This window comes from Litorisediminivivens sp. KMU-197 (assembly GCF_056858395.1).
Map to the genome: position 1 here is coordinate 1 of NZ_JBXEQG010000003.1, position 111,251 is coordinate 111,251.

The 111,251-nt window shown below is 65.4% G+C and carries 108 protein-coding genes and 1 other RNA gene (1 of these 109 running past the window's edge); 58 read left to right on the top strand and 51 right to left on the bottom strand.

All coding sequences use genetic code 11. The features are described 5' to 3' along the window. Window positions 1-87 precede the first annotated feature (87 nt). A complete protein-coding gene (locus tag AC04PT_RS07825; protein ID WP_482873091.1) occupies window positions 88-327 on the bottom strand; it encodes an Lrp/AsnC ligand binding domain-containing protein in 240 nt (79 codons plus the stop codon). 129 nt (window positions 328-456) lie between these two features. Between AC04PT_RS07825 and hisB the strand changes: the two genes are divergently transcribed. The 3 genes from hisB to hisH all read left to right on the top strand — a co-directional run bounded on the left by hisB (window position 457) and on the right by hisH (window position 2,272). Next, window positions 457-1,044: an imidazoleglycerol-phosphate dehydratase HisB gene (gene hisB / locus AC04PT_RS07830; RefSeq protein WP_482873092.1), complete on the top strand. Its 588-nt coding sequence runs from the start codon at window positions 457-459 to the stop codon at window positions 1,042-1,044. Between the two features lie 45 nt (window positions 1,045-1,089). Beyond that, window positions 1,090-1,572, top strand: coding sequence for a GFA family protein (locus AC04PT_RS07835; RefSeq protein ID WP_482873093.1), 483 nt, complete (start codon window positions 1,090-1,092; stop codon window positions 1,570-1,572). Window positions 1,573-1,633: 61 nt separating this feature from the next. Next, window positions 1,634-2,272, top strand: coding sequence for an imidazole glycerol phosphate synthase subunit HisH (gene hisH / locus AC04PT_RS07840; RefSeq protein WP_482873094.1), 639 nt, complete (start codon window positions 1,634-1,636; stop codon window positions 2,270-2,272). 21 nt (window positions 2,273-2,293) lie between these two features. Here the strand turns inward: hisH and AC04PT_RS07845 are convergent, their stop codons facing one another. The 8 genes from AC04PT_RS07845 to cysQ form a co-directional block, all read right to left on the bottom strand. Further along, on the bottom strand, window positions 2,294-3,709 hold the full coding sequence (locus AC04PT_RS07845) for a nodulation protein NodH (RefSeq protein WP_482873095.1): 1,416 nt from the start codon (window positions 3,707-3,709) through the stop codon (window positions 2,294-2,296). A gap of 6 nt (window positions 3,710-3,715) precedes the next feature. Continuing rightward, window positions 3,716-5,416 (bottom strand): DUF5927 domain-containing protein, encoded by a 1,701-nt coding sequence (locus tag AC04PT_RS07850; protein ID WP_482873096.1) that lies wholly within the window; start codon window positions 5,414-5,416, stop codon window positions 3,716-3,718. Further along, on the bottom strand, window positions 5,413-6,423 hold the full coding sequence (locus tag AC04PT_RS07855) for a glycosyltransferase family 2 protein (protein ID WP_482873097.1): 1,011 nt from the start codon (window positions 6,421-6,423) through the stop codon (window positions 5,413-5,415). The genes AC04PT_RS07850 and AC04PT_RS07855 overlap by 4 nt, the downstream gene beginning before the upstream one ends. 41 nt (window positions 6,424-6,464) lie before the next feature. Then, on the bottom strand, window positions 6,465-7,571 hold the full coding sequence (locus tag AC04PT_RS07860; protein ID WP_482873098.1) for a glycosyltransferase family 4 protein: 1,107 nt from the start codon (window positions 7,569-7,571) through the stop codon (window positions 6,465-6,467). Between the two features lie 55 nt (window positions 7,572-7,626). Next, window positions 7,627-8,616 carry a UDP-glucose 4-epimerase GalE gene (gene galE, locus AC04PT_RS07865; protein WP_482873099.1) on the bottom strand — a complete coding sequence of 330 codons (990 nt, stop codon included), beginning with the start codon at window positions 8,614-8,616 and terminating at the stop codon, window positions 7,627-7,629. A 4-nt stretch (window positions 8,617-8,620) separates the two neighbouring features. Next, on the bottom strand, window positions 8,621-9,514 hold the full coding sequence (gene galU / locus AC04PT_RS07870; protein WP_482873100.1) for a UTP--glucose-1-phosphate uridylyltransferase GalU: 894 nt from the start codon (window positions 9,512-9,514) through the stop codon (window positions 8,621-8,623). Window positions 9,515-9,593: 79 nt separating this feature from the next. Continuing rightward, window positions 9,594-10,844 carry a glycosyltransferase family 2 protein gene (locus tag AC04PT_RS07875; protein WP_482873101.1) on the bottom strand — a complete coding sequence of 417 codons (1,251 nt, stop codon included), beginning with the start codon at window positions 10,842-10,844 and terminating at the stop codon, window positions 9,594-9,596. Between the two features lie 7 nt (window positions 10,845-10,851). Then, window positions 10,852-11,649: a 3'(2'),5'-bisphosphate nucleotidase CysQ gene (cysQ, locus tag AC04PT_RS07880; RefSeq protein ID WP_482873102.1), complete on the bottom strand. Its 798-nt coding sequence runs from the start codon at window positions 11,647-11,649 to the stop codon at window positions 10,852-10,854. Between the two features lie 127 nt (window positions 11,650-11,776). Here cysQ and AC04PT_RS07885 point away from each other — a divergent pair, with 127 nt between their 5' ends. Continuing rightward, window positions 11,777-12,598, top strand: a complete 822-nt coding sequence (locus AC04PT_RS07885; protein WP_482873103.1) for an ABC transporter permease — start codon at window positions 11,777-11,779, stop codon at window positions 12,596-12,598. A 91-nt stretch (window positions 12,599-12,689) separates the two neighbouring features. Next, the gene (locus AC04PT_RS07890) at window positions 12,690-13,997 is read left to right on the top strand and encodes a lytic murein transglycosylase (protein WP_482873104.1); all 1,308 of its coding nucleotides are present in this window, start codon (window positions 12,690-12,692) and stop codon (window positions 13,995-13,997) included. A 6-nt stretch (window positions 13,998-14,003) separates the two neighbouring features. Here AC04PT_RS07890 and AC04PT_RS07895 read toward each other — a convergent pair whose 3' ends face one another. Beyond that, a complete protein-coding gene (locus AC04PT_RS07895; protein ID WP_482873105.1) occupies window positions 14,004-14,648 on the bottom strand; it encodes a ChrR family anti-sigma-E factor in 645 nt (214 codons plus the stop codon). After that, a complete protein-coding gene (locus AC04PT_RS07900; RefSeq protein WP_482873106.1) occupies window positions 14,645-15,202 on the bottom strand; it encodes a sigma-70 family RNA polymerase sigma factor in 558 nt (185 codons plus the stop codon). The genes AC04PT_RS07895 and AC04PT_RS07900 overlap by 4 nt, the downstream gene beginning before the upstream one ends. Before the next feature lie 220 nt (window positions 15,203-15,422). On the opposite strand from AC04PT_RS07900, the gene AC04PT_RS07905 reads away from it, so the two are divergent. Genes AC04PT_RS07905 through AC04PT_RS07915 form a run of 3 tightly spaced genes read left to right on the top strand, consistent with a single transcriptional unit; the run spans window position 15,423 to window position 18,229 of the window. Then, on the top strand, window positions 15,423-16,721 hold the full coding sequence (locus tag AC04PT_RS07905; protein ID WP_482873107.1) for an NAD(P)/FAD-dependent oxidoreductase: 1,299 nt from the start codon (window positions 15,423-15,425) through the stop codon (window positions 16,719-16,721). Then, window positions 16,718-17,473, top strand: a complete 756-nt coding sequence (locus tag AC04PT_RS07910) for a DUF1365 domain-containing protein (protein ID WP_482873108.1) — start codon at window positions 16,718-16,720, stop codon at window positions 17,471-17,473. Before AC04PT_RS07905 ends, AC04PT_RS07910 begins: the two co-directional genes overlap by 4 nt. 27 nt (window positions 17,474-17,500) lie before the next feature. Continuing rightward, window positions 17,501-18,229, top strand: coding sequence for an SDR family NAD(P)-dependent oxidoreductase (locus AC04PT_RS07915; protein ID WP_482873109.1), 729 nt, complete (start codon window positions 17,501-17,503; stop codon window positions 18,227-18,229). A 58-nt stretch (window positions 18,230-18,287) separates the two neighbouring features. On the opposite strand, the gene AC04PT_RS07920 is transcribed toward AC04PT_RS07915, so the two are convergent. Beyond that, the gene (locus AC04PT_RS07920) at window positions 18,288-18,884 is read right to left on the bottom strand and encodes an MlaC/ttg2D family ABC transporter substrate-binding protein (RefSeq protein ID WP_482873110.1); all 597 of its coding nucleotides are present in this window, start codon (window positions 18,882-18,884) and stop codon (window positions 18,288-18,290) included. 253 nt (window positions 18,885-19,137) lie between these two features. On the opposite strand from AC04PT_RS07920, the gene AC04PT_RS07925 reads away from it, so the two are divergent. From AC04PT_RS07925 to AC04PT_RS07950, 6 genes are all read left to right on the top strand, one after another. After that, window positions 19,138-20,862 carry a type I secretion system permease/ATPase gene (locus AC04PT_RS07925; protein WP_482873111.1) on the top strand — a complete coding sequence of 575 codons (1,725 nt, stop codon included), beginning with the start codon at window positions 19,138-19,140 and terminating at the stop codon, window positions 20,860-20,862. After that, window positions 20,859-22,160 (top strand): HlyD family type I secretion periplasmic adaptor subunit, encoded by a 1,302-nt coding sequence (locus AC04PT_RS07930; protein ID WP_482873112.1) that lies wholly within the window; start codon window positions 20,859-20,861, stop codon window positions 22,158-22,160. Before AC04PT_RS07925 ends, AC04PT_RS07930 begins: the two co-directional genes overlap by 4 nt. 138 nt (window positions 22,161-22,298) lie before the next feature. Next, window positions 22,299-22,763 (top strand): RidA family protein, encoded by a 465-nt coding sequence (locus AC04PT_RS07935; protein WP_482873113.1) that lies wholly within the window; start codon window positions 22,299-22,301, stop codon window positions 22,761-22,763. Next, window positions 22,760-23,509, top strand: a complete 750-nt coding sequence (locus tag AC04PT_RS07940) for a glycerophosphodiester phosphodiesterase family protein (RefSeq protein WP_482873114.1) — start codon at window positions 22,760-22,762, stop codon at window positions 23,507-23,509. Before AC04PT_RS07935 ends, AC04PT_RS07940 begins: the two co-directional genes overlap by 4 nt. Window positions 23,510-23,555: 46 nt before the next feature. Beyond that, a complete protein-coding gene (locus AC04PT_RS07945) occupies window positions 23,556-24,743 on the top strand; it encodes a GNAT family N-acetyltransferase (RefSeq protein WP_482873115.1) in 1,188 nt (395 codons plus the stop codon). After that, on the top strand, window positions 24,740-25,036 hold the full coding sequence (locus AC04PT_RS07950) for a 4a-hydroxytetrahydrobiopterin dehydratase (protein ID WP_482873116.1): 297 nt from the start codon (window positions 24,740-24,742) through the stop codon (window positions 25,034-25,036). The genes AC04PT_RS07945 and AC04PT_RS07950 overlap by 4 nt, the downstream gene beginning before the upstream one ends. Window positions 25,037-25,049: 13 nt before the next feature. Here the strand turns inward: AC04PT_RS07950 and AC04PT_RS07955 are convergent, their stop codons facing one another. Then, window positions 25,050-25,538 carry a redoxin family protein gene (locus AC04PT_RS07955; RefSeq protein WP_482873117.1) on the bottom strand — a complete coding sequence of 163 codons (489 nt, stop codon included), beginning with the start codon at window positions 25,536-25,538 and terminating at the stop codon, window positions 25,050-25,052. Window positions 25,539-25,642: 104 nt separating this feature from the next. Here AC04PT_RS07955 and AC04PT_RS07960 point away from each other — a divergent pair, with 104 nt between their 5' ends. Both AC04PT_RS07960 and rsmD read left to right on the top strand, forming a co-directional pair. Then, the gene (locus AC04PT_RS07960) at window positions 25,643-26,854 is read left to right on the top strand and encodes an NAD(P)/FAD-dependent oxidoreductase (protein ID WP_482873118.1); all 1,212 of its coding nucleotides are present in this window, start codon (window positions 25,643-25,645) and stop codon (window positions 26,852-26,854) included. After that, window positions 26,851-27,414 (top strand): 16S rRNA (guanine(966)-N(2))-methyltransferase RsmD, encoded by a 564-nt coding sequence (gene rsmD, locus AC04PT_RS07965; protein ID WP_482873119.1) that lies wholly within the window; start codon window positions 26,851-26,853, stop codon window positions 27,412-27,414. The genes AC04PT_RS07960 and rsmD overlap by 4 nt, the downstream gene beginning before the upstream one ends. Before the next feature lie 236 nt (window positions 27,415-27,650). Here the strand turns inward: rsmD and AC04PT_RS07970 are convergent, their stop codons facing one another. The 3 genes from AC04PT_RS07970 to parC form a co-directional block, all read right to left on the bottom strand. Beyond that, entirely contained in the window at window positions 27,651-28,775 is a 1,125-nt protein-coding gene (locus AC04PT_RS07970; RefSeq protein WP_482873120.1) for a M48 family metallopeptidase, read from the bottom strand. Further along, window positions 28,772-30,088 carry a DUF898 family protein gene (locus AC04PT_RS07975; protein WP_482873121.1) on the bottom strand — a complete coding sequence of 439 codons (1,317 nt, stop codon included), beginning with the start codon at window positions 30,086-30,088 and terminating at the stop codon, window positions 28,772-28,774. Before AC04PT_RS07975 ends, AC04PT_RS07970 begins: the two co-directional genes overlap by 4 nt. A 169-nt stretch (window positions 30,089-30,257) precedes the next feature. Next, entirely contained in the window at window positions 30,258-32,564 is a 2,307-nt protein-coding gene (gene parC / locus AC04PT_RS07980) for a DNA topoisomerase IV subunit A (RefSeq protein ID WP_482873122.1), read from the bottom strand. 173 nt (window positions 32,565-32,737) lie between these two features. Here parC and AC04PT_RS07985 point away from each other — a divergent pair, with 173 nt between their 5' ends. The 5 genes from AC04PT_RS07985 (at window position 32,738) to AC04PT_RS08005 (ending at window position 36,152) form a co-directional block, all read left to right on the top strand. Beyond that, window positions 32,738-33,283: an SH3 domain-containing protein gene (locus AC04PT_RS07985; RefSeq protein WP_482873123.1), complete on the top strand. Its 546-nt coding sequence runs from the start codon at window positions 32,738-32,740 to the stop codon at window positions 33,281-33,283. Between the two features lie 288 nt (window positions 33,284-33,571). Next, window positions 33,572-34,399, top strand: a complete 828-nt coding sequence (locus AC04PT_RS07990; protein ID WP_482873124.1) for an SH3 domain-containing protein — start codon at window positions 33,572-33,574, stop codon at window positions 34,397-34,399. A gap of 81 nt (window positions 34,400-34,480) precedes the next feature. After that, on the top strand, window positions 34,481-35,308 hold the full coding sequence (locus AC04PT_RS07995; protein ID WP_482873125.1) for an SDR family NAD(P)-dependent oxidoreductase: 828 nt from the start codon (window positions 34,481-34,483) through the stop codon (window positions 35,306-35,308). Between the two features lie 64 nt (window positions 35,309-35,372). After that, entirely contained in the window at window positions 35,373-35,576 is a 204-nt protein-coding gene (locus AC04PT_RS08000; protein WP_482873126.1) for a twin transmembrane helix small protein, read from the top strand. A 3-nt stretch (window positions 35,577-35,579) separates the two neighbouring features. Continuing rightward, window positions 35,580-36,152: a cob(I)yrinic acid a,c-diamide adenosyltransferase gene (locus AC04PT_RS08005; protein ID WP_482873127.1), complete on the top strand. Its 573-nt coding sequence runs from the start codon at window positions 35,580-35,582 to the stop codon at window positions 36,150-36,152. A 110-nt stretch (window positions 36,153-36,262) separates the two neighbouring features. Here AC04PT_RS08005 and AC04PT_RS08010 read toward each other — a convergent pair whose 3' ends face one another. Genes AC04PT_RS08010 through nudC form a run of 3 tightly spaced genes read right to left on the bottom strand, consistent with a single transcriptional unit; the run spans window position 36,263 to window position 38,606 of the window. Next, window positions 36,263-37,084, bottom strand: coding sequence for a DUF4198 domain-containing protein (locus AC04PT_RS08010; protein ID WP_482873128.1), 822 nt, complete (start codon window positions 37,082-37,084; stop codon window positions 36,263-36,265). 49 nt (window positions 37,085-37,133) lie between these two features. Beyond that, on the bottom strand, window positions 37,134-37,601 hold the full coding sequence (locus tag AC04PT_RS08015; RefSeq protein WP_482873129.1) for an SRPBCC family protein: 468 nt from the start codon (window positions 37,599-37,601) through the stop codon (window positions 37,134-37,136). A gap of 39 nt (window positions 37,602-37,640) precedes the next feature. Next, window positions 37,641-38,606, bottom strand: a complete 966-nt coding sequence (gene nudC, locus AC04PT_RS08020) for an NAD(+) diphosphatase (RefSeq protein WP_482873130.1) — start codon at window positions 38,604-38,606, stop codon at window positions 37,641-37,643. A gap of 84 nt (window positions 38,607-38,690) precedes the next feature. Here nudC and ffs point away from each other — a divergent pair. Further along, window positions 38,691-38,787: signal recognition particle sRNA small type (gene ffs / locus AC04PT_RS08025), an RNA gene on the top strand. Window positions 38,788-38,894: 107 nt separating this feature from the next. Here ffs and ypfJ read toward each other — a convergent pair. Then, window positions 38,895-39,740 (bottom strand): KPN_02809 family neutral zinc metallopeptidase, encoded by an 846-nt coding sequence (gene ypfJ / locus AC04PT_RS08030; RefSeq protein WP_482873131.1) that lies wholly within the window; start codon window positions 39,738-39,740, stop codon window positions 38,895-38,897. Window positions 39,741-39,923: 183 nt separating this feature from the next. Between ypfJ and AC04PT_RS08035 the strand changes: the two genes are divergently transcribed. From AC04PT_RS08035 to recR, 5 genes are all read left to right on the top strand, one after another. Then, the gene (locus AC04PT_RS08035) at window positions 39,924-41,678 is read left to right on the top strand and encodes a DNA polymerase III subunit gamma/tau (protein ID WP_482873132.1); all 1,755 of its coding nucleotides are present in this window, start codon (window positions 39,924-39,926) and stop codon (window positions 41,676-41,678) included. A 110-nt stretch (window positions 41,679-41,788) separates the two neighbouring features. Then, a complete protein-coding gene (locus AC04PT_RS08040) occupies window positions 41,789-42,391 on the top strand; it encodes a hypothetical protein (protein WP_482873133.1) in 603 nt (200 codons plus the stop codon). An 87-nt stretch (window positions 42,392-42,478) separates the two neighbouring features. Further along, window positions 42,479-42,823 (top strand): YbaB/EbfC family nucleoid-associated protein, encoded by a 345-nt coding sequence (locus AC04PT_RS08045; protein ID WP_482873134.1) that lies wholly within the window; start codon window positions 42,479-42,481, stop codon window positions 42,821-42,823. 10 nt (window positions 42,824-42,833) lie between these two features. Then, window positions 42,834-43,874: a TraB/GumN family protein gene (locus AC04PT_RS08050; RefSeq protein WP_482873135.1), complete on the top strand. Its 1,041-nt coding sequence runs from the start codon at window positions 42,834-42,836 to the stop codon at window positions 43,872-43,874. After that, the gene (gene recR, locus AC04PT_RS08055; protein ID WP_482873136.1) at window positions 43,871-44,464 is read left to right on the top strand and encodes a recombination mediator RecR; all 594 of its coding nucleotides are present in this window, start codon (window positions 43,871-43,873) and stop codon (window positions 44,462-44,464) included. The genes AC04PT_RS08050 and recR overlap by 4 nt, the downstream gene beginning before the upstream one ends. 20 nt (window positions 44,465-44,484) lie before the next feature. Here the strand turns inward: recR and AC04PT_RS08060 are convergent, their stop codons facing one another. Further along, on the bottom strand, window positions 44,485-45,348 hold the full coding sequence (locus AC04PT_RS08060; RefSeq protein WP_482873137.1) for an SMP-30/gluconolactonase/LRE family protein: 864 nt from the start codon (window positions 45,346-45,348) through the stop codon (window positions 44,485-44,487). Window positions 45,349-45,626: 278 nt separating this feature from the next. On the opposite strand from AC04PT_RS08060, the gene AC04PT_RS08065 reads away from it, so the two are divergent. Together AC04PT_RS08065 and AC04PT_RS08070 are read left to right on the top strand one after the other, a co-directional pair. After that, the gene (locus tag AC04PT_RS08065; protein WP_482873138.1) at window positions 45,627-46,019 is read left to right on the top strand and encodes a carboxymuconolactone decarboxylase family protein; all 393 of its coding nucleotides are present in this window, start codon (window positions 45,627-45,629) and stop codon (window positions 46,017-46,019) included. 161 nt (window positions 46,020-46,180) lie between these two features. Beyond that, window positions 46,181-47,065, top strand: a complete 885-nt coding sequence (locus AC04PT_RS08070) for an MBL fold metallo-hydrolase (RefSeq protein ID WP_482873139.1) — start codon at window positions 46,181-46,183, stop codon at window positions 47,063-47,065. Between the two features lie 21 nt (window positions 47,066-47,086). Here AC04PT_RS08070 and AC04PT_RS08075 read toward each other — a convergent pair whose 3' ends face one another. Genes AC04PT_RS08075 through modA form a run of 3 tightly spaced genes read right to left on the bottom strand, consistent with a single transcriptional unit; the run spans window position 47,087 to window position 49,682 of the window. Then, window positions 47,087-48,169, bottom strand: a complete 1,083-nt coding sequence (locus AC04PT_RS08075; RefSeq protein WP_482873140.1) for a molybdenum ABC transporter ATP-binding protein — start codon at window positions 48,167-48,169, stop codon at window positions 47,087-47,089. Further along, window positions 48,169-48,837 carry a molybdate ABC transporter permease subunit gene (gene modB / locus AC04PT_RS08080; RefSeq protein WP_482873141.1) on the bottom strand — a complete coding sequence of 223 codons (669 nt, stop codon included), beginning with the start codon at window positions 48,835-48,837 and terminating at the stop codon, window positions 48,169-48,171. Before modB ends, AC04PT_RS08075 begins: the two co-directional genes overlap by 1 nt. Beyond that, entirely contained in the window at window positions 48,837-49,682 is an 846-nt protein-coding gene (modA, locus tag AC04PT_RS08085) for a molybdate ABC transporter substrate-binding protein (protein ID WP_482873142.1), read from the bottom strand. Before modA ends, modB begins: the two co-directional genes overlap by 1 nt. Before the next feature lie 83 nt (window positions 49,683-49,765). On the opposite strand from modA, the gene AC04PT_RS08090 reads away from it, so the two are divergent. From AC04PT_RS08090 to arsJ, 4 genes are read left to right on the top strand one after another with little or no spacing between them, the layout of a single operon-like run. After that, window positions 49,766-50,602, top strand: a complete 837-nt coding sequence (locus tag AC04PT_RS08090) for an arsenate reductase/protein-tyrosine-phosphatase family protein (protein WP_482873143.1) — start codon at window positions 49,766-49,768, stop codon at window positions 50,600-50,602. Then, window positions 50,599-51,597: an ArsJ-associated glyceraldehyde-3-phosphate dehydrogenase gene (locus tag AC04PT_RS08095; RefSeq protein WP_482873144.1), complete on the top strand. Its 999-nt coding sequence runs from the start codon at window positions 50,599-50,601 to the stop codon at window positions 51,595-51,597. Before AC04PT_RS08090 ends, AC04PT_RS08095 begins: the two co-directional genes overlap by 4 nt. Window positions 51,598-51,607: 10 nt before the next feature. Next, complete coding sequence (locus tag AC04PT_RS08100) at window positions 51,608-52,909, top strand: DUF1036 domain-containing protein (protein ID WP_482873145.1); 1,302 nt, start codon at window positions 51,608-51,610, stop codon at window positions 52,907-52,909. A 4-nt stretch (window positions 52,910-52,913) separates the two neighbouring features. Then, window positions 52,914-54,206, top strand: a complete 1,293-nt coding sequence (gene arsJ / locus AC04PT_RS08105; protein WP_482873146.1) for an organoarsenical effux MFS transporter ArsJ — start codon at window positions 52,914-52,916, stop codon at window positions 54,204-54,206. Window positions 54,207-54,323: 117 nt separating this feature from the next. Here arsJ and katG read toward each other — a convergent pair whose 3' ends face one another. Then, window positions 54,324-56,489 carry a catalase/peroxidase HPI gene (gene katG / locus AC04PT_RS08110; protein ID WP_482873147.1) on the bottom strand — a complete coding sequence of 722 codons (2,166 nt, stop codon included), beginning with the start codon at window positions 56,487-56,489 and terminating at the stop codon, window positions 54,324-54,326. 175 nt (window positions 56,490-56,664) lie between these two features. Here katG and AC04PT_RS08115 point away from each other — a divergent pair, with 175 nt between their 5' ends. The 4 genes from AC04PT_RS08115 to lpxK all read left to right on the top strand — a co-directional run bounded on the left by AC04PT_RS08115 (window position 56,665) and on the right by lpxK (window position 60,149). Continuing rightward, window positions 56,665-57,600 (top strand): hydrogen peroxide-inducible genes activator, encoded by a 936-nt coding sequence (locus tag AC04PT_RS08115; protein WP_482873148.1) that lies wholly within the window; start codon window positions 56,665-56,667, stop codon window positions 57,598-57,600. Between the two features lie 94 nt (window positions 57,601-57,694). Then, window positions 57,695-57,940 carry a DUF4170 domain-containing protein gene (locus AC04PT_RS08120; protein WP_482873149.1) on the top strand — a complete coding sequence of 82 codons (246 nt, stop codon included), beginning with the start codon at window positions 57,695-57,697 and terminating at the stop codon, window positions 57,938-57,940. Window positions 57,941-57,975: 35 nt separating this feature from the next. Further along, window positions 57,976-59,160 (top strand): 3-deoxy-D-manno-octulosonic acid transferase, encoded by a 1,185-nt coding sequence (locus tag AC04PT_RS08125; RefSeq protein ID WP_482873150.1) that lies wholly within the window; start codon window positions 57,976-57,978, stop codon window positions 59,158-59,160. Next, window positions 59,160-60,149: a tetraacyldisaccharide 4'-kinase gene (gene lpxK / locus AC04PT_RS08130; RefSeq protein ID WP_482873151.1), complete on the top strand. Its 990-nt coding sequence runs from the start codon at window positions 59,160-59,162 to the stop codon at window positions 60,147-60,149. The genes AC04PT_RS08125 and lpxK overlap by 1 nt, the downstream gene beginning before the upstream one ends. Window positions 60,150-60,170: 21 nt before the next feature. Here the strand turns inward: lpxK and radC are convergent, their stop codons facing one another. After that, the gene (gene radC, locus AC04PT_RS08135) at window positions 60,171-60,938 is read right to left on the bottom strand and encodes a RadC family protein (protein ID WP_482873152.1); all 768 of its coding nucleotides are present in this window, start codon (window positions 60,936-60,938) and stop codon (window positions 60,171-60,173) included. Between the two features lie 161 nt (window positions 60,939-61,099). Here radC and AC04PT_RS08140 point away from each other — a divergent pair, with 161 nt between their 5' ends. Then, window positions 61,100-61,924 (top strand): DUF305 domain-containing protein, encoded by an 825-nt coding sequence (locus AC04PT_RS08140; RefSeq protein ID WP_482873153.1) that lies wholly within the window; start codon window positions 61,100-61,102, stop codon window positions 61,922-61,924. Next, window positions 61,921-62,682, top strand: coding sequence for a MauE/DoxX family redox-associated membrane protein (locus AC04PT_RS08145; RefSeq protein WP_482873154.1), 762 nt, complete (start codon window positions 61,921-61,923; stop codon window positions 62,680-62,682). The genes AC04PT_RS08140 and AC04PT_RS08145 overlap by 4 nt, the downstream gene beginning before the upstream one ends. A gap of 93 nt (window positions 62,683-62,775) precedes the next feature. Here AC04PT_RS08145 and dnaJ read toward each other — a convergent pair whose 3' ends face one another. Together dnaJ and dnaK are read right to left on the bottom strand one after the other, a co-directional pair. Continuing rightward, on the bottom strand, window positions 62,776-63,942 hold the full coding sequence (gene dnaJ / locus AC04PT_RS08150) for a molecular chaperone DnaJ (RefSeq protein ID WP_482873155.1): 1,167 nt from the start codon (window positions 63,940-63,942) through the stop codon (window positions 62,776-62,778). A 93-nt stretch (window positions 63,943-64,035) separates the two neighbouring features. After that, the gene (dnaK, locus tag AC04PT_RS08155) at window positions 64,036-65,952 is read right to left on the bottom strand and encodes a molecular chaperone DnaK (protein WP_482873156.1); all 1,917 of its coding nucleotides are present in this window, start codon (window positions 65,950-65,952) and stop codon (window positions 64,036-64,038) included. Window positions 65,953-66,164: 212 nt separating this feature from the next. On the opposite strand from dnaK, the gene AC04PT_RS08160 reads away from it, so the two are divergent. After that, window positions 66,165-66,776, top strand: coding sequence for an alpha-ketoglutarate-dependent dioxygenase AlkB family protein (locus AC04PT_RS08160; protein ID WP_482873157.1), 612 nt, complete (start codon window positions 66,165-66,167; stop codon window positions 66,774-66,776). An 81-nt stretch (window positions 66,777-66,857) separates the two neighbouring features. Here the strand turns inward: AC04PT_RS08160 and rnr are convergent, their stop codons facing one another. From rnr to dapE, 5 genes are all read right to left on the bottom strand, one after another. Further along, window positions 66,858-69,131 (bottom strand): ribonuclease R, encoded by a 2,274-nt coding sequence (rnr, locus tag AC04PT_RS08165; RefSeq protein WP_482873158.1) that lies wholly within the window; start codon window positions 69,129-69,131, stop codon window positions 66,858-66,860. Between the two features lie 32 nt (window positions 69,132-69,163). Beyond that, window positions 69,164-69,439, bottom strand: coding sequence for a YrhK family protein (locus tag AC04PT_RS08170; RefSeq protein ID WP_482873159.1), 276 nt, complete (start codon window positions 69,437-69,439; stop codon window positions 69,164-69,166). 57 nt (window positions 69,440-69,496) lie between these two features. Beyond that, window positions 69,497-70,054: a TIGR04282 family arsenosugar biosynthesis glycosyltransferase gene (locus AC04PT_RS08175; RefSeq protein ID WP_482873160.1), complete on the bottom strand. Its 558-nt coding sequence runs from the start codon at window positions 70,052-70,054 to the stop codon at window positions 69,497-69,499. A 79-nt stretch (window positions 70,055-70,133) separates the two neighbouring features. Then, window positions 70,134-70,556 (bottom strand): GNAT family N-acetyltransferase, encoded by a 423-nt coding sequence (locus AC04PT_RS08180; RefSeq protein WP_482873161.1) that lies wholly within the window; start codon window positions 70,554-70,556, stop codon window positions 70,134-70,136. Further along, complete coding sequence (gene dapE, locus AC04PT_RS08185; protein WP_482873162.1) at window positions 70,553-71,698, bottom strand: succinyl-diaminopimelate desuccinylase; 1,146 nt, start codon at window positions 71,696-71,698, stop codon at window positions 70,553-70,555. Before dapE ends, AC04PT_RS08180 begins: the two co-directional genes overlap by 4 nt. 219 nt (window positions 71,699-71,917) lie before the next feature. Here dapE and AC04PT_RS08190 point away from each other — a divergent pair, with 219 nt between their 5' ends. Next, the gene (locus AC04PT_RS08190) at window positions 71,918-72,988 is read left to right on the top strand and encodes a Hint domain-containing protein (RefSeq protein WP_482873163.1); all 1,071 of its coding nucleotides are present in this window, start codon (window positions 71,918-71,920) and stop codon (window positions 72,986-72,988) included. A gap of 73 nt (window positions 72,989-73,061) precedes the next feature. On the opposite strand, the gene AC04PT_RS08195 is transcribed toward AC04PT_RS08190, so the two are convergent. Further along, the gene (locus AC04PT_RS08195) at window positions 73,062-73,400 is read right to left on the bottom strand and encodes a hypothetical protein (protein ID WP_482873164.1); all 339 of its coding nucleotides are present in this window, start codon (window positions 73,398-73,400) and stop codon (window positions 73,062-73,064) included. A 110-nt stretch (window positions 73,401-73,510) separates the two neighbouring features. Then, window positions 73,511-74,338: a 2,3,4,5-tetrahydropyridine-2,6-dicarboxylate N-succinyltransferase gene (dapD, locus tag AC04PT_RS08200; RefSeq protein ID WP_482873165.1), complete on the bottom strand. Its 828-nt coding sequence runs from the start codon at window positions 74,336-74,338 to the stop codon at window positions 73,511-73,513. A gap of 132 nt (window positions 74,339-74,470) precedes the next feature. Here dapD and AC04PT_RS08205 point away from each other — a divergent pair, with 132 nt between their 5' ends. After that, window positions 74,471-75,334 (top strand): LOG family protein, encoded by an 864-nt coding sequence (locus AC04PT_RS08205; RefSeq protein WP_482873166.1) that lies wholly within the window; start codon window positions 74,471-74,473, stop codon window positions 75,332-75,334. A gap of 4 nt (window positions 75,335-75,338) precedes the next feature. Here the strand turns inward: AC04PT_RS08205 and AC04PT_RS08210 are convergent, their stop codons facing one another. Together AC04PT_RS08210 and AC04PT_RS08215 are read right to left on the bottom strand one after the other, a co-directional pair. Beyond that, the gene (locus AC04PT_RS08210) at window positions 75,339-75,560 is read right to left on the bottom strand and encodes a hypothetical protein (protein WP_482873167.1); all 222 of its coding nucleotides are present in this window, start codon (window positions 75,558-75,560) and stop codon (window positions 75,339-75,341) included. 166 nt (window positions 75,561-75,726) lie between these two features. Then, window positions 75,727-76,152, bottom strand: a complete 426-nt coding sequence (locus tag AC04PT_RS08215; protein ID WP_482873168.1) for an Lrp/AsnC family transcriptional regulator — start codon at window positions 76,150-76,152, stop codon at window positions 75,727-75,729. A 105-nt stretch (window positions 76,153-76,257) separates the two neighbouring features. On the opposite strand from AC04PT_RS08215, the gene AC04PT_RS08220 reads away from it, so the two are divergent. The 4 genes from AC04PT_RS08220 (at window position 76,258) to AC04PT_RS08235 (ending at window position 81,466) form a co-directional block, all read left to right on the top strand. Next, the gene (locus tag AC04PT_RS08220) at window positions 76,258-77,388 is read left to right on the top strand and encodes a type III PLP-dependent enzyme (RefSeq protein ID WP_482873169.1); all 1,131 of its coding nucleotides are present in this window, start codon (window positions 76,258-76,260) and stop codon (window positions 77,386-77,388) included. Between the two features lie 58 nt (window positions 77,389-77,446). Further along, window positions 77,447-79,744, top strand: a complete 2,298-nt coding sequence (locus AC04PT_RS08225) for a xanthine dehydrogenase family protein molybdopterin-binding subunit (RefSeq protein ID WP_482873170.1) — start codon at window positions 77,447-77,449, stop codon at window positions 79,742-79,744. Next, window positions 79,722-80,825, top strand: coding sequence for a DUF2235 domain-containing protein (locus tag AC04PT_RS08230; RefSeq protein ID WP_482873171.1), 1,104 nt, complete (start codon window positions 79,722-79,724; stop codon window positions 80,823-80,825). The genes AC04PT_RS08225 and AC04PT_RS08230 overlap by 23 nt, the downstream gene beginning before the upstream one ends. Window positions 80,826-80,998: 173 nt before the next feature. Beyond that, the gene (locus AC04PT_RS08235; RefSeq protein WP_482873172.1) at window positions 80,999-81,466 is read left to right on the top strand and encodes a CoA-binding protein; all 468 of its coding nucleotides are present in this window, start codon (window positions 80,999-81,001) and stop codon (window positions 81,464-81,466) included. Between the two features lie 103 nt (window positions 81,467-81,569). On the opposite strand, the gene AC04PT_RS08240 is transcribed toward AC04PT_RS08235, so the two are convergent. The 4 genes from AC04PT_RS08240 to AC04PT_RS08255 form a co-directional block, all read right to left on the bottom strand. After that, a complete protein-coding gene (locus AC04PT_RS08240; protein WP_482873173.1) occupies window positions 81,570-84,761 on the bottom strand; it encodes a 2Fe-2S iron-sulfur cluster-binding protein in 3,192 nt (1,063 codons plus the stop codon). Window positions 84,762-84,835: 74 nt separating this feature from the next. Then, the gene (locus AC04PT_RS08245; RefSeq protein WP_482873174.1) at window positions 84,836-85,606 is read right to left on the bottom strand and encodes an inositol monophosphatase family protein; all 771 of its coding nucleotides are present in this window, start codon (window positions 85,604-85,606) and stop codon (window positions 84,836-84,838) included. Further along, entirely contained in the window at window positions 85,593-86,939 is a 1,347-nt protein-coding gene (locus AC04PT_RS08250) for a TldD/PmbA family protein (protein WP_482873175.1), read from the bottom strand. The genes AC04PT_RS08245 and AC04PT_RS08250 overlap by 14 nt, the downstream gene beginning before the upstream one ends. An 87-nt stretch (window positions 86,940-87,026) precedes the next feature. Further along, window positions 87,027-87,500, bottom strand: a complete 474-nt coding sequence (locus AC04PT_RS08255; RefSeq protein ID WP_482873176.1) for an OsmC family protein — start codon at window positions 87,498-87,500, stop codon at window positions 87,027-87,029. 158 nt (window positions 87,501-87,658) lie between these two features. On the opposite strand from AC04PT_RS08255, the gene AC04PT_RS08260 reads away from it, so the two are divergent. Beyond that, complete coding sequence (locus tag AC04PT_RS08260) at window positions 87,659-88,267, top strand: TetR/AcrR family transcriptional regulator (RefSeq protein WP_482873177.1); 609 nt, start codon at window positions 87,659-87,661, stop codon at window positions 88,265-88,267. A gap of 102 nt (window positions 88,268-88,369) precedes the next feature. Here the strand turns inward: AC04PT_RS08260 and AC04PT_RS08265 are convergent, their stop codons facing one another. Both AC04PT_RS08265 and AC04PT_RS08270 read right to left on the bottom strand, forming a co-directional pair. Further along, window positions 88,370-91,183, bottom strand: coding sequence for a [protein-PII] uridylyltransferase (locus AC04PT_RS08265; protein WP_482873178.1), 2,814 nt, complete (start codon window positions 91,181-91,183; stop codon window positions 88,370-88,372). Beyond that, on the bottom strand, window positions 91,143-92,336 hold the full coding sequence (locus tag AC04PT_RS08270; protein WP_482873179.1) for a penicillin-binding protein activator: 1,194 nt from the start codon (window positions 92,334-92,336) through the stop codon (window positions 91,143-91,145). Before AC04PT_RS08270 ends, AC04PT_RS08265 begins: the two co-directional genes overlap by 41 nt. Window positions 92,337-92,445: 109 nt before the next feature. Here AC04PT_RS08270 and rsmI point away from each other — a divergent pair, with 109 nt between their 5' ends. The 4 genes from rsmI (at window position 92,446) to AC04PT_RS08290 (ending at window position 95,645) form a co-directional block, all read left to right on the top strand. Beyond that, window positions 92,446-93,327, top strand: a complete 882-nt coding sequence (gene rsmI / locus AC04PT_RS08275) for a 16S rRNA (cytidine(1402)-2'-O)-methyltransferase (RefSeq protein WP_482873180.1) — start codon at window positions 92,446-92,448, stop codon at window positions 93,325-93,327. A gap of 17 nt (window positions 93,328-93,344) precedes the next feature. After that, window positions 93,345-93,743 (top strand): YraN family protein, encoded by a 399-nt coding sequence (locus tag AC04PT_RS08280; RefSeq protein ID WP_482873181.1) that lies wholly within the window; start codon window positions 93,345-93,347, stop codon window positions 93,741-93,743. A 70-nt stretch (window positions 93,744-93,813) separates the two neighbouring features. Beyond that, entirely contained in the window at window positions 93,814-94,749 is a 936-nt protein-coding gene (gene gshB, locus AC04PT_RS08285; RefSeq protein WP_482873182.1) for a glutathione synthase, read from the top strand. Next, entirely contained in the window at window positions 94,746-95,645 is a 900-nt protein-coding gene (locus tag AC04PT_RS08290; RefSeq protein ID WP_482873183.1) for an alpha/beta hydrolase, read from the top strand. The genes gshB and AC04PT_RS08290 overlap by 4 nt, the downstream gene beginning before the upstream one ends. Here AC04PT_RS08290 and AC04PT_RS08295 read toward each other — a convergent pair. Continuing rightward, a complete protein-coding gene (locus tag AC04PT_RS08295; protein ID WP_482873184.1) occupies window positions 95,611-97,125 on the bottom strand; it encodes a YifB family Mg chelatase-like AAA ATPase in 1,515 nt (504 codons plus the stop codon). The two genes, AC04PT_RS08290 and AC04PT_RS08295, sit on opposite strands and share 35 nt — an antisense overlap. A gap of 99 nt (window positions 97,126-97,224) precedes the next feature. Then, entirely contained in the window at window positions 97,225-98,088 is an 864-nt protein-coding gene (locus tag AC04PT_RS08300; RefSeq protein ID WP_482873185.1) for a glutathione S-transferase, read from the bottom strand. Between the two features lie 184 nt (window positions 98,089-98,272). On the opposite strand from AC04PT_RS08300, the gene AC04PT_RS08305 reads away from it, so the two are divergent. The 6 genes from AC04PT_RS08305 (at window position 98,273) to AC04PT_RS08330 (ending at window position 104,760) form a co-directional block, all read left to right on the top strand. After that, window positions 98,273-99,151, top strand: a complete 879-nt coding sequence (locus tag AC04PT_RS08305) for an RNA polymerase factor sigma-32 (RefSeq protein WP_482873186.1) — start codon at window positions 98,273-98,275, stop codon at window positions 99,149-99,151. After that, window positions 99,148-99,921 (top strand): ChaN family lipoprotein, encoded by a 774-nt coding sequence (locus AC04PT_RS08310; protein ID WP_482873187.1) that lies wholly within the window; start codon window positions 99,148-99,150, stop codon window positions 99,919-99,921. Before AC04PT_RS08305 ends, AC04PT_RS08310 begins: the two co-directional genes overlap by 4 nt. 72 nt (window positions 99,922-99,993) lie before the next feature. After that, window positions 99,994-101,187 carry a bifunctional phosphopantothenoylcysteine decarboxylase/phosphopantothenate--cysteine ligase CoaBC gene (coaBC, locus tag AC04PT_RS08315; protein ID WP_482873188.1) on the top strand — a complete coding sequence of 398 codons (1,194 nt, stop codon included), beginning with the start codon at window positions 99,994-99,996 and terminating at the stop codon, window positions 101,185-101,187. Window positions 101,188-101,256: 69 nt separating this feature from the next. After that, window positions 101,257-101,694, top strand: a complete 438-nt coding sequence (gene dut / locus AC04PT_RS08320; RefSeq protein ID WP_482873542.1) for a dUTP diphosphatase — start codon at window positions 101,257-101,259, stop codon at window positions 101,692-101,694. Further along, entirely contained in the window at window positions 101,694-102,746 is a 1,053-nt protein-coding gene (locus AC04PT_RS08325) for a HesA/MoeB/ThiF family protein (RefSeq protein WP_482873189.1), read from the top strand. The genes dut and AC04PT_RS08325 overlap by 1 nt, the downstream gene beginning before the upstream one ends. 1 nt (window position 102,747) lies before the next feature. Then, window positions 102,748-104,760 carry a M3 family metallopeptidase gene (locus tag AC04PT_RS08330; RefSeq protein ID WP_482873190.1) on the top strand — a complete coding sequence of 671 codons (2,013 nt, stop codon included), beginning with the start codon at window positions 102,748-102,750 and terminating at the stop codon, window positions 104,758-104,760. 64 nt (window positions 104,761-104,824) lie between these two features. On the opposite strand, the gene AC04PT_RS08335 is transcribed toward AC04PT_RS08330, so the two are convergent. The 3 genes from AC04PT_RS08335 to AC04PT_RS08345 all read right to left on the bottom strand — a co-directional run bounded on the left by AC04PT_RS08335 (window position 104,825) and on the right by AC04PT_RS08345 (window position 107,810). Next, complete coding sequence (locus AC04PT_RS08335; RefSeq protein WP_482873543.1) at window positions 104,825-105,826, bottom strand: TraB/GumN family protein; 1,002 nt, start codon at window positions 105,824-105,826, stop codon at window positions 104,825-104,827. A 2-nt stretch (window positions 105,827-105,828) separates the two neighbouring features. Further along, window positions 105,829-106,272 carry a hypothetical protein gene (locus AC04PT_RS08340; RefSeq protein WP_482873191.1) on the bottom strand — a complete coding sequence of 148 codons (444 nt, stop codon included), beginning with the start codon at window positions 106,270-106,272 and terminating at the stop codon, window positions 105,829-105,831. 62 nt (window positions 106,273-106,334) lie between these two features. Then, complete coding sequence (locus AC04PT_RS08345) at window positions 106,335-107,810, bottom strand: protein adenylyltransferase SelO (RefSeq protein WP_482873192.1); 1,476 nt, start codon at window positions 107,808-107,810, stop codon at window positions 106,335-106,337. Window positions 107,811-107,909: 99 nt separating this feature from the next. Here AC04PT_RS08345 and AC04PT_RS08350 point away from each other — a divergent pair, with 99 nt between their 5' ends. Then, window positions 107,910-109,274, top strand: a complete 1,365-nt coding sequence (locus AC04PT_RS08350) for a COG3904 family protein (RefSeq protein WP_482873193.1) — start codon at window positions 107,910-107,912, stop codon at window positions 109,272-109,274. 19 nt (window positions 109,275-109,293) lie between these two features. Here the strand turns inward: AC04PT_RS08350 and msrA are convergent, their stop codons facing one another. The 3 genes from msrA to xylB all read right to left on the bottom strand — a co-directional run. Further along, entirely contained in the window at window positions 109,294-109,800 is a 507-nt protein-coding gene (gene msrA, locus AC04PT_RS08355) for a peptide-methionine (S)-S-oxide reductase MsrA (RefSeq protein WP_482873194.1), read from the bottom strand. Next, window positions 109,797-110,246, bottom strand: coding sequence for a peptide-methionine (R)-S-oxide reductase MsrB (msrB, locus tag AC04PT_RS08360; protein WP_482873195.1), 450 nt, complete (start codon window positions 110,244-110,246; stop codon window positions 109,797-109,799). Before msrB ends, msrA begins: the two co-directional genes overlap by 4 nt. A gap of 76 nt (window positions 110,247-110,322) precedes the next feature. Next, window positions 110,323-111,251, bottom strand: partial view of a xylulokinase gene (gene xylB, locus AC04PT_RS08365; RefSeq protein WP_482873196.1) — the 3' portion only. The gene runs 538 nt beyond the window's last position; only the last 929 of its 1,467 coding nucleotides appear in the window; the start codon falls outside the window, past its right edge; it ends in the stop codon at window positions 110,323-110,325.

A 111,251-nucleotide genomic window follows, 5' to 3' on the forward strand; every position in this document is an offset into this window, starting at 1 on the left:
TTCAAATTCTATCACTTCAAGACACGCGGTACGCTACCGTGCGCAGACCGAATGCGCGAGTTTGGCATCTTGGCCGGGTTTCCTGCGTCAGAATGCCTTGAACGTCAGAGTCGTCAGAGAGCGTTCGATGCCCGAGATGTCGAGCAGATGATCGTTGATGTATTTGCCCACGTCCTCGTTCGCCGGAATGTAGAGCTTCATCAGAAGATCGAAATCGCCGCTCGTGGAGTAGAGTTCGGAATGAATTTCCCGCAACACGATCTCTTCGGCCACCTTGTAGGTGGTGCCCGGCTTGCAGCGGATCTGGACAAAGACGCAGGTCGACATCGGAACTCCTTTGGCTGACCCGAAGCTGGCACAGTGTCCGGTCGCGCACAAGCGATGAAAACCACGGATGCGGGTCTTGGCGGATGGGGCGCGCCGGCCTATAAGGCACTGACTTCAAAGGATGAGCCCATGCGCACGGCCACGATCACCCGCGACACGGCGGAAACCAGTATCTCGGTGACGCTCGACCTCGACGGCAGCGGAACCTATGACAACGACACCGGCGTCGGCTTTTTCGATCACATGCTGGACCAGTTGTCGCGGCACTCGCTGATCGACATGACGATCCGCGCCAAGGGCGATCTGCACATCGACGATCACCACACGGTCGAGGACACCGGCATCGCCATGGGGCAGGCGCTGGTCAAGGCGCTCGGGGACAAGACCGGGATTCGCCGCTATGGCTCGTGCCTGTTGCCGATGGACGACGCGCTCGTCCGGGCGGCGCTGGACCTGTCGGCGCGGCCCTTCCTGATCTGGAACGCCGATCTGCCGACCGCGAAGATCGGCACCTTTGACACCGAACTGGTGCGCGAATTCTTTCAGGCACTCAGCACCCACGGTGGCCTCACCCTGCACATTGACGCGCTGCATGGGGTGAACAGCCACCATATCGCCGAAGCGACGTTCAAGGCAGTTGCGCGTGCGCTGCGCGAGGCGGTCGAGACCGATCCGCGCACGTCCAACGCCATCCCGTCGACCAAGGGCGCGCTCTGACCGCGAATGTGCTAGGCTCCGGCGGTGCAACTTCGGAGCCAAGACATGACCGATCAATCCGGCGGCTGCCTTTGCGGAGCATTGCGCTATCGCGTCACCGCGCCACCGCTTTGGGTCACGGCCTGTTTCTGCCAGTTCTGTCAGCGCGCGACCGGCGCGCAGGGCATGGTGGAGCCGATTTTCGAGACCACGGCCTTTGCCCTGATGACAGGCCAGCCACGGGTTTACACGCACGTCTCGGCAGGTTCAGGCAAGGAGGTCTATCTGCATTTCTGCGCGTCCTGCGGCTGCAAGACCCACCTGACGTTTCAGCGCTGGCCGGATCGGCTGGGGGTTTATGCCGGCAGTTTCGACGATCCCGGCTGGTTCGACTTCACGCCTGATAACAGCAAGTACATCTTTCTGGACAGCGCCACACGCGGCACGCTGGTCCCGGCGGGCTTCAAGACCTACCGCCAACACGCCGCGACGGCGGACGGTGCGCCGCTGGAGGCCGAGGTTCTGGCGGAGGTGCTTCATATCCGCTGAGTGCTTGACGGCGCGGGGAAATCGCGCCACCCCATGCGCAGGAAAAGACAAGGCGGACGGCATGCTGACAGCGCTTATCGATTACGAATCCGGCAATCTGCATTCGGCGGAGAAGGCGTTCCAGCGGATGGCTTCGGAGACCGGCGCGGGCGATATCGTGGTGACCGGCGACGCCGAGGTGGTGGCCCGCGCCGATCGGGTGGTTCTGCCCGGCGATGGCGCATTTCCGGCCTGCATGCGGGAACTGAAGGGCCATTCCGGCCTTTACGACGCGATGATCGAGGCTGTCGAGGTCAACGGCCGGCCGTTCATGGGCATCTGCGTCGGCATGCAGTTGATGGCGTCCTGGGGACGGGAATACGAGGACACGCAGGGCCTTGATTGGGTCGCGGGCGAGGTGGTGAAGATCGCGCCGGACAATCCGGCGCTGAAGGTGCCGCACATGGGCTGGAATGATCTGCAGATCGACAATCCGCACCCTTTGCTCGAAGGGATCGACACCGGAGCGCATGCCTATTTCGTCCATTCGTATCACTTTCAGGTCGCCAACCCTGACGAACGGCTGGCTCATGTGGACTATGGCGGCGACGTCACCGCGGTGATCGGGCGCGGCACCATGGTAGGCACACAGTTCCATCCGGAGAAGAGCCAGGCGAACGGACTGCGGATGATCGCAAACTTCCTGAAATGGGCGCCGTAGGATAGGCGTCGAGCGCCGATCCTACTGCCAGTCGCCGAAACCCAGCATCAGGTAGTCGCGGGGATAGGCCGCGCGGGCCAGTTCTTCCAGTTCGGCATCGTGAATCTCGGCCAGGCTGAAGGGCGCGTCGGGTGCGACCGGAGGCAGGTCGGGTACGGTGTCCAGACCTAGCTGCTTTGCGAGCTTCGGCAGCCATTCGGGCATCTCGTCTTCACGCAGCACCAGGTCCGGTAGGCTCAGCTCACCCATGCCCTGCAGGATCGCGCATTGGCCCGCCCAGTGCGGATCGACGCGCAGGTTGGTCTGGCCGTTGAGGTTCAGGCGGATGAATTCAAGGAAACCGCCAAAGGCCGCGCGATGGGTCTCGCGGTCATATCCGGCATCGGGCCAGTCTGCCGGGATCGGCAGGTCGTGGCGGTTGGTCAGCACCCGGCGGATGCGACCGAAGGTATCAGGACCCTTGGGCAGGATCCGGGAACAGAAGACGTGATGCGCCCGGGCCAGCGGATGACGTAAGACGGTGAAACGGCGGTGTCCGGGGTGGCGACGCAGCCATTGGCGCAGGGCTTTCTGGTTGAAGTCGCGGGCCAATCCGCCGCCCAGCGTCTCGAGCCAGTCGCAGACCTGCGCCTCCGGCCCCCCCTTGATCGGCATGTATAGCAAGGGTGCGTTCTCGGCGGCGACGTAGCCCGGCACGGCGGCCCCTCGGCGCGGTTCGAAATTGGGTGTGCGCGACAGGTCGAAACGGTCGAGCTTGGCCAGCACGCGCTCCATTTCATCGAAGTTTTCGACCTTGTCGGAGAGCGCGCTGGGGTTCTGGCGTTTCAGATTATGGTCGAAGTTTTCCAACGGCGCCGCGCAGCCCAGCCAGCGTGCCAGACCGTTCATGACCTCGATGTTCTGCACGTCCTCGTAGGCGACGAAGAAGGCCGTCTGCCCGCGTTTCTGCAACCCGTTGAGCAACCGGATCTGGAAATCCTGCAAATCCTCGAGGTGATGTTCGAACTCGGCGCGGTCGAACCGCGCCCGCGCGTGTTTGCGTTTCGATACGTTGGTCAGTTTCCACTGGTCGGTGGCCTGCGCGATCTTCCAACTGATGTAGCTGTCGACCGGGTTGCGGGTCAGCACGATCTTGGCACAGCGCGCGTCGTCAAGCAGCGGCTCCAGCACCCGGGGATCATGATCATGGAAATAGCGGAAACCGCCCAACCCCTCTGTCCTGTCGCGGATCGCCGCCAGCAGCGCCTGCGGGTCAGTGTCCCGCGCGGACATGGACATGCCGAGGATGTCGTCACGGTTGGGGTAGCCGATGAAATGCGGATTGAAGGCCTCGCCGTGGCAGGTGATCCCGTCATAGAGGTTGAGGTTGGCCTCCAGCAGATTGGAGCCGGTGCGCATCTCGGCGAAGACCACGAAGCTGTCGAAGTTGCCGGCCATGGGACGTTATCTCACCAGATAGGGTTTGCGGGTTTTCGGGCGTTGGCCGGGCTCGCGCCCCTCGACCGGGAAATCGCCCATCAGGTAGGGGTGCATCCCCTGGTTCTTGAGGTTCTGCAAAAACTGGCCGAAGCCGGCAAGGTCCTGAAGCTTCGGCACCTCGGCCAGACGCCTGCTGGAGCGGACGCCGATCTCGTCGATGATGGATTGCAGTGGCTCCATCGGAGCTTCGATGAACTCGGCCATGGTCCAGATCCGCACCCGTGCCTTGGCATAGGGCGACCGGAACGCATCCAGCGCCTCGGCCTCGATCTTCTGGAGCTGCGCGGCGGCGCGGCGTATCGTGGCGAAATCCAGGTTGGACCGGAACAGCGGCACCGCCCAAGCCCCCGAAACCACCGAGATCTGGGCGTTGGGATCCTTGGCGATGTTCCAGACCACGCCCTCCTGCGTGTCGAGCGGTCCGAACTGGAAGCACTGGCGCTCGCCCCGGGTGTTCCACAGCAGGCTTGTCAGAAAGCCCCAGGGGTGGGCGTCCCGGACCTCTCCACTGTTGCAGAGCCCGCCCTGCACCACGATTTCATCGTCCGCGAATTGCGCGGTGCCCGGCGCGAACAGGTGGCCGTGCACACGGGTGCCGGTGGTGCGGGCCAGCCAGGGTTCGAAATCCTGAAAAAGCTCGGTAAAGCCTTGGAACACGGAATATGCACCGGCGCTCATGCCGTTTTCCCAGTTCTCGTTCGGGAACCGCGAATGCATGTACAACCCCGGCCGCCCGCGCGTCCTCCGATCCACCGCCTTGGCAAAGATGCGGTCGATCTTGCCGGGGTTGGGTTCGGTGCGGCTCATCGCGCCGGCCTTGTCGGTGAGGAACGAGCGATAGAGCAGGTCCGCATGCGGCCAGATCTTGCGGGCCACGAAACAATCGGAGCGGCGCAGCAGTTGCAGGTGATCGTCGTAGAAGATGTGCGGCTTGCCCTGAAAATCGAACTTCGACAGCGTCAGCGAGCGGCTTTCCATGTCGCGGGAGTAGAGCCGGGCGAGGGTCTGGTAGTAGCTTTCGTCAGGAATCCAGACGCGGCGGAAGTAGCGGTCATAGATATCGCGCTTGGGGTCCTGAAGGATCGCCGACAGCGTCTGCCGTGTCAGGCACCACCATTGGCTGCCCATGTGCGGAACGAGCCCCTGTGGGATCCTGCGGCTCAGCCCGATACGGCGCTGCAGTTGCACGAACTTGTCGAACAGGAACCGGTTCTGCCGCCACGAGAACGGAAAGTGCATGGTGAAGCGTTCTTCATCCAGCCCGCCCACTGTCCAGGGCACGTCCATGGTGGTGGCGCTTTCGATGAAATCCGTGCGCGGCCGAGCGGCGAGATAATCCACGAGTTCCTCGACCGGGCGCAGCGGCAGGCAGGATCCGGAGGCAAGATAGACGTGCCGCACGTCGGGAAACTCCCGCAGCATCACCTCGCTTGCCGTCTGGCTGGCGGCGACGATGCCCCAAGTGCCCCATTCACATCGATATCGTTTCGAGAACTTGATGTGATCGACGTCGGCGAGCGCCTGCATGAAGGCGCGAAACGGCTTTTCGTCGACGTTCTTGTCGACATGGATCACCACCGGGCAGCCGGCATGGGCCCAGTGCCGCGCCACCTGCTCGGCGCGGCGGAAGGCGGTGTGCACCAGCATGACGACCCCGACGCTCATGCCCAGTTGCCCTTGGACATCAGGCCGAGGATCTCGAGCTGGCGCCAGTTGATGTAGCGCTCCGACCACTTGCACCAGAGGTCCGGGTTGTCCTGAAGGGTCGCGGCATAGGCCTTGTATTCGACCGAGCCCGAGTAGTGCTGCTTGCGCTCCAGCTCCTCGGCGGCCTTTGCGGTGAAGGTGTCGAGGAACTTTGTATGAAGCAGGATGCCGCTGGCCTTTTCGCCGCCCCATTCGTCGTAGACGAGGTTCAGCCCGCGCGGCAGGAGCATGTGGGTGGAACTGACGTAGGTGTAGCGCCGGTCCCACTTCACCAGCGGGATCTTGTTGAGCGCAGGCGCCTTGGCAGGGGTGTCGGGGAAGAACACACGACGGCGCGGCCCGCCTTGGATCCACAGGTTGCCGAAGCGGGGATTGCGTTCGATCGTATAGTTTCCGCTGTCGAACCAGCAGGCGATGTCCATTGGGTTGTCGCCGGGCAGGTAGGGCTGCGCGTCGATCGGGCCCTTGGGATACATGTCCAGCAGCATCGCCGAGAACGACCGGATCGACGAGGCATCGAGCCAGTCGGTCAGGGCGCGCAGCGGGCGGGTGTCACAGAACGGAAACAGGAAGAATTCGTCGGGATCGACGGTCAGCGCCCAATGTTCGTGCGCGTGTTTGCGGGCAAGGTAGTTCAGCCAGTCAACCCCGAACCGCGACCGCTTGTAACTGCCGCGGGTGTGCCACAGCGACACATCGGGCTGCTCGGCAAGGTATTCGTAGCTGCCGTCAGTGCTGTCGTTGTCGACCATCAGGAAATGATTGATCCCGAGGTCGCGATAGTACTTCAGGAAATAGGGCAGGCGCACATGTTCGTTGCGCAGGGTAGTCAAGACCAGCAAATCGCCGGGTTTGATTTGATCGGTACGGTCAGACGCGGCGCGCAGTTCGCGGCTCTTGCGGAGCGCGCGAATTCGCCAGCGCTTGCGCTGTAGCCGCAGGCGATATGATTGCCAGGCGCCCAATCCGCTCCCTCGTTAACCTTCACGCGTTCTTAACGTCGCTATCAAACCGAGCTTAAGACAATGTTGAAATGCTCGTCCCAGCTTGGCGGTTCATAGTCGCGGCATGGAGGTTGCTGCTCAGTCAGTTGTTCTATTTTGTTGCGCCAAGAATAGACTTCGCGGGGCGGCAGGTAAATCCCCATGTTGCCAAGGGTTTCGCGATAGACCGGAAGGTCACAGGCAATCACTGGCACCCCCAGCGCGGCGGCCTCCAGCGGGGGCAGGCCGTAGCCTTCGGCAACGCTGGGAAAAAGCAACCCGTGCGACCGGGTCAGCAGCGCCGCGATCTGCGGGTCAGACAAACCCGGGCGTTCCTCGACCAGCGGGTTGCCCTTGTCGAGACGGGCGAAGATCTCGGCGTTGCTCCAGCCGCGGGTGCCGCAGATCAACAGGCGGGGGGCGGGGCGGTGTTCGGCGGCGAAAGCGTCCCAGATATCCAGCAGCAGCGCATGGTTCTTGCGCGGCTCAATGGTGCCCACGGTGACGAAGAACGGCACCTCGGGGTGCGGTGGGCAGGGGCCGGGCGTGACCGGCTCGACCCCTAGCGGCGAGACGATGATTTTGGGACAATGCTGCATGTGACGGGTGCAGTCGGAGCGCGTGACCTGCGAATTGCAGATAATAAGGTCGGCGGTCTCGACGCGGGTCAGAAATGCGCGAAATTTTTCGGGCTGGCCGGGGCGCTGGAACTCCGGATGATCCAGCGGGATGGTGTCGTGGGTCAGCACGGTGATCCGCGCCCCGGCGCTGCGCAGGGCCGCGATCACTCGTGCGGTCAGGTTGGAATGGCCGGTGTTGAGGTAGGACGTGTCGGCGGGCAGGTGACGTTTCAGCATCGGGGTCAGCCCGCGCGGCAGGCTGCGGTCCAGCGCGTGGCGGCGCAGGTCGGCCTCGGCGCGGCGGCGCATATCCGAGCCTTTGCGCAGCACCCGGCCGTGCAGGTCAAGAGGTCCCCACGTTTCGGTCTCCGCAAGGTGCTGGATCGCCGCGGCGCCTTCCGGACCCAGCAGCACATAGCCCAGCCGGGTGCGGGCCAGCGCATAGACCGGCACGGGATCGGCCACCAATGCCCGCAGGTAGGCAAATTCCACCCGGTCGACGCCGGTCATCGGCCGCCCGGCACGCCGGATCAGCCGCGTGATGTCCAGGCATCGGGCGCGGGGCCTACTTGTCGTAGTGGCCGGACTGGTGCCAGCGCCAGGCATCGCGGATCATCGCCTCCAGATTGGAGCGTTTCGGGCTCCAGCCCAGTTCTTGCACGGCGCGCGTGGATCCGGAAACCAGTTTTGTCGCATCCCCGGCACGGCGGTCGCCGATCTGGTGCGGAACATCGCGGTTAGTGACGGACTTTGAATGCGCGATCACCTCTTTCACAGAAAAGCCCGACCCGGTGCCAAGGTTGAAGACGCGGCTGCCCTTGCCGTCCTCGAGCCATTTCAGGCCGAGCACATGGGCATCCACCAGATCGCAGACGTGCACGTAGTCGCGGATGCAGGTGCCGTCGGGGGTGTCGTAGTCGGTGCCGAAGACTGTCAACGCCGCGCGCTTGCCATCGATGGCATCGAGCATCAGCGGGATAAGGTGGGTTTCAGGGCGATGGAATTCGCCGACTTCGCCCTCGGGATCGGCACCGGCAACGTTGAAGTAGCGGAAGATCACGTGGCGCAGTCCGTGCGAAGCACCGAAATCCTCGAGCATGTCTTCGATGGCGCGTTTCGATTTGCCGTAGGAGTTCAGCGGATACTGGGAGGAGGTCTCGTCCAGCACCACGTTGTCCTGATCGCCATAGGTCGCGCACGTCGAAGAGAAGACGAAGTCCAGACATCCGGCGTTCACCGCCGCCTCGATCAGGTTGAGCGAGCCTCCGACGTTGTTGCGCCAGTAGAGACCGGGGTTCGACATCGCTTCGCCCACGAGGCTGAGTGCCGCGAAGTGCATCACCGCCAATGGCCGGTACTCGGCGAACACCTCGTCCAGCCGGGCGCGGTCAAGCAAGTCGCCCTGCGCCAGTGGGCCGAACTTGACCGCCTGTTCCCAACCAGTCGAGATATTGTCATAGGTCACCGGGGTATAGCCCGCATCGCGCAGTGCCTTGCAAGCGTGCGAGCCGATGTATCCGGCGCCGCCGGTGACGAGGATATTGCCCTTGGTCATCGAATTACTGCGCTGCCTTGTCCGAGGCCATCAGGTCCTGCAAATAGCCCAAAAGGTCGTCGCGCAGCTCTTCGCGGGCCAGTCCGAAGGCCACCGTGGCCTGCAGGAACCCGGCCTTCGAGCCGCAATCGAAGCGCTGGCCACGGAAGCGCAGCCCATAGACATTGCGGTCTTCGGCGATTTCCTGGGCGATCGCATCGGTCAGTTGGATCTCGCCGCCGGCGCCCTGTTTCATCTTGGTCAGGTTCCGCAGCACGTCGGGCGTGATGATGTAGCGCCCGATCACCGCGAGGTTCGACGGGGCGTCCTCGACCTTGGGCTTCTCGACCATGCCGCGAACCGACACAAGCCGGCCGTGATCCTCGGCGACGTCGAGCACACCGTAGGCCGAGGTCTTCTCGCGCGGTACTTCCATCGCGGCGACCATGCTGCCGCCGGTTTCCTCGTAGGCCTCGACCATCTGCTGAAGGCAGGGCTTTTCGGCTGCGATCACGTCGTCCGGCAGCATGACCGCAAACGGCTCGTTACCGATCAGCCGGCGCGCACACCAAACCGCGTGGCCCAGTCCCAACGCCTTGTGCTGGCGGATATAGGCGATGGCGCCGCTGTCCATGTTGGTGGATTTGAGGATGTTGAGAAGATCATCCTTGTTTTTCTTCTTGAGCTCCTGCTCAAGCTGGGGCGCATGGTCGAAGTAATCCTCGAGCGCCCCCTTTCCGCGCGAGGTGACGAAGATGAACTCCTTGATCCCTGCGGCGCGCGCCTCATCAATCGCGTACTGGATCAACGGACGGTCGACCAAGGTCATGATCTCTTTCGGGACCGATTTCGTTGCGGGCAGAAAACGTGTGCCCAGACCGGCCACCGGAAAAATCGCCTTGGTCACCTTGTTACGCATACTCATTCCTCAAAAACGTCTCGGTTTGCGGTCGGTTCTACACCATGACCGGTTGACAATAAACGGAGAAAGCCGCGAATCATTTAAGGCCTGCCGAGCTGTTGGCAGGCAGGCCACGGACCTTTCTGACCCGCGCGAACTCGGACCTGCACTTGTCGCGCAGGCGGCGCAGCGTGAAGAGCTTTTCGCTGCGTTCCGTCTTGCCGAATTGACCACCGCGATGCTCCCAGAACCCGCCCTCCGTAAACGATACGCGTGCATATAGCGCGGTGAACGAAAAGATCATCGCCGTCGATACATGTCCTGCCGCCGCGTCATGCGCGGCGGATTGCCTGATTTCCGTGCGGTTGTGCCACCGTCCGCAGCGCAGCTGCGGGGTAGGCCGGGGGCGTGACGGGCGCGGGGCGAAGGGTGCACTGGCGTGGGGCAAGGCCGGCATCGGGCCGGGTGGACGCAGACGGCCCGCGTCGAAACCTTCGTGAAGGCGACGCATGAGGCGCGTCACCTCAACCGGGTCCAGCCGCCCCGAGATCATGTGGCGCAACAGACGCCGGCGCTGTTCTTTGACGAAGGCGGTCGAATAGCCGGCCCGTTGGGACTTGGGACAGTGGCGGAACAGGAAGGCGGTATGGCTGGCACCAATCTCGTAAAGATCGCGCGGCACCCGGTCGGACCGGCGGCGGTTGCTATCGGAAAAGCCGTGATGCACCTCGGCCCGCGGCACGATGGCGGTGGCGTGGCCGGCTCGCGCCAGCCGCATGTTCAGATCGGTCTCGTCAAGAAAGAAACGGAAGGCCGGATCGAAGCCGCCGAGGCCGGCCAGCACGTCGCGGCGAAAGGCCATGTTGGTGCCTTCCGTCTTGATCGCGCGGCCCTTGGCGGGGTGCATGACCGCTGGCAGGTCGCTGTCCCAGTCGATCGGGTGCCGCACCGCCCCGTGATCCACCGCCGCGGCGCGCCATTGCCACGAAATCCCGTTGCGCGCGCGCACGTACCCGCCTGCTGCGGCAACCTCGTCGTCGTCGAAGGCCGCCGCAAGATGGGTGAGCCACGTCGGCTCCGGCACCGCGTCGTCGTCGAGGAATGCCACCACCTCGCCCGCCGCCAAGGCGATGCCGGCGTTGCGCGCGAGGCTGATGTTTTCCTCATCCATCTGCGCCGTCTTGACCCAGCCACTGGCCGGGGTTTCCGCCAGCATCCGAAGGCTCGGCCCGTCGGCAATCACCACCACCTCGAAGTTCGGATGGTAAAGCTGGTTCACCGCGATCAGGCAGCGCTTCAGCGCCGCTGGCCGGCTGTGCGAAACAATGATGACGCTGGCCGGGCGCATGGACGTGTCAGGCCTCTTTCAACTCGACGCCCGGCACGTAGGCGATGAAGAACGGGTTGGCGTAACCGTCCTTGCCATATGCCAGCGCCGTGTGGTCGTCGAAGCGGACCACGCAGCCGCCTGCTCCGGCGAGCACCGCGTGCCCGGCGGCGGTGTCCCATTCCATGGTGCGCCCGAGGCGGGGATAAAGATCGGCCTCGCCGGTGGCGACGAGGCAGAACTTCAGAGACGAACCGGCGCTGGTCATGTCCGCGACGTTGTACTTTTCGATGTAATCGTCGGTGGCCTGATCGCGGTGCGACTTGGAGGCCACGACCATCAGCGCGCCATTGTCGGGCTCGCGCACCTTGAGCGGTTTGGTTTCACCGGGGGTGTCCTTGTCGAAAGGACCCGTTTCTTCGACAGTGTTGCCCATGGCACTGGTATAGAACAACCTGCCCTTGGCCGGCGCATAGACCACGCCGCGTGTCGGCACGCCGTCTTCGACCAACGCGATGTTGACGGTAAAGTCGCCCCGGCGGCGAATGAACTCCTTCGTGCCATCCAGCGGATCGACGATCAGGAAGGTGTCGGCGCGTTCGATATGGCTGTCCGCCTGTTCCTCCGTCACCAGCGTCACGTCGGGAAAAGCCTCGCGCAGCCCGGCCGAGATCAGCGCGTCGGCCTTTTCGTCCGCGATCGTCACCGGGCTTTCGTCAGACTTCGACTTCACCTCGAAATCGTTTTCACCGTAGATTTCCATGATCGCGTCTCCGGCTTCCAGGGCAAGCCTGCGGATCACCCGCGTGAGTTCAGTGTAGTTCAAGAGCCTCTCCTTCGCGCGCAGACCGCGGATTTGTTTGTCAGTTCGGTTGCCTGCGGTTATGCTCCGGCAGCAACGGAACGGCAAGAATTCCGTGCGAAAACACCGTGAAACAGGCGGAGCAGGCCACATGTTCGTTCAACGGCGTCCCAAGACCGTTCTGGAATCCGTCCTAACAACGGCGGAACTGGTCTATCACGGGGCGGTGCGCAATGTGCGCAAGACCCATGGCAACGCCTTCATGTCGATCCTGATGAACGTGCTGCAGACCATCATCATGGTGATGGTGTTCTACGTCATGTTCACCGTCCTTGGCCTGCGCGGGCTGAAGCTGCGCGGCGATTTCCTGATCTATATCATGTCGGGGATCTTCCTTTACATGACCCACATCAAGACCATGGGGTCGGTGGTGGGGGCCGAGGGCCCGGCCAGCCCGATGATGCAGCATGCGCCGATGAACACCATCATCTCGATCCTGTCGGGCATGCTGGCGGCGCTCTACATCCAAGTGCTGTCGGTCCTGATCGTGCTGTTCATCTACGACGTGGGTTTCGTCGACGTTGAACTGAACGATCCGATCGGGTGTCTGGGGATGCTGCTGCTGGCCTGGTTCACCGGGGCGGCGGTCGGCATGGTGTTCCTGGCGCTGAAACCTTGGTTTCCGACCGCGATCAGCATCGCCTCGACGATCTACCAGCGCGCCAACATGATTGCCTCGGGCAAGATGTTCGTGGCCAACACTCTGCCCGGATACCTGCTGGCGATGTTCGACTGGAACCCGCTGTTTCACGCCATCGACCAGTCGCGGGGCTATGCCTTCGTCAACTATTTCCCGCGCAATTCGAACATCGAGTATCCGCTGTGGCTGGGCATCGGGCTGATCACCATCGGGCTGATGGGCGAATTCTATACCCGCCGCCATGTCTCGGCCAGCTGGTCGGCGCGGAGCTAACCCGCGGTCTGTCGCCGATGCCGCAGCGGTCGGTTTCCGTTCCGGATGGCTCTGATAGGATGCCGGGCGAAGAACCGAAGCAGGGGCGTCCATGATATCGAGAACGTTAGCGGTTATTTTCCTGAGCCTCGCGGTCCCCGTGTCGGCGCAGGAGACGAGGCCGCCGAAGCCACAGGCCAACGTGGCGGTGGAGCCCGCGCAGATGAGCCTGCGTCCAAGGCTGCGACCGTCGGCGCTGGACATCACGCAGCGCACGGAGGCTCCGAAGGTCTATCCGCGTAATGCGGGGTTCGAGAAATGGCTGAGGTCCTACCGCCGCACCGCGCTGAACGCGGGTGTTTCGTCGTCGACCTATGACCGCGCGGTTGCGGGCGTGCGCTTCAACACCGATGTCATCGCCCGCGACCGCCGGCAGACCGAGTTCACCAAGACCGTGGGCCAGTACCTTGATATCGCGGCTTCGGAGAAGCGCATTCGCAATGGTCGTGCAGCCTTGGCCCGTCATGCCGCCACGCTCGACCGGATCGAAGCGCATTACGGCGTCGACAAGGATATCGTCACCGCTGTCTGGGGGCTGGAGAGCGCCTATGGTGAACGCCGTGGCGACATCCGGGTGATCGAGGCGCTGGCGACGCTGGCCTATGACGGCCGGCGCGGGCGGTTCTTTGGCAAGCAGCTGACCGAGGCGCTGCGCATCCTCGAACGCGGCGACACCACGCCCGCGAAGATGACCGGCAGCTGGGCGGGGGCGATGGGTCACACGCAGTTCATTCCAACGAGCTATCAGGCCTATGCCGTGGATTTCAGCGGCGATGGCAAGCGCGACATCTGGTCGGAGGACCCAACGGACGCGCTGGCCTCGACCGCGGCCTATCTCAAGCGGTTCGGCTGGACGCGCGGCCTGCCCTGGGGTGTGGAAGTGACGCTACCGCAAGGCTTTGACTACGGTCTGGTCGGGCGCGGCAAGGCGCGGATGCCCTCGGCATGGGCGAAGGCCGGGGTGGTCGGGACGGATGGAAAGCCGGTGCCGGACCATGGCTCGGCGCATCTGATGCTGCCGGCGGGCGCGCGCGGCGCGGCCTTCCTGATCTTCAAGAATTTCGACGTCATCAAGCGGTACAACAATTCCGATCTCTATGCGATCGGCGTCGGCCATCTGTCGGACCGGATCAGCGGCGCCGGCCCGTTGCAGGCCAGTTGGCCAAAGGACGACCGGTCGCTGACCTATGCCGAGCGAAAGGAACTGCAGCGGCGGCTGACCGCGAAGGGGTTCAACACACGCGGTATCGATGGACAGGTCGGTCCGGCGACCACCGCGGCCTTGCAGGCCTACCAGCGCAGCATCGGTGAGGTGCCGGACGGAACCGCCACGCTGCATATCCTGACGAAGCTGCGCTAGGCACGCTCAGATCTTGAGGAACGGTTGCGCCAGACGCGGCAGCCAGCCCCGAAACCGCAGCGGCGCGTCGGTGACGGCGAGGCAGATGCAATCCTCGCCAATATCGGCCACGGGCGTGTGCTGGTCTGCCTCGGTCGCGACCTCGATGTCGCCCGGGCCGAAGCGGTCGTTCTCGTCGAAGAACGCGCCGCGCAGCACCAGCGTCAACTCAGTACCACGGTGGCCGTGATCGGGCATTGCCGCGCCCGCCGGAATGTAGAGCAGCCGCGCGGTCGCCTCGTCCGAGGTCTTCAGCACCGCCTGTTTCACGCCCATGCCCACCGGACGCCAACGGACCGAGGAGAGCCCCCCTCCGATGTAGTCGGTCAGCGGGGCGGGCACGTCGGATGTTGCTGTGTGCGCGGGCTCGGGGCGCGGCGCGGCATTTATGCGGGCCAGCGTCGCCTCAAGCGCGTCTGGTGAGACTTCGGCCTTGTCGGCCCCCTCCAACAGGGCACCCCCGACAGCGTCGTAGCTTTCCAGCGCGGCGCGGCAGGCGTCGCACATCGAGACATGGGTGGCGATGGCAAGGCTGAAGGCCTCAGGCAGTTGCCCTGCGGAATAGGCCATCAGCAGTGGCTCGGTCAGGTGATGGGTGATGCTCTCGGTCATGGCTCGGCTCGTTTCATGGCATGGCGCAGGCGTTCCAGCGCCAGTCGAATGCGGGACTTGATCGTGCCCAGTGGAAGGCCGGTGATTTCGGCGATCTCGCCGTGCGACATGTCGCCAAAATAGGCCTTTTCGATCAGCACCCTCTGTTTCTCGGGCAGTGCGGCCAAGGCTGCGCCAAGCTGATCGGTCTCTTGTTGCAGGGCCAGCACGTCGGCCTGGTCGGGCTCGGCCTCGGGGCCCCAGCCGACATCTTCGGGCTCGGGCCTGCGCTGCCGGCGCAGCATGTCGATGCGGCGGTTGCGGGCGATGGTGAATACCCAGGTCGAGACCCCGGCGCGGGACGGATCGAACAGGTACGCTTTTTGCCAGAGCGTCGCCATCACCTCCTGCGTGACCTCTTCGGCCATCGCTGCGTCACCGCCACCGCGCATGAGAAAGCCTTTCACCCGCGGCGCGAAATGGGCGAAAATCTCGGCGAATGCGGCCTGGTCCCCATGGTCGCGAATGCGGATCACGTGGTTCGCCCATTCGCGCTGCTGCTGTGCGCCCGTCATGCCGTGGTGTCGGTCCCATTTGCCTTCAGGGCACACGGCCCTCGCCGCAATAAATGCAGCTTTTCGCGAGGAGTCACCAGCCTGACCGTATGTCACAGCGTTTTGCATGGTCCTGTTACGCCTCGAGCGGCCCGTTGGATCATTTTTCGCAGAAAGTTTTCATCCAGCCGCGTCGGTCATGCGTATCAGGTCAAATCACCCGGTGACCGGAGCCTTACTCATGCCCTTCGACCTTCTGAATCCCTACCGTCGAAACATCGCCGTGATCGGCGGTGGCATCTCGGGAATGGGCGCAGCCCATTTCCTTGCGGACGACGCAAGGGTCACGCTGTTCGAAGCTGGACCAAAACTGGGCGGACATGCACGTACCGTCGTCGCCGGCCGTCACGGGACCCAGCCGGTCGACACCGGGTTCATCGTCTTCAACTACGTCAACTACCCGCTGCTTGTAACGCTGTTCGAAAGCCTTGGGGTGCCAGTGGCAGAAAGCAACATGAGCTTTGCAGCCTCCCTGCGCGGCGGCGAGATGGAATACGGGCTGGAGACGCTCAATGCCGTGTTCGGTCAGCGGCGCAATGCGTTCAACCCGAAGTTCCTCGGGATGATCCGCGATATCCTGCGGTTCAACGCGCGGGCGGTCGAGGCAGGCCGCGATCGGGATCTGCCGCTTTCGGAATTTCTTGCAGAACTGGGCACCGGGTCCTGGTTTCGCGACTATTACCTGCTGCCACTGTCAGGCGCGATCTGGTCGGCTCCGCCCGAACAGATCCTCGACTTTCCGGCCGAGGCATTGATCCGCTTCTTTGAAAACCATGCGCTGCTCAGCCATACCGGCCAGCACCAATGGTACACCGTCGATGGAGGTTCGACCCAGTACGTGACCCGGCTGGAGGCCAGCCTGCGGAAGCGCCTTGTCGACATCCGCAAGAACAGCCCGGTTGCCGCCGTCCGGCGCGAGGCCGACGGCGTGTCGGTCCGGGCCGAGGGCGGTGAGTGGCAGACCTTCGACGATGTGGTCTTTGCGACCCATTCAGACGACACGCTGCGCCTGCTGGCCGATGCGACCCCCGAGGAAACCTCGGCGCTGGGCGCGATCCGCTATCAGCCCAACGACGTCACGCTGCACGCCGATCCCCGCGCCATGCCGAAGCGGCGCGGCGTCTGGTCGTCATGGAACTACTCCGAAGGGGAAAGCGCGCGCGACGGGCGCATTGATCTGACCTACTGGATGAACAAGCTGCAACCGATCCCGGCCGACGACCCGATGTTCGTGACGCTGAACACGCGCAGGCCGATTCGCGAAGACCTGATCTACGACCAGGTCACCCTGCGACACCCGGTCTATGATCGCGGAGCCCTGGCTGCGCAGAAACAGGTGGCGCGGTTGAACGGCGCCAATGCGACCTGGTTTTGTGGCGCATGGATGAAAAACGGGTTCCACGAGGACGGGTTGAGCAGCGCCGCCGATGTGGCGATGACGATCCTGACGCAACAGAGCAGGGCGGTGGCGGCAGAGTGAACGCGGTCGACCATATCCCCGGCCATACGTGGCACGGTCGCAAGGGTGCGGTGAAGAACAGCTTCCGCTATGGCGTGGATTACCTGTTGCTGGACCCCGAGGCACCGGGCGATGGGCCGTCGTTGCTGGCGCGGAACCGGGCCGGGCTGGTTTCGTTGCAGGACAGCGATCACGGCGGGCCGCCAAACAGGGGCCGCGGTGCGGTTTGGGTACGCGAGGTGCTGGACCGCGAGGGGCTGGACCTGACCGGGCGCGTCCTGCTGTTGGCACAGCCGCGGGTTCTGGGCCATGGCTTCAACCCGGTCAGCTTCTGGCTGATCCATGACGCCAAGGACCAGCTTTGCTCCGTCATTGCCGAGGTGACCAACACATTCGGGGATCGGCATTGCTATCTCTGCCACAAGCCGGACCTTGCCCCGATCACCGGTGATGACAGGTTGTGCGCACGCAAGTTGCTGCATGTGTCGCCGTTCCAGCCGATTTCCGGAGATTACACCTTCCGTTTCGATATCCGGTCGGACCGGATCGGCGTCTGGATCGATCTGGACACCGGTGACGGCGGGGTGGTGGCAACGCTCACCGGTCCAAGGCGACCTTTGACCAACCGTGCCATCCTCGGTTTCCTGCTCCGTCGCCCGTTCGGCGCAAGGCGGGTGCTCGGGCTGATCCACTGGCAGGCCCTGAAACTTTGGTGGAAGGGCGCGCGTTATCGCAGAAGGCCCGCGCCACCCCGGATCGACGTGACGCGATAAGCTGTTTTGGTAACTAGGAGTATCGGTATGGAATGGAGCGGCAAACGCTATTGGCTTGTCGGCGCGAGCGAAGGTCTGGGACGGGCGCTTGCCTACAATCTCAGCCGGGCCGGGGTTCACCTGATTTTGAGCGCCCGGACCCCGGACCGGCTGGAAAGCCTGGCCGGGGACCTGCCGGGCACAACCGAGATCGTGACCTGCGACGTGTCCGACGACGCAGACGTGACGCAGGCGGCGCGTGAGGTCGGCGCGATCGACGGGCTGGTCTACTTGGCGGGTGTCTACTGGCCGCAATCGGCACAGCAATGGGATGCCGGTCAGGTAACGGCGATGTGCGATGTCAACTTCACCGGCGCGGCTCGTGTGTTGGGACAGGTCGTGCCGGACATGGTGGCGCGGAACGCGGGTCATATCGTACTGACCGGATCGCTTTCGGGCTACAGGGGTTTGCCGGGGGCGACAGGCTACGCGGCGTCGAAAGCGGGCGCGATGGCGATGGCCGAGGCACTGCACGCCGATCTGCGGGACACCGGGGTCAAGGTGCAACTGGTCAACCCCGGCTTCATCCGCACCCGTCTGACCGACAAGAACGACTTCCACATGCCCTTTCTCATGGAACCGGACGAGGCCGCCTCGGCGGTGTTCGATCACATGAATGCGGACGGGTTCCAGAAAAGCTTCCCGGTGCCCTTTTCGTGGCTGTTCCGCCTGTCACAGTTTCTGCCCGATCCGATCTATTACCGGCTCTTCGCCTGAGTAGTTGCTGCTGGGATGGGGTATTTCGAAGCGTCGGCGTCGGGTTGATCCGTCGCGCTCAGCCCGCGCTGCCGAGGTCCCGCGTCACCGCGTCCAGATCGCCGCCATGACGGTCGATCATCACCCCGACCTCGGTGCGTTCGGTCAGAAGCAGGTTCTCGCCGTCGATCTTGATGTTGAAGAAGCGCGGCCGTCCGCCGCGGTCGGAGACCGTGAATTCCACCGGCATCGACCCGCCCCCCGGCAATTGCATGGTGGAACTGACTTCGTAGCGGCTCTTGACTTGGCTCACGCCGTCAACCTTGATCCGGCCGCCCCCTAGGTCGCGGAACCGTTGGGCGTACTTGCGTGACAGGTAGACCGCGAAAGCATCCTGAAAAGCCCGTTGTTGCTTGGCCGAGGCGTCGCGACCATCGACCCCCAGCGCATAGGCGGACATCGTCTGCATGTCACCGTAGCGTCGGAAGATGCGTTCGAAATCGCCGTACATCGCATCCGCCGAATTGCCCGACGCGATGATCCGGTTGATCTCGGCCGCAAGCTGATCGACGAGGTTCCGCGCAGCGGCTTCCGTCTGACCGACGGCTGGCAGGGCCGGAAGCAGAGCAGCGGCTGCGGCCGCCCCGAGTGTGCGGATAAAGTCTCTGCGCAGCATGGTTTCCCTCTCCGTTCAGGTTCTGGTCCGGGCAGCGCCGTAATACTCGCGTGCCGCCGCCGCCGGCGACAGCCGCAGACGCCCCCGTTGCGCGCACATCGGTCTGGGCGGATCGTAACTACGTTTGGGTAGGCAGGGCAACCGCAATGCCGGGCAAGGTGCGGGAGCACTGGCATTCTCAATCGGTTGGCAATAAAACTGCAGTAATCGGACGGACCGTAGAATACCCCGGGCAAGCAGCAGGAGCGTGCGTATGGACGCAACCGAACGTGGCCATCAGGAGTTGCGCGACATCAGGCGCGAAAGCCGCGGCCTGTACTGGAGCGTGGGGGTCTTTTCCTTCTTCGCCAACCTGCTGATGCTCACCGGTCCGCTTTACATGCTGCAGGTCTATGACCGGGTGCTGTCGTCGCGGTCTGAGGCGACGCTGGTGGCGCTGTCGGTGCTGGTGGTCTTTCTCTATTCGATGATGGGGCTTCTGGATTTCGTCCGCGGCCGTGTGATGGCGCGGGTTGGCGCGCGGTTTCAGGACCGGCTGGACAATCGCGTGTTCGACGCGTCGATGCGTCGCTCGGCGCTGCGCCCGGACGAGGCGGCGGCGACGGGTTTGCGCGATCTTGAATCGGTGCAGCGGTTCCTGACCTCGCCGGTGCTCCTGTCGCTTTACGATTTGCCGTGGACGCCGCTGTTTCTGGCCGGCATTGCCATCTTCCACCCTTGGCTGGGGCTGCTGGCGCTGGGCGGCGGTGCGCTGCTGGTGGGGATCGCGCTGATCTCGCAGGCGCTGCAGAAGGGGCCGGTCCTCGAGCAAGGACGCGCCGCCCACCAGTCCGAGACCGTCGCCGCGCGCATGCGCTCCGAGGCCGAGATGATCCAGGCCATGGGCATGCACAAGGCGGCGCTGGCGCGCTGGAAAGGCGCGCGCGAGGCGGCGCTGGACGGGCAGGTCCGCAGTTCCGATGTCAGCGGCGGCTTCACCGCGCTGACCCGTGCGCTGCGACTTTTGCTGCAATCGGCGATGCTCGGGCTGGGCGCCTACCTGGTGTTGCAGGCCGAACTGTCGCCGGGCGCGATGATCGCCGGGTCGATCCTGCTGGGCCGGGCACTGGCGCCGATCGAAGTGCTGATCGGACAATGGAGCGTGGCACAGCGCGCGCGCCAGGGCTGGCGGTCGCTGTCGGAGCTGCTGGGTTCAACCCCCGCAGACGTGCTGCGCACCGAACTGCCGCGCCCGAAGGCCCGGCTTGATGTGCAGCAACTGACGGTGATTCCGCCGGAGGAACGTCAGGCGGCGTTGCGCATGGTGTCGTTCGACGTCAAGCCCGGACAGGCCACCGGCGTGATCGGTCCCTCAGGCGCGGGCAAGTCGACATTGGCGCGCGCGATCACCGGGCTTTGGCCGCCGGCCTCGGGCCGCATCCGGCTGGATGGCGCGACGCTCGATCAGTACGATCCGGAAAAGCTGGGCCTTTACATCGGCTACCTGCCGCAGAAGGTCGAACTGTTCGACGGTACCATCGCCGAAAACATCGCCCGGCTCCAGTTCAATCCCGACAGCGCGGCGGTGGTCAAGGCCGCGCAGATGGCGGCGGCGCATCAGATGATCCTGCGCCTGCCGGATGGCTATGACACCCGGGTCGACGCCCACGGCAGCAAGCTTTCCGGCGGCCAGATGCAACGTATCGGACTGGCGCGGGCGCTCTTCGGCGATCCGGTGCTGCTGGTGTTGGACGAGCCGAATTCGAACCTGGACAACGAAGGCTCGGCGGCGGTCAACGCCGCCATCCGGTCGATCAAGCAACGCGGCGGCGCGGTGTTGATCATGGCGCATCGCCCGGCGGCGATCCAGGAATGCGACACCCTGCTGGTGCTTGATCAAGGCGCGCGCGTGGCCTTTGGCCCGCGCGACGAAGTCCTGCAGAAGACCGTCCAGAATGCCGCGCAATTGCGGCAACCCAATCCGGGAGGCGTTCGATGAGCGCGGCGCGGTTCCCGGTGCGAGGCCCGCTGTTCCTGGGCATTCTCGGAGTGGCGGTGTTGCTGGGGGGCTTCGGCGTCTGGTCGGCAATGAGCAAGATCTCCGGCGCGGTGATCGCCAGCGGGCAGGTCGAGGTCGATCAGAACCGGCAGGCAATCCAGCATCCCGACGGCGGCGTGGTCGAAGCGCTTCTGGTGAAGGAGGGCGACACTGTCGAAGCGGGCGATGTGCTGATGCAGCTCGATCCGGACCTTCTGCGCTCGCGTCTGACGGTGGCGCGCGACCAACTGCACGAGGTTCTGGCCCGCCGCGGCAGGCTCGAAGCCGAGCGTGACGGCGCAGAGGCGCCGGAATTTCCCGAGCGCCTGCGCGATGCGGCCGCGGAGGACCCGGCGGTTATGGAACTGATCGACGGCCAGACCCGACTGTTTCATGCCCGCGCCGAATCCATGGCCCGTGAAACCGAGCAACTGAGCAATCAGGGCGGGCAGATCGCCGTGCAGATCGGCGGCATCGAGGCCCAGCAGGAGGCCCTGACCGAGCAATTGGCGCTGATCAAGAAGGAACTGGCAGACCAGCAGAGCCTCCTCGACAAGGGGCTCGCCCAGGCGTCGCGGGTGCTGGCGCTGCAGCGTCAGCAGGCGCAGCTGTCGGGACAGGCCGGCGAGTTGACCGCGCAGAAGGCGCGGGCGCTGGCGCGTATCTCGGAAATCGACATCGCCATCCTCTCGGTCGGCTCGCGGTTGCGCGAGCAGGCCATCACCGAACTGCGCGATCTGCAGGTGCGCGAACGCGAGTTGATCGAAGAGGTACAGTCGCTCGCGGACCGTCTCGGTCGGATGGACATTCGGGCGCCGGTGGCGGGCGTGGTCTATGACCTGCAGGTCTTCGGGCCGTCCTCGGTGGTGCGGCCCGCCGATCCGCTGATGTTTCTCGTGCCGCGCGATCGGCCGGCAATTATCGCCGCACGGGTGGCGCCGATCAACATCGACGAGATGCACGTCGGTCAGAACGTCCTGCTGCGCCTGACCTCCCTCAGCCAGCGCGACACGCCCGAAATATACGGCGAGGTGGTGAACATCTCGGCCGATGCCTTCGTCGACGAAGTCTCGCGCCAGGCCTATTATCGCGCCGAGATCGTGCTGCGCCCCGGCGAAGTCTCGAAACTGCCCGAAGGTACGGTGCTGATCCCGGGCATGCCGGTCGAGGCCTTCATCCAGACCGAGGACCGGTCTCCGCTGGCCTATCTGATGAAGCCGCTGGCGGATTACTTCGCCCGTGCATTCCGTGAAAGCTGAGGTCTCGGGGGCTGCCACGCCCTTGACGTGGAGGTACCGGATCAGGTCCGGGACGCGGGCACCCTTGGTGCGATCGTTCTGCCTTGCCCGAAGGGACGTCAGGCTCTAGCGTCGCGAACAAAATCCCGGAGGATACCCATGACCAACCCGATCGAAGACCGTATTGCCGAGCTTGGCCTGACATTGCCCGATGCACCGGCGCCTGCCGCCAACTACGTGCCCTTCGTGCGGTCCGGCGACATGCTGTACGTGTCCGGGCAAATCTCGTCGGGGCCGGACGGGTTGATCACCGGCAGGCTGGGGGACGATCTGGACCGCGAGGCCGGCGCAGATGCCGCGGCCTATTGCGCGCTCAGCCTGCTGGCGCAGGTCAAGGCCGGTTGCGATGGCGACCTCACGCGACTCAAACGGGTGGTCAAGCTGACCGGTTTCGTCAACTCGACCGCGGATTTCACCGACCAGCCGCGGGTCATCAACGGCGCCTCTGACACCTTTGTCGCGATCCTCGGCGATGCCGGCAAACACGCGCGTTCGGCGGTGTCGGCGGCCTCTCTGCCGCTGGGCGTCGCTGTCGAAATCGAAGGCATCTTCGAGATCGCATGACCCTGCCGTCAGACTTCCTCATCCGCCCGCTGGCGCATCGCGGGCTGCACGACCTGGCGCAGGGCCGGCCCGAGAACTCGCGCGCCGCAATCAGCGCGGCTGTGAAGCACGGCTACGGTATCGAGATCGACCTGCAATGTTCGGCGGATGCGCGCGCCATGGTGTTCCACGATTACGACCTCGACCGGCTGACCGGCGAGACCGGGCCGGTGTCCGCCCGCAGCGCCGGGGAACTCGGGAAGATCGCGTTGTCAGCAGGGGATGTGATCCCTTCATTGACGCAGGTGCTGGCCGACGTCGCGGGCCGCGTTCCGCTTTTGATCGAGATAAAGGGGCAGGACGGTGTCGCCGGAGCAGAGACCGGCGCGCTGGAGCGCGCCACGGCGGAGGCGCTTGACGGCTACGAGGGGCCGGTGGCGGTGATGTCATTCGATCCGCAGGCGGTGGCCCGAATGGCCGAGCTGGCGCCGCACATACCGCGCGGGCTGACCACCTGCGGCTATACCGAGACCGACTGTCCCGAGCTGCCCGCCGAGGTGCGCGACCGCCTGCGCGACATCCCCGATTTCGACCGCGTCGGTGCTGGTTTCATCAGCCATGATGTCGATGACCTTGGCTCCCGGCGCGTCGCCGAACTGAAGAGCGATGGTGTGCCTGTGCTGTGCTGGACCATCCGTTCGCCCGAGCAGGAGGCAGCGGCGCGCAGGGTCGCCGACAATATCACCTTCGAGGGCTATCTGCCTTGAACCGCTGGCCACAAGGGCCAAATCTGACGGAGCGGGGCAGGGGTAGATGCGCGAAACACAGATCGAAATTCAGACCCATGACAGCCTGGCCGAGATCGGTCAGTCCGTCTGGGATGCCTGCGCCAGCCCCGAGGCGGCCGACGGGGGCCGGCCCAACGATCCCTTCACCACCTACCGCTTCCTGCATGCGCTGGAAGAGAGCGGTTCGGTCGGACGTGGCACCGGCTGGCAGCCCATATATCTGACCGCGCGACTGGGCGGCGAAGTGATCGCCTGCGCGCCGCTCTATGCCAAGAGCCACAGCCAGGGCGAATACATCTTCGATCACAACTGGGCCCATGCTTACGAGCGCGCCGGCGGTGACTATTTTCCGAAGTTGCAGATGGCCGTGCCCTTCACCCCGGCCACCGGGCGGCGATTCCTGACCCGTCCCGGGTTCGAGGAGGTGGGCCTGTCGGCGCTGGTGCAGGGCGCGGTGCGTCTGGCGTCGAACAACGGCCTGTCGTCGCTGCACGTGACGTTCTGCACCGGGGAAGAAGCTGCCGCCGGAACGAAGGTGGGCCTGATGCACCGGCAGACCCAACAGTTTCACTGGGTCAATGACGGTTACGCCGATTTCGACTCTTTCCTGACTGCGCTGTCGTCGCGCAAGCGCAAGACGGTGCGCAAGGAGCGCCGGCAGGCGCAGGATTTCGGTGGCACCCTCCGGACGCTCACCGGCGACCAGATCGAACCCGAGCACTGGGATGCGTTCTGGACCTTCTACCAGGACACCGGGTCGCGCAAATGGGGGCAGCCCTACCTGACGCGGGCCTTCTTCGACATCGCGCAGGAAACGCTGCGGGGCGACATCGCGCTTGTTCTGGCGGAACGCGGCGGGGTGCCGGTTGCGGGGGCACTCAACTTCATCGGCCGCGATGTTCTTTATGGCCGCTACTGGGGCTGCACCGAGCACCACCCCTGCCTGCACTTCGAAGCGTGCTATTATCAGGCCATCGACTTTGCCATCGCCCATGGCCTCGGCCGGGTCGAGGCCGGGGCACAAGGCGAGCACAAGCTGGCGCGCGGCTATCTGCCGGTGCCTTGCCATTCGCTTCATTGGGTCGCCGACAAGGGTTTCGCCGAGGCAATAGCGCGCTATCTGAAAGCGGAACGCGAAGCTGTGAATGAGGACATCGAGGTCCTGACAGGCTATGGTCCGTTCCGGCGCGACCGACAGGAGGAACAGCAATGAGCGAGAAATTGTCCGACACAGGGCGCAAGACCATGCTGGCGCCGCTGCTCGAGGCTGGCTGGACCGTCGACAATGAGCGCGACGCGATCACCAAGTCCTTCGAATTCAAGGACTTCATCGAGGCCTTCGGCTGGATGACGCGTGTGGCGATCTACGCTGAAAAGTGGAACCACCACCCCGAGTGGAGTAACGTCTACAAGACGGTCGAGGTGGTGCTGACAACCCATGACGTCGGCGGGCTGAGTTCGCACGACGTCAAGCTGGCGCGCAAGATGGACCAGTTGGCGGGATAGGCCGAACCGACGCTCAGAGCGCGTCCAGCATGGCCTCGCCCGAGGAAATATCGCAGGTGCCCGGCCCGCCCTCTTCGTTCAGCACCTTGACGACGCCGTCTTCGGCAAGCAGCGCATAGCGCTTCGACCGGCCGTGAAAGCCCGCCGGCGGCGCGTCGAAGTTCATGCCGAGCGCCTTTGTAAAGCCGCCGTCGGCATCCGCCAGAAAGGTCAGCCCCGCCGCGTCGGCGCCGGTGCTCTCACCCCAGGCCTTCATCACGAAGGGATCGTTGACCGACACGCAGATGATCTCGTCCACGCCCTTGGCATCGAACTGGTCCTTGGTGCGGATGAAACTGGGAACATGCGCGGTGGAACATGTCCCGGTATAGGCACCCGGCAGGCCGAACAGCACCACTTTGCGGCCCTTGAGCTTGTCGCCGAGCGTCACCGCCTCGGGTCCCCCGTCTCCCATCCGCAACAGCTTTGCGTCGGGAAGCGTGTTACCTACTGAAATCGTCATGCGTTTCACCTTCGATGGAATTGCGTTTTCGTTAATCACCGATATAGCTTCTGCCAGAGCGGAGGCCAGCGCCAATCGCAGGCCCGCATGCGGGAGGGACAGACATGGCACATTTCGCGGTGATCGGCGGCGGCCAGGCCGGGGCGTCGCTGGTGGCGAAGCTGCGTAATTCGGGCTTCGATGGTGAGATCACACTGATCAGCGAAGAGCCGGTGCCGCCGTACGAGCGTCCACCGCTGTCCAAGGACTATCTGCTGGGCGAGATGGCCGAAGAGCGGCTCTACCTGCGCCCGCAGCGGTTCTATGATGAGCAGGATATCGCACTGCGCCTGAACGCACGGGTCGAGGCCATCGACACCGAGGCGCGGACGCTGACGCTGCGTGGCGGAGAGACGCTGTCCTACGACGAATTGGCGCTTTGCACCGGCTCGTATCCACGCCGCCTGCCAGCCGCGATCGGCGGCGATCTGGGCAACGTCTTCGTGGTCCGCACTCTGGCAGACGTGGACGCGATGGAACCGCAGGTGTGCGAAGGCGGCCGGGCGCTGATTGTCGGCGGCGGCTATATCGGGCTTGAAGCGGCGGCGGTTGCGGCGAAAAAGGGCATGCAGGTCACGCTGGTGGAGATGGCCGACCGCATCCTGCAGCGTGTGGCAGCGCCCGAGACCTCGGATTATTTCCGCAAGCTGCATCGCGACCATGGCGTCGATATTCGTGAAGGCATCGGGCTGGAGCGGCTGACCGGCGACGGCAAGGTCACCGGCGCGCGCCTCACCAATGGCAGCGAGATCGCGGCCGACATGGTGGTTGTCGGCGTCGGCATCGCGCCCGCGACCGAACTGGCCGTGGCGGCAGGGCTCGAGATCGACAATGGCATCAAGACCGATGCACAGGGCCGCACCTCGGCGCCGCATGTCTGGGCGGCGGGCGATTGCACCTCGTTCCCCTATCGCGGCACCCGCATCCGGCTGGAAAGCGTGCCCAACGCCATCGACCAGGCCGAGGTCGTGGCACAGAACATGATGGGCGGTGCGGTGGATTATGTTGCCAAGCCTTGGTTCTGGTCCGATCAATACGACTGCAAGCTTCAGATCGCCGGATTGAACACCGGCTATGACCACGTGGAGACCCGCCACGGCGAGCAGGAGAAGCTGTCGTTCTGGTACTTCCACGGTGATGAGTTGGTTGCGGTCGATGCGATGAACGACGCCCGCGCCTACATGGTGGCGAAACGTCTGATCGAAGCCGGCAAGACGCTGTCCCGGGACGAGGTGCATACCCCCGATGGTGACCTGAAGAAGCTGCTCAAGCGGTGAGGATCATCGCCGGAGAGCATCGCGGCCGCGCCTTGACGGCACTCGGCAAGGGGGATGCGGGCGCCCATTTGCGGCCCACCACCGACCGGGTGCGCGAGAGCCTGTTCTCGATGCTGGCCGGCGGGCGGTTCGGCACGCCCTTCGATAAAACGCGGGTGCTGGACCTGTTCGCCGGTACCGGGGCGCTTGGGCTCGAGGCACTGTCGCGCGGCGCGGCGCATGTCACCTTCGTCGATGACGGGCGCAAGGCGCAGCAACTGATCCGGGCAAATGTCGGCTTGTTGCGCGTCTCCGAGCACTGCAGGCTCATTGTCCGCGATGCGACCCGGCTGCCGCCGAACGATGGCCCCGCCTGCGACCTGGTCTTCCTCGATCCGCCATATGGCCGGGACTTGGGCGCAAAGGCGTTGGCCGTGGCCTTGACTGGCAACTGGCTGGCTCCGGATGCGCTGGTGGTCTGGGAAGAGGCCGCGCCCCAGACCGCGCCTACGGGTTTCACGCTTCTGGATCACCGAAAATACGGCGATACGCATGTTTCCATTATGGAATTCGGCGCCTGAACCGGGCGTGACATTGCGGTGACAGGCAAGGATATTCGTGCTATGAAGGTGCCATGCATGCGACCACCCTCACGGCAGCCTGACGGCTGCAAAGCACGGTAAGCCACGGTAACGGTTCGCAGGGCACTGGCCGCATGTCCCTTGTGGTTCCTGCAAGTGCCGTTACCGTGGTCCCGCCTGCCGATCCCGCCATTCAGGACATCCCACAGGATGGGTAATTTAACCCATTTGTGGTGTCAGTCACAGATCCCGCGCAAGGCCCGCCATTGGGCCTTGTCGAGGACCGGGTCGGCCTCGAACTGGGGCGGCAGCGGCACCGACGCCGCGAGGATGCGGTCCGACAACGCCGGATGTGGGGCAAAATGGGCGAAGAACCCTTCGGTGTCGCCGTATTGATCCCGCATCCGCGCGAAAAAGGTGCCTAGGGCGACCGGATCGATTCCCGCCTCGAGCATTTGTTTGCGCGCGAAGGCGTCTGCAGCCGCCTCGGCCCCTTGCGAATAGCTTGCCTGTATCAGTTGTTCGGCCAGGAGCAACACCAGCGCCCCGCCCGCGAAATCGCCGAACAAAATACCCAGCACCCCGATCGACCCGGCCGAGCGCAGCGCGTGCCGGGTGGGATCCCGGCTGACCACGTGGCCGATCTCATGGGCCAGCACGGCGGCCAGCTCTTCCGGCGACTCGGCGGCTTCGACCAGCCCGCGAAACAGCACCACGTTGCCACCGGGCAGGGCAAAGGCGTTCAGCAGGGCATGGTCGAGCACGTGGACAGACAGACGCTCGGCCTCTTGGTCGGCGATCTGCAGACGGGCCGTCATCTCCTCGAGCGCGGCCCGGCCCGCGGGGTCCTTGCAGAAGGCGACCGGCTGGCCCAGCCCGGACTGGTCAAGCGCCTTGCGGATCTGATCGAGTGTCGAATCTCCCAGTGCGCGTTCACCCTCGGGTGGGATGAACTCGGCCAGTTGGTCAGCCATCGTGGGGACCAGAACAGTGATGATCAGCGCAACCGAGGCAACGGCCGCCACCGCCCAGCCGACCAGCCGCCCACGTTTTACCAGAGGCGCGCGGCGGCGCACGTCCGGCAAACGTTCCAAGAGAAGACCGTCGTTCAGGATCAGCCGCGCCACCGGATCGTCGCGCAGTCGCAGCACCACGAGGTCTTGACCGGCCTGATCCGGCACCAGCCGCAATTCGTCCAGCGACCAGCGCTCCGGTGCATAGCCGACGCGGCCGATCACCAGCATCCCCGCATGTTCGTCAACTGAGACCTGTGCCAGATCGCCCACTGCGGTGTCACCGTCGAAATACAGCCCGGTCGCGGTGAAAGGCTCGGGCGCCGCGCCCACGCGGATCACGGTCATATCGAAGCCCCCACGTCCAGCGCCTCGGCGAAACCTTCGGCTTCTTCGAAATGGTCGCGCGCCCGTTGCGAGATGCGGCGGAGAGCGGCAGGGTCCTGAATGGTCAGCGTTTCGGCATAGTGCCGCCAGACAGGCATCGTCACCCAGGCATGGCGGAAGGTCGACCACAGCAGGAAGATCGCGAAATATAGCGCCACTCCGGCTGCCACCAGAAGCAGCCGGGGCAGGGCGCTCACGGCGGTGCCAAGCTCGCCGAAGTCTTGCATCACCTCGGTATGGGCGAATTGCACCAGCATGACCCCCATGCCTAGTACGGTCAGCGGCCCGGCCAGCACGATTGCGGTCCCCAGATAGCCAACCGCGGTGGCTGCCCAGACGTACAGCGGGCTGGCCCGCGATTCGAGCGTCACGCCCGCGGCCGACTTGTGATTGGCCATCAGACGTTTTGCCCCGACCCGGTAGTGCGCCACCGCGTAGGTGCCCAACAGCAGCGTGGCACCACCCAGTGCGATGCCGTAGCCCCGCCAACCGAAGTAGAACAGTGCAGCGGCGGCAATCAGCATGACGCCAACCACGATTAACGGCCAAAACACCCTGTAGAGCATGGTCCAGTGCCCGCCCTGATGCAGCTGTGCGTCGCCAAAATAGGTGCGCTCCGTCCGGAACTTTTCCAGCAGAAAGGTCATCCGCGGCCAGAGCAGGCCAAGACTGAACAGGGTGAGCGATATAAGCGCCAGCGACATCAGCACGTAACGCCATGCTCCCGGTGCCATGCCGAAGCGCACCCCGCGCCAGCGTGTCCTTGCCAGCACGTAACGCCGCGCCCGGTATTGCGCGTAGAACCACAGCGGCGTGATGCCAAGAATGCTGATGACATAGGCAATGGTGTTCTGCTGTAACAGCGTGAAGCTGATGAACATCAGGATCAGGTTCACCACTCCGATGTAGAACGCCAGGATCACCGCCGCGATCAGGAAGCCCAGCAGCTTTTCGTAGGGGTCGCCGACGTATTCGAGTGGCGTGCCACCCGGTCGGGTGGCCGACCAGTACCACCGTCTGAGCCGCGTCTTCATCCAGAACCTGTAGATCCCCAGCGTCAGAACGGTGAAGAACCCGGTCTTCAGGGCCAGCCAGAAGATCGCACGCCGCCGGCCGTGGAAGGTTGTGGCAAGGCTCGTTGGTGGATCATGGGTCGCGTGAGACCCGGGCGGCGGCCAGTCCTGGCCCGCCTCCGCGCGGTCTGATCGAGGCAGGTCCGCCGGAAGACCGCCTCGTTCAGGCGACGCATTTTCCCAGGCGGTGGACTGAGGCATCGCGCGCTCCTGTAGTCAGGCTTCCGCCATAGGGGAGAGCTTTAGCCGGGCGATGTCAACCGGCGCACGGCGATGCAATGGCGAAGCCTCGGGGGTGGCGCTGCCTGTCGATCCCTCGTCACCTCAGCCCCGGACCGCGTCCGGGGTTCGCGGCCGCCGATCGCGGCCGTCAGGTGAACCGGTTGTCCCTCGGGAACCCGCGTGGTGCCATGCGGCCCGATCCGGCACGTTTGCCACGCCATTCGGCAAGGTTGGTCTCGGTCCGCGTCCGGCCCGCAGGGTCCAGCCAAGAGAGGCCAGCGGCCAGCGTGAACGTGGTGGCGTCCGACATGCCGCCGTCCTTGTATTTCTGGAGCCGCACACCCTTGCCGCGGGTCATCTCGGGCAACTCCTCCAGCCCGAACACCAGCACCTTGCGGTTTTCGCCGACCACCGCCACCGCGTCGCCAGTGACCGGCTTGCAGACCCGCGCCCTGACTTCGCCACGGACGTTCAGCACCTGCTTGCCGGCGCGGGTCTGGGCCACGACTTCGGCCTCGGGCACGACGAATCCATCGCCCGCGGACGAAGCCACCAGCAGCCTGCGCTCGGGTTTGTGGATGAACAGGTCGACGATCTCGGCCTCGTTGGGCAGGTCGACCATCAGCCGCAGCGGCTCGCCCATGCCGCGCCCGCCGGGCAGGTTGGCCGCACTGACGGTGTAGAACCGCCCGTTCGAGCCGAACACCAGCAGCCTGTCGGTCGTCTCGGCGTGAAAGATGAAACGCGGGCCGTCGCCGTCTTTGAACTTCAGCTCGCGGGTCAGGTCGATATGGCCTGTCATCGCCCGGATCCAACCCATCTGCGAACAGACCACCGTGATCGGCTCGCGGTCGATCATCGCCTCCAGCGGCACTTCCTCGAACTCGCCCGCTTCGGCAAAGATCGTGCGGCGCGCGCCGGCCTCGTAATCCTTGCCGAAGGTCTTCTTGGCGTCCCTCAACTGTTCTGCGATCCGCGACCATTGCAGGTTCTCGCTGTCGAGCAGGTCCTCCAGCGCGGCGCGCTCGGCCATCAGTTCATCGCGCTCCTTCAGCAGCGCCATCTCTTCAAGCCGCCGCAAGGCGCGCAGCCGCATGTTGAGGATCGCTTCGGCCTGCACTTCGGTCAGGCTGTGCGCTTCGGTCTGCCCGGGCGAGACGTAATCGCTTTCGTCCGTGGCGCGCACAAAATCCTGGCCCCAGTCCTCACGCATCAGCGCCGGCTTGGGCTCATCGTCGTAGCGGATAATGTCGATCACCCGGTCAAGGTTGAGGAAGGCCACGATCAGCCCTTCCAACACTTCCAACCGGTGGTCGATCTTCTCCATCCGGTGGATCGAGCGCCGTTGCAGCACTTCGCGCCGGAAGTCGAGGAAGGCGCGCAGCACCTCTTTCATCGAGCAGACCTTGGGCGTGACCCCGTCGATCAGCACGTTCATGTTGAGCGAGAACCGCACCTCGAGGTCCGAATTCCGGTAAAGCATGCCCATCAGAACGTCCGGATCGACGTTCTTGGATCGCGGTTCCAGAACGACGCGGATGTCGTCGGCGCTCTCGTCGCGGATGTCTGCCAGGATCGGGACCTTCTTGGTCTGGATCAGCTCTGCGATCTTCTCGATCAGCTTGGACTTCTGGACCTGATAGGGGATCTCGGTGACGACAATCTGCCACTGGCCGCGGCCAAGGTCCTCGACCGCATGTTTCGCCCGCAGCCGGAACGAGCCGCGCCCGGTCCGGTAGGCCTCGGCGATGTTCTCGCGTGGCTCGACGATCACGCCGCCAGTCGGGAAATCGGGGCCGGGGACGTAGTTCAGCAGGGTTTCGTCGCGGGCGTCCGGCGTCTTGATCAGGTGCAGGCAAGCGTCGATCAGTTCGGGAATGTTATGTGGCGGGATGTTCGTCGCCATGCCAACGGCGATACCGGACGAGCCATTTGCCAGCAGGTTGGGAAATTCCGCCGGCAGCACCGCGGGTTCTGTCAATCGGCCGTCATAGTTGTCGCGGAAGTCGACGGCGTTTTCATCCAGCCCGTTTAGCATCGCCTCGGCGACGAAAGTCATCCGCGCCTCGGTGTAGCGCGAAGCCGCCGGGTTGTCGCCGTCGATATTGCCGAAGTTGCCCTGACCGTCGACCAGCGGGTAACGGACGTTGAAATCCTGCGCCAGCCGGGCCATCGCATCATAGATCGCGGCGTCGCCATGGGGGTGGAAATCGCCCATCGTGTCGCCCGAGATCTTGGCGGACTTCAGGAACTTGCCGTTCGACGCCAGCCGCAGACGATGCATCGCGTAAAGGATGCGGCGGTGAACCGGTTTCAGGCCGTCGCGGGCGTCCGGCAGGGCGCGGTGCATGATGGTCGACAGCGCATAGGTCAGATAGCGTTCGCCAAGCGCGCGGCGCAGCGGTTCTGCATGATCCGCGTCGCCCATGTTGCTGTTGTCGGTGATGTCGTTCATGGATTTTGTGTAGCTGGCAGGGGCGTTGCCGTAAAGCATCAGATGCTTGTAACGCAGGGTTTCCTGAAAAATCCAAAGCGCTTTTTACTTAGGGATGTATGCCAAATCTGCTATGTAACCCGGCATCGGAGGCGCCATTCCTTCGATATGCTGCGTTTCGGGGGGATCTGCTTGTGAAATCTTATGTCTGGGTGACCTTTGCCCTATTGGGGTTGGGCTATTACGAGATGTCGGGCGGTGCGGATTTCAAGCCGGGCCAGAAGGGCGTCGAGGTATTCGCCAAGGCCGACCCGTCCGTTTCATCCGAACTGCCCGTGACCCGTCTGGCGGTGATCGACCTCACCAGCGTGTCACAGGCCGACAGCGCGGAACCCGAGGCACAACAGGTGGCATTGGAGAGCGCGGTGCTGACCGCGCTTGACGAAAGCGATGTACCGGCCGCCGCCGTCACGGACGAAGCGCGGCAGACCGTCACGTTTTCTGCCGCCAAGGATGCCGAGGCCGCACCCGAAACGCCCGCGCCGGACCTGCGGTTGGTGAATGCGTCGCGCGTCAACATGCGCAACGGACCGGGGCAGGAATTCGGCGTGGTCGCAAAGCTGGGTAACGGCACCGCGGTGCAGGTGCTGGAAGACCCGGGCGAAGGATGGGTGCGCCTTCGCATCCTTCCGCAGGGGCGCACGGGCTGGGTCGCCGACTTCCTGCTCGATGACGTCTGACTGCAATACGCTCCCATCCTTCTTGATCCGACTGGCACGATCCCTGCCCCACGGGGCAATTTTCGTTGCAACGCAGAAAAATCGCGATTCGCGGAACCATTTCCTAAGTCCCGTCGTTGTCAATGCAACCGGCCACGATGGCTGAGACACGCTGACGAAGCGGATTGAACTCCGGGAAACCCGCCCACGGTTTTCCCCGCAAATTTGCGGGACCTGTCACGCTGTGTCCAACGATCCGGTGCCGGACTTGCCGCGTCGCTGCGGCGATTAGGGAACAGGATATACGAGATGAAAAGCTACGTCTGGATCACATTCGCATTTCTCGGCTGGGGTTACTACGAGGCCTCGGGCGGAGCAGATTTTCAACCCGCGGCGTCCAACGTTCAAACTGCGTCTGCCGTTTCTTCCCCGGAAACCATCGCAGCCTCGACAGAGACCGCAGCCGCCGACACCAGCCTGCAACGCAAGCTTGAGACGCAATTGCTGGCCTCGCTCCGCGAAGAGCGTGGCGTCGCCCGCATGCCGCAGATTTCAGACATCCGGACCGTTGCCTTCCGCGCCGCTGATCACGCCGAGTTGAAGCCGCAGGCGGCTGCCGTGTTCGTCTCGACCCAAGGAAACGTGGCTGACGTTGATGCCGACGTCGAACTGGCCGAGGTGACGCCGGAAGATCTGGCGCCGACTGAGACCGCGCCGACCGCAACCCCGCGCCCCCGACTGCGTCCGGAGAGCCTGGAGATCGTGCGCAAGGCTGATTACGACGCTCCGGTGACTGCAACGGACATGCCTGCAGTGGCTTCTGGCTGGACGCGTGTGGATGATGGTCGCTGGACGCGAACCTCTGGCGCTGAGACTTCGGCCGATCAGACCGAAATTTATCCGGTTATTTCGACCAGTGGCGCCTCGTCGGAGTCGTCTTTCCGCATCGGACGGGTCGCTACCAACCGTGCCAATCTGCGTCTTGGCCCGGGCACCAACTATCCGGTCCTGCTGAAAATGAACGCCGGCTCGGACGTCCGCATCCTTCGTGAAGGTCAGGACGGTTGGCTGAAGGTAAAGTCACTCGACGACGGCCGCATCGGCTGGATGGTGGATTACCTGCTTTCTACCTCGTAAGCAGTCCGTTCCCATCTTGCCCATGACGAGCGCCTCGGTCACTTGTGTGATCGGGGCGTTCGCTATTCCAGAGGTAATCACATGCGCAAGTCGATCCTGATCACCGGCTGTTCATCAGGGATCGGCCGGGATGCTGCCCTTGGGCTGCAACGACGCGGTTGGCGTGTCTTTGCCTCGTGCCGCAAGCAGGAAGACTGCGACGCATTGCGCGACGAAGGCTTCGAAAGCCCGCGCATTGATTGTGCGGATGAGGATAGCATCACCGACGGTCTGGCAGAGGTTCTCCGGGCGACCGGCGGCACCTTGGGCGCGCTGTTCAACAACGGCGCCTTCGCCAGTCCCGGCGCGGTCGAGGACATGCCGCGCGATGGCCTGCGCGAAATATTCGAAACCAATGTTTTCGGCGTCCACGACCTGACCCGACAGGTGATCCCGGTGATGCGCGCGCAGGGTCATGGGCGGATCGTGAATTGCTCATCCGTGCTGGGGCTTGTTGCGGCCCCTTGGCGCGGTGCCTATGTGGCGACGAAATTCGCCATGGAAGGTCTGACCGATACCTTGCGGATCGAGATGCGCGACACACCGATCAAGGTGATCCTGATCGAGCCCGGTCCCGTCACCTCGCGCATTCGTCAGAATGCAATCGCGCACTTTGAACGCTGGGTTGATTGGGAAAACAGCCCCCGCGTCGAGTTGTACCGGCGTGGGTTGCGAAAGCGGCTCTATGAGGATCGGGGCCCGGACCGGTTCGAGTTGCCGCCGTCCGCCGTGACCGAGAAGCTCTGGCAGGCGTTGGAGACCCCCGCTCCGAGGGCGCGCTATTACGTGACCACGCCGACCTATGCCATGGGGATGCTGAAGCGGGTGCTGCCAACCGGAGCGCTGGATTGGCTGTTGGCCAAGGGCTGAGCGCTCGCTTTCCCTTTCCCGAGTGTTATGTCAGAAGCAGGGACAGGATTTCCGGAGACTGCCCATGGCGAACGACCCGCTTTTCATCGTAATCGGCATTGCCCTTCTTGTGGTGGTGGCGATCCTGCTGTTCGGGATCGGCAGCTTCGCCAAGGGCGGGGACTTCAACAAGAAGTACGCCAACAAGGCGATGCGCTGGCGGATCATCGCGCAGTTCGTGGCGGTTGTGCTGATCCTGGTGTTCGTCTGGATCCGGGGGAAGGGCTGACACATGGTGGTTCTGAGCAAGATCTACACCCGCACCGGTGACAAGGGTGACACAGCGTTGGGTAATGGAAGCCGTGTGGCAAAGCATGCTTTGCGGGTCAGCGCCTATGGCACCTCGGACGAATTGAACGCGACCGTCGGTCTGGCCCGCCTGCATGCCGAGGGCGAGGCCGACGCGGCCTTGGCGCGCATCCAGAACGACCTTTTCGACCTTGGTGCGGACCTCTGCAATCCTGAGCCCGACGACGGCGTCGAGCCGGAGTATCCGCCGCTGCGAATGGTGTCGGAGCAGACCGAGCGTCTGGAAGCAGAGATCGACGCCATGAACGCGAAGCTGACCCCGCTGCGCAGCTTCATCCTGCCAGGAGGCTCCGCGCTGGCGGCGCATTTGCACCTATGCCGGACCGTCGCACGCCGCGCCGAGCGGCTGGCGGTGGAACTCGCCGGGGAAGAGAACATCAACCCGAACGCGGTGAAATACCTCAACCGCCTGTCGGACTGGTTCTTCGTGGCTAGCCGCATCGCCAACAACGACGGTCACGACGATGTGCTCTGGGTGCCCGGCGCCAACCGATAGGGCCACACTTCCGCGCCCAGAACGTGAACCGGAGCCTTGTGGACAAGGTTCGCAAGGGATCCCCGGACCAGGTCCGGGATGGAGCTCCCGAAAACCAGGGGTCGCGCTGTTTACTCCGGAACCTTGAAGGTCAGCGATGCCCAGAGCGATTCCCAGACGGGATCGCCTTCGGTCTTCGGCTCCACGGCCTGCACCACCACGGCGTCGACCAGATAGACGTGCCCCGGCACGACCGGCACCTGCACCTCGCCCGCAGCATCGGTGCGCAGCTTGGTGACCTCAACGCTGCCGTCGGGCGCCTTGGCGAACACCTCAACCTGGGCATCGGTCCGCGCCGCGCCCTCGTGCAGAACCCTGACCGGCAGACCCTCTGACAGGTCGTCGGTATAGGGGTTGGCCAGTGCCACGATTTCGGTCAGCAGTCCGACCTGCCGGTCCTGCCCGGCGCCGTCCCCCACGGCGATCAGGGCCTTGCCGTGGCGCGAATAGGCTTCACGGAAGCCAGTCGCGGGCAATCCGCGCGCGCGGTGTTCTTCAAGCAGGGCAGACCAGTCCTTGGACGCCAGGAACTTTTCGAAAATTGCCGCGTCGGAATAGGTCACTGTGGAATCCGTCGTGGCGTGTACGACGATTGCCAGACCCTCTTGCGGAGCGGTGGCATTGAGCGCGGGCTTGTCGCCGGCGCGCCCCTGCACGGTGTAGACATTGTCGCCCATGATGGCCTGGAACCGCCGGATGCGAGGCGGGAAATAGGCATAGGCCGGGCCTTCAAGGTTCTCGCCGACCCGGATGTCGGCCAGCAACTTCCCGCCCGGCGCAATCTGCCACGCACGGGCGTCGATCCAGAATTCATGCGCGATGGAAGAAGCGGGCAGGGCCATCAGGGCCAGAACGGACAGCAAATGGCGCAGCATGAAGGATCCTTTCGTCATCTGCGCTCAACCTAGCTTGCGCGCGCCGCACCGCAAGCCGGATCGGCGATCACGAAGCCTTGCGCGCGCGTTCTTCGAGCGTCTTGGCGAATTGCGCCACCCGGACCGAAAACTTCCGGGTCATCCGCCCGCGCGCCAATTTCAGGGACTGCACAAGAAGCCGCGCCGAGAGGGTCTTGGGCAGAAGGTCCGCCGTTACCGTCATCCGCGTGCGTCCCGGCGACAGGGCGGTCAGATCGACATCCAGCCGAGTCTCGAGCCCCCCAGCCTGACCCTGAAATCCCAGCACCTCCGGCGGTTGGTATTTCGACAGCAGCACGTCCGCCGTCATCGCTCGTCCGCGAAAAGTGAACCCCGCATTCCAGTGCATGCCCTGCTGCGCTTCGTTTTCTGGGGTGATCCTTCGGACCTTGATGTTGCGGCGCAGGGCCTGACGCTCCATTGCGTTGACGTCCGACAGCACGTCGAAGACCTGTTCGATCGGCGCCTCGATATCTTCCTTGGCTTCAAACTGCATGTATCTGCCCGGCCTCTTCGTGTTTCCGGCAGTGTCGCGTCAATCCAGCGTATCCGCAAGCCAGTTGCGCAACAGAAAATGTGCAATGGCGCCTTTCCGCGTGGGTTTAATCGTGGGGTGCGCACCGGCCATTGTTTCGGCCAGATCCTCGCGGCTGACCCAGAGCGCATGCTCCAATTCCACCGGGTCAAGCGTGATTTCGGTGTCCAGCGCCTCGCCCCGGCAGCCCATCATCAGCGAGGCCGGAAAGGGCCAGGGCTGCGACGCGAGATAGCTGACTGCGCCCACTGGTACCCCGGCCTCTTCCATGACCTCGCGGCGCACTGCCGCCTCCAGCGTTTCACCGGGTTCGACAAAGCCTGCGAGCAGGGAATACATGCCCTCGGGCCAGTGCGGAGAGCGCCCAAGCAGGACCGAATTTCCGTGGGTGATCAGCATGATGACAACAGGGTCGGTCCGTGGGAAGTGCTGGCCGCCGCAGTCGCGACATCGGCTTTGCCACCCGGCCAGAATGATTTCGGACTTCGATCCGCAGCGCGAACAGAAGCGGTGGCTGTCGTGCCAGCCGATGATCGCTTTGGCCGTGGCTGCAAGTTCGGCGTCGCGCGGTGAGAGCCGGGTCATGATGGCGCGCAATTCGGCAAATCCCTGATGGGCGGGCAGGGCGGGGTGGCGCTGGACCGAGCGGTCGACGAATTGCCCGAGCGTGGCGCCGTCGAGGTCCACCGGCTCCCACGCAGACAGGTTGCAGGCGAAGACCGCCGAGCCTTGATCGCGACCCAGCAGGATCAGGTCGTCATCGCCCTGCGACAGCACCTCGTGATCGAGCGGCAGGCGCACTGGCGCGTCGGTCCTTTCGTCGATCAGCACCTTACCGCGCCAGAGCGCGATCGCCCGCGCCGCCGGGTCCTGTCGTGCCAGCGTCAAGGCATCTGCGTCGCCGCGCAGCTCGGCTGCGCGGTCCAGCGCAGAGCCGCCGAAAGTCACCGTTTCCGCCAGTTTCATACGCTCGTCTCCATGGTACGGGAACGGGATTGCATGGCGGGCAGGCCCTTGCAAGCGGTGCGGGGATTGATTAGGTACCGGGTCGAGAGGTTGGCGCGGGCAAGCGCCTCGCCAACCCGGTCAGGTCCGGAAGGAAGCAGCCGTAACGAGCCCCGCTTGGGTCGTTGTCCAGCCTCTCACCAATGTCAGCTGCAAGGCAGATGACGACTCGGCAGGCGGTTCCGGACAATTCGTCACAATGTCACTGTTACCTCTGTCGCGTCACCGGATGCACTAACAGGCTAGCCTCTAAAGTCTCTCCGCCGCGAATGTATCGCATTGGTTCATGTCGCCGCTCTCGTAGCCGCGCCGGAACCAGCCCGAACGCTGTTCAGATGTGCCGTGGGTGAAGGTATGCGGGTTCGGCACCTTGCCGGCACGACGTTGCAGATAATCGTCGCCGATCCGCCGCGCCGCATTCAGTGCTTCGTCCAGATCGCCGGGCTCGAGCAGGTCTCCGACCGCCCGCGCCCACACGCCGGAAAGGCAATCTGCTTGCAATTCCAGCCGTACAGTCAATGCGTTGGCTTCGCGCTGGCTGGAGCGCTGACGCGCCTGTTGCACCTGTCCCAGAATGCCCAGCTCCTGCTGGACATGGTGCGCGACCTCATGGGCGATAACGTAGGCTGCGGCGAAATCACCACCCGCGCCCAGTTCGCGCGACATGGTGGCGAAGAACTCGGTGTCGAGATAGGCCTTTTCGTCGGCCGGGCAGTAGAACGGCCCGGTTGCGCCGCTGGCGCCGCCACAGGGCGACTGGGTGATTCCGGAATAGAGCACCATGACCGGAGGTTCGTAGGGTTGGCCGACCTGCTCGGGGAAGATCTGCGTCCAGACGTCCTCGGTGGTGGCCAGCACCTGAGACGAGAACTGCGCCGCCTTTTCCTCGGCGGCGGTCAACTCGCGCGGGGCGCTGCTGGTGGTCTGGGTCAGGCCGGTGCCCTGCAACAGCGGAGTGACGTCGATGCCGGTGAAATACCCTATGGCCAGCACGACCAGCAAACCGACACCGCCGATCCCCCCGGCCTTGGCGCCTCCGCCCATTCGGCGGCGGTCCTGGATGTTCCGGCTGAGACGGCGTCCGCTGAGGCGCATGGCATGTCCTTTCATGACTGAGGGGCAGAGGGTTCACGCCACCCTTACGGGATGTTCAACTGTCGTGAGGGGCATTGGTTCCGCCACGAGAGACCGGGGCGCCGTGACGGACCCGGGCCGTGCAACCGCTGGACCTCTGCCGTTTGACCGCATACCCTGCGCGCAACATCGAAAGGCCCCTTCATGAGCGACACGGACAAGCCCGCCTATCAGGTGCTGGCGCGGAAATACCGGCCCGAAACCTTTGCCGATCTGGTCGGCCAGGGCGCAATGGTGCGCACGCTTCAGAACGCCTTTCAGACCGGCCGCATCGCCCAGGCATTCATGATGACCGGCATCCGTGGCACCGGCAAAACGACGACGGCGCGTATCATCGCCAAGGGCATGAACTGCATTGGCCCGGACGGGCAGGGGGAACCCACCACCGAGCCTTGCGGCGTCTGCGAGCACTGCGTCGCGATCTCCGAAGGGCGTCACGTCGACGTGTTGGAAATGGACGCGGCTTCGAACACAGGTGTCGATGACATCCGTTCGACGGTGATCGATTCCGTGGCCTATGCGCCGAGTGCCGCGCGCTACAAGGTCTACATCATCGACGAAGTGCACATGCTGTCGAAATCGGCGTTCAACGCGCTTCTCAAGACGCTCGAGGAACCGCCGGCGCATGTGAAGTTCATCTTCGCCACCACCGAAATCCGCAAGGTGCCGGTGACGGTGCTGTCGCGGTGCCAGCGCTTCGACCTGCGCCGGATCGAGCCCGAGGATATGATCGGCCTGCTGCGCCGCATCGCGGGCTCCGAGGGCGCGGAAATCACCGACGAGGCGCTCGCGTTATTGACCCGTGCGGCCGAAGGCTCGGCCCGCGACGCCACCTCGCTGCTCGACCAGGCGATCAGCCATGGCGCCGGGGAAACCACTGCCGAGGAAGTCCGTGCCATGCTGGGCCTTGCCGACCGTGGCCGGGTGATGGACCTGTTCGATATGGTGATGAAGGGCGACGCGGCCTCGGCCCTGACCGAGTTGTCGGCGCAATATGCCGACGGTGCCGATCCGATGGCGGTGCTGCGCGATCTGGCCGAGGTGACGCACTGGATCTCGGTGGTCAAGATCACGCCCGACGCCGCCGAGGATCCGACCATCGCGCCGGACGAACGCGCGCGGGGCCTGCAGATGGCGGGCGACCTGCCGATGCGCGCGCTCAGCCGGATGTGGCAGATGCTGCTCAAGGCAATCGACGAGGTCTCGCTTGCGCCCAACGCGATGATGGCGGCCGAGATGGCGCTGATCCGGCTGACCCATGTCGCCGACCTGCCCAGTCCGGAAGAGCTGATCCGCAAGCTGGGCGACGCGCCAGTGCCCACTCCGCCAACGTCAGGTGGCGGTGGCCCGGGGCACGCCCAGACCACGGCACAGGGTCTGCCGCAACCCACGCATCGTGGCCCCGCCGGCCCCAGCGCCTCGGGGGGTGGCACCGTGGTCGCGCTGGCCGCCGATCAGGCCTTGGCACGCTATCCGACCTTCGAGCACGTGGTCGAGCTGATCCGCTCGAACCGTGATGTGAAGCTGCTGGTCGAGGTCGAGGCCGGCGTGCGCCTTTCCGCCTATCAGCCCGGCCGGATCGAGTTCACACCCTCCGACAGCGCGCCTCCCGATCTGGCGCAGCGTCTCGGCACCGCGCTGCAACGCTGGACCGGAAATCGCTGGGCGGTGATCCTCGTCAACGACACCGATGCCCCCACCATCGTCGAGACCCGCGATGCCGACCGTCTGGCGATCGAGGCGCAGGCGTCCGAGCATCCGCTGGTCCGCGCGGCCTTTGCAACCTTTCCGAAGGCAAAGATCACCGCGATCCACACGGCCGCCGAAGCCGCGGCGGAGGCCGAGGTCGAGGCCCTGCAGGAAGTCGAGGACGAATGGGATCCTTTCGAAGAAGAGTGACTGGCCCGACCGAAAAGCCACGACAGCGCCACAGTCGACCGATCGGGCGTTGGCCGGATCCGCGCTGAACTGTATCATCCGTGCCGGAAGGTTTGAAAGCGGGCGGCACAGTGACCATCAGAGAATGCATCCGGGCGATGAAACGGCGGGCCGTGCCGGGCTTGGCCATGCTCTTGGCGCCGTCGTTGTCCTGTCAGGCACAGGACAACGACGGCGGCTGGAGCATCGGCGTCATGGCCGGCGTGATGACGAGGAACGACCTGGCCGGGCTTGCCGGCGGCTCGGTCGATGTGACGGACAGCGGACTGGCGGGCGTGGTGCTGGCGTGGGACAGGCCGCTTGCCGTCGATCCGCGCTGGTCGCTTGGCTTCGAGTTTCAGGTCAACACCCATTTCGGCGACAACGACCTGCTGGAATTCGCCCTTCCCGTGACCATCCGCTTTTCACCCGAGCGGCCATGGTGGTCACGCATCGACAGCTACGCCTTTGGCATGGGTCTGTCGGTGACGGACGAAGTCCCATCGATCGAGGTGGAAACCTACGGCGCTTCGCAGGAGGCGCTGGTCTACCTGATGGCCGAAACTGCCTTTGACGTGGGCGGTCCCGACGACACGGTGTTCCTGCGCATTCACCACCGGTCGGACGGCTACGGCCTGTTCGAAACCGACAGCGGATCGAATGCGCTCACCATCGGTTATCGCCGGTCGTTCTGACCCGTCTTGGGGTTGTTGCGCCGCGACCCTTGCCGCCGCCGCTTGCCGTCCGTATCTAGACCCCAAGCAAGCGAACAGGAGCAAACGATGTTCAAAGGACTCGGGAATCTCGGCGACATGGCCGGGATGATGAAGAAAGCCCAGCAGATGCAGACCCGCATGGCCGAGCTTCAGGACAACCTGCACAATATCACCGTCACCGGTGAAAGCGGCGCAGGGCTGGTCAAGGCCACGGCGTCCGCAAAGGGAGAGCTGAAGGGGCTGGACATCGACCCGTCGATCTTCAACGGCGACGACAAGGAAGTAGTCGAGGACCTGATCCTCGCCGCGATCAAGGACGCTCAGGCCCGTGCCTCGCAGCGCGCGGAGGACGAGATGGGCAAGTTGACGCAAGAGATGGGCCTGCCTGCAGACATGAAGCTGCCGTTCTAGGCCGATGACCATGCGGCGCGTACTTTCGACCCTCGCGGCGGCAGTCATCGCCGCGGGGGCCGAGGCTCAGGATTGGGCCACCCGCGCCGTTTGCGACGTTCCCAAGGTTGCTGTACACGAAGAGGTCTTTGCCCCAGCGACTTTGGATGCGCTCGAGCGCGAGGCCCGGCTCATCCCGCATTCTGTGGGCCGGTTCTGGCGCCTGACCTCGCCCAAAGGGGCGGTCTCGCATCTGTGGGGCACCATGCATTCGGCCGATCCGCGTGTGCTGGACCTGCCCGACATCGTCGAACAGCGCATCGACGGCGCGCGGCTCATTGCGCTTGAGATCGACCCGATCCTGCCGTCGCGCGCGGCGTATGACGCGCAGTTTGTCCGGGACGGCTGGTATAGGAATGGTCGGCAGGCCCCGCTGGCCGAGTCCGGCATCCACCCGGAGGTGCTCGACTGGATCCGCCTGCGGACCGAAGGGCTTGGCTGGGGGCGGGACGCGCCCGAGCGGCTGACGCCCGGCGGGCTGGCCGAACTGCTGTTGTCGGACCCCTGCAACGACTTCTCTTACGGCGTGCTGCCGGTGCAGGACAGCCACATCCAGACCCTCGGCATGATCGCGGGTGCCGAGATCCTGTCTCTTGAGGACCCCGAGCGCATTCGCCAGCATCTCGATCAGCCGAAAAACGCTGACTTCGCGGTCGATTTTCTCAACGTCTACGGTGGCTACCTCGATCCTGCGTCCACATGGCAGGACCGTTCCACAGCCATGGCACTCTATCTGCGCGGCGAGGTCGGCGTCGCGATGGCGTGGGACCGGGCCCATCTGGCCGAGCTTCTGGGCGACGGCGGCGCGGCGGTGGACCGTGTCAATCGTTACCTTCTGGACGCCCGAAACCGGCAGTTCGTAGATGGCGTGCGCGAAGAGCTGGACAAGGGCGGCGTGTTGATCGCGGTTGGCAACTTCCACCTACCGGGGCAGGCTGGCATGATCGAGCTTTTACGTGACGAGGGGTTCACCGTGACTCGCATTCCACTGCACGGCGAGGTGAGGAAATGAGCTCCACCCGAGACATTGACGCGCTGATCGAACTTATGGCCAAGCTGCCGGGACTTGGCCCTCGCTCCGCCCGACGCGCCGTCCTGCACCTTATCCGCAAGCGTGCCTTGCAAATGACGCCGCTGGCCGACCTGATGACACAGGTTGCCGCGACCGCCCGTGAATGTCTGAACTGCGGCAATATCGGCACCTCGGACATCTGCGATATCTGTGAGGCAGAGAAGCGCGCCAACGGCATGATCTGCGTGGTCGAGGACGTGGCCGATCTCTGGGCGATGGAGCGTTCGGGCGTGTTCAAGGGCCGCTATCACGTGCTGGGCGGGACGCTTTCGGCACTGGACGGTGTCGGCCCCGAGGACCTGTCCATTCCGCGGCTGGTGGACAGGATCGAGACCGAGAATGTCACCGAGGTGATCCTTGCGCTCAATGCCACCATCGACGGCCAGACCACGGCGCATTACATCGCCGACCAGCTAGAGGGGCGCGTGCGCCTGACCTCGCTGGCGCAGGGCGTGCCGATCGGCGGTGAGTTGGACTACCTTGATGACGGCACGATCAGCGCGGCGTTGAATGCACGCAAAACCCTGTAGTTTGCGGCCCGCCCACGTCTCTATTCGATCCGGTAGGCAACCAGCCTGTTGCTCAGCATCATCGGTACGATGACCAGCGACTGGTCGGGCAGGTATTCGAGGTCGGCGCTGCCCATATCGAGATCAAGCAGCATCTCGGCGCTGCCGTCTTCGCCTATGCGATGAACCGCCCCCGCGATCCAGTCCGACACGATCCAATTGCCCGCGCCATCCGGCTCCAGCCCGTCAAGGTTTCCGACAGGCTCGCCCGACCCCAGCGCCGCTACCTCACCGGTCGACATGTCCACCGTCAGCAGGTGTCCCGGGGTCTCGGTTGTGAAATTGTCCTGCAGGCCAATACCCCATGCGGCCACGATCAACCTGCCGTCGCGTATGTTGAGGCCGTTGGGATGCTGCAGTACCTCGCCTTCGGCAAGGACGGACAATTCGCCGTCGGCAAGCACGTGAATCCGCTGCGCAATCATGTCCGAGACATAGACCCGCCCGTCTCCGTCTATCGCTGTGTCATTCAGGAAAATGGCTCCCTCGACCGGCCATGTTTCGGCGTTCTCGCCGCTGTCGATGTCGATGGACACCAGCCGGTCAATGTCGCTGACGTACAGAGTGGTCCCGTCGCTTACCAGCCCCTTCGGTGCGTCCAGTCCGGTGATCCATTGCGCCTCGGCAAGCTCTCCGGTCGGGCTGACCCGCGAGATATATCCATTGCCATCCTTGCCGGTTGCTTCCCCGTTGATGTTCGACACGAAAAGGATGTCGCGAGCGGCGTCGTAGTAAACGCTTTCAGGGGTTTCCAGACCTTCCATCGTCCAGATCGGCTCTTGCGCCGGCAAGGCCGAGCCGATGACTGCGGCCACGGCCGCGCCACCAAGAGTAATGTTTCGCATGTCAATTCTCCCTGTAAATGTGCACACACAGTCTGAACTCAATTGACCCTACGTCAACATTAATTCCGCAGGCGGCGGCCGTGATGTCATGATGGCTGTCGTGCGCCTCTGGACGCGCGCGGGATGCGGTCTGTGGACAATCGCAAATGTCCCCATTTCGTGCTAAAATCCCGCCCATCGCTGGGGCCGTGAATCGGCTGCTCAAGTGCCTCCCAAATTCCTTCACGCTCCGCTGCGGTGTGGGCTTTCGACAAGCCCTGTTTTGGATGGAGGATAGAATGAAAATTCTCATCATGGCCGCTACGGCGGCGGGGCTTCTTTACGGAACTGCGGCAGCTCAGGACGCGCCGGATTTCATGAAGAACACCTATCCCGATTATGCGCTCGGTCACGCGCTCGGCCTGCTCGGCGCGCTTGAAGGCGAAGAGGCCGCCATAGACGGCAAATCCATGCAGTTGATCCAGCTTGGCGTGGCTGCTCAGATCCCGTGTGAATACTGCATCTACTACCACACGAGAGCGGCAAAGGCCGCCGGCGCGACGGACCTCGAAATCAAGGCGGCCATCGCCGCCGCCGCGGATGTACGGCTGTGGAGCACCGTCCTGAACGGCACCGCATATGATTTCGAGACTTTCAAGGCCGAGGTCGATACGCTAATCCCGTCCAACTGAATGACACGTGTCGCGCGTCATGGGCGCGCGACGCCCAAGTCCGTCCACACCCCCCGGCGGCTTGAACGCATTCAGTTTTGTATATATGTCTGGGGCGCAGGCAAGGCACAGTGTCAAGCTTCAAGGCGCCCCTTTGGTGCGGCCGCGATCAGGAGAGCAGCATGACCGAATATCCCGTGACCATGGACGTCACCCCCGAGGTTCAGGCCTTCTTCGACGAGGCCACCAACACGATCTCCTACATCGTCATCGATCCGGCCTCCGACGCCTGCGCCATCATCGATTCGGTGATGGACATCGACTATGCCGCCGGTCGCATCACCTATGACCACGCCAACGCGATGATCCGCGTGATCGAAGACCGCGGGCTCAAGCTGGAGTGGATCATCGAGACCCACGTCCATGCCGATCACCTGTCGGCGGCGCCCTACATCCAGCAGAAGCTGGGCGGCAAGATCGGCATCGGGTCGAAAATCATGGTGATCCAGGACACCTTCGGTAAGATCTTCAACGAAGGCACGGAATTCCAGCGCGACGGATCGCAGTTCGACAGGCTGTTCGAAGACGGCGACACCTATCGGATCGGCACGCTCGAGGCCTTCGTGATCTACACGCCCGGGCACACGCCCGCCTGCATGACCCATGTGATCGGAAATGCGGCCTTTGTCGGGGACACCTTGTTCATGCCTGACGGCGGCTCGGCCCGCGCGGATTTCCCGGGTGGCGACGCCGGCCAGTTGTACGATTCGATCCAGAAAGTACTGGCGCTGCCGGACGACATGCGCCTGTTCATGTGCCACGACTATGGGCCGAACGGGCGCGACATCCAATGGGAAACCACGGTCGCTGAAGAGAAGGCGCACAACATTCACGTCGGCGCAGGCAAGACCCGCGAGGATTTCATCACCTTCCGCACCGAGCGCGACGCACAACTGGCGATGCCACGGCTGATCATCCCGTCGCTTCAGGTCAACATGCGCGCCGGCGAAGTGCCGCGTGATCCTGACGGCAACCCGGTGCTGAAAGTCCCTCTGAACGGCCTGTGACGCCGCCGCCGCTGCGGTACGTCACACCCCAGCGGGATCGCGCCCGACATGGCGCGGCGCCACGGCCATGGTCTTGACCACGGCGTGACAGCGTTGCCCCTCAGCCAGCCCCATGGCTTGCACCGACCGCTGGGTGATCCGCGCGAGAAGGCGCTCGGAGCCGATCCTCAGCGTCACCATCGCCCCCGGTCCGTCGCCGGGCAGGATGGTCTCGACCTCACCGGCGATGACGTTGAGCGCCGACATCTCGCGCGGCGGATCGCGCGACAGGATCACGTCATGCGCCATGATCCGCACCCGTACCACGTCGCCGACCTCACCCGCCACGCGCGGCAGCCAGAGCGGCCCAGCGACGCCGTCAAGCCGCGTCAGCCCGTCGTCCTCATGCTCCGCGATCCGCGTGGTCAGAGTTGCCCCGGCCTCGCGCAGGCCCATGCCTCGCAGCGCGCGGGGGTCGGTCAGCACATCCTCGGCCGAACCTTCGCGGACCACCCTGCCGTGGTCGATCATCACGATTGTGTCGGCCAGCCTGCGGGCCTCTTCCATGTCGTGCGTGACCAGCACGACCGGCATTTCGAGATGGGCACGCAGCCGGGAAATCTCGGCCTGCAATGCGTCGCGCGTCGCTTGGTCCACCGCCGAAAAAGGCTCGTCCAGCAACAGCACCTTCGGCTCGCGGGCCAGTGCCCGGGCCACCGCCACGCGCTGTTGCTGCCCGCCGGACAATTCTGCCGGCCGGCGTGCGTCCAGCCCATCCAGATGCACCATCGCCAGCAATTCCCGCGCACGGCTTCGGTCTGCCCCGCCCGCCATGACGTTGCCAAGCGTGGTCATCTGAGGAAAGAGCGCATAGGACTGGAACACCACGCCGACGCGCCGCCGGTGCGTTGGCAAGTCGATGCCTCTTTCGGTATCGAGCCAGGTCTCGCCCGCCGCCGCCACTCGACCCTCGGCCGGATGCAAAAGCCCGGCCACGCTGCGCAGAATGCTGGATTTCCCGGCGCCCGACGGGCCGACCAAGGCCAGCAGCTCGCCCGGCGCGACGGCGAAGCTCACGTCCAGCGGGATCGGTACGTGCGCCCTGACCATGACCTTCAGCGTCATCAGGAGAGCCTCCTGCCGGCACGGGACGACAGCCAGAAGGTCACTGCGATGGTCACCAGCGAGATTGCCAGCAGCACGCCCGACATCTGCGCAGCGCCGGCCATGTCGAAAGCCTGCACCCGGTCGTAGATGGCGATGGCGACGGTGCGGGTCTCGCCGGGGATCGAACCGCCGACCATCAGCACGATGCCGAATTCGCCCAGCGTGTGCGCGAAGGTCAGGACCATGCCGGTCAGCACGCCCGGCCAGGCCAGTGGCAGTTCGACCCGGCGCAGCGCGGTCATCTGCGACATGCCACAACAGGCAGCGGCCTCACGGACCTGGACCGGCACCGCCTCGAAGCCGCGCTGGGCGGGCTGGATCGCGAAGGGCAGGTTGAACAGCACCGAGGCCGCCACCAGACCCTCGAAGCTGAACACCAGAGGCCCGCCCCACAGCCAATCCCAGGCTTGCCCGACCGGGCTGCCGGCACCAAAGGCCACCAGCAGGTAGAATCCCAGCACCGTCGGCGGCAGTACCAGGGGCAGGATCACCAGCGCCTCGACCGCGCCCTTGCCGGTGAACTTGTGATAGGCAAGGAAGCGGCCCAGAAACACCGCTACGGGCAACAACACCGCCACCGTCCAGCCCGCCAGATGCAACGACAGCCACAATGCCTGCCAGTCCATCACGCGGGGTCCGGGGCCGTAAAGCCGTGATCGGCGAAGATCGCCAGCGCCGCCGGGGTCTGCAGGAAGGCGTGAAACGCGCGCGCGGTCTCGCCGGCGGTCGCGGTCAGAGCCATGCGCTGGTTCAGCGGTGCGTGCCAGCTTTCGTCGATCAGGGTCGACCGCGCCTCGGCGGCGACCGGCCCGGCCCGTGCCAGAGACGCCGCCACCAGGCCGCCATCGGCATTTCCGGACACCGCGAATTGCGCGGCCTGACTGACGTTCTCGGCGAGCAACATAAAGGGCTGCAATCCTTCCCAGAGCCCGCGATGGATCAGGGCATCGCGGGCCGCCATGCCGTAAGGCGCGTGCTCCGGCGTGGCGATGGCAAAGCGCCGTAGGGTCCCGGCGGTGATCTCGGCGGCCAGCCCGTCAAGGGCCGGATCGACCGGCAACCTGCCGGCATCCGGCGCAATGAGGGCCAGCCGTCCACGGGCATAGATCATGCCCGCGTCCGGAAGCGGCCCGTCTTCGGCCAGCGCCTGCACATAGGCCTCGTCCGCGGAAAGGAACATCTCGAAGGGCGCGCCATGAAGGATCTGCTGCGCCAATGTACCGGACGATCCGAAGGCCACCCGGAGCGGCGCACCGCCGGCAGCCGCAAAACCCGCCAGCAGCGGATCCATGACGAAACGCAGCGAGGCAGCGGCGGCGATCACCGGCACGGTCTGGGCCGAGGCGGGCAGGGCCAGAGCGGCGGCGGTGAAGGCCAGGAAATGACGGCGGGGCAGGGACATTGCTTGGCTTTCGACGTTGCGGTCAAAGTCTATCCGCGCGTGCAGGCGATTGCCATGGGGCGCGCGCATGGTCCCGCGACAGTGATTGGCAGAGATGCCCATCCGGCGGAAACGCGGTTGCCAACCGCAATTATTTCAAATATCCATGAAATATGGAAGCGGACCTGACAGAAAAGCTCGCGGTGCTCAGCCATCCCCAACGATTGGGCCTCTTTCGCCTGCTCGTCCGGCGCGCGCCCGACGCCTTGTCGGCCGGTGAGATCGCCGAGGTCAGGGGGCTCAAGGCCTCGACCGCCTCGGTCTATCTCTCTGCGCTGAATCGTTCTGGGCTAATAACCCAAGAGCGGCGCGGCACGTCGCTGCTTTACAGCCTGAACACCCATGGGGCACAGGCGATGATGTCTGACCTCTTTCTGAATTGCTGCCAGGGCCGCCCGGAGCTGTGCCCACCGCTCGCTGGTGTGAGCAACCAAGGCCGCACCACGGGGGGCCGCACGTTCAACGTCCTGTTCGTCTGCACCGGGAATTCCGCCCGGTCGATCCTTGCAGAAGCGCTCTTGCGCGACCTCGGCGGCGGTCGCTTCAACGCCTATTCCGCCGGCACCCGCCCGCAGTCCAAGCTGAACCCGCTGGCGGTCGAGATTCTGGCCTCGGAGGGATTGGCGACCGCGCGGCTGCGCGCCAAGACCGTGTCGGAGTTCCGGAGCGAGGCCGCGCCGAAGTTCGATTTCGTCTTCACCGTCTGCGACCGCGCCGCGAACGAGGAGTGCCCCGCTTGGCAGGGCCAGCCGATTAGCGCCCATTGGGGCCTGCCCGACCCGGCAAGGGCCACCGGCACCGAGGCCGACAAACGCAGCGCCTTCCGGCAGATCTTCGCAATCATGCGCCGCCGGGTCGCGGCCTTCACCGCCTTGCCACTGGACACGCTGGACCGGATTGAACTGCAGCAAGAGGTCGACCGGATCGGCCGCGAGAAGGAAATCGAATGACCACCTATGCACTGAACGGGTTGGGCCGCATGGGCAAGCTGGCGCTGCGGCCACTATTGGAGCGCGGCGCGACGATTGCCTGGATCAACGACTCTGTCGGCGACCCCGCGATGCACGCCCATCTATTGGAGTTCGATACCGTTCACGGACGCTGGCCAGCGGCGTTCACCTCGGACGACGACAGCCTCAGCATCGATGGCATTCGCATCCCATGCCACCGAAAGCGCGACATTGGCGACCTTCCCTTGGACGGTGTCGACGTGGTGATCGACTGTACCGGCGCGTTCAAGGCCGCCGCAACGATCCAGCCCTACTTCGATGCCGGGGTGAAGAAGGTCGTGGTCTCCGCACCGGTCAAGGACGAGGGTGTCGCCAATCTTGTCTACGGTGTGAACCATGATGCCTATGACTCGGACAGCCACCATATCGTTACCGCCGCCAGTTGCACCACCAACTGCCTCGCGCCGGTGGTCAAGGTGATCCACGAAAACCTGCGCATTAGGCACGGCTCCATCACCACCATACACGACGTGACCAACACCCAGACCATCGTCGACCGCCCCGCCAAGGACCTGCGTCGCGCCCGTTCGGCGCTGAACTCGCTGATCCCGACGACCACCGGCTCGGCCACCGCGATCACGTTGATCTATCCCGAGTTGATCGGCAAGCTTGACGGCCACGCGGTGCGGGTGCCGCTGCTCAATGCCTCGCTGACGGATTGTGTCTTCGAAGTCGACCAGGCGACCACCGCAGAGGAGGTGAACGCGCTCTTCGCCGCTGCCGCCGCCGGGCCGCTGAAGGGCATCCTCGGCTATGAGACACGGCCTCTGGTGTCCTGCGATTACACCAATGATCCGCGTTCGGCTATTATCGACGCGCCCTCGACCATGGTGGTCAACAGGACGCAGGTGAAGGTCTATGCCTGGTACGACAACGAATGGGGGTATGCCAATCGGCTGGTGGATGTAGCAATTATGGTCGGAAACAGCCTCTGAGGAACCGTTGATGCGCCGAATTCTTCCCTCCGTCATCCTGGGTCTGGGGCTGCTGCCCTCGGCTGTCTTGGCCGACCTGTCCTTCTGCAACCAGACCGCCGAAAAGGTCAGCGTCGCCGTCGCGCATGGCGGTGCGTCGGGCTGGGTGTCCGAAGGCTGGTGGGGGATCGAGCCCGGCGCCTGCACCAGCGTCATCGCGGCACCGCTGGAGCGCGATGCCTATTACTACCGCACCACCGCGGCGGGGCGGGACTGGCGGCATGAGGATCGGATGTTCTGCACCTCCGAAGATGTCTTCGAGATCGTCGGAGATACGGACTGCGCCGTTCGCGGCTACAAGGCCGAGCCGTTTGACGCCATAGACAAGGAGGAAGGCGCGACCAGCCTCACCATTGCCCTGACCGCCGCGCCGGACGTCGCAGCACCCAAGGAACCGGCGGTGACCGATTTGGCCTATGCCGAGGGCGTGTTTAATGCCGGCGGCGTGTTCCGCGGCTGTTCCGAGGTGAACGGGGCGCGTGTCTGCGAAGTGCTTGGCGACGGCACACGGTACGTCGCGTCCGAAGCAGGTCCTTCCGATCTCGACTTGATCGACGCGATGGACGAGGTGGTGATCGGCACCAGCATGCAGATCACTGGCCTGCTGCTCGGGCGCGCGGGCGACCGCGCGGAGATCGAGCTGCAAGGCTTCATTGCGAATACAGCGACGCCAGTGGTTGACGAGGGCCCGGGCACCTTTGGTGAGCCGTTCACCCTCGTCGCGCGGTTCGATGGCTGCGATGGTCTGGGCGCCGAGACAGTCTGCACCTTCACCGCCGACGCCCGCCGCTACATCGTTCCGGCCAGCGGCCCGACCACGCCCAAGGTGATCGACGCCATGCTGCTGCTTGCTCCGGGCGCTGCACTGCAGATCTCCGGCGATATCATCGTGCTGACCGACCTCTCGGCCGAGGTCATGCTGCGCGTGATCGCAACCGCGCCCGAACCGGTGCCGGCGACATCAACCATGGCCGGTCTGATGGAACACCTGCAAGGCCAGTGGGCCTCGGACACGGACGACGGCTATGCGTGGATCATCGACGGCGAGGACCTGGAGGTGCTTCGGGGCGGTGAGGTTAGCGCACGTTACGTCTTCGAACTGCACGACGATTGCACAGGCTCCGACGGGCTCGGTCCCGTGATCCTCGCCTATCCGGACGTCGAGACCGCGGGTGGCCCGGTCTGCTTCCTCGTCTCCGGAACCGGGCAACGTCACCTGGCCGTCACTGACGTGATCAAGGATGTCACCTATACCTTCACCGACCCGGACTGAGCCCATGCAAGGCCGCGCGCCCGCGAAGCCCGACGGCCTGGCCGCCTATGTGGCGGTGACAGCGGCCTATTGGGCCTTCATGCTGACGGACGGGGCGCTCCGGATGCTTGTGCTGCTGCACTTTCACACGCTGGGCTTTTCGCCGGTGCAATTGGCCTACCTGTTCGTGCTCTACGAAATCGCGGGGGTTGTGACCAACCTGTCGGCCGGCTGGATCGCGGCGCGGTTCGGCCTGACTTCGACGCTCTATGCGGGGCTTGGGTTGCAGGTGGTGGCGCTTTTGGTATTGGCGCGGCTCGATCCCGGCTGGGCGGTGGCGGCGTCGGTGACCTATGTGATGCTGGTGCAGGGCGCCTCGGGTGTCGCCAAGGATCTGGCCAAGATGTCATCGAAATCGGCGGTCAAGCTGCTCGCCCCCGCGGCGGGCGGTGGGCTGTTCCGTTGGGTGGCCCTTTTGACCGGGTCGAAAAACGCGGTAAAGGGCTGCGGCTTCCTCTTGGGCGCTGCGGCGCTGGGGGTGATCGGATTCACTGCATCGGTGTTGTTCATGGCGGCGGTTCTGGCCGTGATCCTTCTGGCGGTAGCCCTGCGCATGCCATCCGGCCTTCCGGCGGGCCGCAAGGATGCGAAGTTCCGCGAAGTGTTGTCGAAGTACCGCAACATCAACTGGCTGAGCGCGGCACGAGTGTTCCTGTTCGGCGCCCGCGACGTCTGGTTCGTGGTGGGCATCCCGATCTATTTCTACGCGGTCTTGTCGGACGGCAGCGAAGCGGGCAACCGCGCGGCGTTCTTCATGATCGGCTGTTTCATGGCGGTCTGGACCATCCTCTATGGCGCGGTGCAGGCCTCGGCCCCGAAACTCCTGCGGGCGAGCGTTCAGTCTGTGTCCGAGATCGCGACGATGGCGCGTCACTGGGTGCTGGCGCTGGTTGTCGTGCCGGCGGCGCTGGCCGGGCTGGTTGCTTGGGCCGGCGCACCGTCGGCTTGGTTGACGGTGGCGCTGGTCGCCGGGCTGCTGGTATTCGGGGCGCTCTTCGCGGTCAACTCGGCGCTGCATTCCTACCTGATCCTCGCCTTCACCAGCGCCGCGCGTGTGACGATGGACGTGGGCTTCTACTACATGGCCAATGCGGCGGGGAGACTGCTCGGCACGGTGCTGTCGGGCCTGTCCTATCAGTTGGGCGGGGTTGCGCTCTGCCTGGCGACCGCTGCGGCGATGCTGGGACTGAGCTGGCTTTGTACGCGTCGTCTTGCAGCGGACAGCCAAGCCTTTGCTTCTCCCTCCACCCGGACATGATCCGGGACCCGACGGCAAACTCCGGGCCACAAAACTTGCAAGCGACAGCCGTAGCCTGACCAACAAAAAGCCCCGCCCGGACGCACCGGACGGGGCCGCTTGCTCATGCCCGTAGGCTTATCCCGCGATGTCGAAACGATCCGCGTTCATCACCTTGGTCCAGGCCGCCACGAAGTCACGCGCGAACTTCTCGGCGTTGTCGTCCTGCGCATAGAGCTCGCAATAGGCGCGCAGGATCGAGTTGGAGCCGAACACAAGGTCGAGCCGCGACGCGGTCCACTTCTCCTCGCCCGACGCGCGGTCGACGATCGCGTAGGAGCCGTCGTCCTTCTTCTCCCAGCGGTTCGACATGTCGGTCAGGTTGACGAAGAAGTCCTGCACCAGCGCGCCTGCGCGGTCGGTGAAGACACCGTGCTTGGACCCGCCGTGGTTGGTGCCCAGCATTCGCATGCCGCCCACCAGCACCGTCATCTCCGGCGCGGTCAGGCCCAGAAGCTGCGCGCGGTCGACCAGAAGCTCCTCGGGCGGCACGCCCAGATCTTCCTTCAGCCAGTTGCGGAAGCCATCTGCGAAGGGCTCGAGCGGATCGAAGCTTTCGGCATCGGTCATTTCTTCGCTGGCATCGCCCCGGCCCGGCGCGAAAGGCACGTCGACGCTCAGACCGGCCGCCTTGATCGCCTGCTCCACCCCGACATTACCGGCCAGCACGATGGTATCGGCCAGAGAGGCACCGGCATCTTTCGCCAGCGGCTCCAGCGTGTCCAGCACCTTGGCCAGCCGCTCCGGCTCGTTGCCGGCCCAGTCCTTCTGCGGCGCGAAGCGGATGCGCGCGCCATTGGCGCCGCCGCGCAGGTCCGAGCCGCGGAACGTGCGGGCGCTGTCCCAAGCGGTGGCGATGAGATCGGCACCGGACAATCCGCAGTCGGCGATCTTGGCTTTCAGCGCGTCGATGTCGTAACCGGTCGCGCCGGCGGGCACCGGGTCTTGCCAGATCAGGTCCTCGTCAGGCACGTCCGGTCCGATGTAGCGCACCTTCGGACCCATGTCGCGGTGCGTCAGCTTGAACCATGCGCGCGCGAAGGTGTCCTTGAAGTACTCCGGATCAGCCATGAACTTCTGGCAGATCTCGTTGTAGACCGGGTCGACCTTCATCGCCATGTCGGCATCGGTCATCACCGGCATGGTGCGCTTGGACGGATCGGAGGCGTCCGGCGGCATGTGCTCTTCCTTGATGTCCACCGGCTTCCACTGCTTGGCACCAGCGGGCGAGGTGGTCAGTTCCCACTCATAGCCGAACAGCATGTCGAAATAGCCCATGTCGAACTGGGTCGGGTTGGCGGTCCAGGCGCCCTCGATCCCCGAGGTGATGGCATTCGATGCTTTGCCGCCCTGGTTGGCGTTGGCCCAGCCGAAGCCCTGCGCCTCGACGCCCGCCGCCTCCGGGTCGGGCCCTAGGGTCGAGGCATCGCCATTGCCATGCGCCTTGCCGACCGAATGGCCACCGGCGGTCAGCGCCGCGGTTTCCTCATCGTTCATCGCCATCCGCTTGAAGGTTTCGCGCACGTGCTTGGCGGTGCGCGCCGGATCGGGGTTTCCGTTGACGCCCTCGGGGTTGACGTAGATCAGCCCCATCTGAACCGCGGCCACCGGCCCGTGCATGGTGCCGGGGTCCTCGAGATCGCCGTAGCGGCTGTCGGACGGCGCCAGCCATTCCTTTTCCTCGCCCCAGAACACGTCGTTTTCGGGGTGCCATATGTCTTCGCGGCCAAACGCAAACCCGAAGGTCTTCAAGCCCATCGACTCATAGGCCATGGTCCCCGCCAGCAGCATCAGGTCGGCCCAGGAAATCCGGTTGCCGTACTTCCGCTTGATCGGCCACAGCAGCCGGCGCGCCTTGTCGAGGCTGACGTTGTCGGGCCAGGAATTCAGCGGCGCAAAACGCTGGTTGCCGGTATTGCCGCCGCCGCGTCCGTCGGACAGGCGGTAGGATCCGGCCGAGTGCCACGCCATCCGCACCATCAGGCCGCCATAGTGGCCCCAGTCCGCCGGCCACCAGTCCTGACTGTCGGTCAGCAGCGCCTCGACGTCCTTCTTCAGCGCCTCAACGTCAAGCTTCTTCAGTTCTTCGCGGTAGTCGAAGTCCCGGCCCATCGGATCGACCTTGGCATCGTGCTGGTGCAGGATGTCGAGGTTCAGCGAATTGGGCCACCAGTCGCGCGCGCGTTGCCCGGCAGGGCTGGAACCGTGCATCACCGGGCATTTGCCGATATCGTTTCCGTCCATGTCTGCATCTCCCATGCTGGATATGTTGATCGTATTTTTTCCGTGCATGCAGAGGATCGTCGGGGCCACTGCGCGGGGCCGCCACCGAATCCTCCCTCATGTCCTGCGGCGACGCTAGCAAAGGAAATCCATAGAATAAAATTGTATTTGCGGATTGGCTTGATAGGATTTTATTATGGAAAACATCACCCTGAGACAGTTGCGTTATTTCGAAGCGCTGGCGCGCCACGGCCATTTCGGGCGTGCCGCCGCCGATTGCGCGGTATCGCAGCCGGCACTGTCGGTGCAGATCAAGGAACTGGAGGAAACGCTCGGCGCGGCGCTCTTTGAACGGGCCACGCGGCAGGCGCGGCTTACCGGTTTCGGCGAGGCCTTCGCCGTCCGGGCGCGCGGCATCCTGCGCGCGGTGGACGAATTGGGCGATCTGGCGCGGGCGGCGCAGGAACGGCTGATCGGGCGGCTCAGGATCGGGGTCATACCGACAGTCGCACCCTACCTGCTGCCACAGGTGATCGCCGGGCTGGGCCGGTCGTGGCCGGGCATCGACCTCGCGGTGCGCGAGACCCAGACCGAGAAGCTGATCCGCGAGTTGGGCGAGGGGCGGCTCGATGCCGCCATCGTGGCGCTGCCGATCTCGGAAGGTTGGCTGACCGAGGTGGCGCTCTTCGAAGAAGATTTCGTACTGGTGCGCCCGGCATCCCATGCTGGCCGGCCGGTGCCCGACCGCGACACCCTGCGCGAGATGAAGCTGCTTCTGCTGGAAGAGGGCCACTGCTTCCGTGATCAGGCGCTGTCGTTCTGCAACATCCGCTCGGGGCTGGCGCGCGACGGGCTGGACGGCTCATCGTTGTCGACGCTGGTGCAGATGGTAGGCGCAGGCATCGGCGTGACGCTGATCCCCGAGATGGCAGTGGCGATCGAAACCCGTTCGGCCGATGTCGCGGTGACGGCCTTTGCACCGCCGCGGCCCAATCGCGTGATCGGCATGGTCTGGCGCAAGACCACGCCGTTGGCCGGGCAATTGGCAGAGGTGGCCGAGGTGGTCCGCCGGGCCGGAACGCGGCCATCCGACGCAGTCCCGGCCCCCGAGCCGGGACCTTCCGTCAGGTGAGGTCCGGGGGCAGGCATCCCGCCGGACGCGCAGCCTTGACCCCGCCTCGCGCAAGGCTAGGCTGCGCCCCGAACCCCGGCGAAAGGACCCGCACATGACCCAGCGCCTGCATCTCGTTTTCGGAGGCGAGCTTGAAGACCCGTCCGGCACGACCTTCAAGAATGTCGACGACATCCATGTCGTTGGCATCTTCCCCGACTACCAGTCCGCCTACAACGCCTGGAAATCCGAGGCCCAGCGCACCGTGGACAACGCCCACATGCGCTATTTTATCAGCCACCTGCACCGCATGCTGGATGAAGAGGCCGAGACCTCCGCGACCCAAGAGATCGACAGCTGACTGACCTGCCGCGACCTCTTTCGATACAGGCCCACATGACCTGGGCCCGGCGTCTGCCACGATCTGCGCCGGAGCTTCAGCCGCGCCCTGACGGCATGATCGTCTGGGTCCATGCCACGCGCGAACACAGGGTCTCGGCAATCATGCAGCTGGCCGCGCGGCTGGTCAGCCAGCGCCGTGATGCCTTCGTGCTGGTGACGCTGGCACCCGGCGTGACCGGACCGAAGCGGGTGAAGAAGAACATCATCCTCGCGAAGGCGCCGGGCGCGCACCCCGAAGATGCCAGCGCATTTCTCGCCCACTGGCGGCCCGAGCTCTGCCTCTGGACCTGCGGCGACCTGATCCCCTCGGTGATCGTTACCGCGGCCGAGGCCGGACTGCCGCTCTACCTCGTCGACGCCAGCGAGACCGGCTTCGACGCCCGTCCGGTGCCGCTTCTGCCCGATCCGACGCAGGCGGTGCTGAACTATTTCACGGTCATCATGGCGTCCGACGCCAACGCCGCGCGGCGGCTGCGCAAGCTGGGGGTGGACGAAGCCGACCTGACCATCACCGGCCCCCTGCAAGAGGGCAGCGCCGCCATCGGCTGCAACAGGACCGACCTCGAGGACTTGCACGCGGCGATCGGGACCCGACCGGTCTGGCTAGCGGCCATGGTGCAGCCCGACGAACTGGCGACGATCCTGCGGGCACATCGCGCGGTGTCGCGCTGGGCGCACCGGCTTTTGCTGATCATCGTGCCCGACCGCCCGGAAATGGGGGACGGTATGGCCGAGCGCATGAGCCGGGGAGGCATGTCCTTTGTCCGCTGGTCCGACAGCGACTATCCCGACGACGTCACCGAGGTGCTTCTTGCCGATACCTATGGCGAGATGGGCCTGTGGTATCGGCTCTCGCCGGTCAGCTTCATGGCCTCTTCGCTCGTCGCGGGGCACGGCGGCTGTGACCCGTTCGAGCCGGCTGCCCTAGGCTCCGCCATCCTCTACGGCCCCAATATCGGCCGACACCTGCATGCCTATTCCCGGCTGGCCGAGGCCGGCGCGGCGCGGATCGTGCGCGACACCGACACCCTGACCACGGCCCTGAAGCAGCTGATCGCGCCGGACCGGGCGGCGGCCATGTCACTGGCGGCATGGGAAATCGTCTCGGAAGGGGCGCAGGTCACAGACCGGATCATGGACCTGATTCACGATACGCTCGACCTTGCCGAGGTCACCTGATGCGCGCGCCCTCCTTCTGGTACACGCCGCCCGACCGACCGGCACTGGCGGCCCGGCTGCTGGCACCGCTGGGCCGGCTGACCGCCCTGGCCACGGCACGACGGGTGGCGGAGGCCCCCGATTTGACCGCGCAGGTGCCGGTGATTTGTGTCGGCAATATCAACGCTGGCGGCACCGGCAAGACCCCGACCACCATGGACTTGCTGATGCGCCTGTCCGCGCGGGGCCGACGACCGTTCGTGCTGTCGCGTGGGCACGGTGGCCGGATGACGGGGCCGGTGACGGTCGACCCCAAGGTGCACGGGGCGCAGGACGTGGGCGATGAGCCGTTGCTCCTTGCGGCCTTCGCGCCGGTGGTGGTCGCGCGCAACCGTGCGGCGGGGGCGCGTCACGCCATCGCAGAGGGCGCCGACGTGCTGGTTATGGACGACGGGTTCCAGAACCCTGGCCTCGCCAAGGACCTGTCGCTGATCGTGGTCGATGCAGTGAAGGGGTTCGGCAACGGTCTCTGCATGCCCGCCGGTCCCCTGCGCGAGCCTGTGGCCGCCGGGTTGCACAGGGCCGACATGGTGCTGAGCATTGGCGGCGAGACCGCACAGGACAAGTTTGCGGCGGACTGGGGCCCGGCGCTGACGCTGCCCCATGTCACGGGCCACCTCGCGCCGTTGCAGACCGGGATGGACTGGAAAGGCCTTCCGGTGCTTGCCTTTGCGGGCATCGGACACCCCGAAAAGTTCTTCGCCACCCTGCGCGGGCTCGGGGCCGAACTGCGCCGGGGCGAAGCGCTCGAGGATCACCAGCCCCTGACGCAGGCGCTTCTCCTGCGTCTCGAAAAGGAAGCGGCGCTGCTCGGCGCGCAACTCGTCTGCACCGAGAAGGATGCGGTGCGCCTGCCGCCGGAGTTCCGCCAGAAGGTGCTGACGCTGCCGGTCAGGCTTGCGATCCCCGAAGATGCCGCGCTTGAGGCTGCTCTGGACCGCATCCTGTAGGCCGGTACCGGTGGTCAGTGGCTACAGCAACCCCTCCGCGCGGAAACTGAGCTCGCGGCTCTTGCCGATGATGATGTGGTCGTGCAGCGTCAGGCCCAGGGCCTGTGCGGCAACCTCGACCTGGTTGGTCATGTCGACATCCTCGCGGCTGGGAGTGGGGTCGCCCGACGGATGGTTGTGCACCAGGATCAGCGCCGAGGCATTCAGCTCCAACGCCCGTTTCACCACTTCGCGGGGGTAGACCGGGACATGATCGACGGTGCCGCGCGCCTGGGCCTCGTCGGCGATCAGGATGTTCTTGCGGTCGAGGAAGAGAACGCGGAACTGCTCGGTCTCGCGGTGGGCCATGGCGGCATGGCAATAGGCGATCAACTGCTCCCAGCTTGACACAACGGGCCGTTCGATCACCCGCGACCGGGCCAGCCGCTGGGCGGCGGCCTCGATCAGCTTCAACTCGCAGATCACCGCGTCACCGACCCCCCTGACCGCGGCCAGGCGAACGGCGGGCGCAGAAATCACCCGGTTAAAGTCGCCGAAGGTCTCAAGCAGCAGGCGTGCCAGCGGCTTCACGTCCTGTCGTGGAATGGCCCGGAACAAGACAAGCTCCAACATCTCATAATCCGGCAGGGCGTCCGGACCGCCGGCGAGGAACCTTTCGCGCAGCCGTTTGCGGTGGTCGCGGATATATGACGGCAAACGGCCGCCCGGGGGCACAACCGGCGTCTCCGCGGTCTCGTCGGTCTGAAACAGCGACATAGGCGCTTCGGAGAATGAAGACGTGCGGGCCATGTGGATAGCATGCCGGAGCTTGGTAAACCGATTCTTAACGGCGCAGATTGCGGCAAATCGGACCAATATGGTTTCCGTCGGAACCCTCAGCGCCGCAAACGCGTTTTACATCCCGTGGTCAACTCGTGAGGTTTACTATGTCCTACTGGCGTTTCTTTGCAATGATCGGTACATCCACCGTCGTGATGTTCGGCCTGATGTATCTGAACACCTACCTCTGGCCGCACGCGCTGTTCAGCGAAACCCGGGTCTACATGGCGATCCTTATGGGGGCGACCATGGCGGTCATCATGCTTGGCTTCATGCTCTCGATGTATGACAACAAAAAGGTCAATGCCGCGATCTTCGCCGGCAGCATCTTTGTCTTCGCCGGCATGCTCTATCTGGTGCGCAGCCAGGTGACGGTGGGCGACGTCAGCTTCATGCGTGCGATGATTCCGCACCACTCGATCGCGATCATGACATCCTCGCGTGCCGATATTTCGGATCCCCGGGTGCGCAAGCTGGCGGATGAAATCATCGCAGCCCAGAACAAGGAAATCGCCGAGATGAAATACCTGATCGCCGATCTTGAGGGTGAGACCACTGGCGAACCGATCCCGGAGCGGCAACCGGACGAGCCGGCCCCGGTGGCATCGGTCGACGCAGCGCTGTCTCAGGCCGAGGTCGCCAAGCTGGATGCCGCCGCGCTGACCGAGCCGGACATCGGCTCAGTGCTGGGCAATGCGTCCTGCCGGTTTACCCGAACCATGGAAAGTCCCGCGGTCCTGGCTATCGGCAACAATGGCGAGACGGGATTGATGAAGCTGAACGGCAAGCTGATCAAACTGTCCGCCGAAGGTGATGCCTTCACCGCCGAAGGTGTCTCGATGCGGGTGCGGCCCTTTGATGGGGTTCCAGACAATACCGCCGACCTGATCTTCGACCTCGAAGATGGGCACACAGTCGGCTATCGCGGCTTCTATCAGTGCGGGGACGCGTCATGATCGACGGCGCCGACGATGGAACCGCCCACCTGTTTCGAATGGAGATGACGGATCACACCTGTCCCTATGGGCTAAAGGCGAAGGATCTGCTGGAGCGCGAAGGCTTCGAGGTGATCGACCATCCGCTCACTTCGCGGGAAAAGACCGATGCCTTCAAGCGCACCCATAACGTCGAAACGACGCCGCAGATCTACATCGGTGATCGGCGGATCGGCGGCTACGAGGACCTGCGCAAGCATCTGGGCCATGACGTGTCGGCGGAGGACGCAACCAGCTATCAGCCGGTGATCGCGATCTTCTCGGTCGCCGCGCTGATGGCGCTGGGGCTGAGCTGGGCCTTCTACGACACGATCTTCACCCTGCGGGCCTTAGAATGGTTCCTCGCCATCTCCATGTGCTTTCTTGCCGTGCAGAAGTTGCAGGACGTCGAAAGCTTTTCGACCATGTTCCTCAACTACGACCTGCTGGCACAGCGCTGGGTGCGCTACGGCTATCTCTATCCCTTCGGCGAGGTGACCTCGGGCATTCTCATGGTGGCTGGCGCGCTGGTCTGGATCTCGGCGCCAATTGCGCTGTTCATCGGGACGGTCGGCGCGGTGTCAGTATTCAAAGCGGTCTACATCGACAAGCGCGAGCTGAAATGCGCCTGTGTGGGCGGATCGTCAAACGTGCCGCTGGGCTTCGTGTCGCTGACCGAGAACCTGATGATGATCTTCATGGGAATCTGGATGCCGCTGAGGGCTTTGGGCGCGTTCTGAACCGCTTATGCTCCCTTCTTCTGGCCGGGAAATATCCCGGGGGTCTGGGGGGCAGGGCCCCCCAGCCTGTCGGCACGCGAAAGCGTGACGAAATCAGCCTTTCATTGAGTCCCAGAAGCCCTTCACAGACGAAAAGAAGCTCTTGGATTCCGGGTTGTTGTCCTCGCTCAACGCCTCGAATTCGCGCAGCAGTTCCTTCTGCTTCGTGGTCAGGTTGACTGGGGTTTCCACCGCCAGTTCAATGAACATGTCCCCGGTGCCCGGCCCGCGCAGGGCCGGCATGCCTTTGCCGCGCAGACGCATCTGGCGCCCGGATTGCGAGCCCGCGGGGATCTTCACGCGGCTCCGTCCGCCGTCGATCGTCGGCACCTCGATGTCACCGCCAAGCGCAGCCTTCGACATCGACACCGGCACCCGGCAATGCAGGTCCGCGGCCTCGCGCTCGAAGATCTTGTGCGGCGTCACCTCGATGAAGATGTACAGATCGCCCGGAGGCCCGCCGCGCATCCCGGCCTCGCCCTCGCCGGCCAGGCGGATGCGGGTGCCGGTCTCGACGCCCTTGGGAATGTTGACCGACAGCGCGCGGTCCTTTTCGACACGACCGGCGCCGTGACAGGTCTTGCAGGGGTTCTTGATTGTCTGGCCGAGGCCGGAACAGGTGGGGCAGGTACGCTCCACCGTGAAGAAGCCCTGCTGCGCCCGCACCTTGCCCATGCCCGAACAGGTCGGGCAGGTGGTCGGCTCGGCGCCGCCCTCGGCACCGGAGCCGTTGCAGGCGCCGCATTGCACCGACGTGGGCACGGTGATCGTCTTTTGCAGGCCCGCGAAAGCCTCTTCCAGCGTCACCCGCAGGTTATAGCGCAGGTCGGCACCGCGCGCCGCACGGCGTCCGCCGCCGCCGCCCCGCTGGCCGCCCATGAAATCGCCGAAGAGATCGTCGAACACGTCCGAGAACGCGCTGGCGAAATCGCCCTGCTGACCGGGGTGGAAGCCGCCGCCGCCGGGGCGCCCGCCGCCACCGCCGCCCATGCCGCCCTCAAAGGCCGCGTGTCCGAAACGGTCGTAGGCCGCCTTCTTGTCGGCGTCCTTCAGGACCTCGTATGCTTCACCCGCCTCCTTGAACTCGCCCTCCGCTTTGGGATTGTCGGCATTGCGGTCGGGGTGCAGTTCCTTGGCCTTCTTGCGATAGGCCTTCTTGATCTCGTCGGCGGAGGCGTTCCGGGACACCCCCAGAACATCGTAGTAATCACGTTTGGACATCAGTCCATCCTCCTAATCGCGGAACGTGGCGAGGCCGGCCCGGTGTCCGGACCGGCCCCCACAGTGGTTCCGACGCACTGCAATCACGGGTGATCAGGCGCGCTTGTCGTCATCAAGGTCTTCGAAGTCGGCGTCGACGATGCTGTCATCGTCGTTCGCCGGGCCATCGGCCTCGGCCGGGGCGTCTTCGCCCGCCTCTTCCTGGGACGACTTGTAGATCGCCTCGCCCAGCTTCATCGAAGCTTCCATGACGTTCTGGATGCCGGACTTGATCTTGTCGGCGTTCTCGTTTTCCAGTTCGTCGCGCAGCGCGGCCACGGCCAGCTCGATCGCCTCGACGGTGGTCGGGTCGACCTTGTCGCCATGCTCCTCGAGCGATTTCTCGGTCGAGTGGATGAGGCTTTCGGCCTGGTTTTTGGCTTCCACCAGTTCCTTGCGGGACTTGTCGGCCTCGGCGTTTTCCTCGGCCTCCTTGACCATCTTCTCGATGTCCTCGTCCGACAGGCCACCGGATGCCTGGATGGTGATCTTCTGCTCCTTGCCAGTGCCCTTGTCCTTGGCCTGGACCGAAACGATGCCGTTGGCGTCGATGTCGAAGGTCACCTCGATCTGCGGCATGCCGCGCGGTGCCGGCGGGATGTTCTCGAGGTTGAACTGACCGAGCATCTTGTTGTCGGCCGCCATCTCGCGCTCACCCTGGAAGACCCGGATGGTCACCGCGTTCTGGTTGTCTTCCGCGGTCGAAAAGATCTGCGACTTCTTGGTCGGGATCGTGGTGTTGCGGTCGATCAGGCGGGTGAAGACACCGCCCAGGGTTTCGATACCCAGCGACAGCGGGGTCACGTCGAGCAGCACCACGTCCTTGACGTCACCTTGCAGAACACCGGCCTGAATGGCGGCGCCCATGGCGACGACTTCGTCCGGGTTCACACCCTTGTGCGGCTCTTTCCCGAAGAACTTGGTCACCTCTTCGATGACCTTCGGCATCCGGGTCATACCACCGACAAGGACGACCTCGTCGATGTCCGACGCGGACAGACCGGCATCCTTCAGCGCCGCCTTGCAGGGCGCCATCGACTTCTTGATCAGGTCGCCCACAAGGCTTTCCAGCTTGGCGCGGGTCAGTTTCATGACCATGTGCAGCGGCTGGCCGCCGTTCGGATCCATCGAGATGAACGGCTGGTTGATCTCGGTCTGCGACGAGGACGACAGCTCGATCTTGGCTTTCTCAGCGGCCTCTTTCAGGCGCTGCAGCGCCATCTTGTCCTTGGTCAGGTCGACGCCGTGCTCTTTCTTGAACTCGTCGGCCAGGTACTGGACGATCCGCATGTCGAAGTCTTCACCGCCGAGGAAAGTGTCGCCGTTGGTGGACTTCACTTCGAACAGGCCATCGTCGATCTCGAGGATGGTGATGTCGAAAGTACCGCCGCCGAGGTCATAGACCGCGATGGTGTGGGTCTCTTCCTTGTCCAGACCATAGGCCAGCGCAGCGGCCGTCGGCTCGTTGATGATGCGCAGCACTTCGAGACCGGCGATCTTGCCGGCATCCTTGGTGGCCTGACGCTGGGCGTCGTTGAAGTACGCGGGCACGGTGATGACCGCCTGCGTGACGTCTTCGCCGAGATAGGACTCGGCGGTTTCCTTCATCTTGCCGAGGATGAACGCGGAGATTTGGCTCGGCGAATACTTCTCGCCCTTTGCCTCGACCCATGCGTCGCCATTGCCGCCGTCGACAATCTTGTACGGCACGATCTTCTGGTCCTTGGTGACCGCTTCGTCGCCGACGCGACGGCCGATCAGGCGCTTGACCGCAAAGATGGTGGCTTCGGGGTTGGTGACCGCCTGGCGCTTGGCCGGCTGGCCGACGAGACGTTCGTTGTCGGTGAAGGCGACGATCGACGGAGTGGTCCGCGCACCTTCGGAGTTTTCGATGACCCTGGCCTGGCTGCCGTCCATGATGGCGACACAGCTGTTGGTGGTGCCGAGGTCAATACCGATGACTTTACCCATTTTTTCGATCCCTCTTTTCTTCAAGGCGATGACACGAGGCGGAACCCATGGCGGCATCCCGTCCCCGAACTGGTTGTACGGAAGGGCCGGAAAGGCCCGTTCCGCGCTTCGGCAGGTATATAAGGACGGGGTTTCGGGGCTGCAAGCGGTGCAGGTTGCGCTATGTCGCAAATCCGTGATGATTTCTTTCGGTTTCAGGAAGGAGACGGCCGATGGCGCCTTTGACGGTCCGCGGGGTGCAGGTGTTCAAGGACTACCTGTCGCAGGAACAACAGGTTGAATTGCTTGGGGCAATCCGGGCTGTGGCGAAGGCTGCGCCGTTCTATCGCCCGGTAACGCCGGGCGGTCGGCAGATGTCGGTCCGGATGACCGCGGCGGGCGATTTCGGCTGGGTGACGGATCGCTCGGGCTATCGCTACGAGCCGCGCCACCCCGACGGGATGGACTGGCCGCCGATTCCTGATCCGGTGATGCGCATCTGGCACGACGTGGCACCGGATGCGCGGGCACCGGAGTGCTGCCTGGTAAACTACTATGGCGAAGGCGCGCGGATGGGCCTTCACCAAGACCGGGACGAGGCGGATTTCTCGCAGCCCGTGGTGTCGGTCTCACTTGGCGATGACGGGTTGTTCCGCATCGGCAATGTCGAGAAGGGCGGCAGGACGAAATCCGTCTGGCTGACCTCGGGCGACGTGGTGGTGCTTGGCGGCGCGGCGCGGCTGGTGCATCACGGGGTGGACCGAATCCGCTTCGGCTCGTCCTCGCTGTTGCCGGACCATGGCCGGATCAACCTGACGCTGCGGGTGGTGACCGGCGATGGGTGAACCTGCCCGCCCCGCGCAGATTAAATCCAACGCAGAATGGGTCGTTCCGAAGCCGCACGCTGCGGGTTGCCCCATTTCTGCTCAGCGCTTTGCCTGACGCCGCTTCCGGCTGACCTTGGCGTCCTTCTTCTTTGACCGCGCCAGCTTGCGCTTGGCAGGCCCGCCCTTGCCGCGCCGCCCGCGCGGACCGGTACCATTGCCGCGCGGCGGTGTCTCGCCGTCGATCTCCAGCAGTTCCAGCGCGATGCCTCCGGTCACAGGTGCCGCTTCGGTCAATCGCACCGTGACCCGCTGGCCGATGGTGATCGTCAGGCCCGTGTCCGATCCCATGAGCGTCGCGTTGTCGCGATCGAAGTGAAAGTACTCCCGCCCGAGGTTGCGCATCGGGATCAGCCCGTCGGCGCCGGTCTCGTCAAGCTTCACGAAGGCTCCGAACCGCGCGATGCCAGAAATGCGCCCGGTAAATTCGTTGCCGACCCGTTCCGACAGATAGGCCGCGAGGTAGCGGTCGGTGGTGTCGCGCTCCGCGATCATCGACCGGCGCTCGGTGTCCGAGATATGCGCGGCGGTCGGCTCGAGCTTGTCGATATCCTCGGGCGAAAGACCATCCTTGCCCCAGCCATGCGCCGCGATCAGCCCGCGGTGCACGATCAGGTCGGAATAGCGGCGAATGGGCGAGGTGAAGTGCGCGTAGTTCTGCAGCGCCAGCCCGAAATGGCCGAAGTTTTTCGGGCTGTAGTAAGCCTGCGTCATGCTGCGCAGGGTGGCGAGGTTGATGAGCTCGCTCTCCTCCGTCCCCGCCGCATCGTGCAGCAGCTTGTTGAGATGCGCTGTCTTCAGCACCTGTCCCTTGGCCAGCGTCAGCCCGGCGGCATCGGCGGTATCGCGCAGGCTTTCAAGCTTGTCCTGTGGTGGCTCCTCGTGGACGCGGAACAGCAGCGGCGTCTTCTTGGCGACTAGGGTCTCGGCGGCGGCGACATTGGCGAGGATCATGAACTCCTCGATCAGCTTGTGGGCGTCCAGACGGTCCCTGAAGTTGACCGATTGCACCTTGCCATCTTCGCTGAGCTCGATGCGCCGTTCCGGCAGGTCGAGGTCTAGCGGCTGGCGCGCCGCCCTCGCCTTTTTCAATGCCTCATAGGCGGCGTAGAGCGGTCGGATCACGTCGTCCATCAAGGGCGCGACCTTGTCGTTCGCCGCGCCGTCCATGCCCGCTTGCACCTCCTGATAGTTCAGCGATGCCGGCGAGCGCATGAGCCCGCGCACGAAGCGGTGCGACAGCTTTTCGCCCGCCGCGTTGATCTGCATCCTGACGGCAATGCAGGCGCGCGGCACGCCCTCATGCAACGAACAAAGGTCGCCTGACAGCCGATCCGGCAGCATCGGAACCACGCGGTCGGGGAAATAGCTTGAATTGCCGCGCTTGCGGGCCTCGCGGTCCAGCGCCGAACCGGGGCGGACGTAATGCGCCACGTCGGCGATAGCGACCCAGATGACATGGCCGCTGGCGTTCTTTGGATCGTCGTCGGGATGGGCATAGCAGGCGTCATCGTGATCGCGCGCATCCGACGGGTCGATGGTGATGAGCGGCAGGTCGCGCAGGTCCTCACGTCCCTTCAGCCCGGCAGGCTTCATCGCGTCGGCCTCGGCAATCACCTCATCGGGGAAATCATCGGGAATACCATGCTGATGAATGGCAATCAGCGACACCGCCTTCGGTGCCGAGGGATCGCCGAGACGCTCGGTGATGCGGGCGCGCGGCAGGCCCATGCGGGACTTGGGTCCGGCCAGCTCGGCCTCGACCAACTCGCCGTCCTTCGCTCCGTGCACGTCCCCCGCGCCGACCTGCCATTCCTTGTCGGCCCCCTTGTCGACCGGCTTGATACGCCCACCCTCGGCACGTTTGGAAAAGATGCCGAGGATCTTGTGCGGGTTGGTGCCGATGCGGCGGATGAGCCGTGCCTCGTAATTGTGATCTTCTTCGTGGACCACCTGAAGGCGCGCAAGTATGCGGTCGCCCTCGCCAAGCGCCGGATCCGAGGCGCGCGGCACCACCAGCACGATCGGCTCCACGCCCTCGCCGTGCCATTCCAGCGGCTTTGCGAAAAGGTCGCCGTCCGGCGTCGGTTCCTTGACCTGCAACACCGAGACCGGCGGCAGGCGATCGGGGTCGCGATACGTTTTCTTCCGCTTCTCGAGGTGGCCCTCTTCCTCAAGCTCCTTCAACAGACGCTTGAGGTCGATCCGGGCGGCGCCCTTGATGCCGAAGGCCTTGGCGATGTCGCGCTTGGCGGTCAGCGTGGGATTGGCGGCGATCCAGTCGAGGATCTCGGGTTTGGTTGGAAGCTTGCTCATGTCGGCACGGGTATCACGGGCGTTGGGCGGCGTCACTTGTCAAACCGTTTCGCAAGGTCCTCGGCATCGCCTTTCGCGGCGAGGTGGACTTCGCGCAGGAAGCGCATGGTGGGTTTGGTGGCAAACAGGACCGAGCCCAGCAGGAACATCCAGGTTCCGGGCGTCTGCCAGGCCTCGAAGAAGAACATCACCGAGCCGATGATGAAACTGGTCGCGGCGGCGAAATCGACGGCGGTATAGGCAAGCTCGAAGGCGGCCTGCATGCGGCGGGTCTCGGGATAGCGCTTGGCGTCGTCTGTGTCGGTCATGGCGGGCGTCCTGCTGGCGTTGGTGCCAAGTCTAGGGCGCGGCGGCTTCGGGTCCAGTCAGGCGCGGTGTCGGTCCAGATCGGCGGCGGTGTCGACGTCGGCCAGCGTGTCGGTCAGCGCAATGCGTCTGCCGGGCAGGGTCGCGATGCTGTCGGCCAGCGCATGTTCGGTGGACCATCGGACGTTGCGCAGAAATCCGGCGGGCGGCGCGTGGCGCAGACCGATCATCCAGTAACCGCCATCGAGGGCAGGGCCGAAGGCGGCGTCGTTGTGGCCCAGCGCCTTGAAGCCGCGGGCGATGTGGCTAGGCGTGATGCCGGGGATGTCGCCGCCGACGATGATCGCCGGGCCGGGCGGCAGACTGCGGAAGACCCGCGCCATGCGGTCGCCGAGGTCGCCGGAGCCTTGTGGAAGGCGGGGAAGGTGCGCCGGCCAGACGTGGCTTCGCAGGCCTTCACGGTCGGGCGAAACCGCGAGGATCAAATGCCAGCGCGGATCATCGAGATGGCGCAGCAGGCGGGCGGTCTGGTGGCGGAACCACCAAGCGGCCTCGGTCATGCCGATGTCGCGGCCCAGGCGGGTTTTCACCCGACCGGGCCGGGGTTCTTTCAGCATGACAACGAGGGTTTGGATGGTGCGCACAGGCTAGTTTACCGTGCAACCGGCGCGCCCGCGCCGAGACGTGCGTCGCGGCTCACAGTGCCTTTTCCATCATCCGGTGCGGGATGCCGGCGTCGTCGAACTCCTCGCCATAAGCGGCGAACCCCAGCTTTTCGTAGAACGGGATCGCATGTACCTGCGATCCCAGAACCGCCTTGCCGAACCGCCCGTCGGCGCGCATCTCGGACAGGCAGGCCTCGATCAGAGCCGCGCCGAGACCGGTGCCGCGCAGGTCCTTCACCACGCAGACCCGGCCGATCTTGCCGATCTCGCCGTTGGGCAGGATGCGGGCGGTGCCGACAGGCCGCCCGTCGCGCAGCGCCAGCAGGTGAATTGCCACCTCGTCATAGGCGTCGCGCTCGATGTCGGCAGGCACGCCCTGTTCATCGACGAAAACCTCGAACCGCAGCTTCAGGCAGGTTTCAAGATCGTCGGTGCGGGTGATCGTCACGCTCATGCGAAATAGTCCTTCAGGATGCGGGCGTAGATCGCCTTGAGCTGGTGCACCTGGTCCACCGCCACGCGCTCGTCGACCTGGTGCATGGTCTTGCCCACAAGGCCGAATTCCACCACCGGGCAGTGATCCTTGACGAAACGCGCGTCGGATGTGCCGCCGGTGGTGGAAAGGTCCGGTTTGACGCCGGTCTCTGCCTGCACGGCGGCAGCCACCAGGTCGGACAGCGCACCGGGGGGCGTCAGGAAACTCTCTCCCGAGATTTTGATCCTCGCGTCGATCGTCACGTCGAACGCCTCCGCCACGGCATCGGCTTCGGCCCGCAGCCAGTCGGTCAGGTCCGCGCCGGTGTGGGCGTCGTTGAAGCGGATGTTGACGCAAGAGGTGCATTGCGCAGGGATCACATTGTTGGCCGGGTTGCCGGTGTCGATTGTCACCACCGCCAGCGTTGAGGCATCGAAGTGCTCGGTGCCGGTGTCGAGCTCATGGCTGGCCAACCTGTCCATCAGCCGCGCCATCGCCGGCAGCGGGTTCTTGGCACGGTGCGGATAGGCAGAATGGCCCTGCACGCCGGTCACCGTGAACCAAGCCGTCATCGAGCCGCGCCGGCCGATCTTCATCATCTCGCCCATGGTGTCGGGGCAGGTCGGCTCGCCAACGAGGCAGACGGACATCGCCTCGCCCTCGGCGTCCATGTGCTGAAGCAGCGCGCGGGTGCCATGATCGGCATCACCCTCCTCGTCACCGGTGATGGCAAGGATAATGGCGCCGTCGGGCGGCGTGTCGCGCACGAAATCCACGGCGGCGGCGGCAAAGGCCGCGACACCCGACTTCATGTCGGTCGACCCGCGACCATAGAGGAAACCACCGTCGATCTCGGCACCAAAGGGATCGCGCGTCCAATCGGCTGGATTGCCCACCGGCACCACATCGGTATGGCCGTTGAAGCCGAAGGTCTTCGGGTGGCCCTTGTCCCCCCAGCGGGCCAGCAGGTTGCTGATGCCCTCGCGCTCGACGCGGGTGCAGGTAAAGCCGGCGGGCTCCAGCAGGTCCTGCAAAAGCACCAGTGCGCCCCCTTCTATTGGGGTGACCGAGGCGCAGCGCACCAAGGCGGCGGTCAGGTCGAGCGGATCGGTTTGTGACATGAAAGCCCTTTGACTGCTGAATTTGTGACCTATTTGCAGCGGCTTGCGCCACCGCGCACCGGTTTCGCTTAACAGATGGCCGCCAACGGTGCTAGGCTTCCCGGCAACAATAAGCGCCGGTTCGGGCGCGGCAGCCCCGCGCTTGCCGTCCGACAATGACGGCGCAGAGTGGTGGAGCAGAACCATGACAAGGATTTGCGTCGTCCCCCGCGCCGTGGCGTGGCACGGGGACCGATGAGCTGGATCGCGGCAATTTCGCCGTCCGGTCGGCCGAGGGTGTTTCCGCCCTTCGACCGGGTTTCCGCGCGCGGCCCTCTGCGCCGGGGCACGGTGCTGCTGGAATGCACGATGGCGGACGTCACGGCCGCCACGCCGATCCTGCGCCTCCCGCTGCAGGCCCATGCCGCCGGCCATCTGTCGATCCTCGCACTGCCGCAGGGCTCGTTTGCGCTGGTCGTGGCGCAAGGGCGGCGGATGATACACCGGACCCTGCGACTGTCCGCCGGGACCGCCCGGGTGCGCCTCAGCTTCTCATGGGATTGCGAGGCCGGGACCGCCCGGTTCTCGGTCGAGGAGGTTGGCGGGACAGGCTTCGTGACCGGCACCCTGGACGCGCCCGCGCCGATGGCGGTGGAAAGCCTGACCGCCTTCGACGCGATGGCGATCTGCCGCTCTGGTTCGGCCAGCCTCGGCTTCCTCGCCCTGTCCAACCGGGTCGAGCCAATAGGCCCCATGCCCGGCTTCGCCGCGCGCACCTTTGTCGAAACCCCGTTCGGCGCGCGCGAGCTGGAAGCATTGCGCTGCGGCGATCTGGTGTTTACGCGCGACGGACCGCCCGAACCGGTGCTGCATGTCGCACAACGCGTTGTGCCGGGCCTTGGCAGCTTCGCCCCGATCCGCCTGCGCGCGCCCTATTTCGGATTGCAGCGCGATATCGTCGTGGCACCGCACCAGAAGATCTTTCTCAGCGGCGACGCGGTGGATTACACCTTCGGCTGCGAGGGCGTGCTGGTGCCGGCGGGCTATCTCGTAAACGGCATCTCGGCTCTGCAGGAACCCAACCTTCCGCTGGTGCACTACGCGCAGGTCCTGTTGCCCTCTCATGCGATCATGGCGACCAGCGGGACATGGGCGGAAAGCCTATATGTCGGACGGCTGCGACGTGATGGAGAACGCCTGGGTGCGACCCTGCTGGCGGCAGTCGATCCGACCCTGATGCCAGAACAGGCGCATCTCAATCCGCCGGTGCTGAAACGCTACGAGGCGCAGGCGCTCGCGGAAGTCGCCTGAGGGAAAATCCGTCGACGGATTTTGCAATTCTCATCGATGAGATTTGGCGGCGCCGGGGGGGGGGCGGTCAGTCCTAGTCTTCCAGCGGTTCGTAGAAAGGCGTCATCTGCGCCACGATGACGGCGTTCTCGTCCAGTGCGCGCTGCATAAGCTCGGCCTCTTCCGGCTCGATCTCATCGCCGGCCTTGCGGCGTTCGTCCAGAGTGCCGTGGCCGGTCACGTCCAGCGGCGCCATGTCGGCCTGTTTCAGGATCGCCACGGTCTCGCGCACCGCCTCGGCCTCGTCGACGCCGGAGGCGTAGCAGATCAGCCCGGCGCCGGTGGCGTCCTTCGGCAACCCATCGCCGGACTTGCGGCCGACCTGGACCACCAAGGTGTAGACCTGATGCGGCTTGCGGGGAGGCTTGGTCATTGCACGCTTTCCATCGGACGGTGGTGCCGGGGGGCACCTGCGGGCGCCTCCGGCGGAAGTAACTTTCAGCGGTAGGCACTTGGGATGGTGCCTTTGACCGCCCGCCTGCGTTAGTCGCGCAGCAACTCGTTGATGCCGGTCTTGGACCGGGTTCTCTCGTCGACGCGCTTCACGATCACCGCGCAGTAGAGGCTGATGTCGTTCTTCGACGGCATCGAGCCCGCGACAACCACCGAGTAGGGCGGCACTTCGCCGTAGCTGACGTTGCCGGTCTCGCGGTCGACGATCTTGGTGGACTGGCCGATGAAGACACCCATGCCAAGGACCGAGCCTTCGCGAACGATGCAGCCCTCGACCACCTCTGACCGTGCGCCGATGAAGCAGTTGTCCTCGATGATGGTGGGGCCGGCCTGCATCGGTTCGAGCACGCCGCCGATGCCGACGCCACCCGAGAGGTGCACGTTCTTACCGATCTGGGCGCAGCTGCCGACCGTGGCCCAGCCGTCGACCATGCTGCCTTCGTCGACATAGGCGCCGAGGTTGACGAAAGACGGCATCAGAACCACGCCCGGCGCGATATAGGCCGAGCGGCGCACGATCGAGCCCGGCACGGCGCGGAAACCGGCTTCACGCCACTGGTTGTCGCCCCAGCCTTCGAATTTCGACGGCACCTTGTCCCACCAGCCGGAATTGCCGTTGCCGCCGGGGATCTGCTCCATGTCGTTGAGGCGGAAGGACAGCAGCACCGCCTTCTTGGCCCACTGGTTGACGTGCCAGTCGCCGCTGTCCTGCTTTTCGGCCACCCGCAACTTGCCGCTGTCGAGCGCGTTCAGCGTGTCCTCGATGGCCTCACGCGTTTCGCCGCCTGTCGACGGTGTGATGGTGTCGCGCGCGTCCCAGGCGGCTTCGATCGCGGCTTCAAGCTGGGCGTTGGACATCGGGGCATTCCTCTCGGCTTCGGTTCGGTTCTCGGTGCCTATACGTCGAAGGGGCGGTCTTCGCAATCGGGGTTGAGTTCCGTCAGTTCGTACCATCTTCTAGGCCCACACACGCAGATGCAGGATGATCCCATGACCGAACACCGCCGCAGCCGGTTCCGCGACGCACACGAAGACCGCGCCGAGGTGGACCGGACACCGGACACGCCGCAGACGCGCGCGTCGGCCTATGCGCTGGCCTTCGCCGACGACGATTTCCTCTGCCGGGACGAACTGCGCCCGGTGCGCTTGCAGCTGGAATTGCTCAAGCCCGAGATGCTGATGACCGAAGCCGGAGTCGACAGTACCATCGTTCTGTTCGGCGGCGCTCGCATCCCGGAACCGGCCAAGAAGCACGAGGCGCGGACCAAGACGCTGGCCGGACTGTCGCATTTCTACGACGAGGCGCGGCGCTTCGCAAAGTTGATGACCGAGAAGTCGATGCAATCGGGCGGCCGCGACAACGTTGTGGTCACCGGCGGCGGGCCGGGGGTGATGGAGGCGGGCAACCGCGGCGCGCACGAGGCGGGCGGCCATTCCATCGGGCTCAATATCGTGCTGCCGCATGAGCAGGCGCCGAACCTCTTTGTCACGCCGGAGTTGTGCTTCAACTTCCACTACTTCGCGATCCGCAAGATGCACTTCCTGATGCGGGCGCGGGCGGTGTGCGTCTTTCCGGGCGGCTTCGGGACGATGGACGAGCTGTTCGAGGCGCTGACGCTGATCCAGACCGGGCGCATGGACCGGGTGCCGTTCCTGCTGTTCGGCCGCGAGTTCTGGGAGCGGATCGTCAACTGGGAGGCGCTGGCCGATGCCGGCACCATTGCGGCCGAGGACCTTAACCTGTTCCGCTTCGTGGAGACCGCCGAAGAGGCGATGCACCTGATCGATAACTGGGACCCGGCGCCTGCGCGCGAGGATATTCCCGGTCGGCCTCAAGCCGACGACACGGCGTAGGGCGTCAGGTGCGCAACTGCGCCGGCAGGGCACAGATCTCGCGGCCATGCGGCAGCGCCGTCACGACGTCGCCGTGTTCTGTATGCGCGATGGCAAAGCCGTAGCCGGCAAGACGGTGTTCCCATTCGCGGTGGCTAAGCGCCTTGGCGCGTTCCGATTGCAGCAGGGCGATGACCTGATTGATCTGGGTGCTCGACATGACGTCTCTCCATTGTTTCTTATCCATGGCTAATTTACGATTTCGACGCCGATCGTGCGCAAGTGGGGCATTTTCGGGACGCCACCTTTCCCTCTTCACCCGTCCCGGACCTGATCCGCACCACCTGTGCCGATGCCATGAGATCCCAGATCAAGTCCGGGATGAGAGACCACGTCCGGGGGGCGGCACGCGCCTATCCGCGGTCGAGCCGCGTGCTCAGGTGAATCAGGCTTTCCGACGATTTCACACCCTTCGCCTCACCGATGCGGTCGAGCGCGGCGTCCAGCGCTTCGGTGCTGTTGGCCTCCAGCGTCACGATCAGGTCGAACCGGCCTGATGTGGTGTGGACCCGTTTCACGTCAGGCAGGGACTTCAACCGCGCCAGCACCGCCGGGCCGGAGCGCGGCTCGATGGTGACCAGCACCGTGGCGCGGATCGCGGCACGTGCCGCGGTGCCCCTGCGGATGGTGTAGCCGGCGATCTGTCCCTGCCGTTCAAGGCGTTCGATGCGGGCCTGCACAGTCGTCCGCGCGAGGCCGAGCTTGCGCGCGAGCGTTGCGACGGACTGGCGCGCGTCTTCGGCCAGAAGGCTCAGCAGTTGAGTGTCGGTCTCATCCATTTGACGAAAGTTTCGGCGGTTTGACGGAGAAAAGCAACATTTCGCACAAGCTGCCAAGCGGATTCGACAGCGGGACCGGCGATCCTGAAGGAAAAGAGGTGCCCGATGCAGTACAACCCCGCCCCCTATGCCGACCCCGTCGCCGCCGCCCTCGGGCTTGACCCTGACGAGGCCGTCGCCTGTTTCTGTCCCGCGGCGCTTCAGTCGCAGGTTGCGCGGTTCCGGGCCGGCTTTCCGGGCTTGGTGAGTTTCGCGGTCAAGGCCAACCCGGGACGCGAGGTTCTGGAAACGATGGCGGGTGCCGGCATCGCCGCCTTCGACGTTGCCTCGGTCGCCGAGATGCAGGCGGTGCGGGCGGTAAGCCCGGATGCCGCGCTGCACTATCACAATCCGGTGCGATCCACGGCCGAGATTGCCGCGGCACGGGCGCTGGGCGTGACCTCGTGGTCGGTCGATTCCGCAAGCGAACTGGCCAAGATCGCGCCGCACGCGGGCGATGAGATTGCCGTGCGTCTGGCGCTCAAGGTCTCCGGCGCGGCCTATGATTTCTGCGCCAAGTTCGGTGCTGAACCGGACCGTGCCGCGCATCTTCTCCGCAAGGTCGCCGAATCCGGCGCACGCCCGTCGCTGACCTTCCACCCCGGTACGCAGTGTAATGACCCCGAAGCCTGGCAGACCTACATCCGCGCCGCCGCGACTGTCGCGCGGCAGGCAGATGTGACGTTGCATCGGCTCAATGTCGGCGGCGGGTTCGCCTCCAACCGCGACGGCAATGCCCCCGATCTGGAGCAGGTGTTCGCCGCCATCCGCGCGGCTACTGAGAGCGCCTTCGAAACTCCGCCGCAACTGGTCTGTGAACCGGGCCGCGCGTTGGTGAGCGAGGCGGTGACGCTCGTCACCCGGATCAAGGCAATCCGCGACGACGGCGCGGTCTTCCTCAACGACGGTCTCTACGGCGGTCTGGCCGAGATGCGGGACATGACCGTTCCAAAACGCTTCCTTGTGGTCGGACGGGACGGCGCGGCACGCACAGGCAAACCGCGCCGCAGGACTGTTTTCGGCCCGACCTGCGACTCCGTCGACCGCCTGCCCGGACGCATTGGCCTGCCCGCCGATTCCGCCGAGAGAGATTTTATCCTCTGGCCCGGCGCCGGCGCATACGCCATGGCGCTTTCGACCGATTTCAACGGCTACGGAATCACCCGCGTGGTCACGGTGACGTCACCTCTGCCCTAGGCTGGACAGCCGGAGCATTTCGCCTAGTGTCGGCCGAGATCACCGACAGGAGAGGCAGATGGAAAAATTTGGCAAGAGCCAACCCGTGACCCGGGTTGAAGACGTGCGTTTCCTGAAAGGCGAAGGTCGTTACGTCGACGACATTGCACCCGAAGGCGCGCTGTTCGGTTTCATGTTCCGCTCGCCGGTGGCCCATGCCGAGATCACCACGCTGAATGTCGATGACGCCCGCGAGGCCGAGGGCGTGCACATGGTGGTGACGCTGGCGGACCTCGAGGCCACCGGCGTGCATGTGGGGCTGGACGGCACCGTGGTCACCAACATCGACGGCTCCAAGGGCGCCAGGCCCGAACGCCCGGTGCTGGCGCGCGGCAGGGTGCGCTTCGTGGGCGAACCCATCGCGATGATCTTCGCCGAGACCCTGCAACAGGCCAAGGACGCGGCCGAGCTGATCGAGCTGGATTACGACGAACTTCCCGCCTGCATGACGCTGGCCGAGGGCGAGACCGCGATCCACGAAGAGGCGCCCGGCAACCTCGCCTATCACTGGGGCATCGGCGACCAGCAGGCGACCGAAGCGGCGTTTTCCAAGGCCGCGCATGTCGTCTCGCTTCAGGTCGAGGACAACCGCGTCATCGCCAACCCGATCGAGCCGCGCGGCTGCTATGCCGAGATGGAGGGCGAGCGGATTCACGTGGCGATCAACGGGCAGGGGGTCTGGGACTGCAAGGACACGATCTCTGAAGCGCTGGGCATGGACAAGGAGATGGTCCGCATCACCAACCCCGACGTCGGCGGCGGCTTCGGCATGAAGGCCGGCGATTATCCGGAGTACGTGGTCTGCGCCTATGCCGCGCGCGCTTTGCAACGCCCGGTCCGCTGGATGTCCGAACGCACCGAGGCGATGCTCACCGACAACGGCGGCCGCGATCTGACCTCGCTGGCCGAGATGGCCTTTGACGCCGATCACCGCATCCTCGCCTACCGTGTGACCACCGAAAACAACCTCGGCGCCTACAACTCGGGCTTCGGCCAGCCGATCCAGACCCAGCTTTTCTCCAAGGTCCTGCCCGGCAGCTACGACATCACGACCGCCTGGCAGGAGGTGCGCGGCTATTACACCAACACCGTGCAGGTCGACGCCTACCGCGGCGCCGGCCGGCCCGAGGCGATCTACGTGATCGAACGCCTCATGGACCGCGCGGCGCGCGAGTTCGACATGGACGGATGGGAGCTGCGCCGGCGGAACTTTATTCCCGTCGCGAAGTTCCCCTATAGAACGGTGACCGGCGAACTTTACGACGTCGGAGATTTCAACCGGGTCCTTTCCCACGCCGAGGAGGCTTGCGACCGTGCGGGGTTCACCGCGCGCAAGGCCGCGTCCGAAGCCAACGGAAAACTGCGTGGAATTGGACTTTGTTACTATATCGAAAGCATCCTCGGCGATCCTTCCGAAGGCGCAAAGGTGACTTTCGATGAGGATGGCGGCGTGTCGCTCTATGTAGGAACACAATCGAACGGGCAGGGGCATGAAACGGTCTATGCCAAGTTCCTGTCCGATCAGACCGGCATACCGGCCGACTGCATCCGCGTAATCCAGGGCGACAGCGATCTCATCAGGAAGGGCGGCGGCACGGGCGGGTCGCGCTCGGTCACGACGCAGGCCAATGTCACACTTGCGGCGGTATCCCGGATCGTTGCCGCATTCGCGCCCTACTTGGCGGATAAGATGGACGTCGAGGAGAGCGCAGTGAGTTTCGATGACGAAACATTCCGCGCAGAGGGCTCGAACCAGTCGCCAACAATGCTGGACGTGGCCCGGATGGCGCGCGATGACGGACGTGAGGATTTGCTCACGTTCGAGGCGCGTGAAAAATTGCCCGGTCGCTCCTATCCCAACGGTGCCCATGTCGCGGAGGTCGAGGTCGACCCCGAGACCGGCGAGGTGACGGTCGAGAAATATACCGTGGTCGATGACTTCGGAAACCTGATCAACCCGCTGTTGGCCGAGGGTCAGGTCCATGGCGGCGCGGCGCAGGGCATCGGTCAGGCGCTGACCGAACGCGTGGTCTATGACGACGATGGCCAGCTGCTCACGGCAACTTTCATGGATTACGGCATGCCGCGTGCTGATATACTTCCAATGATAACGTTCAAGACCGAGCCGGTGCCATCGACCGCCAACCCGATGGGCATGAAGGGCTGCGGCGAAGCCGGGACCGTCGGAGCCATGGCGGCAATGGGCAATGCAGTGCAGGATGCACTGTGGGATCACGGAGTGCGACAGGCGGACATGCCGTTCACCCCGATGCGTGTATGGAGAATGCTGAAGGATGCGTCTGCGACGGCTGCATAAACACCTGACGGAATGGTTTGCGCGCAAGCTCCGCTTCAAGCAAACCAGATCCGGGCCGCGCCGTGGCCAGCGTACGCATGTCATCCTGCTCGACGGAACGATGTCCAGCCTCCGCGAAGGCCATGAGACCAACATCGGTCTGATCTACAAACTGCTCTGCGAGGCGCCGGGCGACCTGTCGATCTACTACGAACCCGGCGTGCAGTTCCCGGATTGGCGCGCCGCTTGGGCGGTGATGACCGGCAAGGGTATCAACCGTCAAATCCGCCGCGCCTATGGCTACCTCGCCTCGCGTTACCGGCCCGGCGACCGGATCTTCCTGCTGGGCTATTCGCGCGGCGCTTTTGCCGTGCGCTCGCTCGCAGGGCTGATCGACCGTGTCGGTCTTGTCACTGCCCGTCACGCGCTTGAACGCAACGTCGCCACCGCCTACCGCCATTACGAGACCGCCCCAGACAGCGATGCCGCACTGGCCTTCCGCGCGGCCTATTGCCATCCCGAGGCGCCGATCGAGATGGTGGGTTGCTTCGACACCGTGAAGGCGCTTGGCATCCGTCTGCCGCTGGTCTGGCGGCTCTCGTCGGACCCGCATGCCTTTCACAACCACCAGCTCGGCCAGTCGATCCACCACGGCTATCACGCGCTGGCCTACGACGAACGCCGCGCGGCCTATGCACCGGTGCTGTGGGATGTCCCCGAGGGCTGGAACGGCCGGATCGAACAGATGTGGTTTGCAGGCACACATGGCGACGTCGGCGGACAGATCGACGGGCTGCCCATGGCGCGGCCACTGGCAAACATTTCCCTCGTCTGGATGCTCGAGAAGGCCGAGGCCTGCGGCATTGCCCTGCCCGAAGGCTGGCGCAATCGCTATCCCACCGACGTGGACGCGCCGTCGATCGGCACATGGAGCGGCTGGAGCAAGATGTTCGTGATCCGCAGCCCCCGCCGCAAGATGCAGGACCCGTCCGAGCGGCTTCACCCCACCTTGCAGGAACGTCTGGACCGCGGCAGCAGCGTGTCGCGGTTGATGGAGATGTCCAGAGGCATGACCAACGCGATGCTGCGGCGAAACGGCTGAAATTCACGAAGTGGTGAGCGGCCCTGTTTTCTTCCGAACCGTTGCCTATCTGTATCTCATGACATGCGAGGCCGGAACCCTTGCATGAACTTCACTGTCCCTCGTTCCGCACTCTGCGCCCAGATTGATCTGGGCGCTTTTTTCTTGTCCGTAGTGCCGCTAGGGTCGCGCTCATGAGCTATTCCGACGATTGTCTCCGCAAAATCCTCAAGCGCAGCAAATGCGTCGCCGTCGTGGGCGTGTCGACCAATCCGGTGCGGCCCAGCTACTATGTGGCGCGTTATCTGAAGCTCAAGGGCTACCGGGTGATCCCGGTGAATCCCGGCCATGCCGGCAAGGAACTGTTCGGTGAAGTGATCCGTGCCGACCTGTCCGAGGTGTCCGCAGACGTCGATATGGTCGACGTCTTTCGCCGGTCCGAGGCGGTGCCGGAAATTGCCGAACAAGCGCTGGCACACCTGCCCGACCTCAAGACCTTCTGGATGCAGATCGGCGTGCAGCACGACGAAGCGGCGGCAATGCTCGAGGCGCGCGGCGTCGACGTGATCATGAACCGCTGTCCCAAGATTGAATACCAGCGGCTCTTCGGCGAGCTGCGGATGGGCGGTTTCTCGACCGGGATCATATCCTCGAAGCTCTGATATTGCGCGCTGCCGTCCCGGACCTGCTGCGGGACCTCTGCGCCAACGCCGACCATGCGGTCCCGGCGCGGCGCCCGGGACGAGGTAGCGGCATCCTTCTGCGTTACAGGTCGATCTCGATCACGCCGCCGGGGTCGGCCGCGCGGCTCTGGCACAGGATCACGCTGTCCCGCCGCTGCGCCTTCGACAGCACGAAATCGCGGTGCTCCACCTCGCCCGAGACCAGCCGGCAGCGGCAGACCCCGCAAATCCCGTCTGAGCATTTCACGTCCACATGCACCCCGTTTTCGGCCAGCACATCGGTTGCGGCCTTGTCTGCCGGCACGGTGAACGCGCGCCCGTCCGAAAGGCGCAGGGTAAAGGGATGGTTCGTGTACTCCGGCATCTCGGGCACCGAGAAATGTTCCAGATGCCGCGCCTCTTCCGGCCAATCCGCCGCCTCGGCCGCCGCGATCACCGCGTCCATGTAACGGTCGGGCCCGCAGGTGTAGACGTGCCAACCGGGCCTGTAGCCGGACATCAGCCTGCCGAGGTCTGCTCGCGTGCCTTCGTCACTGACGTGCAGGCTGACCCGGTCGGCCCAGGGAAAGCCCACGATGTCTTTCATGTAACCTGCCGCCGCGCGTGTCGGGACCGAATAATGCAGCGCGAAGTCGCGGCCCAGCGCGTGCAGGCGGTGGGCGAAGGCGATCATAGGCGTCACTCCGATGCCGCCGCCCATCAGCAGCACCCTGTCGGCGTCCTCGACCAACTCGAAATGGTTGATCGGCTTGGAAATGAAAACCTTGCGCCCCGGCGTGAAGATCCGGTGCATCAGTTTCGATCCGCCGCGTCCTGCCTCCTCGCGCAGCACCCCGATCTGGTAACGCGATCGGTCCGCCGGATCGCCCGACATCGAATATTGCCGCAGGAACTCGGGCGCCACCACGATGTCGAGATGCGCCCCCGCCGTCCACTCCGGCAATTCGCCACCGTCAAGCGCCGCAAGTTCGTACTTGGTGATGTCGTCCGAAATCCGCTCGGCCTTGACCGCCTCGACCCGGATCACCGGCGCATCGCCGGGCACTCGGTACACATGCGGCGGCGCGTCACCCCGCGCCAGCTTCAGCTTGTACTCCTCGGCGGTGACCATCGCCTGATAGGCCTCGATCCCCGCCTCGCGGTCCATCGGGAACGGGTAGGGCCAGGGATGCGGCGCCAGCGGCGCCGGATAGACCGCCAGCGTCTGGTCCTCGTAGCGCAGGTCAAGGTCGGTCTGCAGATCGCGCCGGTTCAGCGGATGACGCGAGGGGCGATAGCCGCCGTCCTCCTGCAATTCGATATCCCACCACCATTTCTTGACGTCGTTCAGCCCGCCGCGTCCGGCCATGTCGTCGAGCTTGGCCAGCGGCCGCGCAAGCGCCGGCAGGTTGGAGGCCGCCCAGCGGAACGGCGCCTCGGAGAACAACCCTTCCAGGTTCCAAGGGCAGGTCTTCATGCAGCGCCCGCACATCGCGCCGCCGGGCGTGGTGATCCGGTAGGTGGCGCATTTCTGACTGTCGGATTTCCAGATCTCATAGCCGTTGAACATCAGCTTGGGTCCGGCGGTGATCGCCCCCGAGGGGCATTCGCGGGCGCATTTGTTGCAAGCCTCGCAGAAGCTTTGCAGGCCGAAGTCGATCGGCTTGTCGTGCGCCACCGGCATGGTCGTCGTCACCACGCCGGATTTCAGCCGCGGCCCGAGATAGGGGTTCAGGATCACCTCGCCTATGCGGCTGACCTCGCCCAGCCCGGAAAGCAGCAGCAGCGGCGGTTGCAATACCTCGCCGTCCATCACCGTATGCGCCTTGGCCGGGTAGCCGAGATTGCGGATCTGCTTGGCCATGACCCCGCCCAGCAGCGAAAAGCGCAGGTAGGCGCGCATCGACTGCGCGACCGAGATCCAGTCGTCGCCCGACGCGCCCTCCATCGTCTCGAAGCCCTGATCGACGATCATGCTGACCGCCTGATCGTGCGGCGGATCAATCGGCGCGCCGGTGGCGTCGTGGCTGTACCACGTCCAGTCCGGACAGCGCGAGATGCCGACCGCGTCGATGCCCAGGAAATAGCTCGCCGCCTTGACGTTGGCCGCATTGCGCCGGGCATCCGTGGGGCGTGGCCCCTCAGGCTCCGCCTCGCCGTCCTGGATCAGCACGAAGGCGCCAAGCGCCCGGCGCTGGGCGAAAGACGGCGCCGATTTGCGCACGTAGTGCCCGCCCTTGGTGGCCTCCTGCAACGGCTTGCCCATGTCGCCGAACTGCGCCCGCGCGAACATGTCGGCGCGCTTCGGCACCCGCGCCACGTTGGCCTCGTCTATAAAGGTGGTGGGGTCGTCCACCCGTTTCAGTCGTTCAAAGGGGTGCGGGCCCTGCGCGAAGTCGCGCTTGGCAAAGGGGTCGCGGTTCAGCGCAGACTTGGCATGTCCATGGCCCAGCCACCAGCCGGGGCGGAACAGCGGCTGTTCCTCTGCCAAGGGTTCGTCGGCGGCCAGTTCCAGCGTGCAGGTCACCGCCGCCAGCCCGAAGCTGCGGCCGACGTAGGGCGCGGTCAGGTGATCGTCGGCGGCCAGGCACAGCCCGGCGGCCACTGCCAGCCGGTGCAGGCAGACATCCGAGGCGGTGGCGGAATGCGCCTTGGCGTCCCAGCCCAGCAGGCGGATGTAGTTGGCAATCACGCAGGCGGTTTCGTTGGCGCGCAACGCGCCGCGGTGGGCGGCGGCATCCGTCAGCCAGTCGGTGCCCGGCTCGCCGCGGCGCGGGTCGCGCGGGTTGTCGTACAGATAGACGACGGCGTGGCTGTGGCCGTCGACGCTGCTGGGCGGCGCCTCCATGCTGTCCTTAAGGTCGGCCATGATGACGTCGATGCCCGAAGCCAGCGTCTTGGTCTGCCGCGTGCGCAGATCCTCGGCAAGGCGGTCGATGTCGGGGTTGGCGCGCGGTTCATGCAGATGCATGTCGGGCGTCAGGCGGCAGATGCCCACCATCGCGGCGTCATTGAAATAGCCGAAGGCTTTCAGGTGGTTGGCGCGGTCCTCGGGATCTTCGGGTATCTCAGACCGGACCTTGTTCACCAGCCCGTCGCGGATCGCATCCAGCATCGCCTGGTATTCGCCCATGGCATTGACGATGTTTTCGGGGGTGTCAGGGCGGTTGAAGGAAAGTTGCGCCATCGGCGGCACGGCCGAGAGGTCGGCGCTGTCCCCGCGCCGCAACCGCTCGAGCGGGTAGGGACCGAGGTGTACCGGCCGCTTCCTGTCCGAGAAAAATCTGAACCCCATGTCACTCCTCCCGGCGGCGATAGGGACACCGGCAGGAAGCGGAGGTCAAGGTGCGGTGCGCGAAATCACGCATCCTACGCCAGCTGCGCCCGGATCGCCCCGTGCAGGGCCGGGTTGGCGGTGAGGATACCGGGGCTTTGTGGCGTGGGCGTGTTGAACGCAAGCGGCGAGCCGTCGGCGGCGGTGGCCAGCGCGCCGGCCTCCTCGGCGATCAGGGCCCCCGCGGCGATGTCCCAGTGCCAGGTCGGGCGCAGGGTCAGCATGGCGTCGAAGCGGCCCTGTGCGATCAGCGCCATGCGATAGGCCAGCGAGGGGCGGAACTGGCGCGAGACCTCGGGCGGACGGCCCTTCCAGTGACCGGGTTGCAGCGTGACCTTGGGCGCCATCATGGTAGCGCCGGCAAGATCTGCCCGGTCCCCCGTGGTGATCGGATTGCCGTTCAGGGTCGCCCCGCCGCCACGTTCCGCGGCAAAGGTCCGCTCGCGCGCCGGCAGGTGGATCACGGCGGCAGTGACCGTGCCTCGGGTGGCAATCGCCAGCGAATGCGCCCAGGTGCCGGAACCTTCGATGAAGCTGCGGGTGCCGTCGATCGGATCGACGATGAACACCTGCGCGCGCTGCAACCGGTCGGGGGTGTCGGGGGTTTCCTCGCTCAGCCAGCCGTACCCGGGCCGGGCGGTGCGCAGGATGTCGTGCAGCACGTCGTTGACGGCGAAATCGGCCTCTGTCACCGGGCCGAGGCCGGGCTTGTCCCAGGCTTTCGCGGTGGGGCCGGTAAAGGTCAGCGCGGTTTCGCCCGCCGCCCGCGCCGCCCGCAGCAGGAGCTCGAGGTCAGTTTCCGGCAAGGGTCATGCCTTCGACCAGCAGCGAGGGGACGACACGCGACAGGTACGTCCGCGCGTCGTTGGCCGGGATGATCCGGCGCAGCATGTCGCGCAGGTTGCCGGCGATGGTGACTTCGTTCACCGCATGGGTGATCTGACCGTTCTCGATCCAGAGGCCGGACGCTCCGCGGGAATAATCGCCGGCGTTGGGGTTGATGGTCGAACCGATGAGCGAGGTCACCAGCAGCCCGGTGCCCATGTCGGCAATCAGATCGGCGCGGGTCTTGTCGCCCTGGGTCAGCGCGATGTTCCAGTTCGACGGATGCGGCGGGGCCGAGGTGCCGCGCACGGCGTTGGCCGTGCTCTCCATCCCCAGCTTGCGCGCGGTGGCGAGGTCGAGCGTCCAGCCGGTCAGCACGCCCTTGTCGACAATGGCACGACGTTTGGTCGGCAGCCCCTCGGCATCGAACGGACGCGAGGCGGCGGCGCGGGGGCGGTGCGGATCCTCGATCAGGCTGAGCGCCTCGGGTAGCACCGGCTGACCCAGCGCATCACGCAGGAACGACGCGCCACGGGCAACGGCGGTGCCGGAGATGGCCGACAGCAGGTGACCCACCAGCGAGGCCGAAATGCGCTCGTCGAAGAGCACCGGGTAGGCGCCCGTCGGCGGCTTCTTCGGGTTCAACCGTTCCACGGCGCGTCTGCCCGCGGTCTCGCCGATCTCCTGTGCCGGGCGCAGGTCGGCGGCGAAGGTGCGGCTGTCGCCGTCGTAGTCGCGCTCCATTCCAAGGCCTTCGCCGGCGATGGCGACACAGGACACCGACGTGCCGGTGCGGCGGTAGCCGCCGGAAAAGCCATTGCTGCCGGCAATGTGGACGTGACGCGCGGAATAGCTGGCCGAGGCGGATTGCACCTGCGTGACGCCGTTCACTGATCGCGCGGCGGCCTCGGCCGCTTCGGCCTGCGCCTGCAATGCGGCCGGGTCCGGCTCGGGCGCGGGGTCGTGAAGCTCCAGCGCCTCAGCCGACTGGTCGCGCGCCAGTTGGTCTGGATCGGCAAGGCCCACGTGCGGATCCTCGGGCGCCTCGCGCGCCATGGCGACGGCGCGTTGAGCCATGGCCTCCATGGTCTCGAGGCGGGTGTCGGAGGCCGAGACGTTGGCCTGCCGCCGCCCGATCAGCACGCGCAGCCCGATGTCGGTCGCCTCTGAGCGTTCGGCTTGTTCCAGCGTTCCGGCGCGCACGTCGATGTCCAGCGCGGTGCCGGTCATGGCGATTGCGTCGGCGGCCTCGGCGCCGGCGGCGCGGGCGGCGTCAAGCAGCCTCTGGGTCAGGTCCTTGGGATCATGCGGCATGGGGGCTCTCCTGTTGCCGTGACAGGTAGAGCCCGCGCGGCCAAGGTGCAAGGTGCCGGCCAGGGGAGATGGGTGAAACCACCCATCCTACGCAGTGGTCTCGATGAAGGTGGGCTGATGGCCGACAGGGAAATTCACCGAACGGGCGATGAAGCAGACCTCGGGGATCCGATGGTGCAGCGCAAGCGCGCAGTCCGGATCGGTGCCTTGCAGAACCGTGATCCGGGGGCGCAGGGTGGCCGAGACGAAGCGGCCTGCGCCCGAGGCATCGATCTCGCCCGTGGCCACGGGATCGTCGGTATAGGCCAGCACGCGGATGCCGGCATCGCTGGCCAGGTGCAGATACCACAGCATGTGGCAGGCCGAGAGCGCCGAGAGCAGCAGGTCTTCGGGGTTCATCAGCCCCGGATCGCCGCCCAGCAGCGGATCGTTCGAGCACTGCACCACCGGCTTGCCCGGCACCGCGATGTCCCACGTCCGGTCATAGGCCCGATAGGCGCTGGTGCCGGTGCCGCGGTTGCCGGTCCAGGTGATGTGGCTGGTGTAGCTGTGCGATGCCATCGTCTTGTGCTCCCCGTCTGCATCTATCAGCGCCGGGACCGGCCCGGTCGGCAAGGAAAAAGGTGCGCACAGCCCTCGTCTCGCGTCACCCGAGGCTTGATTCAAGGCGCCGCTCCGGCGCATGACGGGGACAGCCGCGACCGCACCGGAGGACCTTCATGGCGCAAGCGACACTGGAACCGCGCAAGACACCCCGTCAGCCGCGCAGCCGCAAGACCTGCGACGCGATCCTGCGGGCGGCGGGCGATGTCCTCGCCCGCGACGGTCTGCGGGGGCTCAACACCAATCACGTCGCGCGCCGGGCGGGGGTGTCGATCGGCTCGCTCTACCAGTATTTCCCGAACAAGCAGTCCATCGTGGTGGCGCTGATCTCGGCCCGGCGCGCGGCGCTGCTCGACGCGATGGAGCAGGCCGCCGCGGCCGCCGGCTCCGCCGGGCTGCTCGAGGTCCTGCGCGATATGGTCAAGGTCCGGCTTGAGCATCATTTCCGTGATCCGGCACTGTCCGCAGCGCTGGAGCGGGCCGAGGCGGAACTGCCCGAAGACCGCGCGCTGGTTCAGCAAAGGGCACAGGTGCCGGCGCAGGTGGTCGCGGTGCTGGCAGAGTTCTACGTCGATGACCCGGAGACCGTCGCGCGCGACGTGCTGGCCATTGCAGAAGGCATGGCGCGGGCGGCCGTCGCGGCGGGTGAGGGCGATGCCGGCGCCCTGTGCGGCCGGGTCGACCGGGCCGTTCTGGGCTATCTGGCGGAAGTCGTGACGGACTAGGCCGCTGGCCTTCGGCACTGCGGTCCCGGCCTGTAACTGACCCTGAGGCCCCGGATCAGGTCCGGGGCGGCATCAGGACAGCGGCCGAAACCCCGGCAGGGGTCATGAAACCGCCCGCTCCGCCCCCTTGGAAATCGCCTCGCGCAGCTTCTTCTCCAGCGCCTTCTGCTTGGCCGCCGAATGGAACTTCAGCCCGAACATGTCCTTGACGTAGAAGCTGTCCACCACCTGTTCGCCATAGGTCGCGATCACCGCGGACGAGATGTAGACGTTGGCATTGGCCAGTGTCCGCGTCAGATCGTAAAGCAGGCCGGGCCGGTCCCGCGTATCGACCTCGATGATCGTGTAGATCTCGGACCCGTCGTTGTCGAAGGTGATATGCGTCGGCACCCTAAAGGCGCGCTCGCGCTTCTTGATCTTGTCGCGCGACTTGATCGCCTCGCCGGTCACCACCTCGCCCATCAGCGTCTTGTGGATCATGGTCCGCATCCGCGGCAGCTTACCGGCCTCATAGGGCGAACCGTCTGCGTCCTGCACCCAGAAGGCGGCGGTGGCGAACCCGTCCTTGGTGGTAAAGGTGCGCGCGTCCACCACGTTGGCCCCGACAAGCGACAGCGCCCCGCACATCCGGCTGAAGATGCCGGGATGGTCGGCCATGGCAAAGCAGACACGGGTGGCGTCGCGGTCTTCGTCCACCGACAGGTCGATGGCAATCTCGTCGTCCTTGAGCCCGCGCAGCAATTCGGCAAAGACCACATGCGCGGTGACATGCAGCCCCTGCCAATAGGGCGGATAATGCCGCCCGGTTTCGACCCGCACATCCTTCTTCGGCCAGTCGCGCAGCGCCTTGCGTAGCAGTTTCTTGGCCTCGGTGCCGCGGTTCTCGCGGTTAAGCGCCTCCATCCCGTCCTCAAGCGCGCGCCTTGTCTGGCGATAGAGCGCGCGGATCAGAACGGCCTTCCAGTTGTTCCAGGTTCCCGGCCCCACGCCGCGAATGTCGCAGACCGTCAGCACGCACAGCAGGTCCAGCCGCTCCACCGTCTTCACTGCCTTGGCAAAGTCGCGCACCGTGCGCGGATCTGCAATGTCGCGTTTCTGCGCCATGTCGGACATCAGCAGGTGATAGCGCACCAGCCATTCGACGGTCTCGCTGTCGCGGCGGTTCAGCCCCAGCCGAGGTGCCACGGTGCGAGCGATGCGGGCGCCGAGGATCGAATGGTCCTCGGTCCGTCCCTTGCCGAGGTCGTGCAGCAGCAGCGCCACGTAAAGCACCTTGCGGTCCAGCCCGGTCTCGATGATCTCGGTCGAGACCGGCAGCTCCTCGCCCAGTTCGCCGCGCTCGATCTCGGCCAGGTGGTGGATCACCTGAATGGTGTGTTCGTCGACCGTGTAGTGATGGTACATGTTGAACTGCATCATCGCCACGATCGGCTCGAATTCAGGGATGAAGGCAGCCAGAACGCCGGTCTCGTTCATCCGGCGCAGGGCGCGTTCCGGGTTGCCGTGTTTCAGCAGCAGATCAAGGAACTGTTGCGCCGCCGCCGGGTCGCGGCGCATGTCGTCGTCAATCAGGTGCAGGTTGGCTTTCACCAGCCGCATGGCGTCGGGGTGGATCAGCAGATCGGTGCGCAGCGCTTCCTCGAACAGCCGCAAGAGATTCAGCTTGTCGGACAGGAAGACGGCGTCGTCGGTGATCGCCAACCGGCCGTTCAGCACCTCGTAGTTGCTCTTCAGCCGGATGCGCACGGTCTTGGCCTGCCGCAACAGGCGCTCCAGCAGTGCCGGGCCCTTGGTGTGATCAGCCTCCAGCGCGGTCAGGAAGATGCGGGTCAGGTCGCCGACTTCGGTGGCCTGCAGGAAGTAATCCTGCATGAAGTGCTCGACCGCGCGGCGCCCGCCCTTGTCGGTATAACCCATGCGCTCGGCCACCTCGACCTGAAGGTCGAAGGTCAGTTGCTCCTGCGGCCGTCCCGCCACCAGATGCAGATGGCAGCGCGTCGCCCAAAGGAAGTTCTCGGCGGTCACGAAGCTTTCGTATTCCTCGGGCCGGAACACGCCCAGCGGCACCAGGTCGCTGGAATGGTCGACATGGTGGACATACTTGGCGATCCAGTAAAGCGATTGCAGGTCGCGCAGCCCGCCCTTGCCCTCCTTGACGTTGGGCTCGACCATGTAGCGCTGGCCGCCCTGCTTTTCGTGCCGGGCGTCGCGCTCTTCCAGCTTGGCCTCCACGAACTCGCGCTCGCTGCCGGTGAAAAGCTCCTTCGCCAGCCGCTTGTCGAAGTCCGCCGCCAGCTTGATGTCACCGGCCAGCAGGCGGTGCTCCAGCAGGGCGGTGCGGATGGTGAAATCCTCGCCTCCAAGCCGCAGGCAGTCGCGGATGGTGCGCGACGAATGCCCGACCTTGAGCCGCAGGTCCCAGAGGACATAGAGCATCGATTCAATGACGCTTTCGGCCCAGGGCGTGATCTTGTGCGGCGTCAGGAACAGCAGGTCGACATCGGAATGCGGCGCCATCTCGCCCCGGCCGTAGCCGCCCACCGCGATCAGCGCCAGCTTCTCGCCCCGCGTCGGGTTGGACAGCGGATGCAGGACCTCCACGGCGACGCGCCATGCGGTCAGCACCAACTGGTCGGTCAGCCAGGTGTAGGATCGTTTCGCGGCCTCGGCGGCCAGCGGCTTGGCGCGCAGCGCCTCGGCGATGACCGCCATGCCGGCTTTGCGGGCCTCCAGCAGTTGCGCCACCAGCGCCTTGCGGAAGTCCGAGGATGAGCCGCCGTCATATCCGGCGATCAGGGGCTCGACCGCGGCGCCATCGAAGATGCGCGCCGCGGGACAGATCAGGACGTCGTCGATTGCAAAGGTTGCAGTCTGGTCAGAAACCGGCTCGGCCGAAACGGGTCGGGGCTGGGTCAAGGATCACCACCTTCTTGCCGCGTATCGTGGCCACCGCCAGGGCACGCTCGTTGGTCCCGTCAGACCGCAGCCGGAACACGCCGCCTGTGCCCTGGAACCCTGCGGCCTGCGTCAGGGCGCCCGCGGTCAGGGCATCTGACTTGCCTTGTGCCACAAGCGCGCCAATGGCTGCAATCCCGTCATAGGCCAGACCGGCCAGCGGGTGGGGCGATGCGCCGTAGGCCGACTGATAGCGGCTCCTGAAGCTGGCATCGCGGTTGGTGTCGGGCATGGTGAACCAGCCGCCCTGCAGTCCGGCAAGTTCCAGCGTCTGCGGCGGCGAGTCCCAGCGGCTGAGGCCCATGTACTGCGTGCTCGCGGGGTCGACGCCGTTCTCGGGCAGAAGCTGCGCCAGAAGCGGCAAGGCCCCGGCGGCGTTCGAGGTCAGGAAGACCGCGTCGGACTGCTGTGCTGCCGCCGCGATCCGCGGCATGGCGTTGATCACGCCCTGCTGCGAGAAGTCGAAGCTCTCGGTGGCCATCACCTGGATACCGTTGCCGCCCGCCGCGGCCTCGATCGCCGCCTTGCCGAACTGGCCTTCGACGTTGTTAGGATAGACCACGGTGACAGAGCTCTTGCCGTTCTGGCGGGCATAACCCAGCAGACGGTTGGCGGTGTTGCGGAAGGTCGATCCAAGGATGAAGACGTTGCCACCCGCGATCGACGGGTTGTTCGAAAAGCTCAGCACATTGACGTTGTCGTCGGCCACCTGCACGCCCACGGCGTTCGCCGCTTCGCCGAACAGCGGCCCGAGGATGATCTTGGCGCCCGCGTCGACGGCCTTCTGCGCCTGCGATGCCGCGGTCGCGGCGTTGCCGCCGGTGTCATAGACCCGCAGGTCGATTTCCGCCCCGTCCAGATCGGCAATCGCCAGCTTGGCGGCATTCTCCAGCGCGCGGGCCACGGCGCCTGCGCCGGAATCGCTTTTGGGCACCAAGAGCGCCACCGGCACCGGTTGCGCGGTGTTGATCCGCTGGCCCGTGCCGCCGCCACTGCCGGCCAATTGGATGGGTTCGCAGGCGGCCAGCGCGGCGATGCCGAAAGCACCGGCTGCAATGCGGCCAAGACGCGGCAAACGCAACCGCTTGCGGGCGGCGGACAAAACGGCAAACATGGGCTGTCTCACTTCTCGGTTGGACGGCGCGGCCTGAACCACGCGGATTACGGGTGTGACGGGGTACTAGGTGTCGGCGGGATAATAGTCACGAAGAGAGGCGGGTCCAGTGGGTAATCCGAATCAAGGCCATAACTGGCAGAGAGACGCCCGTGCGGTACCGCCCGGATTGCATTTCGTCGCGGTGCCGATCGGCAATGCGCGCGACATCACGCTGCGCGCGCTTGACCTGCTGGCCGGTGCCGATGTGCTCGCGGCCGAAGACACCCGGTCACTGCGCCGCCTGATGGAGCTGCACGGCGTGGCGCTGGAGGGCCGGCAGATCCGCGCCTATCACGAACACAACGGCGATGCGGTGCGCCCCGGGCTGATTCAGGCATTGGCAGAAGGACAGTCGGTGGCTTACGCCTCCGAAGCCGGGACGCCGCTCATTTCGGACCCCGGGTTCGATCTTGCCCGCGTGGCCGCCGCCGAAGGGCACAGGGTCATGGCCGCCCCCGGCGCCTCGGCGGTGCTGGCGGCACTCAATGTGGCCGGCCTGCCCACCGACCGGTTCTTCTTCGCCGGGTTCCTGCCGTCGTCGTCCTCGGCACGCAAAAAGGCGCTGACCGAACTGGCCGGGGTGCCGGCGACGCTGGTATTCTACGAATCGCCGCGCCGGGTTGCCGCGATGCTGGCCGACGCCGCCGAGGTGCTCGGAGACCGCCCTGCCGCCACCTGCCGCGAGTTGACGAAGAAGTTCGAAGAGGTGGTCCGCGCGCCGCTAGGCGAGCTTGCGCAGAGCATCTCGGAGCGCGATCCCAAGGGCGAATTCGTCGTCGTCATCGGCAAGGGGGCCGCGCCGGAAGACGCTGATGAGGATATCGAGACCGCCCTGCGCAAGGCGCTTGAAACCATGTCGGTGCGCGACGCCGCCGAGGTTGTCGCCGCGGCCTTCGGGCAAAAGAAACGTTTCGTTTACCAAATGGCTCTAGAACTGGCGAAGGACTGATTTCGCAGGATCACGCCATGTCGCTCGGTTTCGCACATGCCCCGGACGTCCGTGCCCGTCGTGGCCGTCGCAACAACCTCGCCGGCGCTTCTGCCGAGGATGCGGTCGAACGCCACTACGTGGCCGCCGGTCAGCGCACCCTTGCCCGCCGATGGCGCGGCCAGGGCGGTGAAATCGACCTGATCCTGCAGGATACCGACGGCACCTATGTCTTCGTCGAGGTCAAGAAAGCCGGCTCATTCGACAATGCGCTGGCCCGGATCACCCCGCGCCAGATCGCCCGCATCCACGCCACCGCCGAGGAATTTATCGGGCAGTGCCCCAACGGCGCGCTCAGCGATGTCCGCTTCGACGCCGCCCTGATGGATGCCAGCGGACAGGTGCAGATCCTCCAAGGTGCCTTGATGGGCTACTGACCGCACTGCCATTGCACCCCGTTCCGCCTTGCGCCATGTAAGGACCAGACACCAGCGCAGGGGCAGGCCCATGAAGATCGCCTTTCAGATGGACCCGATAGGGGCCGTCGACATCAACGCCGACTCAACTTTCCGTCTGGCCGAGGAAGCGCAGGCGCGCGGGCATGAGCTGTTCTACTACGTGCCCGACAAACTGGCGTATCAGGAAGGCCGGATCACCGCCTGCGGACAGGACCTGCGGGTCAAGCGGGTGCAGGGCGATCACGCCCAACTGGGCGAGATGCGCGAGGTCGACCTTGCCGAATTCGATGTCGTCTGGCTGCGTCAGGACCCGCCCTTCGACATGGCCTATATCACCTACACCCATCTGCTGGACCGGCTGAAGGACACCACGCTGGTGGTCAACGATCCGTTCTGGGTCCGCAATTACCCCGAGAAACTGCTGGTCCTCGACTTCCCCGACCTCACGCCGCCCACCGCCGTCGCCCGTGATCTGCAGACCCTGCGCAACTTCCGGGACCGGCACGGCGACATCATCCTCAAACCGCTCTACGGCAACGGCGGCGCAGGGGTCTTCAAGCTGACCCAGGCCGACGGCAACCTTGCCTCGTTGCACGAACTGTTCACCGGGTTCTCGCGCGAGCCGCTGATCGTGCAGAAATTCCTGCCCGCCGTGTCCAGCGGCGACAAGCGGGTGATCCTCGTCGACGGAGAGCCGGTCGGCGCCATCAACCGGGTGCCCGCCAAGGGTGAAACCCGGTCCAACATGCATGTCGGCGGGCGCCCCGAGAAAACCGATCTCACCGAACGCGACCGCGAGATCTGCGCCCGCATCGGCCCGCTGCTGCGCGAGAAGGGGCAGGTGTTCGTCGGCATCGACGTGATCGGCGACTGGCTGACCGAGATCAACGTCACCTCGCCCACCGGCATCCAGGAACTCGAGCGCTTTGACGGCATCAATGTCGCCGCGAAGATCTGGGAGGCCATCGAGGCCAAACGCAAGTGAGCCTGATCCGCCGCCCCCTCAATGCCTGGCTGCGCGCTGTCGAACGCGGGCGCATGGCCCGCGCCCGCACGCCCGAGCAGCTGCGCCGCCCGTTCGAAACCAACGCCCGCCTGTTCTTCTGGCCGCCGCGCGGCAGCCGGTTCATCGAGGCCGAGGTGGCCGGACGCCCCGCCACATGGGTCAACGACGGTCCGGAGGGGCCGCTGATCCTCTACCTGCACGGCGGCGGCTATGTCTTCGGCTCGCCCCGCACCCACCGCGCCATGCTGGCCCACCTGTCACGGCTGACCGGCTGCCCGGCGCTGCTGCCCAATTACCGCAAGGCGCCCGAACATGCCTTTCCCGCTGCGGTCGAGGATGCGCTGGCGGTCTACGAAAAAGTCGCGGACCATCCCGGCGGCGTGATCCTCGGCGGCGACAGCGCCGGCGGCGGTCTGGCGCTGGCCTTGCTGGCCGAGATCCTGCGCCGCGGGCTGCGGGTGCCGCTTGGCCTCTTTGCCTTTTCGGCGCTGACCGACATGACCTATTCCGGCGACAGCATCATCGGCAACGCCGCGTCCGAGGTGATCCTGCCAGCCGATCGCTGCCAAGAGGTGGCCGACATGTTCCTTCAGGGCGCCGATGCCAACGACCCCCGCGCCTCGCCGCTGTTTGCGGTCTATCCCGCCGCGCCGCCCGTCTGGCTGGTTGCCTCCGACAGCGAGATCCTGCTCGACGACACCCGGCGGATGACCGAACGGCTCCGCGCGCAGGGCAATGACGTGACCGAGGTCATCGCGCACGATCTGCCGCACGTCTGGCCAATCCTGCACAGCCTCCTGCCCGAAGCCCGCGCGACCCTGCGCGAGCTGGCCATATGGATCAGGTGTCTTTCGCGCCCATCAGCCGATAGCTGAGCGCTTCGGCCACGTGCGGCCGACGGATGTCGCCGGCGCCGTCCAGATCGGCGATGGTCCGCGCTACCCGCAGAACCCGGTGATAGCCGCGCGCGGTCAGTCCGAACCGGTCGGCGGCCTTCAGCAGCAATTCGCGTCCCTCCGGGTCCGGTGTCGCGAAGGCCTCCAGCGCGTTGCCCTGGATGTCCGCGTTGACGCGGGTGCGTGGCATCTCGACGTAGCGGGCCTCCTGCACCTGTCGGGCGGTTTCGACCCGGGCCGCCACCTCGGCCGAGGTCTCGCCGTTTTCAGGCAGGTCGAGGTCCGCGAAACTGACGGGCGGCACGTCGACGCGCAGGTCGAAACGGTCCATCAGCGGGCCGGAGATGCGGCCCATGTATTCCTCGCCACAGGCGGGAACGCGGGCGCAGGCGCGCGTAGGGTCGGGCAGGTAGCCGCATTTGCACGGGTTCGCGGCGGCGACCAGCATGAAGCGGCAGGGATACCGGATGTGGGCATTGGCGCGGGCGACCATGACCTCTCCGGTCTCGATCGGCTGGCGCAGGGTTTCCAGCACCATGCGCGGAAACTCGGGGAACTCGTCCATGAAAAGCACGCCATTGTGCGCAAGGCTGATTTCGCCCGGCTTGGCGCCCCGCCCGCCGCCGACGATGGCGGCCATCGAGGCTGTGTGATGCGGCTCGCGGAACGGTCGCGCGCGCGAGATGCCGCCTTCGTCGAGCAGCCCGGCCAGCGAATGGATCATCGAGGTCTCCAAGGCCTCGGCGGCGGTCAGGTCGGGCAGGATAGTGGGCAGGCGCGCGGCAAGCATGGACTTGCCAGAGCCGGGCGTGCCGACCATCAGCAGGTGGTGGCGCCCGGCCGCGGCAATCTCGAGCGCGCGCTTGGCCCGCTCCTGCCCGCGCACGTCCCGCAGGTCCCGGTCGGCCGGCGCCGGGCGAACCTCGCCGGGCTCGGCCGGGGGCAGCGGCGACTGGCCGGTGAAATGGCGCACCACGTCTGACAGTGTCGCGGCGCCCAGCACCTCGGTCGCGCCGACCCAGGCCGCTTCGGGGCCGGAGGCGCTGGGGCAGAGCAGGGCGCGGTCATGCTCGGCCGCGGTCATCGCCGCAGGAAGGGCACCAATCACCGGGACAAGACCGCCGTCGAGCGACAGCTCCCCCAAAGCCACGATCCGCCCGACCTCGTCCTCCGGGATGATTTCCAGCACCGCCAGCAGGCCCAGCGCGATCGGCAGATCGAAGTGAGAGCCTTCCTTGGGCAGATCGGCGGGCGACAGGTTGACGGTGATGCGCTTGGACGGAAGGGCGATGGACATCGCGGTCAGCGCCGTGCGCACCCGGTCGCGGGCCTCCGAAACCGCCTTGTCAGGCAGGCCCACGATGGAAAAGGCGGGCATCCCGGCAGTGACCGCGCATTGCACCTCGACCGGGCGGGCGGTGACGCCTTCGAAGGCGACGGTGTAGGCGCGGGAAACCATCGGGCCGCTGCTCCGGTCAGGACGTGTTAACCAGTATTGGCGAGCGAGAGGTTGAGGAAAGGTTAACGGCAACCACAGGACGGAGGCACAGCGCCCGTCCTACCCGTCCACCATCGCCATGAAGGGCGGCCAGACGGTTGGGTCGGCCACGGTCTTGTCACGGCAGAACGCGTTGCAGAAGCCCCACGTCCGGCCACGAAACGTCATCATGTGTGTGACCGGCTTGCCGGAGTTGGGGCAGGTGGCGTTCTCGGCCGGTCCGTCGCATCGACTGGCCGGTTCCGGCTGAGGTCCGGGCCATGGGCGCGTGGCATGGGGCTTGGCGTATCGTGCAAGCGTCTCGCCTGACACAAGCCCCATGGCGCGCCAGCGCCGGAAGGCGTGATCGGACAGGTGCCGCGCGACATAGGCGCCGGCCTCGGGTCCGACCGGCAACCCATAGCCGGCAATGCGTGCCGCCACCGGGGCAAAGAAGGCGTCGGCCGCCGAATAGTCACCGCAGAGCCACGGCCCACCGGACTGCGCCTGCGCGAAATTCCAGAGTTCCTCGATCCGGTTGAGGTCGTCCCGCAAGGCCGCGCTGACCGGCACATCGCGATAGGCCGTGCGCAGGTTCATCGGGCACTCGTCGCGCAATACGCCGAAGCCAGAGTGCATTTCGGCGCTCAGTGAACGGGCCGTTGCGCGCAGCGCGGGGTCTGTCGGCCAAAGTCCCACATCGGGGTGCAGATCGGCCAGTTCTTCGGCCAAGGCCAACGAGTCCCATACAAATCCGCCACTTTTCAGCGACGCGGCGGGAACCGTTCGGGCCGGAGACTGTTGTACCTGTGTACGGACAGAGGACTTAACGTGAAAATCGACACGGGCAACCCGGCACTCAATTCCAAATCGTTTATAAAGCAGCCAGCCGCGCAGCGACCAGCTGGAATAGGCGTAATCGCCGATATGCAGAATATTCGTCATGTGCAGACGGTAGGCGCCCTTGCAACCCCTGTCCAACGCGCTTTGGTGGCCCCCCGCATCAGCAAACGTGATCAGTCGTGAGCATGCTGACCAGCCACATCCATAGTACGCTGTCGACCCGGACCGGCCCCGGTCGTGTCAGCAGCGAAGTCATAGACGACCGCCTACAAAACGGGATTTGACCATGGCCCTTGACGCATTCGACGACCGACGCCTCTCCCGCGCAGCGATGAAGGCCGAACTGCTGGACGCAGAGACCGAACGCGCCCTCGCTTACGCGTGGCGCGACCATCGGGATGAAGAGGCCCTGCACCGGATGATTACCGCTTACATGCGGCTGGCGATCTCGATGGCCGCCAAGTTCCGACGGTACGGGGCCCCGATGAACGATCTCATCCAGGAGGCCGGTCTCGGGCTGATGAAGGCCGCCGACAAATTTGATCCCGACCGGGGCGTGCGTTTTTCCACCTATGCCGTCTGGTGGATCAAGGCGTCGATCCAGGATTACGTGATGCGCAACTGGTCGATGGTGCGGACCGGTTCGACCTCGTCGCAGAAATCTCTGTTCTTTAATTTGCGCCGGGTGCAGGCGCGGCTTGAGCGCGAGGCGGCGGCCCACGGCGAGACGCTCGACAAGTTCCAGATGCGCCACATGATCGCGACCGAGATCGGCGTGCCGCTGGCGGATGTCGAGATGATGGAAGGCCGCCTGTCGGGTTCGGACTTCTCGCTGAACGCCACCCAATCGGTCGAGGACGAGGGCCGCGAATGGATCGACACCATCGAGGATGAAGGCCCCGGCGCGGCCGAGCAGGTCGAGGACCTGCACGACACCGAGCAACTGCGCACGTGGCTGGTGGTTGCGATGCAGGCGCTGAACGAACGCGAGCGCTTCATCGTGCGCGAACGCAAACTGCGCGATCAGGCGCGGACACTGGAGAGTCTCGGCAACGAGCTTGGGCTGTCCAAGGAGCGGGTGCGCCAGTTGGAGGCCGCGGCCTTCCAGAAGATGCGCAAATCGCTTGAGGGCCAGAGCCGCGAGGTGCATGAATTCCTCGTATGAGGTTCTGGCTGGTCATTCTGGTAACGATTTTTGCCCCGGTCGCCCATGCGGCCGGGGTTTTCGATGTCTACGTGCTGGGCGAGGTGCACGACAATCCCGCGCACCACGAAGAACAGGCCCGCCGGGTGGCCAGGATCGCGCCGGCGGCGCTGGTGCTCGAAATGGTGACGGCCGAAGATGCCGAGGCGGTGACGGCAGAGATGCGCGGCAATCAGGCGGCCCTGCGCGAGGCCCTGCGTTGGTCTCAGCGCGGCTGGCCGGACTTCTCGCTGTATTATCCGATCCTTAAGGCCGCCCCCGATGCAAAAATCTACGGTGCGCTGGTCCCCCGCGAAGCGGCGTCGAAGGCCATCGGCTCCGGCGCGGCGCAAGCCTTCGGCGCGGAGGCCGCGGACTACGGCCTTGCGGAACCCCTGCCTGTGGCCATCCAGCAGGCCCGAGAGGCGCTGCAACTGGCGGCGCACTGCGACGCCCTGCCGCCGGACATGCTGCCGGGCATGGTCGAGGCTCAGCGCCTTCGGGACGCTGCCCTGGCCCGTGCGGTGCTGCGCGCGCTCGATGACACCGAAGGCCCGGTGGCGGTCATCACCGGCAACGGCCACGCCCGCCGCGACTGGGGTCTGCCCTCGGTGCTGGCGCGGGTCGCGCCGCAGGTCAGGGTCCATGCGCTCGGACAGGGCGAGGACGGCGTGCCGCCGGACGGCGCGTTCGATGAGATCGTCTTTGCGCCGGCTGCCCCGCGTGACGATCCCTGCGAGGCCTTCCGCTAGCAGCTGATCCGCCCTTGCGGGTCCGGTCGCAATGGCCGTAGGGTCGGGCGCGATCCTGAACGGAGGCCGGGGATGCTGGCGGGCAAGCGCATACTTCTGATCATCGGCGGCGGCATCGCGGCCTACAAGTGCCTCGACCTGATCCGCCGGTTGCGCGAGCGCGGCGCCACGGTGACGCCGGTGATGACCCGCGCCGCCGAGGAATTCGTGACCCCCTTGAGCGTCTCGGCGCTGGCCGGTGAAGAGGTGCACCGCGACCTCTTCGACCTCACCAAGGAGGCCGAGATGGGCCACATCCAGCTCAGCCGCGTAGCTGATCTGGTGCTGGTGGCGCCGACAACGGCGGACCTGATGGCGAAGATGGCGCAGGGGCTGGCGGGGGATCTTGCCGCGACCCTTCTGATGGCGACCGACACGCCGGTGATGATCGCCCCGGCAATGAACGTGCGCATGTGGCAGCACCCGGCGACCCAGCGCAATCTGGACCTGCTGAAGGGCGATGGCGTCACCGTGGTGGGGCCGAACGACGGCGACATGGCCTGCGGCGAATTCGGACCCGGGCGGTTGTCCGAGGTGCCCGAGATCGTCGCGGCGGTCGAGCGACACTTTACGACAGGGCCCCTCAGCGGCCGGCGCGTGCTGGTGACATCGGGCCCGACGCACGAGCCGATCGACCCGGTGCGCTACATTGCCAACCGATCCTCCGGCGCACAGGGCACCGCGATAGCGCGGGCGCTTTTGGCGCTGGGGGCAGAGGTGGTCTTTGTCACCGGCCCGGCTGCGGTGGCGCCGCCCGACGGGGTGAAACTGCGCCGGGTCGAAACCGCACATCAGATGCTCGAGGCGGTGCAGGCGGCCTTGCCCGTGGATGCAGCGGTGTTCGCGGCGGCGGTGGCCGACTGGCGGATGGCCGAGCAGAGCGAATCGAAGATTAAGAAAACGATGGGCAAATTGCCCATCCTACAGTTCGCCGAGAACCCCGATATCCTGGCCACCGTGGCACAGATGGGCGAGGGCCGGCCACCACTGGTGGTGGGCTTCGCCGCCGAGACCGACGACGTCGTCGACAACGCCACCGCCAAGCGCCAGCGCAAGGGCTGCGACTGGATCGTCGCCAACGATGTCTCGCCCGGAACCGGAATCATGGGCGGCACCGAGAACGCGGTCGTGCTGATCACCGGCGACGGGGCCGAGACATGGCCGCGCATGGACAAGGGCGCGGTGGCGGACCGGCTTGCCGCGCGGCTGGCCGAGGCGCTGGGCTGAGAGGGCGGGAGCCTCCGGCGGGAGTTTTTCTGGCAAGATGAAGGGCGGAGCGTGGTTTCTCTGAAGGTGATGTGGGACGAGGCGGCGGACCGGGGGATCGGGCTGCCCCGATATGAGACCGCGGGCGCGGCGGGGGCCGATTTGCGGGCGAACTTCGCGGGTCGCGGGGCCGCCGTGTTGGCGCCGGGCGAGCGGATGCTGGTGCCGACCGGGCTGCGGCTGTCGGTGCCCGCAGGATACGAGGTGCAGGTGCGGCCGCGCTCGGGGCTCGCGCTGAAACACGGGCTGACGGTGCTGAACGCGCCGGGCACCATCGACAGCGACTATCGTGGGCCGCTCGGGGTGATCGTGATGAACGCAGGCTCCGAGGCTTTCGAGATCGTCCATGGCATGCGCATCGCGCAGATGGTGCTGGCGCCGGTGGTGCAGGCGGAGTTCGCGCTGGTCGACGCGCTGGACGCGACGGCGCGCGGCGATGGCGGCTTCGGCTCCACGGGGCGCGGCTGATGCTGCTGGTCTTGGCACTGGCGGCGGCGATCTGGGGGCTGGGCCGGGTGTTCGGCCTGCCCCGGGCGGCGCGCTGGCCCTTGATCGGGTTGCTCTTCGTGGCGGTGCTGGGCATCCAATTCCTGTTTCCCGAAGGGCACGCCCTGCGCGAAGCCACGGGGGGCGATCCGGCGCTCTGGCTGCTGCTGGCGGGCTTCGTCGCATTGGGGCTGGCCTACCGGCACCTGCTGCGGCGGCTCAAGACAAGGGCCGAGGCACAGGAGAAAGCGCCGGACGTCCCCCCGGATGGCCGCATGTCCGGAACCGAGCTTGAGCGCTACGCCCGCCACATCGTGCTGCGTGAGCTTGGCGGACCGGGCCAGCAGAAGCTGCGCAAGGCGCGGGTGCTGGTAATCGGGGCAGGGGGGCTTGGTGCGCCGGCGCTGCAATACCTCGCGGCGGCCGGCGTGGGCGAGATCGGGGTGATCGACGACGACGTGGTGGAAAACGCCAACCTGCAACGGCAGGTGATCCACGCCGATGCCGACATCGGCTCGCCCAAGGTGTTCTCGGCGCAGGCGGCGATGCAGGCGCAGAACCCCTATGTGACCGTAAAACCCTTTCACCGCCGGCTCGACGCCGACATCGCGCCGGACCTGTTCGCCGGCTACCACGTGGTGCTCGACGGCAGCGACAACTTCGACACCCGCTATCTTGCCAACAGGGTCGCGGCGGCGGCGGGCATCCCGCTGATCTCTGGTGCGCTCAGCCAATGGGAGGGGCAGCTGTCGGTCTTCGATCCGAAACGCGGCACGCCCTGCTACCAGTGCATCTTCCCCAAGGCTCCCGCCGCCGGGCTTGCGCCCTCCTGCGCCGAGGCGGGCGTTCTCGGCCCCTTGCCGGGCGTGGTCGGGGCGATGATGGCGGTCGAGGCGATCAAGGTGCTGACGGGCGCGGGCGCGGCCCTATATGGCGAGATGCTGATTTACGATGCGCTATGGTCCGAAACCCGCAAGATCACCCTGAAGCCGCGCGGCGACTGCCCGGTCTGCGGCCCGAGAGAGGATATCTGACGTGAGTAACCCGTTGCTTGCCCCCTGGTCGGGACCCTTCGGCCTGCCGCCCTTCGCGGAAATAACCGACGATCACTTCGCGCCTGCGCTCGACGCCGCGCTGGCCGAGGATCTGGCCGAGGTCGCACAGGTCGCCGAGAACCCGGAGCCGCCGACCTTCGCCAACACGATCGAAGGGATGATCCGCTGTGGCGAGACGCTGGACCGCGTGGCCTCGGTGTTCTTCAACCTTGCAGGCAGCGACAGCACGCCCCGCCGCGAAGAGCTGATGCGCGACTATTCCCCCCGGCTGGCCGCGCATTCGGCCGAGATCTACGGCAACCGGGCGCTTTATAACCGCATCCGCATCGTATGGGAATTGCGTGACACGCTGGATCTGACCCCGGAACAGGCGCGTGTGCTGTTCCTGCTCCATCGCAGCTTCGTGCGCGCTGGTGCGGCGCTGGATGGCGCCCACGCCGACCGGATGAAGGAAATCAAGCAGCGGCTGGCCAAGCTTGGCACCGCCTTCACCCAGAACCTTCTGGCCGATGAACGCGATTGGCAGCTCAAGCTCTCCGAGGGCGATCTGGAGGGCCTGCCGGGGTTTCTGGTCGCCGCGGCCCGCGCCGCGGGCGAAGAGCGTGAGGCGGGCGGCCCGGTCATCACCCTGTCACGCTCTCTGATCACGCCTTTCCTGCAGGCCTCCCCCCGCCGCGACCTGCGCGAGACCGCCTATCGCGCCTGGGCCGCGCGCGGAGCGAACGGTGGCGAAACCGACAACCGGACGATCGCCGCCGAGATCCTGGCGCTGCGCGAGGAGCGCGCCAACCTGCTGGGCTATGCCGACTTCGCCTCCTACAAGCTCGAGACCGAAATGGCCGGCACCCCCGACAAGGTGCGCGAGCTTCTGATGGCGGTCTGGGGACCGGCCAAGGCGCGGGCCGAGGCCGATGCGCAGGTGTTGGAAGACATGATGCACGCCGAGGGCATCAACGGCGCGCTGGAACCGTGGGACTGGCACCACTACGCTGCCAAACGCCGCCAGGCCGAGCATGATCTGGACGAGGCGGCGCTCAAACCCTACCTGCAACTCGACCGCATGATCGAGGCCGCCTTCGACTGCGCGCACCGCCTGTTCGGGCTTGAGTTCAAGCCGCTCGACGTGGCGCTCTTTCACCGCGACGCCCGCGCGTGGGAGGTGACGCGCAACGGCCGGCACATCGCGGTCTTCATCGGCGACTACTTCGCGCGCGGCTCGAAACGCTCGGGAGCCTGGTGCTCCGCGCTCAGGATGCAGCGCACGTTCCCGGACGAACAGCGGCCCATCGTCGTCAACACCTGCAACTTCGCCAAGGGCGACCCGGCGCTCCTGTCCTACGATGACGCGCGCACGCTGTTCCACGAATTCGGCCACGCGCTGCACCAGATGCTGTCGGACGTGACCTATGACATGATCGCAGGCACCTCGGTGGCGCGCGACTTCGTGGAACTGCCCAGCCAGCTTTACGAACATTGGCTGGAAGTGCCCGAGGTGCTGCAATCCTTCGCCACCCACGTCGAGACCGGCGAGCCGATGCCGCAGGCGATGCTCGAAACCGTACTGGAGGCCGCGAACTTCGATCAGGGGTTCCAGACGGTGGAATACGTCGCCTCGGCGCTGGTGGATCTGGCGTTCCACGAAGGCGCGGCGCCTGCCGACCCGATGGCGAAACAGGCCGAGGTGCTACAGGCGTTGGGCATGCCCCGGGCCATCGGGATGCGCCACGCCACGCCGCATTTCGCCCATGTCTTCGCGGGCGACGGTTATTCCAGCGGCTACTACAGCTACATGTGGTCCGAGGTGATGGACGCCGACGCCTTCGCCGCCTTCGAAGAGGCCGGCGGAGCCTTTGATCCGGACATGGCCGCCAAGCTTGAGCAGCACGTGCTCTCCGCCGGTGGCTCTCAGGAGGCCGAGGCGCTCTACCTCGCGTTCCGCGGCCGCATGCCGGGGGTCGAGGCGCTTTTGAAGGGGCGCGGGCTGGCGGCCTGACCGGCGATGGGCAACCTGTACGGTGGCACGTCCCAAGGCCGCAGGGCCGTGGGTCGCGCCACCGTCAGAACGGCTGCCGCTCCAATTCGTACCCGCGCTGATGCAACTGGTTCAGCAATCCGCTTTCCCCCATCAGGTGCGCCGCGCCGACCGCCACCACCATATCATCGGCCTCTGCCGCCGTGATCACCTCCATCCAGGCGAGGTTGCGGTCGATCAGCAGTTTCCGCTCCATCTCATCCAGCATTGCCTCGATCTCCGCCGCAGGCAGGTCGAGATGCTGAAACGTCATCACCCGTGACATCTGCCAGGCGTCGGAATGTGCCTCGTCGAAATAGGCCGCGATGGTGGTCTCCAGAAGGTCCGCGCCCAGGTCATCGGGATAGATGCCCACCTGAAGCATGCGCAGCTGCTCCTCCAGCGGCTCGGCGTTGAAGGCCTTGAACACGGTCGTGTAATGCTCCAGCGAGCGCCGTTCGACCCCGGCCTCCTGGGCCAGAGCCTCGATCCGCGCATCCAGTCCCTCGCCCTCGGTGAGCAGGCCCATCGCGCAGGGCGGCAGCGCCATCACCAGCGACAGATACCATGGCTGCATCTTTGCCGCCATGAACGGCGGAATGCCCCGCGCCCGCGCCGCTTCGGCCAGTTGCTGCCAGTCGTCCTCGTCCATCAGTTCCGGCAGCGAAGTGTTCTGCAACAGCAGCAACGAGGTGTCCGACGCCATGTCCCTCTCAAGCTGCTTCTGATCCTCCGCCGTGGCTTCGAGAAACATCAGGTCGGCGCCCGCGATCACGGGCGTAAGCCGTTCGACCACCGGGTCCAGCCGCGGATCGGGAATGTGCATCGTGCCGATCAGGTGGATCTCGCGGTCGCCCAGCGTCGCCCGCCAGTGGTTGCCGCGCGGAAAGGGCGTTGCGGCCTCTGTCGCCTTCAGATCCTCTTTCTGTTGGGCACTCAGCGCGTCGCGCAGATCGGTGCCCGCGCAACCCTCGGCCCAGGCCAGCGCCGGCAAGAAGGCCAGCACCCCGGCCAGGATCATTCGCAACCCGAAACCCTCCCGCGCCACGCTCAATGGATGCCCTTGATCTTGTGCTCGCTGCCGTTGAAGCTGAAGCTGTCCCCCGCGCTCATCCCCGCCATCGCCTCGTAGATCGGCGCCGCGGGAGAAATACCCATCGCCCGCTTACCGTCGAAGTCGAATTCCTGGGTCGACACGCTGACGACCAGCAGCCGGCCGTCGATCTCCACCGCCGCGCCCTCGGTGACCTCGTTCTTCGCCCCGAAGTCCAGCTCGCGCAGGCGTTTCAGGCGGGCGTCGTCGTCATGCATCGCCTCGTCCCAGGCCGCCGCCATCTCGCCCGTCGATTCCGCCCGCGATTGCTGGTCGCTTTCCACCGGTTCGTCCCGCGGCACCCGGGCCTCGGCCGCGAGCGCTTCGTACTTCTCGCGCGAAGCCTCGTAGTCGGCCTGCGCCAGTTCGATCATCCGGGTTTTCAACTCGGTCTTGTCCATGTTTATGCTCCAGTCGCTTTCATCGCGGGCAACCCGCGTCGGTGTAATCTTCTTTCAAGGGGTCAGGTGCCGCAAAAGGTCCGGTAGGGCCCGAAATCCGCGGGCGGCGGGCCGGCGTAAAGCTCCAGTGCGTCGCGGTCCGTAAAGGGGTCGCGCAGAACGTCCATCAGCGTGGTAAGCAGGTCCATGTCGCCCTCCTCGGCGGCCTGCAATCCAGCTTCGACAAGATGGTTGCGGGGGATATAGGCCGGGTTCACCGCATCCATCGCCTGCCGCACCTCCGCTTGGTCACGGCCTTCGCGCGCCAGCCGGTCGCGCCAGTGTGGCAGCCATTCGCGGATCGCGGCGCTGTCGTCGAACAACGCCAGCACCGGGGCATCCTCGCCCGCGATCGCCCCGGCCAGCCGTCGGAAGAACAGCGTGAAATCCACGCGCTGGCCCTCCATCGCGGCGAACAGCGCATTGGCAAAACCGATATCGCCGTCCTCGACCGTCGCCAGCCCCAGCTTGGCTCGCGTCCCCGCCAGCCAACACTCGGTGTAAACCGGCAGGAAGTCCTGCACCTCGGCGGTGGCCATCCGGATCGCCTCGTCCTGATCGTCGTCGATCAGCGGCAGCAAAGTCTCGGCCAGCCGCGCCAGGTTCCATTGCGCGATCACCGGCTGGTTGCCAAAGGCATAGCGTCCGCCATGGTCGATCGACGAGAACACCGCCTTCGGGCTGTACTCATCGATGAAGGCACAGGGTCCATAATCGATTGTCTCGCCGGAGATCGTCATGTTGTCGGTGTTCATCACGCCGTGAACAAAGCCCACCTGCATCCAGGCCGCGATCAGCTCTGCCTGCCGACGGATCACCCGCCGCAGGAATTGCAGATACCGGTCGTCGCCGGTCAGGTCCGGGTCATGCCGCGCAATGGCGTAGTCCGCCAATTGCCGCAGTTTGTCATGCTCGCCCCGCGCGGCAAAGAACTGGAACGTCCCGACCCGCAGATGCGACGCCGCCACCCGGCCCAGCACCGCGCCCGGCTTCGGCCCCTCGCGAAAGACGGTCTCGCCCGTGGTCACCGCCGAAAGGGCCCGCGTCGTCGGTATGCCCAGCGCATGCATCGCCTCGCCGATCACGAACTCGCGCAGCACCGGCCCCAGCACCGCCTTGCCGTCGCCGCCGCGCGAAAACGGCGTCCGACCCGATCCCTTCAGGTGGATGTCGCGCCGCGCGCCCGTGGCGTCGATGACCTCGCCCAGCAGGATCGCGCGTCCGTCGCCCAACTGTGGCGAAAAACCGCCGAACTGGTGCCCGGCATAGGCCTGCGCCAGCGTCACCGCGCCGTCCGGCGTCATCGCCCCGGCCAGCACTGCCGCCCCCGCGTCGCTGTCCAGCGCCTCCGGATCAAGCCCGAGTTCCTGCGCCAACGCGCTGTTCAGCAGCACGATGCGCGGCTCGGGCACCTTGTCGCCCTCCCAGGGGACATAGAAGCCATCCAGCTCGCGCGCATAGCTGTTGTCGAAGGCAAATCGTGGCGGTTGATGTGTCATGCCCAACAAAGTGTGGTCATTCGCGGGGAATTCCAAGGGGTTCTTGACGAGAACACCGGCCTGCGGAACTCTGTTCCCGCACTGCGACGGAGGAACCTGATGAAATTCGCAACCTTGCTGGGCTGCCTCGCACTCATTGTTGCCTCGGCGTCGCACTCCGCCACGATCGAAGCCTACTCCGATCCCTACATGGGCTGTGTGGCCCGGTTGACCGGGGTGATCGAAACCGGCGATGCGCAGAAGATCGACGCCTGGATCGAGACCGAGAAGGTTCGCCGCGCCAAGGGCCGCAGCTTTCCCGAGGAACTGGACGCCGACAGCCGCCTCTGTCTCGACAGCCCCGGCGGCTCCTTCGCCGAGGCGGTGCGCATCGTCGACGCGATCTTTTCGCGCATGGGCACCGCCATCCCGCGCGGGGCCGAGTGCCTCTCGGCCTGCGCGGTGGTCTTCATGGCCGGCTCTCACGCCACCGAAAGCGACGCCGGCACCGTCGCCAACCGCAAGCTGCACGCCGGCGGGCGGCTGGGCTTTCACGCGCCCTCGCTCGAGGTCGCGGCAGGCAATTACTCCGAAGCGCAGGTCAACAAGGCCTACAAGATCGCGGTCGCCGGACTAGGGCAGGTGATGGCCCGGATGAGCGACATGAAGTTCTCCCAGACGCTGCTGGCCGAGATGCTCAAGACCCCGCCGGACGAATTCTTCTACGTCGATACCGTCCACAAGGCCGGGCGCTGGTTGATCCCGGTGACCGGCACCTACCGCCCCGAAACGATCACGCCGCTGGCTGCCTCCAATGCCTGCAACGTCTATTACGGCTGGGTCGGCGACCGGCTGGCCACCAATGGCTTCGGCTTCGATCCGTCGCCCTCCGATCGTTGGGGTTCGCGCCCGTCGATCCGCAACGAGGGCGACAGCCTCCGCGTCGAGATGGAGGGTTTCGGTCAGGAAGGGGCGATGGTGTGCCGTCTTTGGGCCCACCCCGGCGTCGTGGCGATCGAGGACGCACAGGGCACCTTCGGCAGCTTCGCCAGCGTGGCCGTCGGCGAAGACGATATCGGCTTCGAAGCCTCGCCCGCCAGCTTCTTCGACCCGCGCACGCCGCTGGCCGCGCTGGTGCGTCCATCGGATACCGAACTGGCGCTGCGCGATGTCGCCGACTTCAACCCCACCGACCGCGAATCCGTGCGCGGCACCTGCAGCGTCCGGCGGGGCAGCAAGATCAGCGATTCCGATCCCTGCACCCGCGACAGCCAGACACGGGTGCAAGAAGACCTGAACCGCTATCACCTCGAGACGTTCACATGGCCGTCGGGTGCCAAGACAGTGGTCGAGATCCTCGGCACCGGCAGCAAGATCAACGGACGCGCGGCCGATCGCGTCTGGACCGACGTCCCCGATGGCGCCGATTGCTACCTCAACACCGGATCGGGCAACACCTTCTGCTTCCAGCCTGCGGGGGGCTGACCCACCCGCAGGCCAGCGCTTATTCCGCCGCGTCCCGCCGCGGCAGCACCCAGTGCTTGCGCGGAAAGTGGCAGGTATAGCCGCCCGGGAAGCGCTTCAGATAGTCCTGATGCTCCGGTTCGGCTTCCCAGAAATCGCCCACCGGCTCGACCTCGGTCACCACCTTGCCGGGCCAGATCCCCGAGGCTTCGACATCCTTGATGGTGTCCAGCGCCTCGGCCTTCTGTTCGTCGTCGACATAGTAGATCGCCGAGCGATAGCTCATGCCGACATCGTTGCCCTGCCGGTTCAGCGTGGTCGGATCGTGGATCTGGAAGAAGAACTCCAGCACCTGGCGATAGCTGATCTGCTCGGGGTCATAGGTGATCTCGATGCCCTCGGCATGGGTGCCGTGGTTGCGATAGGTGGCGTTGGGCACATCGCCCCCGGTATAGCCGACACGGGTGTCCGTCACCCCTGGCAGCCTGCGGATCAGATCCTGCATGCCCCAGAAGCAGCCCCCGGCAAGTACGGCGCGTTTGGTCATTGGTTCACCTCCTCGACCTGATCCAGATAATCTCCATAGCCTTCGGCTTCCATGTCGTCGCGGTGGATGAAGCGCAGGGAGGCCGAGTTGATGCAATAGCGCAGCCCGCCCCGGTCGCGCGGACCATCGGGAAAGACGTGGCCCAGATGGCTGTCACCATGGGCCGAGCGGACCTCGGTGCGGATCATGCCGTGCGTGGTGTCGCGCAGCTCGTTGACGTGGGCCGGTTCGATCGGCTTGGTGAAGCTCGGCCAGCCGCAGCCCGACTCGAACTTGTCGGACGAGGCAAACAGCGGCTCACCCGACACGATATCGACATAGATCCCCGGTTCCTTGTGATCGTTGTAGCGTCCGCTGAACGGCCGCTCGGTGCCGTTCTCCTGCGTCACCCGGAACTCCTCGGGGGTCAGCCGCGCAAGGGCGTCTTCGGTCTTCTGATATGTCACGGGGGTTCCCTCCTGTCTTGTGCTTGTCGGCTATGTGGGGCCTGCGTGCGCGCAAGTCCAATTTCTGTCAGTCCCGTCACGCAGGCGTGAGCAAGGTGTCGCGGCGCAGCGGCTTCAACGCCTCATAGAGCGCCCGGTATCGTGCCAGCCGGTCCGCATGCCGCGCCGCATGGTCCCCGCGCGGCATGAAGTCCCGGTCGGTCTCGGGCAATGTCGCAAGGTCCTCCAGCGCCGCGTCGCCCACCGCGACCGCCGCCATCCGCGCCGCGCCAAGCGCCGGTCCGGTCTCGGCCCCCGCACCCCGGACCAGCGCCAGCCCGGTGGCATCGGCAATGGTCTGAAGCAGCAGGTCCGACCGCGCACCGCCGCCGATGGCCAGCAGGGGTTGCGGCACCTCGGTCACGGTGCCCAGCGCCCTTGCGGCATCGCAGAAGGAATAGGCGATCGCCTCGACGATCCCGCGCATCATGGCTGCCCGGTCGGTGGCATCCTCCAGCCCGTAGAACGCCCCGCGAATGCGGCTGTCGCCATGCGGCGTGCGCTCGCCGGTCAGGTAGGGCAGGAACAACGGCACCTCGCCGCGCGCGGCCTCCGCCTCGTCCAGCAGGTCGCCCACGCTTTGCCCGGTGACGCCCGCGAACCAGTCCATCGGCCGCGCCCCGTTCAGCATCGCCGCCATCTGGAACCAGCGCCCCGGCAGGCAATGCGCGAAGGAATGCAGCCCGGTCTCCGGCGCCGCCCGATACCCGTCTGTGGCGGCAAAAAGCTGCCCAGATGTCCCCAACGAGATGAACCCACGCCCCGGCTCGACCGCGCCGACAGACACCGCGCCCGCCGCGATGTCGCCGCCGCCCGTGGCCACCGGCAGACCGGTAGGCAGCCCCAGGGCCTCGGCCACCTCGGCGCGGAGCATGCCGGCCACGTCCGTTCCGTCCTGCACCTGCGGCAGCCATGCCGGATCGGTCGCGGTGGCGGCGCAGAGCCGATCCGACCACCGCCGCCCCG

Bases quoted from the DNA above. Each gene is read 5' to 3' on its own strand.
- AC04PT_RS08225 (WP_482873170.1), top strand. From the start codon at position 77,447: ATGGAAAAATTTGGCAAGAGCCAACCCGTGACCCGGGTTGAAGACGTG.
- dnaK (WP_482873156.1), bottom strand. From the start codon at position 65,952: ATGGGTAAAGTCATCGGTATTGACCTCGGCACCACCAACAGCTGTGTC.
- dut (WP_482873542.1), top strand. From the start codon at position 101,257: ATGTGGGACGAGGCGGCGGACCGGGGGATCGGGCTGCCCCGATATGAG.
- AC04PT_RS07940 (WP_482873114.1), top strand. From the start codon at position 22,760: ATGACCCTGCCGTCAGACTTCCTCATCCGCCCGCTGGCGCATCGCGGG.
- AC04PT_RS07825 (WP_482873091.1), bottom strand. From the start codon at position 327: ATGTCGACCTGCGTCTTTGTCCAGATCCGCTGCAAGCCGGGCACCACC.
- AC04PT_RS07925 (WP_482873111.1), top strand. From the start codon at position 19,138: ATGGACGCAACCGAACGTGGCCATCAGGAGTTGCGCGACATCAGGCGC.
- AC04PT_RS08300 (WP_482873185.1), bottom strand. From the start codon at position 98,088: ATGACGAATATTCTGCATATCGGCGATTACGCCTATTCCAGCTGGTCG.
- AC04PT_RS08230 (WP_482873171.1), top strand. From the start codon at position 79,722: ATGCGTCTGCGACGGCTGCATAAACACCTGACGGAATGGTTTGCGCGC.
- AC04PT_RS08180 (WP_482873161.1), bottom strand. From the start codon at position 70,556: ATGAGCGTGACGATCACCCGCACCGACGATCTTGAAACCTGCCTGAAG.
- AC04PT_RS08220 (WP_482873169.1), top strand. From the start codon at position 76,258: ATGCAGTACAACCCCGCCCCCTATGCCGACCCCGTCGCCGCCGCCCTC.
- AC04PT_RS07995 (WP_482873125.1), top strand. From the start codon at position 34,481: ATGCGCAAGTCGATCCTGATCACCGGCTGTTCATCAGGGATCGGCCGG.
- AC04PT_RS08070 (WP_482873139.1), top strand. From the start codon at position 46,181: ATGACCGAATATCCCGTGACCATGGACGTCACCCCCGAGGTTCAGGCC.
- AC04PT_RS08160 (WP_482873157.1), top strand. From the start codon at position 66,165: ATGGCGCCTTTGACGGTCCGCGGGGTGCAGGTGTTCAAGGACTACCTG.
- AC04PT_RS08005 (WP_482873127.1), top strand. From the start codon at position 35,580: ATGGTGGTTCTGAGCAAGATCTACACCCGCACCGGTGACAAGGGTGAC.
- AC04PT_RS08125 (WP_482873150.1), top strand. From the start codon at position 57,976: ATGACCTGGGCCCGGCGTCTGCCACGATCTGCGCCGGAGCTTCAGCCG.
- AC04PT_RS08260 (WP_482873177.1), top strand. From the start codon at position 87,659: ATGGCGCAAGCGACACTGGAACCGCGCAAGACACCCCGTCAGCCGCGC.
- AC04PT_RS08345 (WP_482873192.1), bottom strand. From the start codon at position 107,810: ATGACACATCAACCGCCACGATTTGCCTTCGACAACAGCTATGCGCGC.
- ypfJ (WP_482873131.1), bottom strand. From the start codon at position 39,740: ATGCGCCTCAGCGGACGCCGTCTCAGCCGGAACATCCAGGACCGCCGC.
- AC04PT_RS07900 (WP_482873106.1), bottom strand. From the start codon at position 15,202: ATGACGGGCGCACAGCAGCAGCGCGAATGGGCGAACCACGTGATCCGC.
- AC04PT_RS08000 (WP_482873126.1), top strand. From the start codon at position 35,373: ATGGCGAACGACCCGCTTTTCATCGTAATCGGCATTGCCCTTCTTGTG.
- AC04PT_RS08140 (WP_482873153.1), top strand. From the start codon at position 61,100: ATGATCGGTACATCCACCGTCGTGATGTTCGGCCTGATGTATCTGAAC.
- dapD (WP_482873165.1), bottom strand. From the start codon at position 74,338: ATGTCCAACGCCCAGCTTGAAGCCGCGATCGAAGCCGCCTGGGACGCG.
- AC04PT_RS08340 (WP_482873191.1), bottom strand. From the start codon at position 106,272: ATGGACAAGACCGAGTTGAAAACCCGGATGATCGAACTGGCGCAGGCC.
- AC04PT_RS08145 (WP_482873154.1), top strand. From the start codon at position 61,921: ATGATCGACGGCGCCGACGATGGAACCGCCCACCTGTTTCGAATGGAG.
- AC04PT_RS08250 (WP_482873175.1), bottom strand. From the start codon at position 86,939: ATGCCGCATGATCCCAAGGACCTGACCCAGAGGCTGCTTGACGCCGCC.
- recR (WP_482873136.1), top strand. From the start codon at position 43,871: ATGAGCTCCACCCGAGACATTGACGCGCTGATCGAACTTATGGCCAAG.
- hisH (WP_482873094.1), top strand. From the start codon at position 1,634: ATGCTGACAGCGCTTATCGATTACGAATCCGGCAATCTGCATTCGGCG.
- AC04PT_RS08170 (WP_482873159.1), bottom strand. From the start codon at position 69,439: ATGACCGACACAGACGACGCCAAGCGCTATCCCGAGACCCGCCGCATG.
- galE (WP_482873099.1), bottom strand. From the start codon at position 8,616: ATGACCAAGGGCAATATCCTCGTCACCGGCGGCGCCGGATACATCGGC.
- AC04PT_RS07890 (WP_482873104.1), top strand. From the start codon at position 12,690: ATGATATCGAGAACGTTAGCGGTTATTTTCCTGAGCCTCGCGGTCCCC.
- AC04PT_RS07970 (WP_482873120.1), bottom strand. From the start codon at position 28,775: ATGACCGTGATCCGCGTGGGCGCGGCGCCCGAGCCTTTCACCGCGACC.
- AC04PT_RS08115 (WP_482873148.1), top strand. From the start codon at position 56,665: ATGGAAAACATCACCCTGAGACAGTTGCGTTATTTCGAAGCGCTGGCG.
- AC04PT_RS08195 (WP_482873164.1), bottom strand. From the start codon at position 73,400: ATGACCAAGCCTCCCCGCAAGCCGCATCAGGTCTACACCTTGGTGGTC.
- galU (WP_482873100.1), bottom strand. From the start codon at position 9,514: ATGCGTAACAAGGTGACCAAGGCGATTTTTCCGGTGGCCGGTCTGGGC.
- AC04PT_RS08120 (WP_482873149.1), top strand. From the start codon at position 57,695: ATGACCCAGCGCCTGCATCTCGTTTTCGGAGGCGAGCTTGAAGACCCG.
- dnaJ (WP_482873155.1), bottom strand. From the start codon at position 63,942: ATGTCCAAACGTGATTACTACGATGTTCTGGGGGTGTCCCGGAACGCC.
- AC04PT_RS07895 (WP_482873105.1), bottom strand. From the start codon at position 14,648: ATGACCGAGAGCATCACCCATCACCTGACCGAGCCACTGCTGATGGCC.
- AC04PT_RS08240 (WP_482873173.1), bottom strand. From the start codon at position 84,761: ATGGGGTTCAGATTTTTCTCGGACAGGAAGCGGCCGGTACACCTCGGT.
- AC04PT_RS07905 (WP_482873107.1), top strand. From the start codon at position 15,423: ATGCCCTTCGACCTTCTGAATCCCTACCGTCGAAACATCGCCGTGATC.
- AC04PT_RS08270 (WP_482873179.1), bottom strand. From the start codon at position 92,336: ATGTTTGCCGTTTTGTCCGCCGCCCGCAAGCGGTTGCGTTTGCCGCGT.
- AC04PT_RS08100 (WP_482873145.1), top strand. From the start codon at position 51,608: ATGCGCCGAATTCTTCCCTCCGTCATCCTGGGTCTGGGGCTGCTGCCC.
- AC04PT_RS08210 (WP_482873167.1), bottom strand. From the start codon at position 75,560: ATGGATAAGAAACAATGGAGAGACGTCATGTCGAGCACCCAGATCAAT.
- AC04PT_RS08295 (WP_482873184.1), bottom strand. From the start codon at position 97,125: ATGGTTTCCCGCGCCTACACCGTCGCCTTCGAAGGCGTCACCGCCCGC.
- gshB (WP_482873182.1), top strand. From the start codon at position 93,814: ATGAAGATCGCCTTTCAGATGGACCCGATAGGGGCCGTCGACATCAAC.
- AC04PT_RS08090 (WP_482873143.1), top strand. From the start codon at position 49,766: ATGGAAGCGGACCTGACAGAAAAGCTCGCGGTGCTCAGCCATCCCCAA.
- AC04PT_RS08310 (WP_482873187.1), top strand. From the start codon at position 99,148: ATGAGGTTCTGGCTGGTCATTCTGGTAACGATTTTTGCCCCGGTCGCC.
- AC04PT_RS08205 (WP_482873166.1), top strand. From the start codon at position 74,471: ATGACCGAACACCGCCGCAGCCGGTTCCGCGACGCACACGAAGACCGC.
- AC04PT_RS07990 (WP_482873124.1), top strand. From the start codon at position 33,572: ATGAAAAGCTACGTCTGGATCACATTCGCATTTCTCGGCTGGGGTTAC.
- radC (WP_482873152.1), bottom strand. From the start codon at position 60,938: ATGGCCCGCACGTCTTCATTCTCCGAAGCGCCTATGTCGCTGTTTCAG.
- AC04PT_RS07930 (WP_482873112.1), top strand. From the start codon at position 20,859: ATGAGCGCGGCGCGGTTCCCGGTGCGAGGCCCGCTGTTCCTGGGCATT.
- AC04PT_RS08015 (WP_482873129.1), bottom strand. From the start codon at position 37,601: ATGCAGTTTGAAGCCAAGGAAGATATCGAGGCGCCGATCGAACAGGTC.
- AC04PT_RS07935 (WP_482873113.1), top strand. From the start codon at position 22,299: ATGACCAACCCGATCGAAGACCGTATTGCCGAGCTTGGCCTGACATTG.
- AC04PT_RS08325 (WP_482873189.1), top strand. From the start codon at position 101,694: ATGCTGCTGGTCTTGGCACTGGCGGCGGCGATCTGGGGGCTGGGCCGG.
- AC04PT_RS08010 (WP_482873128.1), bottom strand. From the start codon at position 37,084: ATGACGAAAGGATCCTTCATGCTGCGCCATTTGCTGTCCGTTCTGGCC.
- AC04PT_RS07975 (WP_482873121.1), bottom strand. From the start codon at position 30,088: ATGCCTCAGTCCACCGCCTGGGAAAATGCGTCGCCTGAACGAGGCGGT.
- AC04PT_RS07920 (WP_482873110.1), bottom strand. From the start codon at position 18,884: ATGCTGCGCAGAGACTTTATCCGCACACTCGGGGCGGCCGCAGCCGCT.
- AC04PT_RS07945 (WP_482873115.1), top strand. From the start codon at position 23,556: ATGCGCGAAACACAGATCGAAATTCAGACCCATGACAGCCTGGCCGAG.
- AC04PT_RS08035 (WP_482873132.1), top strand. From the start codon at position 39,924: ATGAGCGACACGGACAAGCCCGCCTATCAGGTGCTGGCGCGGAAATAC.
- AC04PT_RS08235 (WP_482873172.1), top strand. From the start codon at position 80,999: ATGAGCTATTCCGACGATTGTCTCCGCAAAATCCTCAAGCGCAGCAAA.
- modA (WP_482873142.1), bottom strand. From the start codon at position 49,682: ATGCGCGCGCCCCATGGCAATCGCCTGCACGCGCGGATAGACTTTGAC.
- AC04PT_RS07955 (WP_482873117.1), bottom strand. From the start codon at position 25,538: ATGACGATTTCAGTAGGTAACACGCTTCCCGACGCAAAGCTGTTGCGG.
- rnr (WP_482873158.1), bottom strand. From the start codon at position 69,131: ATGAGCAAGCTTCCAACCAAACCCGAGATCCTCGACTGGATCGCCGCC.
- AC04PT_RS08050 (WP_482873135.1), top strand. From the start codon at position 42,834: ATGCGGCGCGTACTTTCGACCCTCGCGGCGGCAGTCATCGCCGCGGGG.
- katG (WP_482873147.1), bottom strand. From the start codon at position 56,489: ATGGACGGAAACGATATCGGCAAATGCCCGGTGATGCACGGTTCCAGC.
- modB (WP_482873141.1), bottom strand. From the start codon at position 48,837: ATGGACTGGCAGGCATTGTGGCTGTCGTTGCATCTGGCGGGCTGGACG.
- nudC (WP_482873130.1), bottom strand. From the start codon at position 38,606: ATGAAACTGGCGGAAACGGTGACTTTCGGCGGCTCTGCGCTGGACCGC.
- AC04PT_RS07950 (WP_482873116.1), top strand. From the start codon at position 24,740: ATGAGCGAGAAATTGTCCGACACAGGGCGCAAGACCATGCTGGCGCCG.
- lpxK (WP_482873151.1), top strand. From the start codon at position 59,160: ATGCGCGCGCCCTCCTTCTGGTACACGCCGCCCGACCGACCGGCACTG.
- AC04PT_RS08280 (WP_482873181.1), top strand. From the start codon at position 93,345: ATGTCGCTCGGTTTCGCACATGCCCCGGACGTCCGTGCCCGTCGTGGC.
- AC04PT_RS08215 (WP_482873168.1), bottom strand. From the start codon at position 76,152: ATGGATGAGACCGACACTCAACTGCTGAGCCTTCTGGCCGAAGACGCG.
- AC04PT_RS08060 (WP_482873137.1), bottom strand. From the start codon at position 45,348: ATGCGAAACATTACTCTTGGTGGCGCGGCCGTGGCCGCAGTCATCGGC.
- AC04PT_RS08305 (WP_482873186.1), top strand. From the start codon at position 98,273: ATGGCCCTTGACGCATTCGACGACCGACGCCTCTCCCGCGCAGCGATG.
- parC (WP_482873122.1), bottom strand. From the start codon at position 32,564: ATGAACGACATCACCGACAACAGCAACATGGGCGACGCGGATCATGCA.
- arsJ (WP_482873146.1), top strand. From the start codon at position 52,914: ATGCAAGGCCGCGCGCCCGCGAAGCCCGACGGCCTGGCCGCCTATGTG.
- AC04PT_RS08095 (WP_482873144.1), top strand. From the start codon at position 50,599: ATGACCACCTATGCACTGAACGGGTTGGGCCGCATGGGCAAGCTGGCG.
- AC04PT_RS07915 (WP_482873109.1), top strand. From the start codon at position 17,501: ATGGAATGGAGCGGCAAACGCTATTGGCTTGTCGGCGCGAGCGAAGGT.
- coaBC (WP_482873188.1), top strand. From the start codon at position 99,994: ATGCTGGCGGGCAAGCGCATACTTCTGATCATCGGCGGCGGCATCGCG.
- AC04PT_RS08065 (WP_482873138.1), top strand. From the start codon at position 45,627: ATGAAAATTCTCATCATGGCCGCTACGGCGGCGGGGCTTCTTTACGGA.
- AC04PT_RS07960 (WP_482873118.1), top strand. From the start codon at position 25,643: ATGGCACATTTCGCGGTGATCGGCGGCGGCCAGGCCGGGGCGTCGCTG.
- AC04PT_RS07850 (WP_482873096.1), bottom strand. From the start codon at position 5,416: ATGAGCGTCGGGGTCGTCATGCTGGTGCACACCGCCTTCCGCCGCGCC.
- AC04PT_RS08075 (WP_482873140.1), bottom strand. From the start codon at position 48,169: ATGACGCTGAAGGTCATGGTCAGGGCGCACGTACCGATCCCGCTGGAC.
- msrA (WP_482873194.1), bottom strand. From the start codon at position 109,800: ATGACCAAACGCGCCGTACTTGCCGGGGGCTGCTTCTGGGGCATGCAG.
- AC04PT_RS07885 (WP_482873103.1), top strand. From the start codon at position 11,777: ATGTTCGTTCAACGGCGTCCCAAGACCGTTCTGGAATCCGTCCTAACA.
- AC04PT_RS08255 (WP_482873176.1), bottom strand. From the start codon at position 87,500: ATGGCATCGCACAGCTACACCAGCCACATCACCTGGACCGGCAACCGC.
- AC04PT_RS08350 (WP_482873193.1), top strand. From the start codon at position 107,910: ATGAAATTCGCAACCTTGCTGGGCTGCCTCGCACTCATTGTTGCCTCG.
- hisB (WP_482873092.1), top strand. From the start codon at position 457: ATGCGCACGGCCACGATCACCCGCGACACGGCGGAAACCAGTATCTCG.
- AC04PT_RS08045 (WP_482873134.1), top strand. From the start codon at position 42,479: ATGTTCAAAGGACTCGGGAATCTCGGCGACATGGCCGGGATGATGAAG.
- AC04PT_RS07835 (WP_482873093.1), top strand. From the start codon at position 1,090: ATGACCGATCAATCCGGCGGCTGCCTTTGCGGAGCATTGCGCTATCGC.
- AC04PT_RS07845 (WP_482873095.1), bottom strand. From the start codon at position 3,709: ATGGCCGGCAACTTCGACAGCTTCGTGGTCTTCGCCGAGATGCGCACC.
- AC04PT_RS07875 (WP_482873101.1), bottom strand. From the start codon at position 10,844: ATGCGCCCGGCCAGCGTCATCATTGTTTCGCACAGCCGGCCAGCGGCG.
- dapE (WP_482873162.1), bottom strand. From the start codon at position 71,698: ATGTCACAAACCGATCCGCTCGACCTGACCGCCGCCTTGGTGCGCTGC.
- AC04PT_RS07860 (WP_482873098.1), bottom strand. From the start codon at position 7,571: ATGACCGGCGTCGACCGGGTGGAATTTGCCTACCTGCGGGCATTGGTG.
- AC04PT_RS08175 (WP_482873160.1), bottom strand. From the start codon at position 70,054: ATGCTGAAAGAACCCCGGCCCGGTCGGGTGAAAACCCGCCTGGGCCGC.